The organism is Undibacterium sp. FW305-107 (assembly GCF_058788535.1).
Window position 1 is genome coordinate 230686 of sequence record NZ_JBYTAV010000004.1, and the last position, 115343, is coordinate 346028.

101 protein-coding genes (1 of these 101 running past the window's edge) are annotated in these 115343 nt (G+C 51.4%); 55 read left to right on the top strand and 46 right to left on the bottom strand.

All coding sequences use genetic code 11. From position 1 onward, the window contains the following. The 9 genes from AC3WQT_RS10600 to AC3WQT_RS10640 all read left to right on the top strand — a co-directional run. Positions 1-201: the 3' portion of a DUF1840 domain-containing protein gene (locus tag AC3WQT_RS10600; RefSeq protein WP_492703843.1), read on the top strand. 144 nt of this gene lie to the left of the window's left edge; only the last 201 of its 345 coding nucleotides appear in the window; the start codon falls outside the window, past its left edge; the stop codon is at positions 199-201. Positions 202-205: 4 nt separating this feature from the next. Beyond that, positions 206-1090, top strand: a complete 885-nt coding sequence (locus tag AC3WQT_RS10605) for an alpha/beta hydrolase (protein ID WP_492703844.1) — start codon at positions 206-208, stop codon at positions 1088-1090. A gap of 190 nt (positions 1091-1280) precedes the next feature. Next, on the top strand, positions 1281-2711 hold the full coding sequence (rsmB, locus tag AC3WQT_RS10610) for a 16S rRNA (cytosine(967)-C(5))-methyltransferase RsmB (RefSeq protein ID WP_492703845.1): 1431 nt from the start codon (positions 1281-1283) through the stop codon (positions 2709-2711). Positions 2712-2767: 56 nt separating this feature from the next. After that, positions 2768-3355 carry a DUF4390 domain-containing protein gene (locus tag AC3WQT_RS10615; RefSeq protein WP_492703846.1) on the top strand — a complete coding sequence of 196 codons (588 nt, stop codon included), beginning with the start codon at positions 2768-2770 and terminating at the stop codon, positions 3353-3355. Between the two features lie 41 nt (positions 3356-3396). Then, a complete protein-coding gene (locus tag AC3WQT_RS10620; protein ID WP_492703847.1) occupies positions 3397-5790 on the top strand; it encodes a sensor histidine kinase in 2394 nt (797 codons plus the stop codon). Between the two features lie 216 nt (positions 5791-6006). Then, entirely contained in the window at positions 6007-6729 is a 723-nt protein-coding gene (locus AC3WQT_RS10625) for a response regulator (protein WP_492703848.1), read from the top strand. 30 nt (positions 6730-6759) lie between these two features. Continuing rightward, positions 6760-7149 (top strand): GTPase, encoded by a 390-nt coding sequence (locus AC3WQT_RS10630; protein WP_492703849.1) that lies wholly within the window; start codon positions 6760-6762, stop codon positions 7147-7149. A 442-nt stretch (positions 7150-7591) separates the two neighbouring features. Next, positions 7592-7849, top strand: a complete 258-nt coding sequence (locus AC3WQT_RS10635) for a BTH_I0359 family protein (RefSeq protein WP_423006001.1) — start codon at positions 7592-7594, stop codon at positions 7847-7849. Positions 7850-8125: 276 nt separating this feature from the next. After that, entirely contained in the window at positions 8126-9154 is a 1029-nt protein-coding gene (locus AC3WQT_RS10640; RefSeq protein ID WP_492703850.1) for an adenosine deaminase, read from the top strand. Positions 9155-9228: 74 nt separating this feature from the next. Here the strand turns inward: AC3WQT_RS10640 and AC3WQT_RS10645 are convergent, their stop codons facing one another. Beyond that, a complete protein-coding gene (locus AC3WQT_RS10645; protein WP_492703851.1) occupies positions 9229-9975 on the bottom strand; it encodes an SDR family oxidoreductase in 747 nt (248 codons plus the stop codon). A 105-nt stretch (positions 9976-10080) separates the two neighbouring features. On the opposite strand from AC3WQT_RS10645, the gene AC3WQT_RS10650 reads away from it, so the two are divergent. Then, the gene (locus tag AC3WQT_RS10650; RefSeq protein ID WP_492703852.1) at positions 10081-10995 is read left to right on the top strand and encodes an AraC family transcriptional regulator; all 915 of its coding nucleotides are present in this window, start codon (positions 10081-10083) and stop codon (positions 10993-10995) included. A gap of 20 nt (positions 10996-11015) precedes the next feature. Here the strand turns inward: AC3WQT_RS10650 and AC3WQT_RS10655 are convergent, their stop codons facing one another. After that, positions 11016-12182, bottom strand: a complete 1167-nt coding sequence (locus tag AC3WQT_RS10655) for an NAD(P)/FAD-dependent oxidoreductase (RefSeq protein ID WP_492703853.1) — start codon at positions 12180-12182, stop codon at positions 11016-11018. A gap of 8 nt (positions 12183-12190) precedes the next feature. Then, positions 12191-13204, bottom strand: a complete 1014-nt coding sequence (locus AC3WQT_RS10660; protein WP_492703854.1) for a GlxA family transcriptional regulator — start codon at positions 13202-13204, stop codon at positions 12191-12193. A 126-nt stretch (positions 13205-13330) separates the two neighbouring features. On the opposite strand from AC3WQT_RS10660, the gene AC3WQT_RS10665 reads away from it, so the two are divergent. From AC3WQT_RS10665 to AC3WQT_RS10690, 6 genes are all read left to right on the top strand, one after another. After that, positions 13331-13597 carry a tautomerase family protein gene (locus AC3WQT_RS10665; protein WP_492703855.1) on the top strand — a complete coding sequence of 89 codons (267 nt, stop codon included), beginning with the start codon at positions 13331-13333 and terminating at the stop codon, positions 13595-13597. After that, positions 13594-14025 (top strand): MAPEG family protein, encoded by a 432-nt coding sequence (locus AC3WQT_RS10670; RefSeq protein WP_492703856.1) that lies wholly within the window; start codon positions 13594-13596, stop codon positions 14023-14025. The genes AC3WQT_RS10665 and AC3WQT_RS10670 overlap by 4 nt, the downstream gene beginning before the upstream one ends. A 55-nt stretch (positions 14026-14080) precedes the next feature. Then, positions 14081-14662, top strand: coding sequence for a gamma carbonic anhydrase family protein (locus tag AC3WQT_RS10675; RefSeq protein WP_492703857.1), 582 nt, complete (start codon positions 14081-14083; stop codon positions 14660-14662). Between the two features lie 142 nt (positions 14663-14804). Next, on the top strand, positions 14805-15965 hold the full coding sequence (locus tag AC3WQT_RS10680; RefSeq protein WP_492703858.1) for an HDOD domain-containing protein: 1161 nt from the start codon (positions 14805-14807) through the stop codon (positions 15963-15965). A 206-nt stretch (positions 15966-16171) separates the two neighbouring features. Continuing rightward, a complete protein-coding gene (locus AC3WQT_RS10685) occupies positions 16172-16708 on the top strand; it encodes a DUF6985 domain-containing protein (protein WP_492703859.1) in 537 nt (178 codons plus the stop codon). Positions 16709-16719: 11 nt separating this feature from the next. After that, on the top strand, positions 16720-16992 hold the full coding sequence (locus tag AC3WQT_RS10690) for a hypothetical protein (RefSeq protein WP_492703860.1): 273 nt from the start codon (positions 16720-16722) through the stop codon (positions 16990-16992). Here AC3WQT_RS10690 and AC3WQT_RS10695 read toward each other — a convergent pair. The 6 genes from AC3WQT_RS10695 to puuE all read right to left on the bottom strand — a co-directional run bounded on the left by AC3WQT_RS10695 (position 16989) and on the right by puuE (position 22319). After that, positions 16989-17507 (bottom strand): NuoB/complex I 20 kDa subunit family protein, encoded by a 519-nt coding sequence (locus AC3WQT_RS10695; protein ID WP_492703861.1) that lies wholly within the window; start codon positions 17505-17507, stop codon positions 16989-16991. The genes AC3WQT_RS10690 and AC3WQT_RS10695 overlap by 4 nt on opposite strands. 66 nt (positions 17508-17573) lie before the next feature. Then, positions 17574-18470, bottom strand: a complete 897-nt coding sequence (locus tag AC3WQT_RS10700; RefSeq protein WP_492703862.1) for a CPBP family intramembrane glutamic endopeptidase — start codon at positions 18468-18470, stop codon at positions 17574-17576. A 124-nt stretch (positions 18471-18594) separates the two neighbouring features. Continuing rightward, positions 18595-19041 (bottom strand): carboxymuconolactone decarboxylase family protein, encoded by a 447-nt coding sequence (locus tag AC3WQT_RS10705; protein ID WP_492703863.1) that lies wholly within the window; start codon positions 19039-19041, stop codon positions 18595-18597. Between the two features lie 98 nt (positions 19042-19139). Further along, complete coding sequence (locus tag AC3WQT_RS10710; protein WP_492704150.1) at positions 19140-20036, bottom strand: RNA polymerase sigma-70 factor; 897 nt, start codon at positions 20034-20036, stop codon at positions 19140-19142. Between the two features lie 117 nt (positions 20037-20153). Then, the gene (locus AC3WQT_RS10715) at positions 20154-21245 is read right to left on the bottom strand and encodes a porin (protein ID WP_492704152.1); all 1092 of its coding nucleotides are present in this window, start codon (positions 21243-21245) and stop codon (positions 20154-20156) included. A gap of 129 nt (positions 21246-21374) precedes the next feature. Then, the gene (gene puuE / locus AC3WQT_RS10720; protein ID WP_492703864.1) at positions 21375-22319 is read right to left on the bottom strand and encodes an allantoinase PuuE; all 945 of its coding nucleotides are present in this window, start codon (positions 22317-22319) and stop codon (positions 21375-21377) included. Between the two features lie 341 nt (positions 22320-22660). On the opposite strand from puuE, the gene AC3WQT_RS10725 reads away from it, so the two are divergent. Beyond that, complete coding sequence (locus tag AC3WQT_RS10725) at positions 22661-23506, top strand: DUF817 domain-containing protein (protein WP_492703865.1); 846 nt, start codon at positions 22661-22663, stop codon at positions 23504-23506. A 259-nt stretch (positions 23507-23765) separates the two neighbouring features. Here AC3WQT_RS10725 and AC3WQT_RS10730 read toward each other — a convergent pair whose 3' ends face one another. Next, entirely contained in the window at positions 23766-24254 is a 489-nt protein-coding gene (locus tag AC3WQT_RS10730; protein WP_492703866.1) for a GNAT family N-acetyltransferase, read from the bottom strand. 623 nt (positions 24255-24877) lie between these two features. On the opposite strand from AC3WQT_RS10730, the gene AC3WQT_RS10735 reads away from it, so the two are divergent. Further along, the gene (locus AC3WQT_RS10735; protein WP_492703867.1) at positions 24878-26773 is read left to right on the top strand and encodes an erythromycin esterase family protein; all 1896 of its coding nucleotides are present in this window, start codon (positions 24878-24880) and stop codon (positions 26771-26773) included. Between the two features lie 46 nt (positions 26774-26819). Here AC3WQT_RS10735 and AC3WQT_RS10740 read toward each other — a convergent pair whose 3' ends face one another. The 6 genes from AC3WQT_RS10740 to AC3WQT_RS10765 are packed head-to-tail and all read right to left on the bottom strand — an operon-like array spanning position 26820 to position 32172. Further along, on the bottom strand, positions 26820-27089 hold the full coding sequence (locus AC3WQT_RS10740; protein ID WP_492703868.1) for a hypothetical protein: 270 nt from the start codon (positions 27087-27089) through the stop codon (positions 26820-26822). Next, a complete protein-coding gene (locus AC3WQT_RS10745; RefSeq protein WP_492703869.1) occupies positions 27090-28226 on the bottom strand; it encodes a DUF418 domain-containing protein in 1137 nt (378 codons plus the stop codon). A 39-nt stretch (positions 28227-28265) separates the two neighbouring features. Further along, on the bottom strand, positions 28266-29270 hold the full coding sequence (locus AC3WQT_RS10750; RefSeq protein ID WP_492703870.1) for an ABC transporter ATP-binding protein: 1005 nt from the start codon (positions 29268-29270) through the stop codon (positions 28266-28268). Next, a complete protein-coding gene (locus AC3WQT_RS10755; RefSeq protein ID WP_492703871.1) occupies positions 29263-30249 on the bottom strand; it encodes an ABC transporter ATP-binding protein in 987 nt (328 codons plus the stop codon). Before AC3WQT_RS10755 ends, AC3WQT_RS10750 begins: the two co-directional genes overlap by 8 nt. A gap of 23 nt (positions 30250-30272) precedes the next feature. Next, positions 30273-31190, bottom strand: a complete 918-nt coding sequence (locus AC3WQT_RS10760) for an ABC transporter permease (RefSeq protein ID WP_492703872.1) — start codon at positions 31188-31190, stop codon at positions 30273-30275. A 4-nt stretch (positions 31191-31194) separates the two neighbouring features. Continuing rightward, the gene (locus AC3WQT_RS10765; RefSeq protein ID WP_492703873.1) at positions 31195-32172 is read right to left on the bottom strand and encodes an ABC transporter permease; all 978 of its coding nucleotides are present in this window, start codon (positions 32170-32172) and stop codon (positions 31195-31197) included. 246 nt (positions 32173-32418) lie between these two features. Here AC3WQT_RS10765 and AC3WQT_RS10770 point away from each other — a divergent pair, with 246 nt between their 5' ends. From AC3WQT_RS10770 to AC3WQT_RS10780, 3 genes are all read left to right on the top strand, one after another. After that, a complete protein-coding gene (locus AC3WQT_RS10770; protein WP_492703874.1) occupies positions 32419-32883 on the top strand; it encodes a hypothetical protein in 465 nt (154 codons plus the stop codon). 265 nt (positions 32884-33148) lie between these two features. Then, positions 33149-34345 (top strand): M20 aminoacylase family protein, encoded by a 1197-nt coding sequence (locus AC3WQT_RS10775; RefSeq protein ID WP_492703875.1) that lies wholly within the window; start codon positions 33149-33151, stop codon positions 34343-34345. A gap of 55 nt (positions 34346-34400) precedes the next feature. After that, positions 34401-35021: an ATP-dependent Clp protease proteolytic subunit gene (locus AC3WQT_RS10780; protein ID WP_492704153.1), complete on the top strand. Its 621-nt coding sequence runs from the start codon at positions 34401-34403 to the stop codon at positions 35019-35021. Between the two features lie 65 nt (positions 35022-35086). Here the strand turns inward: AC3WQT_RS10780 and AC3WQT_RS10785 are convergent, their stop codons facing one another. Together AC3WQT_RS10785 and AC3WQT_RS10790 are read right to left on the bottom strand one after the other, a co-directional pair. Continuing rightward, positions 35087-36808, bottom strand: coding sequence for a methyl-accepting chemotaxis protein (locus AC3WQT_RS10785; RefSeq protein ID WP_492703876.1), 1722 nt, complete (start codon positions 36806-36808; stop codon positions 35087-35089). A 66-nt stretch (positions 36809-36874) separates the two neighbouring features. After that, positions 36875-38590, bottom strand: coding sequence for a methyl-accepting chemotaxis protein (locus AC3WQT_RS10790; RefSeq protein WP_492703877.1), 1716 nt, complete (start codon positions 38588-38590; stop codon positions 36875-36877). On the opposite strand from AC3WQT_RS10790, the gene AC3WQT_RS10795 reads away from it, so the two are divergent. After that, the gene (locus AC3WQT_RS10795; RefSeq protein WP_492703878.1) at positions 38589-38810 is read left to right on the top strand and encodes a hypothetical protein; all 222 of its coding nucleotides are present in this window, start codon (positions 38589-38591) and stop codon (positions 38808-38810) included. The two genes, AC3WQT_RS10790 and AC3WQT_RS10795, sit on opposite strands and share 2 nt — an antisense overlap. On the opposite strand, the gene AC3WQT_RS10800 is transcribed toward AC3WQT_RS10795, so the two are convergent. The 7 genes from AC3WQT_RS10800 to AC3WQT_RS10830 form a co-directional block, all read right to left on the bottom strand. Then, positions 38794-39207 (bottom strand): type 2 periplasmic-binding domain-containing protein, encoded by a 414-nt coding sequence (locus tag AC3WQT_RS10800; protein WP_492703879.1) that lies wholly within the window; start codon positions 39205-39207, stop codon positions 38794-38796. The genes AC3WQT_RS10795 and AC3WQT_RS10800 overlap by 17 nt on opposite strands. Before the next feature lie 12 nt (positions 39208-39219). After that, positions 39220-40413, bottom strand: coding sequence for a hypothetical protein (locus AC3WQT_RS10805; RefSeq protein WP_492703880.1), 1194 nt, complete (start codon positions 40411-40413; stop codon positions 39220-39222). Positions 40414-40834: 421 nt separating this feature from the next. After that, complete coding sequence (locus tag AC3WQT_RS10810) at positions 40835-42256, bottom strand: metallophosphoesterase family protein (RefSeq protein WP_492703881.1); 1422 nt, start codon at positions 42254-42256, stop codon at positions 40835-40837. 14 nt (positions 42257-42270) lie between these two features. Next, positions 42271-43449 carry a serine hydrolase domain-containing protein gene (locus AC3WQT_RS10815; protein ID WP_492703882.1) on the bottom strand — a complete coding sequence of 393 codons (1179 nt, stop codon included), beginning with the start codon at positions 43447-43449 and terminating at the stop codon, positions 42271-42273. Positions 43450-43495: 46 nt separating this feature from the next. After that, entirely contained in the window at positions 43496-43816 is a 321-nt protein-coding gene (locus tag AC3WQT_RS10820; RefSeq protein WP_492703883.1) for an AzlD domain-containing protein, read from the bottom strand. Beyond that, the gene (locus AC3WQT_RS10825; protein WP_492703884.1) at positions 43813-44550 is read right to left on the bottom strand and encodes an AzlC family ABC transporter permease; all 738 of its coding nucleotides are present in this window, start codon (positions 44548-44550) and stop codon (positions 43813-43815) included. The genes AC3WQT_RS10820 and AC3WQT_RS10825 overlap by 4 nt, the downstream gene beginning before the upstream one ends. A gap of 607 nt (positions 44551-45157) precedes the next feature. Continuing rightward, entirely contained in the window at positions 45158-45985 is an 828-nt protein-coding gene (locus AC3WQT_RS10830; RefSeq protein WP_492703885.1) for an AraC family transcriptional regulator, read from the bottom strand. A 525-nt stretch (positions 45986-46510) separates the two neighbouring features. On the opposite strand from AC3WQT_RS10830, the gene AC3WQT_RS10835 reads away from it, so the two are divergent. The 5 genes from AC3WQT_RS10835 to AC3WQT_RS10855 all read left to right on the top strand — a co-directional run bounded on the left by AC3WQT_RS10835 (position 46511) and on the right by AC3WQT_RS10855 (position 51875). Then, a complete protein-coding gene (locus AC3WQT_RS10835; RefSeq protein ID WP_492703886.1) occupies positions 46511-48112 on the top strand; it encodes an ABC transporter ATP-binding protein in 1602 nt (533 codons plus the stop codon). Continuing rightward, positions 48105-49172 (top strand): ABC transporter permease, encoded by a 1068-nt coding sequence (locus tag AC3WQT_RS10840; protein ID WP_492703887.1) that lies wholly within the window; start codon positions 48105-48107, stop codon positions 49170-49172. The genes AC3WQT_RS10835 and AC3WQT_RS10840 overlap by 8 nt, the downstream gene beginning before the upstream one ends. Positions 49173-49178: 6 nt before the next feature. Continuing rightward, positions 49179-50099, top strand: a complete 921-nt coding sequence (locus tag AC3WQT_RS10845; RefSeq protein WP_492703888.1) for an ABC transporter permease — start codon at positions 49179-49181, stop codon at positions 50097-50099. A gap of 67 nt (positions 50100-50166) precedes the next feature. Beyond that, on the top strand, positions 50167-51327 hold the full coding sequence (locus AC3WQT_RS10850; protein WP_492703889.1) for a BMP family ABC transporter substrate-binding protein: 1161 nt from the start codon (positions 50167-50169) through the stop codon (positions 51325-51327). A gap of 152 nt (positions 51328-51479) precedes the next feature. After that, entirely contained in the window at positions 51480-51875 is a 396-nt protein-coding gene (locus AC3WQT_RS10855) for a hypothetical protein (protein WP_492703890.1), read from the top strand. Positions 51876-51908: 33 nt separating this feature from the next. Here AC3WQT_RS10855 and AC3WQT_RS10860 read toward each other — a convergent pair whose 3' ends face one another. Together AC3WQT_RS10860 and AC3WQT_RS10865 are read right to left on the bottom strand one after the other, a co-directional pair. After that, on the bottom strand, positions 51909-52835 hold the full coding sequence (locus AC3WQT_RS10860) for a LysR family transcriptional regulator (protein ID WP_492703891.1): 927 nt from the start codon (positions 52833-52835) through the stop codon (positions 51909-51911). Beyond that, a complete protein-coding gene (locus AC3WQT_RS10865; protein WP_492703892.1) occupies positions 52832-53623 on the bottom strand; it encodes a class II glutamine amidotransferase in 792 nt (263 codons plus the stop codon). Before AC3WQT_RS10865 ends, AC3WQT_RS10860 begins: the two co-directional genes overlap by 4 nt. A gap of 275 nt (positions 53624-53898) precedes the next feature. On the opposite strand from AC3WQT_RS10865, the gene AC3WQT_RS10870 reads away from it, so the two are divergent. Then, the gene (locus AC3WQT_RS10870) at positions 53899-54234 is read left to right on the top strand and encodes a hypothetical protein (protein WP_492703893.1); all 336 of its coding nucleotides are present in this window, start codon (positions 53899-53901) and stop codon (positions 54232-54234) included. 58 nt (positions 54235-54292) lie between these two features. Here AC3WQT_RS10870 and AC3WQT_RS10875 read toward each other — a convergent pair whose 3' ends face one another. Next, on the bottom strand, positions 54293-55009 hold the full coding sequence (locus tag AC3WQT_RS10875) for an ArsR/SmtB family transcription factor (RefSeq protein WP_492703894.1): 717 nt from the start codon (positions 55007-55009) through the stop codon (positions 54293-54295). A gap of 87 nt (positions 55010-55096) precedes the next feature. Here AC3WQT_RS10875 and AC3WQT_RS10880 point away from each other — a divergent pair, with 87 nt between their 5' ends. The 4 genes from AC3WQT_RS10880 (at position 55097) to AC3WQT_RS10895 (ending at position 58244) form a co-directional block, all read left to right on the top strand. After that, positions 55097-56302 (top strand): cytochrome P450, encoded by a 1206-nt coding sequence (locus tag AC3WQT_RS10880; protein WP_492703895.1) that lies wholly within the window; start codon positions 55097-55099, stop codon positions 56300-56302. Further along, positions 56299-56643 (top strand): antibiotic biosynthesis monooxygenase family protein, encoded by a 345-nt coding sequence (locus tag AC3WQT_RS10885; protein ID WP_492703896.1) that lies wholly within the window; start codon positions 56299-56301, stop codon positions 56641-56643. Before AC3WQT_RS10880 ends, AC3WQT_RS10885 begins: the two co-directional genes overlap by 4 nt. Before the next feature lie 200 nt (positions 56644-56843). Continuing rightward, positions 56844-57548, top strand: a complete 705-nt coding sequence (locus AC3WQT_RS10890) for a DUF6058 family natural product biosynthesis protein (protein ID WP_492703897.1) — start codon at positions 56844-56846, stop codon at positions 57546-57548. Between the two features lie 93 nt (positions 57549-57641). Next, a complete protein-coding gene (locus AC3WQT_RS10895) occupies positions 57642-58244 on the top strand; it encodes a LysE family translocator (protein ID WP_492703898.1) in 603 nt (200 codons plus the stop codon). Between the two features lie 9 nt (positions 58245-58253). Here AC3WQT_RS10895 and AC3WQT_RS10900 read toward each other — a convergent pair whose 3' ends face one another. The 6 genes from AC3WQT_RS10900 to rpmH all read right to left on the bottom strand — a co-directional run bounded on the left by AC3WQT_RS10900 (position 58254) and on the right by rpmH (position 63428). Continuing rightward, a complete protein-coding gene (locus AC3WQT_RS10900) occupies positions 58254-59084 on the bottom strand; it encodes an AraC family transcriptional regulator (RefSeq protein WP_492703899.1) in 831 nt (276 codons plus the stop codon). Positions 59085-59099: 15 nt separating this feature from the next. Further along, entirely contained in the window at positions 59100-60506 is a 1407-nt protein-coding gene (mnmE, locus tag AC3WQT_RS10905; RefSeq protein ID WP_492703900.1) for a tRNA uridine-5-carboxymethylaminomethyl(34) synthesis GTPase MnmE, read from the bottom strand. Between the two features lie 326 nt (positions 60507-60832). Next, complete coding sequence (yidC, locus tag AC3WQT_RS10910) at positions 60833-62503, bottom strand: membrane protein insertase YidC (RefSeq protein ID WP_492703901.1); 1671 nt, start codon at positions 62501-62503, stop codon at positions 60833-60835. Between the two features lie 9 nt (positions 62504-62512). Continuing rightward, positions 62513-62809: a membrane protein insertion efficiency factor YidD gene (yidD, locus tag AC3WQT_RS10915; RefSeq protein WP_492703902.1), complete on the bottom strand. Its 297-nt coding sequence runs from the start codon at positions 62807-62809 to the stop codon at positions 62513-62515. 10 nt (positions 62810-62819) lie between these two features. Further along, entirely contained in the window at positions 62820-63254 is a 435-nt protein-coding gene (gene rnpA, locus AC3WQT_RS10920; protein WP_492703903.1) for a ribonuclease P protein component, read from the bottom strand. Positions 63255-63293: 39 nt separating this feature from the next. After that, a complete protein-coding gene (gene rpmH / locus AC3WQT_RS10925) occupies positions 63294-63428 on the bottom strand; it encodes a 50S ribosomal protein L34 (RefSeq protein ID WP_061535510.1) in 135 nt (44 codons plus the stop codon). Between the two features lie 490 nt (positions 63429-63918). Here rpmH and dnaA point away from each other — a divergent pair, with 490 nt between their 5' ends. The 4 genes from dnaA (at position 63919) to AC3WQT_RS10945 (ending at position 74398) form a co-directional block, all read left to right on the top strand. Continuing rightward, on the top strand, positions 63919-65310 hold the full coding sequence (gene dnaA / locus AC3WQT_RS10930; RefSeq protein ID WP_492703904.1) for a chromosomal replication initiator protein DnaA: 1392 nt from the start codon (positions 63919-63921) through the stop codon (positions 65308-65310). A 466-nt stretch (positions 65311-65776) separates the two neighbouring features. Next, positions 65777-66883: a DNA polymerase III subunit beta gene (gene dnaN, locus AC3WQT_RS10935; protein ID WP_110254682.1), complete on the top strand. Its 1107-nt coding sequence runs from the start codon at positions 65777-65779 to the stop codon at positions 66881-66883. Between the two features lie 220 nt (positions 66884-67103). Beyond that, complete coding sequence (gyrB, locus tag AC3WQT_RS10940; protein WP_492703905.1) at positions 67104-69599, top strand: DNA topoisomerase (ATP-hydrolyzing) subunit B; 2496 nt, start codon at positions 67104-67106, stop codon at positions 69597-69599. A 68-nt stretch (positions 69600-69667) separates the two neighbouring features. Then, a complete protein-coding gene (locus tag AC3WQT_RS10945; protein WP_492703906.1) occupies positions 69668-74398 on the top strand; it encodes an AAA family ATPase in 4731 nt (1576 codons plus the stop codon). Positions 74399-75367: 969 nt separating this feature from the next. Here AC3WQT_RS10945 and AC3WQT_RS10950 read toward each other — a convergent pair. The 5 genes from AC3WQT_RS10950 to AC3WQT_RS10970 all read right to left on the bottom strand — a co-directional run bounded on the left by AC3WQT_RS10950 (position 75368) and on the right by AC3WQT_RS10970 (position 79665). Beyond that, a complete protein-coding gene (locus AC3WQT_RS10950; RefSeq protein WP_492703907.1) occupies positions 75368-76348 on the bottom strand; it encodes an extracellular catalytic domain type 1 short-chain-length polyhydroxyalkanoate depolymerase in 981 nt (326 codons plus the stop codon). Between the two features lie 198 nt (positions 76349-76546). Further along, positions 76547-76804 carry a hypothetical protein gene (locus AC3WQT_RS10955; protein ID WP_492703908.1) on the bottom strand — a complete coding sequence of 86 codons (258 nt, stop codon included), beginning with the start codon at positions 76802-76804 and terminating at the stop codon, positions 76547-76549. 8 nt (positions 76805-76812) lie between these two features. After that, complete coding sequence (locus AC3WQT_RS10960) at positions 76813-77148, bottom strand: ArsR/SmtB family transcription factor (RefSeq protein ID WP_492703909.1); 336 nt, start codon at positions 77146-77148, stop codon at positions 76813-76815. A gap of 422 nt (positions 77149-77570) precedes the next feature. Next, complete coding sequence (locus AC3WQT_RS10965; RefSeq protein WP_492703910.1) at positions 77571-78710, bottom strand: ABC transporter substrate-binding protein; 1140 nt, start codon at positions 78708-78710, stop codon at positions 77571-77573. A gap of 430 nt (positions 78711-79140) precedes the next feature. Beyond that, a complete protein-coding gene (locus AC3WQT_RS10970; protein ID WP_492703911.1) occupies positions 79141-79665 on the bottom strand; it encodes a MarR family winged helix-turn-helix transcriptional regulator in 525 nt (174 codons plus the stop codon). A gap of 246 nt (positions 79666-79911) precedes the next feature. Here AC3WQT_RS10970 and AC3WQT_RS10975 point away from each other — a divergent pair, with 246 nt between their 5' ends. Beyond that, the gene (locus tag AC3WQT_RS10975) at positions 79912-81168 is read left to right on the top strand and encodes a flavin-dependent oxidoreductase (protein ID WP_492703912.1); all 1257 of its coding nucleotides are present in this window, start codon (positions 79912-79914) and stop codon (positions 81166-81168) included. A gap of 151 nt (positions 81169-81319) precedes the next feature. Here AC3WQT_RS10975 and katG read toward each other — a convergent pair whose 3' ends face one another. Further along, a complete protein-coding gene (katG, locus tag AC3WQT_RS10980) occupies positions 81320-83494 on the bottom strand; it encodes a catalase/peroxidase HPI (RefSeq protein WP_492703913.1) in 2175 nt (724 codons plus the stop codon). A gap of 374 nt (positions 83495-83868) precedes the next feature. Here katG and AC3WQT_RS10985 point away from each other — a divergent pair, with 374 nt between their 5' ends. From AC3WQT_RS10985 to AC3WQT_RS11000, 4 genes are all read left to right on the top strand, one after another. Further along, positions 83869-84117: a DUF3297 family protein gene (locus tag AC3WQT_RS10985; protein WP_492703914.1), complete on the top strand. Its 249-nt coding sequence runs from the start codon at positions 83869-83871 to the stop codon at positions 84115-84117. Between the two features lie 186 nt (positions 84118-84303). Next, the gene (locus tag AC3WQT_RS10990) at positions 84304-85056 is read left to right on the top strand and encodes a tRNA-uridine aminocarboxypropyltransferase (RefSeq protein ID WP_492703915.1); all 753 of its coding nucleotides are present in this window, start codon (positions 84304-84306) and stop codon (positions 85054-85056) included. A gap of 281 nt (positions 85057-85337) precedes the next feature. After that, positions 85338-85703: a MarR family winged helix-turn-helix transcriptional regulator gene (locus tag AC3WQT_RS10995; RefSeq protein WP_492703916.1), complete on the top strand. Its 366-nt coding sequence runs from the start codon at positions 85338-85340 to the stop codon at positions 85701-85703. Positions 85704-85885: 182 nt separating this feature from the next. Further along, positions 85886-86662, top strand: coding sequence for an alpha/beta fold hydrolase (locus AC3WQT_RS11000; RefSeq protein WP_492703917.1), 777 nt, complete (start codon positions 85886-85888; stop codon positions 86660-86662). 62 nt (positions 86663-86724) lie between these two features. On the opposite strand, the gene AC3WQT_RS11005 is transcribed toward AC3WQT_RS11000, so the two are convergent. After that, the gene (locus AC3WQT_RS11005) at positions 86725-88170 is read right to left on the bottom strand and encodes a protein kinase domain-containing protein (protein ID WP_492703918.1); all 1446 of its coding nucleotides are present in this window, start codon (positions 88168-88170) and stop codon (positions 86725-86727) included. A gap of 91 nt (positions 88171-88261) precedes the next feature. Next, positions 88262-90517 carry a hypothetical protein gene (locus AC3WQT_RS11010; RefSeq protein WP_492703919.1) on the bottom strand — a complete coding sequence of 752 codons (2256 nt, stop codon included), beginning with the start codon at positions 90515-90517 and terminating at the stop codon, positions 88262-88264. Between the two features lie 438 nt (positions 90518-90955). On the opposite strand from AC3WQT_RS11010, the gene AC3WQT_RS11015 reads away from it, so the two are divergent. Further along, on the top strand, positions 90956-91714 hold the full coding sequence (locus AC3WQT_RS11015) for a hypothetical protein (protein ID WP_492703920.1): 759 nt from the start codon (positions 90956-90958) through the stop codon (positions 91712-91714). 13 nt (positions 91715-91727) lie between these two features. On the opposite strand, the gene AC3WQT_RS11020 is transcribed toward AC3WQT_RS11015, so the two are convergent. Beyond that, positions 91728-93218, bottom strand: a complete 1491-nt coding sequence (locus AC3WQT_RS11020) for an FHA domain-containing protein (protein ID WP_492703921.1) — start codon at positions 93216-93218, stop codon at positions 91728-91730. 225 nt (positions 93219-93443) lie between these two features. Here AC3WQT_RS11020 and AC3WQT_RS11025 point away from each other — a divergent pair, with 225 nt between their 5' ends. From AC3WQT_RS11025 to AC3WQT_RS11040, 4 genes are all read left to right on the top strand, one after another. Then, on the top strand, positions 93444-94847 hold the full coding sequence (locus AC3WQT_RS11025) for an aspartate kinase (protein WP_492703922.1): 1404 nt from the start codon (positions 93444-93446) through the stop codon (positions 94845-94847). A 396-nt stretch (positions 94848-95243) separates the two neighbouring features. Then, positions 95244-95831 carry a TetR/AcrR family transcriptional regulator gene (locus tag AC3WQT_RS11030; protein WP_492703923.1) on the top strand — a complete coding sequence of 196 codons (588 nt, stop codon included), beginning with the start codon at positions 95244-95246 and terminating at the stop codon, positions 95829-95831. Positions 95832-96060: 229 nt separating this feature from the next. Continuing rightward, entirely contained in the window at positions 96061-97125 is a 1065-nt protein-coding gene (locus tag AC3WQT_RS11035) for an alkene reductase (RefSeq protein ID WP_492703924.1), read from the top strand. 265 nt (positions 97126-97390) lie between these two features. Then, positions 97391-98554: a glycerophosphodiester phosphodiesterase gene (locus tag AC3WQT_RS11040; RefSeq protein ID WP_492703925.1), complete on the top strand. Its 1164-nt coding sequence runs from the start codon at positions 97391-97393 to the stop codon at positions 98552-98554. Positions 98555-98605: 51 nt separating this feature from the next. Here AC3WQT_RS11040 and AC3WQT_RS11045 read toward each other — a convergent pair whose 3' ends face one another. Beyond that, positions 98606-99427 carry a dienelactone hydrolase family protein gene (locus tag AC3WQT_RS11045; RefSeq protein WP_492703926.1) on the bottom strand — a complete coding sequence of 274 codons (822 nt, stop codon included), beginning with the start codon at positions 99425-99427 and terminating at the stop codon, positions 98606-98608. 231 nt (positions 99428-99658) lie between these two features. Here AC3WQT_RS11045 and AC3WQT_RS11050 point away from each other — a divergent pair, with 231 nt between their 5' ends. From AC3WQT_RS11050 to gluP, 7 genes are all read left to right on the top strand, one after another. Further along, positions 99659-101155, top strand: a complete 1497-nt coding sequence (locus AC3WQT_RS11050; RefSeq protein WP_492703927.1) for an ABC transporter permease/substrate-binding protein — start codon at positions 99659-99661, stop codon at positions 101153-101155. Between the two features lie 442 nt (positions 101156-101597). After that, complete coding sequence (locus tag AC3WQT_RS11055) at positions 101598-102830, top strand: ABC transporter substrate-binding protein (protein ID WP_492703928.1); 1233 nt, start codon at positions 101598-101600, stop codon at positions 102828-102830. 18 nt (positions 102831-102848) lie between these two features. Next, a complete protein-coding gene (locus tag AC3WQT_RS11060) occupies positions 102849-103565 on the top strand; it encodes a response regulator (protein ID WP_492703929.1) in 717 nt (238 codons plus the stop codon). Between the two features lie 10 nt (positions 103566-103575). Further along, positions 103576-105024 (top strand): ATP-binding protein, encoded by a 1449-nt coding sequence (locus AC3WQT_RS11065; protein ID WP_492703930.1) that lies wholly within the window; start codon positions 103576-103578, stop codon positions 105022-105024. 415 nt (positions 105025-105439) lie between these two features. After that, positions 105440-106660: an ABC transporter substrate-binding protein gene (locus AC3WQT_RS11070; RefSeq protein ID WP_492704154.1), complete on the top strand. Its 1221-nt coding sequence runs from the start codon at positions 105440-105442 to the stop codon at positions 106658-106660. A gap of 214 nt (positions 106661-106874) precedes the next feature. After that, on the top strand, positions 106875-109481 hold the full coding sequence (locus AC3WQT_RS11075; RefSeq protein WP_492703931.1) for a TonB-dependent receptor: 2607 nt from the start codon (positions 106875-106877) through the stop codon (positions 109479-109481). 161 nt (positions 109482-109642) lie between these two features. Continuing rightward, positions 109643-110923, top strand: a complete 1281-nt coding sequence (gene gluP / locus AC3WQT_RS11080) for a glucose/galactose MFS transporter (protein ID WP_492703932.1) — start codon at positions 109643-109645, stop codon at positions 110921-110923. A gap of 579 nt (positions 110924-111502) precedes the next feature. Here the strand turns inward: gluP and AC3WQT_RS11085 are convergent. Further along, positions 111503-111817, bottom strand: coding sequence for a hypothetical protein (locus AC3WQT_RS11085; protein ID WP_492703933.1), 315 nt, complete (start codon positions 111815-111817; stop codon positions 111503-111505). A gap of 30 nt (positions 111818-111847) precedes the next feature. Beyond that, the gene (locus tag AC3WQT_RS11090) at positions 111848-112648 is read right to left on the bottom strand and encodes an HNH endonuclease (RefSeq protein ID WP_492703934.1); all 801 of its coding nucleotides are present in this window, start codon (positions 112646-112648) and stop codon (positions 111848-111850) included. A gap of 314 nt (positions 112649-112962) precedes the next feature. On the opposite strand from AC3WQT_RS11090, the gene AC3WQT_RS11095 reads away from it, so the two are divergent. Both AC3WQT_RS11095 and AC3WQT_RS11100 read left to right on the top strand, forming a co-directional pair. Beyond that, positions 112963-114117: an SPFH domain-containing protein gene (locus AC3WQT_RS11095; protein WP_492703935.1), complete on the top strand. Its 1155-nt coding sequence runs from the start codon at positions 112963-112965 to the stop codon at positions 114115-114117. Positions 114118-114186: 69 nt separating this feature from the next. After that, positions 114187-115269, top strand: a complete 1083-nt coding sequence (locus tag AC3WQT_RS11100; RefSeq protein ID WP_492703936.1) for a TFIIB-type zinc ribbon-containing protein — start codon at positions 114187-114189, stop codon at positions 115267-115269. Positions 115270-115343 lie beyond the last annotated feature (74 nt).

Consider the following 115343-nt stretch of genomic DNA (forward strand, 5'->3'; position numbering starts at 1 on the left):
GAAGCTGCAGTTGCCGAAAGCAAGGCACATTCGATTTCTGAAGAAGTCAGCCGCGATGTCAATGCCCATCACAATGAAAACGGTGATGATAATGAACACGAAACGCCAGAGCCGGTGAGCTTCGCGACCAGGGCTTTCCCTGTACTGGAAATGCTGCACGCTGCCAACAAGATGCAGCGTGAAGTGATGTGGGGCGTATAAAGCCATGACTTCCCACGTAGAAAATACCAGGGAATTCGAACTCCAGACCGCCGATGGCAAGGCGATTTTTGTGCGCGACTGGCCACTGGCAGAGTCTGTCATGGCTCAGCCGCAGCAAGGGGTGGTCATCATGCATGGCCTGGGCGAACACTGCGGGCGCTATGCCCATGTCGCCAGGTTCTTCAATGCCCTGGGTTTTGTCGTGCGGACTTATGATCACCGCGGCCACGGCCAGTCTGACGGTGGCAGCGGTGATGTACCTGATTCCATGTGCCTGCTGCGTGATGCACAAATGGTCATCAGCGACTTTAGCCAGCAACTGGCGGCCCCCCCCATATTATTAGGGCATAGCATGGGCGGTTTGTTCGCTGCCCGCTATGCACTCGAACAACTGACACCGCTACGCGCACTGATCTTGTCTTCTCCTGCGCTGGCGATACGTATGTCGAGCCTGCAGCATGGTTTGCTGAAAGTGGCTTCCAGCCTGATTCCCGGTGTTGGTTTGCCAAATGGCTTGCAAACCCGCTATTTATCCCACGACGGCGAAGTGGTACTCGCCTATGAAAATGATGCGCTGGTACACTCGCGACTGAGTGCCCGCCTGCTGACCAGCATGTTGCAAGCCATGGATTATTGTCATGCCCATGCCGCTGAATTAAATCTTCCCTTGCTGATGATGGTGGCAGAAGATGATCATCTGGTTGACCCTGCCGGTAGCAGGCGCTTCCTGGAAAAGCTGGGTGAAATCCCGTTCAAAGAACATATTTACTCCGGTTTCTATCACGAAATATTTAATGAGCTTGACGCCACCAAGGTATTCGACGACTTGCGCACCTGGCTGGAACTCCAGCAATTTACCCCTTTGGAACAGATACAAAAAGCAGCCTGAGCCGGTGGATTTCAGATATTGGTTCAGATGCTGCTTATATACGGGCAACGTGGCCAGGCCTGCTGCCGGATCACAGAAAACTGATGCAGGCGACAAGGCTGTTACACTAACGCCCTCTCGCCTTATCCGGCTGACCATGTTAAATTGCCATGAAGGCAATTTATTGCAATAAGCAAAACTATCCAGACATATGCAAGATCAACCAAGAAAAACCCTGGGCCGACCAGCCAAACCTGCCCGCAGTGCCAATACGGGCAACACTTCCCATGTGCTCAGCAAGCCACAGGTGGAATTTGAAACCATAGAAATCAAAGCAGATTCTCTGGCTTTCAGCCTGGTCGGGGCAGCGCAGGCAGTAGCCTATGTGCTGGAAGGTACGGCATTACCACAGGCACTGACCAGGGTATTTACGCAAACCAATGCCTTGCCACAGGCACGCGGGGCGATACAGGATATTGCTTACCGTACCATGCGCCAGGTAGGCAGGGTGGATGCCTTGCTGAAGATCATGACCAACAAGACGCCAGAACCGGCCTTGTTATATAGCATGCTGTGCTGCGCCCTGACCTTGCTGGTCGGCAATGATGGTGATGATGAAAAAGCCTATGAAGAATTCGTGGTGGTGGATCAGGCAGTAACTGCCGCCACCTCCAGCCCACACATGGTATTTGCCAAAGGCATGGTGAATGCCGTGCTGCGCCGCTACCTGCGTGAAAAAGATGAATTACTGAAGCTTGTCATGAAGCAACCTGCTGCTGCCTGGAATTACCCCCAGTGGTGGGTAGACCAGTGCAAGGCAGCGTATCCGCAAGACTGGCAAGCCATCTTGAGCTGTGGCAACCACGCGCCACCTTTGACTTTGCGGGTGAACCAGCGCGCCAGCACAGTGGCCGCTTATCTGGAATTACTGGCCAGCCAGCAAATCGGTGCCCGCCAGATAGGCCCGTTTGCCGTGCGTCTTGACCGTCCCATGCCTGTACTGAACATCCCCGGCTTTGAAGCAGGAGTAGTGTCGGTACAGGACGCCGCCGCCCAGTTGGCCGCACCTTTGCTGGATGTACAGACAGGCATGCGCGTGCTGGACGCCTGCGCTGCTCCCGGTGGCAAGACTGGCCACTTGCTGGAACTGGCTGATATAGAACTGACCGCAGTCGACACTGACCCGGCCCGCATCCAGCGCATCCATGAAAACCTGGCGCGCCTGAAATTGTTTGCCACCATCAAGGAAGGCGATGCCTCCCGCAACAACTGGTGGGATAGCCAGCCCTATGACCGCATCCTGGCTGACGTGCCGTGCACGGCGTCTGGCGTGGTCAGGCGTCACCCGGATAGCCGCTGGTTGCGCCGCAAAACCGACGCTGCCCAATTGGCTGCCTTGTCAGCCCGCATACTCGACAATCTGTGGCGCATGCTGAAGCCGGGCGGCAAGATGCTGATGGTCACCTGCTCTATCTGGCCGCTGGAATCCGAAGCCCAGGCCGCCGCCTTTGCCACCCGCAATAGCGCGCAACGCCTGGATGCACCTGGCCAATTACTGCCCAGCATGGGCAATACGTCCGAAAGCAACAACGAACATGACGGTTTGTTCTATGCATTGTTTCAAAAACCACTGCAAAATTAACGAATGCCAACAAGTTCAAGCTATCATTAGCAGACTTTTGTTTCCGTATTGATTGCATGTTCAGACGTTTCGCTTCCCTGCTGCGCCAGTTATCGCTGACTTTGATGTTGGTGCTGCTGGCAATGGCGGCGGCACCTGCAGTCCAGGCTGCCGATGTGGAAGTCAAAACTGCCAGGATAGAAGCCAGCGACGAGGGTTACCGCCTGGCCGCCACTTTTTCACTTGAACTCAGTGACAGCTTGCGCAAGGCTATCCGCGATGGCATCCCGGTATCCTTCACCACTGAAGTTGAACTGACCCGTTCGCGCTGGTACTGGGTGGACGAAAAAGTGGTGCGGAGCGAATACCTGGTCAGGATTGCCTATAATGAATGGACGCAGCAATATAACGTCACCATTAATAATGGCTTGCAACAGAACTTCGCCTCTCTCGACACGGCCCTGAACCTGGTGACACGCCCGAACCGCTGGCTGATTGCCGACAAATCACTACTCTCCAGTGGTGCCAACTATAACGTAGCCTTGCAATTGCGCATGGGTCTGAGCAAGATCCCCATGCATTTGCAGATACCCAGCTTCAACGACAGTCACTGGAGTCAGAAAACCGAGTGGAAGCGTTTTTCCTTCAAGGCTGAAGACAAGTGACAAGATTTTTGCGGTATGCGCTGATTATCGGTGGTGCTCTGATGAGCATCCTGCTATTTTTTCTGACCACCGTTTCCGAGAATTCCTCACGCTTTGAGCGTTACTACGAATGGCTGCTGGATGCCAATGCAGTCGTTGCTCTGGCTTTGCTGGTGCTGGTACTGACGCTGGTGTGGCGTTTGTTCCGCCGTTTCCGGGCGCGCGAGTTCGGTTCCAAGCTGATGACCCGGCTGGTGGTTTTGTTTGCCCTGGTCGGTATTTTGCCGGGCACAGTCATTTACGTGGTCTCGGTGCAATTCGTTTCACGTTCCATCGAATCCTGGTTTGACGTCAAGGTCGAATCTGCACTGGATTCTGGCAAGAACATGGGACTGACTGCGCTGGACTTCTTGCTGGCCGACTTGCAATCCAAGGCCAATGACATGGCTGCTGAATTGTCTGATCCGTCTGAAAGCTCGATGTCCATCCACCTGTCACGCCTGCGCGAACGCATGCAGATACAGGAAGCCACCATCGTCAATAGCAAGGGCCGTCTGATTGCTTCTGCCAATGATAATGTCGGCAGCCTGCTGCCGGAATTGCCGACGCCAGACATGCTCAGGCAAGTCAAGCTGTCACGCTATTACGCTGCCAGGGATGAAAAACTGATACAGCCGACAGGGGACGATGACCCTGCCAGCGGGTCGGCAAGTTCCGCCAGTAGCACAAGCGCCAATGCAGCGACCAGCGCAGTCAATACTGCCAGCATGGCGACAGAAACCCGTGGTGCCACGCGCCCGGCACTGGCGCCCGAGCCTGCCCGTATCCTGCGCTCACGTGTAGTTGTACCGCTACGCATGACGACAGGCTGGATTTCACTGCAAAACGAAGCCCTGTACCTGCAATTGATACAACCAGTGCCTGCCAATCTGGCCATGCATGCCGAAGCACTGAGCAATGCTTCGCGTGAATATCAGGTACGTTCTATCGGCCGCGTGAACCTGAAAAAAATGTACATCATCACGCTGACGCTGACATTATTGCTGGCAATTGTTGCCGCCATCACCAGCGCCTTTTTGATTTCTGGTGAACTGGCCAGACCGTTGCTGCTGCTGGCAGAAGGTACCAAGGCCGTGACCGAGGGTAATTTCTCACCCCGCCCTATCGTCACCAGTACCGATGAACTGGGCAGCCTGACCAAGTCTTTCAACACCATGACCCGGCAGTTGTTTGATGCCCGTGCTGCGGTAGAAAAAAACCGCAATGAGCTGGAAAATGCCAAGGCCTACCTGGAATCTGTGCTGGCAAACATGTCAGCCGGTGTGATGGTGCTGGATCAGAATGGCAACCTGGTGACCTGTAATGAATCGGTAGAACGTATCTTGCAGCGCAGGCTGGAAAGCGAAATCAACAAACCTCTGGCAGATATTGATGGCATGCAGGCCTTTGCCTTTGCCATTTCCAAAGCCTTCTCAGAACAGCATGCGCAGTCAGCCGCTGGCGGTGAGAACGAGCGCGAACAGCACTGGCAGCAGCAAATCGAGGTACCGCGTCCCAACAAAGGCAAAAAAGCGGCAGCATCAACAGCACCAGGCGAAGTAGTGGTGGCAGAAGATGAACAAAGCATTACCCTGCTGGCACGCGGTTCGCATTTGCCAGTGGCATCAGGCAGCGGCTATGTGGTGGTATTCGATGACATCAGCAATATCATCTCTGCCCAGCGTTCCATCGCGTGGGGTGAAGTGGCGCGCCGCCTGGCCCATGAAATCAAAAACCCGTTGACACCGATACAATTGTCGGCCGAGCGCCTGCAAATGAAATTGCAAGACAAGCTCAGTGAAACAGATGTCCTGATACTCAACAAGAGCACGACCACCATCGTCAACCAGGTAACGTCGATGAAGCGCATGGTCGATGATTTCCGTGACTATGCACGCACGCCACCAGCAGTTCTCATGCCTTTGAATCTGGCTGGACTGATTGATGAAGTGCTGCACTTGTATATCGCTGGCGATGGCCGCGATGCCATCAAGCTGACCATGGCGGCGGATTTACCCAAGGTCATGGGGGATGCTACCCAGATGCGCCAGGTAATTCACAATCTTTTACAAAACGCCCAGGACGCAGTTGCTGACAATACCACTGCAGGTTTTATACCGCGTATTGATGTAATCACCGATGTTGTGCGCTACACTGGAACTGACCAGATAGCCCACTCTGCGGTACGCCTGTCAATTATCGATAACGGCCCGGGATTTTCCAGCAAAATCCTGGCACGTGCCTTTGAACCCTATGCCACTTCCAAACCACGTGGCACCGGTCTCGGGCTGGCGATGGTGAAGAAAATCATTGATGAACATGGCGGTAGAATCGATATTCAAAATCGTAGCGATACAAACGGTGCAAAAGTAGCGATTTTGCTGTTAAAGTTAGCACCGGATTCAAATACGGCATAAGTTCGCCGTACTTGCGGTAGTAGTTGTGCAGTAGTAGTTGTTCCGATATTCCCAAAAGAGGAATACGGATAAAGAGCAGAAGGGGCACTTTGAAATTGTCATTCAACACAAGCATATCGTTTTCACCAGCCAGTCTGGGGCAGACTATAGGCCAGCTTGAACATCGAACGGTAAGAAGCACCCAAAAAAACATAGAGGCGGTAATAGGGTAGATTTATGGCAAATATATTGGTCGTAGATGATGAAATGGGTATCCGTGAATTGTTGTCTGAAATTCTCGGTGATGAAGGTCATGTCGTTCAACTTGCTGAAAATGCTCAGCAGGCACGTCTTGCCAGGCAGGAAGCCAGGCCGGATCTGGTCTTGCTCGACATCTGGATGCCGGACACAGACGGTGTTACCCTGTTAAAAGAATGGCAGCGTGACGGCTTGCTGACCATGCCCGTGATCATGATGTCAGGTCATGCCACGATAGATACAGCGGTCGAAGCGACCCGGATAGGTGCCTTGAATTTCCTGGAAAAACCCATCGCCCTGCAAAAATTGCTGAAAGCAGTGCAACAAGGCCTGACCCGCAGCACAGAAGCACCCAAACCGGCCGCACCTGCCCTGCGTGTGATCAGTAATGACAATGCCGCCAGTGCAAGCATGTCTGGCAGCTTTGGCAGCGCTGCACCGGCCTATGAAGCCAGACATTTTTCTGCGGCCCAGCCAGTCGCTGCTGCGCCAAATAATCAATTTGCCAGCCTGTCCTTTGACTTGCCCCTGCGGGAAGCCAGGGATGCATTCGAGCGTATCTACTTTGAATACCACCTGAACCGCGAAGGCGGCAGCATGACCAGGGTGGCAGAAAAAACCGGCCTGGAACGCACCCATCTGTACCGCAAACTAAAACAACTGGGCGTTGAGTCCATGAAGTACGCAAAACGTGGTGAGTAATGTTTAAGCAAAGCGCAATGTGAGTGCGGTGTGACAGCAGCAAAAGCGCAATTACACCTGATACACGGCGCAAGTTATACCCAGAGGGAGGCGGCAATTGCAGCCTCCCTTGCCCTTTTAGCTGACAACGGCGCTGTCGCAGACAAGAACATCATCATCCTCGAAGGCTTGCCGGATGGACAAGATATCCTGCATCCTTCAGAACTTCTGCACATCAGCCGCATTGCCCCCGGCTGCTTTTGTTGCATAGGCAATCTCAGCCTGCGCGTCACACTGAACCGCGCCCTCAGGCAAAAACCAGCTAATATATACCTAGGCATCGCCACAGATGCCCATTTAGATAAGCTCCTGCTAACACTCCAGGATCCCACCTACGCCAACCTACTTGAGATCAACAGTACAAGTGCCCTGAGTTATTAATTCGCCGAATAAATCCGGCGAGAATCAATGCGATACAGCGTCGCAAATGCGCGCAAGGCACCAGCCTTGCTGTGCTTTGCTCCTTGTCTCGCACCGATTTCGCCAAATTTATTTTTCAGCGAACCAATAATTCAGGACACTAGCTTGTGAACCAATGTTAAGTCGCTAAAGTCCAGACGTTGCCATGCCGTAATACTTCATAGCAGCACAGAATAGTCCTAGGTATTACGGGAGTAAGAGTCCCAGAGTAAGCGTAGCGAGCGGCGCTAGTTTGGACCGAGACGCGCAGTCGTACGAATGTACGGAGAGCATCACAGGTTCAAAATCGCTCGGCGCTTAGCTTAATCTGGGGCAATTCTTGAAATTCGCTGTATGCAACATCATGTAAGCACCATGAACGGTAACCCGAGGAAATATCCTCCAGCCAGAAAGGATGCATAAAATGAACATCATTTACAACAGCGATCAATATAGCGTCATCGAATATGGCGCAGATACTGACCATGAAGCCCTGCGCTTTGGCGGTTATGAAATTACCGACAAGGCCGTACGCCGCGAATGGTTTATTGGTGGCCCGCTGGCTATCAATTTCCGTAAAGACGTGACTGAACTCATTGCCAGTGAACCCAGTATTGAAGAAATCGATGATTTCCTTGGTCAGTTCGATGGCTATATGGGACAAAGCGTTTTACTGCATTAATCTATAAATAACAAGCACCAAGCATCACAAGCCGATGAAGAACGCGACGCGATAATAAGTATGGACGATGGCTAGGGCTGTCGTCCGTACTGCTTCGCGCCTGCTCACCGGCTGGCCGTAAAAATCCCACACCATCAAGCACTGGCCAGTATCAATATGCGGCCATCTATACAGAACATCATCTGGTTTTGATATCCTGAAAAGGGTGCAGTGATATCTTCAGCGTATCATTGCCATACTTTTATCCGGCACTTACCCTATTTCAGGTTCAAGATCATGAGTAATCAATTGCACGACTTTATCCGCGGCCTGCCCAAGGCAGAATTGCATTTGCATATAGAAGGTTCACTGGAACCTGAGCTGATGTTTGCCCTTGCCCAAAAAAACAGCGTGCAATTACCCTACGCCAGCGTGGAAGAAGTACGCGCAGCCTATGATTTTGCAGACTTACAGTCTTTCCTCGATCTGTATTATGCCGGTGCTGCCGTACTGCAAACCGAACAGGATTTTTTTGACCTGACGCATGCCTATATAGAACGCGCCCTGGCCGACAATGTGCGCCATGTAGAATTGTTCTTTGATCCGCAAACCCATACGGCACGCGGCGTACATATTACTACTGTGTTCTCAGGCATCGCCCGCGCCTTGCGTGAAGCACGTGCCAGGCACGGGTTTTCTGGCGCCATGATCTTGTGCTTCCTGCGCCACCTCAGTGAAGAAGATGCGATTGCCACGCTGGAAGCGGCCCTGCCCTTGCGCGATGAATATGCTGATCTGTGGACAGGCGTGGGTCTGGATTCTGCCGAAGTCGGCAACCCGCCAGAAAAATTTGCCCATGTCTTCACGATAGCGCAAGCCATGGGTTTTCGTCTTGTCGCACATGCGGGTGAAGAAGGCCCGCCAGCCTATATCCATAGCGCCCTCGATGTCTTGCAGGTCGAACGTATAGATCACGGCGTGCGCGCAGAAGAAGACCCAGCCTTGATGGCCAGGCTGCAACAAAGCCGCATGCCTTTGACGGTATGCCCACTATCTAATTTAAAACTGTGCGTAGTCAAGGATATGCGTGAGCACAATCTGGCGCGCATGCTACGTGCTGGATTATGCGTGACCATCAACTCAGATGACCCGGCTTATTTTGGTGGCTATATGAATGCGAATTACATAGCCACTGCCGATGCGTTGGAGCTGGATAAAGAAGAATTAGTGCAACTGGCGCGCAATGCCTTTGAAGCTTCGTTCGTGTCAGATGAGCAAAAACAGCTCTGGCTGGATGAGCTCGAAGCATACGCACAGCAAAACTGAGCCATCAATATACGCATTCCTGCCTAGGTAGAAGCCGGGGCAGGAATGCTGGACACATCTCGCCACATCTCGCTTTAATTCACAGCCATCAATGCCTGGGCATCCGCCCCTGCAGCAATGCGCATGGGGCTGGATGCATCGGTCGCGGCATACCATACCGCCTCTGCCACATCGCTGGCTTGAGTCAGCAACGACTTCGATTCAGCCCACCCGGCAAACACAGCCTGCGTCAGCTCAGCATAAGCCGGAGGAATACTTGTTTGCATGCGTGGTCTGGCATTGTCACCAAAGCGCGTCTCTGGTGCTCTCCCTGGCAGCACCAGCTTCACACTCACATTGAATTGCTGCAGTTCCAGCGCCAGCGATTCAGTAAAGGCATTCACTGCCGCCTTGCTGGCGGTATACACAGCCAGCAAAGGCAAGGCTTTCAGAGTCACGCTGGACGTGACATTGATGATGACGCCCTGCTTGCGCAACCTGAACTGCGGCAGCATGGCCTGTGTCATGGCGATGGTTCCCAAAGTATTGGTTTCAAAGACTTCACGTGCCGTTGCCATATCTGTCCCTTCCAGAGCGCCCAGCATGCCTATGCCAGCATTATTGACCAGTACATCAATATCTCCTGCTGCCTCAACTGCTGCGCGTATGCTGCCTGGATTGCTGACATCAAGAGCCAGCAGACGCAAGTGTTCTGAGCGTGGCAGCAGGTCTTCGCGCGGTGTACGCATGGTAGCGATGACTTTCCAGCCGCGCTCAAGAAAGTATTGTGCCGTGACTAGGCCGAACCCGGATGAGCATCCGGTGATGAGTACAGTTTTCATGATGATGTCCGAAAGTGTTTTTTTGGAAATCAGACTATAATCAGTCGCGGCTGGACTATCCATAATCAATAATCCGCCTTTCGTTAGCAATCGTCCGGGAATTTCATGTCAACAGACCCTCTTGCCGAAGTAGTCAGCCTGCTGCAGCCTCAGGCCAGGCATGCAAAAGTCGTCAAGGCTGCGGGTTCGTGGCGGGTGCGCCGCCAGGAATCGGGGCAAAGCTTCTATTGTCTTATGCTTGAAGGCAGCTGCCGCTTGACAGCGACAGGGCAGGCCCCTGTCCTGCTGCAACAGGGTGACTTTGTGCTCATCCCCGCCACCCAGGGCTTTAGCATGTCCAGCATGGAAGCACTGGCCGAGGAAGATGCCGATACCGGGCCAGTTGCCTTGTTGCATGGTGAATTCAGGCTGGGCAACCAAGATGGGCCGCCTGAGGTGATACTGCTGGTAGGGCATTGCAGCTTTGCTTCGCCAGACGCCGCCTTGCTGGTGTCACTGCTGCCGCAATTACTGCATGTGCGCGGTGAACACAGGTTGAGCACGCTGGTGCAACTGATCAGCGAAGAATCGCGTGCGCAGCGGCCCGCGCGGGAAGTCATACTCGCGCATCTGCTGGAAGTCTTGCTCATCGAAGCCCTGCGTTCCACTGCAGGTAGTAATGCATCGCCCAGCCTGTTACGCGGGCTGGCAGACGAGAGACTGGCGATCGCACTGCGCTCCATGCATGAAAATATCCAGCAGCCCTGGACGGTGGCGCAGCTGGCCAGGCAGGCGGCCCTGTCACGTTCGACTTTTTTCGAGCGTTTCAGCCGCACTGTGGGCATCGCCCCTATGGAGTATCTACAAACCTGGCGCATGGCAAAGGCCAAGAAAATGCTGGCGCAGCAAGAAGCCAGCATCACGGAAATTGCAGAACATGTTGGTTATGGTTCTGCCAGCGCCTTCAGTGTTGCCTTCACCCGCCATGCCGGTATGCCGCCCACGCATTTCGCCAGGGAGGCGATGAAGGCAGCAGGCTGATCTGCCTTGCAAGCGCAGGTTCAGATCACATTCTTTTCCAGCAAAGGCTGGTTCAGCAGCACGCGTTGTGCAGAAAGGGGCGACAGATCCAGACTCAGATAAGCACCATCCACCAGTAGCTCTGCAGTACCGCGCCCGGTAGCGGGTGCATGTTGCATGCCATGGCCGCTGAAACCATTCGCCAGCACCAGGTTGGCTAATTGCGGGTGCGCACCGATGACGGCATTCTGGTCAAACACATGGTATTCATAATAGCCAGCCCAGGCTCTCTGCATGCGCAGGGCTTCAAAAGCGGGAACGCGATTCGCCATGATTTGCCAGACTGTATCGAACTGTTCATAGTCTGCTTCCAGCGGTGCATCATCAGGATCATTTTCCGGTGGCAAGCCACATATCCAGTGCTGGCCCTCTGGCCGCAACCATAAACCGGATGGATCAATGATGAGTGGGCAGGCAGGAGTCTGTGCCGGACTGGATACCACAAACACTGTGCGCTTGCGACCAACCACAGGCAAATCAAAACCCGTACCCGTCAATAAAGACCGTGCCCAGGCACCGGCTGCATTGACGGCGGCATCGCATTTAATGACCATGCCATCCTGCAAACGTACGCCGGTTACTCTACCCTTCTCATGCTCAAAACCTTGTGCATCTGCCTGCAGATAACTGACACCCAGGCTGCGCGCCTTGCGGCGAAATGCCATCAGCAAGGCATAGCCATCAAACCAGCCTTCACCACTGAGGCCCAGCGAACCTAAAGCCAGATCATCGACGTTCAACCAGGGGAATTTCTGCTTTAGTGCAGCTTGATTTAGCAGGGCAACATCCACCTGCTCAGCTCTTTGTATCTCATGATTTTCACGCAAAGTGGCGGCACCAGCCTCAGTCGCCAGATACAGGTAGCCATGTTCGCTGAGACCCAGCTCCGGCAACTCGCCATCAACAGCGAGGTGCTGATGCAGGTCACGCAAAAAGGCGATGCCAAATTGCGACATCTGTATATTCAGCGGCGTGCTGAATTGCTGGCGTATCGAACTGGCAGAGAGAGCAGATGAAGCATGGGTATAAGTCGGGTCTCGTTCCAGCACGGTGATCCTGCCCTGGAAGCGTGGATGTACTGCTAAAAAGTACGCCACCGCACTGCCGATAACGCCACCACCAACGATCACTACATGTCTGCTATCCATAGTTATCCTCAGAATCTCAATCCAAACCTGCGCCGGTAATCCTTGGGCGTCACTTGTGCCCATTGCTTGAAGATTTTACTGAAGCTGGAGACATCTTCATAACCACAGCGTGCAGTAATGTCCTCCAGCGACAGACGGGTGGTTTCCAGCAAGGCCTTGGCGCGCTCCACCCTTAATTGTTGCACATAGTGGATGGGGCTGAGTTTCATCGATTCCTGGAAACGCCTGAGTAAAGTCCGTTGGCTGACATTGCAATAGCTGGCCAGGTCAGCCATGGCCCATTGCTGATCCAGACGCTTATTCAGCCAGCGCCTTGCGCGCTCTATCACCGCGTGTCCCTGATCCTGCATGATGGCCTTGGCGACATAGGGTGCCTGACTATTTCTATTGGCATCGACCACCAGTATCTTGGCCGTCATCTGGCGCAGCTCTTCGCCAGCGAAATGCGCCACCAGCCATAGCGACAGATCGATATACGAAGTCACGCCGCCAGACGACACCAGTTGACCGTCCTGCACAATCAGCTCTTCTGCCTCCAATAAAACCTGAGGGAATTTCTTGCGAAAATAAGCGCTAAGCCACCAGCTGGTCGTAGCACGGCGGCCGTCAAGCTGGCCTGTCCGTGCCAGCAGGCTGGTGCTGGAACAGCTGGAAATCAGCAGACCATCGTCCCGCAGATAAGTTTCCATCAGCGCTTGCTCCGGCGCCAGCGCATCGAGCAAACCATCGAGCTGACTGCTGTCTCTGTGATCCACTCCCGGCACCATGAGGGCATCCAGTTTTTGCTTATGGATGTCATGTGCCTGAAAATGCAGGCCATCGACTTCTTGCAAGATATCGCCACGGGCACTGACCCAGAAAGCCTCGAAATGCACAGGCTTGGCGCCAGCAGGGCGTATGCCTGCCAGGGTATTGGCAATGGTAAAAACATCCAGCGGCATCACTGCCCCGCTGCGCAGGCAGCCAGGATAGACCAGCACACCTATGCGGATAATTCCGTCCTTTGTTGTCTTCATCGTCATTTGGTTACCCTGTCCAATTTGCCACATCTGTCCAATAAACACCTTTTTATGTCGATTCAGCCAATGGTAGTACTTTTCTGCAGACCGCACAATGCAGTCTCTTACAACCAAGCACAGGAGTACACCATGCCCTATGTACAAATCAATACGATTAAAGGAATGCTGAACACGGAGCAGAAACAGCGCCTGCTGGAAAAAATTGCCGATGTACTGGTCGAAATTGAAGGGGGTGGTAACCCGGAATTCAAGAAATCGGTCTGGATCAATATCCAGGAAAGCGAGGCAGAAGGCTGGTCCATGAGCGGCTTGCGCCCATCGAGCCAGCAAATTGCGCAATTTGTGGCGATCAGAGACGTGCGAACCGGCCCACAAAATGCGGAGGTAGCACCATGATGAGTTACCCTGCGCTGCCCAGCTTTGTACTGGCCCTGCTGGCGCTGTTCCTGAAGGCCAGCTTATTGAGCGGCGTACAGATCATCAGCCGCGTACGCAGCCGTCGCTATCTCTTGCCTGAAGATGCCGGCATGGCTGGCCTGCGCCCGGTGGAAGCAGAGGCTGAACTGGTGCAACGCTGCGCCCGCGTCTGGCGCAATGATGTAGAAAACCTGCCACTCTTCCTGGCTCTGGCACTAACTTATGTATTACTGGGTGGCGAGTTATCCAGCGCCAACTGGCTGTTTGGCAGCTATGTGCTGATACGCTATTTGCATACCATCGTCTACCTGCGTGGCTTGCAACCCTGGCGGGCAATATTGTATCTGTCTGGCATGCTAGTGTGCTGGATGATCGCCATCGGGATACTTCAGCAAATGCACCTATAAAGCAGTATGCTGTTGTCTTTCATCAATTGAATCAGTTGATTTTTTGGGGGAGTAAATGGCTTTCATCGGTCCGGATGTCAAACTCGACAAGCCCGCGTATATCCACGACACGGCGCAACTGTATGGCAAGATCAGCGTGGGGCAAAATGCCTCAATCTGGATGAATGTCGTCGCCAGGTCTGAGCATAAAGAGATCATCATTGGTCCTTACACCAATATCCAGGATTTTGTCATGCTGCATATCGGCGACCAGACTCCGACCATCATAGGCAGCCATTGCTCCATCACCCATCACTGCACCATCCATGGTTGCACCATAGGTGACAACTGTCTGATAGGCATCAATTCCACCATCATGGATGGCTGCGTGATAGGCAATAACTGCATTATTGCCGGGCATACTTTTCTCAAGGAAGGTACTGTCATTCCTGACAATTCCATCGTCATGGGTACGCCGGGCAAGGTCATACGCACGCAAAACAATTATGTACGCAACCGCCTGAATGCCTATATGTATTACAAGAATGGCCTGGCTTATGCACGTGGTGAATACAGGGAATGGGCCAGGGAAGAATTCCCCGCAGAAATCATGGCAGAAATTGCCATATTGAATGCCCAGCTTGCCGCTGGGGAATGACAATTTAAGTTAAAAGCGGGCAACTAATTCACGATAGCTGGCGCTTGGGATTGACATGCTCACGGCAAATATACACACTGAATGCTCTGGCGCATCATGAGCATCAAGATGCGCTATTTCAGTTTGAATCGAAAGGGCAGCCGTGGCGAATACCCTGAGCAAATTCTTTAACCGCCTGTTCGGTGCAGAACAGGCCACGCCTGTCAGCAGCCAACCCACACCAACTCCAGTGCCTGCGGTTGTAGCTGCACCAAAGACACCTGAAGCAGTAGTGACTGCAAAACCCGAACCAGAGATTGCAATACCTCAGCCTGAGCCAGCTCCCGTAGCAGAAGCCCCGGCAAGCAGTACAGCCACGACAGAAAAACTCGTCGCCTGGAAACCTGCGCTGCCTGTCGACAGCCTGTTCTTTGACTGGGTCATGGGTTATCCCGGTGAAGGCGGCAGTTTTGAAACTGAGCAGACTGTCATGCAGGCACTGTACAAATTGCTGGCGTCTGACCTGAATGACGCCGTCATTGTGCCGCGCGTACCCAGCGTCATACCGCAATTGCTGAACAGCCTGCGCAGCAAAACCATCTCTGCCGGTGAATTGTCACGCCAGATCGTCAAGGACGTGGTGCTGGTCGGGGAAGTCATCAATACCGTCAACAGTGCCCTGTACAACCCGGCTGACCGCATCAACAGTCTGGAAAAAGCTGTCATGGTCCTCGGTGAAGAAGGCTTGCGGCTGGTGATCGCCAAGGTCGCTTTCCGTCCCATCATCAACCTCAATGCCGGCCAATTCACCCGCCGTGCCGCGCCACATATCTGGGGTCAGTCAGAAAAATGTGCGGTCGCCTGCCATACGCTGGCCCGTGATATTGATCCCTTCCACGCGTTTTTGACTGGCTTGATGAAAAATGTCGGTCTCATCATCGCTTTCCGTTTGCTGGACCAGATTTGTGAGCATGGTAAATTCAAATATTCCCCCGCCTTCCAACCTATCTTCTCGTCCGTCGCAGCGACCCTGTCTTACCGTATTGCCCAGCGCTGGGAATTTCCTGAGCATGTAATCCTGGCGCTACAACAACAGGCAGGTGGCCGCAAAGCCATAGAATGGAGCCCATTGGGCCATTTGCTGCACACCGCCGACCTGATCGCCAAAATGCGTTTGCTGGTCAACCATGGACAATTGAATAGCACCGATAAAAAACTCAGGGTAGGTCTGAATCCGGCTGAAATCAGTTGCTTTGATCACTTGAATGAAATCCAGTTATATGACACGACAGGGGTGCAGCAGCATCCTGAAGCACAAACTTAAGGAACGTCTGATTAAGTTACTGCGCGACGCTATTTGGGGCCTGCGATGCTCGCCGTACTATCGTACGACTGCGCGTCCGGGCTTTCAATGCGCCAAACTAACGCCGCTCGCTACACTTAATCAGAACTTCCTTATTGAGTCTGGGTTGAGTGTGGGACAATAGTGATTATGGCGTATATTGCCCAACCCACTAAAGAAAACTCACCATGAATATCCCAGGACTTGGGCCAGTAGAAAAAGATGAAGAAAATGGCTGGTACATCAGCGAGCCCATACTCATCCCCGCCTTGCAAGAACAAGAATACGAGTTCCTGCTGGAAGGCTATGACGAAGCTGACGATGCCAGCAAGGCTGATTTTCATAATGCCATTGCCAACTTCATTAAACTCGACCCGGCAGTTCTGAGCAAAGCCGAATCCGATATCTTTGCCTATTACCAGGACGTAGCCAACTACCGCAAATCCGAGAAGCTGGATGTAGTACAGATAGCCCAGCCAGCCGACGTCTGGCAGCACATACAGTATGGCTATGAAGCCCTGGTGTCCCAGCGCCCTAACGGCGACAAGACTATCTATGTTTCGCTGGAATGTGATTGCGACTGGGATGAAGAAAACGGTTTGCAACTGGTTTTCCGCAATGGCACAGAAATCAGCAAGCTCGGTCCTTTTGATGATTACCTCAGCAATGCCGATGCTTTTGGCGAAGCCAGCCTCGATAAAGTGGTTTATCAAAGCCGGGGCTGATGACTGCTAGCATGGAAATCAGGCCAAGCACAAACTGGGCTGATTTTGCCCAAGCCGATGAATTATCCCAATTGATCTGGGATGGTTTGTCGGAAGCAGATGGCGCATGGCATTACATGAATTTCACGTCTGACATGTCCATCTGGGAATCGGGGCATGATGGCAGTGCCATCACCATGCTCTACCAGGGCGAACGCCTGCAAGAATTGCTGGTGACGCCCGGCCTGGCATACGACTATCTTTTGCCCTTCATACAAAGCTTCAAGTTGAATGTACTTGCTTAACGCTCTATCATTTTCCTGCTACGTATCTTCCTCTGCAATTGTATGACTCCGTAAATCAGGGCCTCTGCCGTAGGTGGGCAGCCGGGGATATACACATCGACAGGCACGATGCGGTCACAGCCACGCACCACTGAGTACGAGTAATGATAATAACCACCGCCATTCGCGCATGAACCCATGGAAATGACGTAGCGCGGCTCTGCCATCTGGTCATAGATGCGGCGCAGGGCAGGTGCCATTTTATTGGTCAGCGTACCAGCAACGATCATCAGATCAGCCTGCCTCGGGCTGGCACGCGGGATCATGCCAAATCTTTCCATGTCATAGCGTGAGGCTGCTGCCTGTATCATTTCCACTGCACAGCAAGCCAGGCCAAAGGTCAGGTACCAGAGGCTATTGGTCTGTATCAGCCTGCTCACATCATCCAGACGCGTCAGCAAGACATTGTCTTCTTTGAGTACTTCCAGTTCTTCCATCATGACTCCCTGTATTAGTGACAGGGGCAGTCTAGCCATGACAATTAATTCATACTTGTATCAGTACGACGAATTTGTACCGACACGTCATCACGTTGAAAAAAATCAGGCCAGACGCGGATAGGTAAACAGGAGGAAGTGGCAAAGATTAAAGCCAGCATGCGTCAGTATCACCCATTCCAGCCTGCGGGTCTGATGATAAACGATGGCATAGCCCAGCCCAGCAACCGTCGCCAGGGCAGCATACTGCGTGCCGCCACCCAGATGTGCAAGGCCAAACAGGATTGCCGATACCGCAATGGCCAGATAGCCAAGGACAGGTTTGTCACCAAGACGGTAGATTGCTTCCTGTATCAATCCACGGAAAAAAGCTTCTTCTGCCACGCAGGTCAAAAACAGATTCACCGCCAGGAAAAGCAAAGTCGCTTCCGGCAATTTAGGGAGAAATCGGAAAAAATGCGTCGCCAGACCCAAGACGATCAAAACCGCGATGGTCAGCAGGGCGGGCAAGGCAATGCGCTTGCCATCGGCCAGGAATTGCTTGAAGCTGCTGGCGCGTGAGCAAAACAGGCTCAGCAACAAATAACCCGCCATGCCCTTGTCGAAATTGGCATACAGGGTAAAAGGAATGGCATCATCGCTGAACCTGACCTTGTCCAACAACAGGATATTATGAAAACCAGGCACCTTGTGCATGGCCAGCACCAGGGCCACTACCAGCGCCAGGACACCGGCCAGTATGCGCAGGGAAAGTGGCAAAGTATTCCTGACACTTGCCCACAGCAAAAGTGCAAGCATCAATAGCACCACCGCTGCCACTGGAGTGATGAGGCCACAGACCAAAGCAAATACCCCTGCAAGCATGGCGAGCAGGTGGCCGGGCACCAGGCTTTTGACTGGTCCGGACACAGCTATTTTTGGCAACCATGCCGCTGCGATGGCGGCATACAAGAAAATGTAAGGCAGTATCTGGAGGAATGGCAACTCGGGCACAGTAGTCATGGGAAATAATCCTGTCAGGCGGTTGTTTGTTTCATGCAAGTTTGCCAAGGATAAATAACTTTATAAAAATGTCAATATTTATCCCCGACCTTGTTGCAAACATTTACCCAGCCTGATTTACGATTCAATTACGCATGCTAAAACTTGCCCCACAAGCAATCGCCACCCTGTTCCAGGCGTTCATGAGGCCGACGGCAAATGCCAGATCAACCAGTTCTTTTTCTGTGAAGTGTTTGGGCAATGCCTGTTGCAGCGCCTCATCCACATGTTTGCCCGCGATGCCAGTCAGCGCCTCGCTCCAGGCCAATGCGACTCTTTCTTTCTCACTGAAGCAGGGCGCTTCGCGCCAGCATATCAGACTGTTGAGTCGCTGGAAATTATCGCCGAGTTCCAGCAGGTCATGCGCATGTTTGTCTACGCAAAAAGCGCAGCCATTGATTTGAGATACCCGCAAGAACACCAGGTCGATGAGGGATTTGCCAAGGCTGCTGGCATCCAGCACCGTGTTCACACCCGCAAGGGCTTGATAAGCTGCAGGTGCCAGGCCAGGGAAATTGAGTTTGAGTGTCATGATAATTCTCCAGTTTTAAAATGAGTCAGCGAAATTGCTTTCTTCATCTATAAGACGCTGGAGAAAATCGGTTTGTGACAGTTTGTTTGAATAATTTCTTAAATAGTTGTCGCAGGCAAAGTCATACCCTGATAAGCCTGCAATTTGTCAGGATTGCGTATGGTGTACAGATCAAGGATTTTTTCACCATCGCTGACGATGGAGATAGTCGCATCCAGTTTGCCATCAATAAAGCGCAGCAAACCAGGTTCGCCATTGATACTGACTTCAACAAACTGCATGCGTTGGGGATAGGTTCTGGCGACAACATGGTACAGACGCGCTATGCGTGCTGCGCCATGCAGAACGCGGTTGACAGATGCGACCTTGCCACCACCATCGCCTATCATTTGCGCATCATCGGCAAACAAGGCACTGAGTTCTTTTAAATCACCGCTTTGTGCCGCCAGACTAAAACGCTGCAGCAATTGCCGGTGATGATCACGACTGACCTGGAAGCGCGGTTTTTCTTGCAGCACTCTTTCTTTGGCGCGGTGTACCAGTTGACGGCAGGCCGCTGTCGTCTTGTTGAGCATGCCTGCCACTTCCGGGTAATCGACGTCGAATACCTGATGCAAAAGAAATGCTGCCCGTTCTTCAGCCGATAATCGTTCCAGCATGGTCAGGAAGGCCAGCGAGACATCGCTGCTGAATTCCGCCATCAGTTCTGGCGTCTGGTGATCAACTTCTATCATGGGCTCTGGCAACCAGGGACCAGTATAGTTTTCGCGCTCGCGCTTGAGTACACGCAGCCTGTCCACGCAAAGACGGCTGATGACAGTCACCAGCCAGGCCTGAGGTTCACGGATTTGCAGTAATTCTTCATCGCTGAGCGCATGCCAGCGCAAATAAGTGTTTTGCACCAGGTCTTCCGCCTCAGCCCGGGACGCCAGCATGCGATAGGCAATGCCAAACAGGCGGGGTCTATGCTCAGTAAAGCTTTGCAGGCGATTCATCATGGCGAAATCCGTTAGGTACACGATGATAAGACGAATCAGACTTAGCGGTTGTGACAGCGGATAGAAAAAAAACCGCAAATCTTTCAATATGCGGTTTTTGTCAGCTTAAGCAACTCAGAATCTGTGGCGTATGCCAGCAATGACGCTGGTGGCGCGATCCGCGGTACTGATCTTGTCACTCATCAGCACTGCATACACATCGGTACGCTTGGACAGGTTGTAGTCATAACCAGCCGACAGGGTATCGCGCTTGTACTCAGTATTGGCGGTCAGCGTGCCATTGCGTTTGGTGTTTGCATAAGCCAGCAAAATGTCGCCGCCACCCGCCGGGATCTTGGCACCCAGGCTATAAATCTTGTCATCCATCTGTTTGCCAGCCGCATTGTCATTTTTGCTGGAGGTATAAGTCGCATACAGCTTGGCGGCTGTCAGGTCATAACTGGCACCGACGAAGTAAGCAGTCTGGTTATTGATGGAGGCGAAGTTAACCGGTGCTGATGTGGCATCGACGATTGCCGAACCGCCAAGAGGATTCGAGACCTGGACTTTTTGATAGAAGGCACTCAGGGCCAGCGGGCCATTGAAGTACAGGGCATTCAAACCTATATTGCGCGTGCCTGTATCGCCGGCTTTTTCACCAAACTGGTAATGCATATTGGCACTGAAGCCTGAAAAATTAGGAGTGCTGTAAATGATTTCATTACTCCAGCCTGAATCACCCGCGGCTGAGTTGGCCCAGGTACGTGAAGCAAAACCACCAGACGGTACATACCAGTGCAGCACCAAAGGCGAAACATCAAAGGAATCACCAAAGGGATTGAAAATCACCACAGGCAAAAAGCTGGGTGCAAGATCACGTCCCAGCGAGACACGGCCAAAACTGCCAGACAGGGCGACATTGGCATCACGTGAAAACAGGGTATCGCCACCGAAGCGGCCAGACTCACCGGTATCAGGGCGCAGGAAAGCAGTCAGTGCAAATTCTGCCTTGAGGCCACCACCCAGGTCTTCTACTCCTTTGAAACCAAACCAGGATGTTGTCATGCCACCAGGCGTGATGGCAGCCGTACTGGCTTTGTCGCCACTCATTTTGACTGTACCCACAGACAAATCCACCAGGCCTTGCACGGTGACGCTGGATTGCGCCAGTGCACTGCCTGCACACAAACAAGAAGCGACTGCCAAAACCATGAATTTCATTTGCATTTTCATCTTTTTTCCTTCTCTCAGGTTTAACAACGATTTTTTTCAGCGTGGTGGCAAATCAAACTTTGTCAGCTCAATCAAGTTCAGGCAGGGCTTGGATACACCCAACCTGGTCAGCAGGCGCTGCATTTATTTAACAACATAGGGATGTACTTGTTTCCAGTGTTCTGCGATATCGATGCGGCGGCAGACCCAGACCTTGTCATGTGACTGCACATAGTCAAGGAAACGCTGGAAGGCACGGAAACGTCCAGGCCGCCCCAGCAAGCGGCAATGCATGCCTATGGATAGCATTTTTGGTGCATTGTCGCCTTCAGGATCACCTTCGGCATACAAGAGGTCGAAACTGTCTTTCAGGTAATCATAGAAATGCTCGCCCGTATTAAAACCCTGCGGCGTGGCAAAGCGCATGTCATTGCTGTCCAGGGTATAGGGCACCACCAGATGAGGATGCTGCTGGCCATCGCTGGTCGTCACCTGTGTCCAGAATGGCAGGTCATCGCCGTAATAATCAGCGTCATAGGCAAAACCGCCGTGCTCGACGACCAGCTTGCGGGTATTCGGTGAATCACGCCCGGTATACCAGCCCAGCGGCGCTTTGCCAGTAAGCGCGCGCATGATTTGCACGGCTTGCTGCATGTGTTCGCGCTCTATTGCTTCTTCCAGGCCTTGATAATGTATCCAGCGCAGGCCATGGCAGGCGATTTCATGGCCGAGTTCGCCAAAGGCCTGGGTCAGCTCGGGATGGCGCTGCAAGGCCATGGCGACACCAAACACCGTCAGCGGTAAATGACGTTTTTCAAATTCACGCAAGATGCGCCAGACACCGGCGCGTGAGCCATATTCATAGATGGATTCCATCGACATATGGCGCGCTTCATACGCTGCTGCACCAACGATCTCGGATAAAAACTGCTCGGACGCACGGTCACCATGCAGCACACAGTTTTCGCCACCCTCTTCATAGTTCAGGACAAATTGCAGGGCTATCCTGGCCTGACCAGGCCATTGCGCATGCGGGACATGGCGGCCATAGCCTATGAGGTCACGAGGATAATTATTTGACTGCGTCATACTTTTTATTCTCCGGAGTGCATACTGCTCAGGGTGGTTAAACCCTGGCTTTCATCGTTCTTGTTGAAGCTGATGGTGAATGCAATTGATGTGCCATCTTGATGTGCCATCCTGCTTTTTCACCATATCGTTTTCCATATTTATTCAGGATTGTCAGCATTTTTTCAGTGATACATATACTGTTTTTAGTATATGTTCTATTACGCATCAATTAAACAACACAGGTATTTGGCAAAAAGAAGAGGACTTGCCAAGTAAATTCTGTGTAAGTGCCATGTAACAGTGGCAAGCAGTGTCACCACTGTGACGACAAGCGCGGCAGGCTTGTTACAATGCAGCCCATGCGCCTGCAATCCATAGACCAATTCCTCATTGAACCTCCCCGCCCTGAAAATCTGGCAGGTTTTCGCCGTTTTTTACTCGAGTTCTGGTATTTCGGCATCAAGGAGGTGCGTTCCTGCCTGTTCGTCGGCCTGTTTTTTGCATCGATACTCATCGTACCCAAGGCTGGTTTGTTTGGCTTGCCACGTTACGATGTACTGTTTGTGATTGCGCTGCTGATACAGGCTGGTATGGTCTGGAGTAAGCTGGAGACCGTTGATGAACTGAAAGCCGTGACCCTGTTCCACATAGTAGGTTTTGCATTGGAAGTGTTCAAGGTATCGGGCCAGATACAGAGCTGGGCTTATCCTGAATTTGGCTATACCAAGCTATGGGGTGTGCCGTTGTTCAGCGGTTTCATGTATGCCAGCATAGGTAGTTATATCATCCAGGCCTGGCGCTTGTTTGATTTGCGCATACGCCATCATCCGCCTTACTGGATGGCTGGCCTGATAGGCATACTGATTTACCTGAATTTTTTTACTCACCACTATATCGGTGACTATCGCTGGTATCTGGCCGCCTGTGCGCTAGGCCTATATGCGCGTTCGTCGGTCGTGTTTCGTCCGCTGGACCGTGACCGCAGCATGCCCCTGCTACTGTCCTTCGTGCTGATCGGTTTCTTTATCTGGCTGGCAGAAAATATGGGGACCTTCTTTGGTATCTGGCGCTACCCGAACCAGTTGGGTGCCTGGTCCACTGTACATGTAGGCAAATGGAGTTCATGGTCTTTGCTGGTCATCATGACGTTTACCATCGTTGCCCATCTCAAGCATATCAAGCGACATATTCATATCGCTGAATGAGTCATTGCGCAGTTTTTAAAGTGTCCAGGCAAAAAAATAGCCCGCTATTCGCGGGCTTAAATCCAAACCTTAGGAGGTGTTGGAGGAGACAGGTACTACTTTAATGCAGCGCAACATATCTGTATGCTTTATTATGCGTATATCAGGTATACACATTTAGAATATCTCTCCATGCATGCATACCACTTTGCTTTTTCATGGCTGATTTACTGCACAATGTGCATACCAGTCAGATACTGAGCACTTCTAGAGTAGTTCTTCAAACTTCCTCAAGGAGTTTGGCCATGATGAAATCGTCTATATATTCCTGCTCATCGCTGCGCTTATAGAATTGACGCAACCTGCCCTCAATCTCGAAACCCTCGCGCTGGTAAAAGGCAAGTCCCCGGCTATTGTCGGCTTCCACAATTAATTCCACCCGTCTGATTCCCATTGCCTGCAACGCCTGTATCGCTCCTGCCAGCATAGCCTGGGCTACGCCCTTACCCTGATAGTGCGGTGCGACTGCCAGCGTCCCCAACTGAGCGACATGGGCAGCACGGCCAGGGTAACGGCTGATTCTGTAAAAACCGGCAACCTCTTCCTGGCTCAGATGCACAAAAAATGCTTTGCTGCTCAGCAGTTCATCAAAAATGAGCGAGAACTGCTCCAAAGGCATGGGATCATAACCAAGAAAACGGACTACTGCTTCGTCCATATAGATGGCGTAGATAGCATGTAAATCATCGCGATTCGCTAGTCTTTGCATGAAAATCCTATTTATTTTTTACAGCATAATTCTGAGAAAATTATCACAATATACACTCAATAGTGATATGTCGATTTAGGTGCTGCACAGAAAAGCAAGGCGAGAGGATATTGGATGGCAAAAAAAAACCCGCAAACTTTGCGGGTTTAAATCCAAACCTTAGGAGGTGTTGGAGGAGACAGGTGTAACTATATCGCAGCGCAACAAATTTACCAAGATCTATTTATGCATATCAATCATTCATAAATCACATATCAGGGCGTATGAAATATTTCCTCATGGAATTAGGGTATTTATGAAATTCGGAATATACAGAGTGAGGAAATTAAATAGGCAAAAAAAACCCGCGACCTTGCGGTTGCGGGTTAAATCCAAACCTTAGGAGGTGTTGGAGGAGACAGGTACTACTTTATCGCAGCGCAGCAAATAAGTCTTCTTTATTTTTGACATAATAGTTATCACCATTTCAAATATCTCTACAGCTGCCTATGGCTTCTCCTTATGTCTTTGTATAAAACAAACATCCAATTCATTATCTGATATCGTCCCCTGCAATACATTGATGAAATCTTTCTAATTGATAAGATTCCCAATCACTCTGCTAACCTACTGCAAATTTATACATGCAATTCCTCAAGCTGCGCTTCCTGCTTAAGCAATCCGGTAAACACATTATCTATGCCAGCCTGGCAATTGCTTCATCCATGTTGACGACACAGGCTTGCTCTGCTGAACTCGCTGTCGGCAATCTCAGCTTTGAAGAATGGCAGACAGGGCAAAGCCTGCCAGTTGGCTGGAAGATGATGGTAGAAGCACATACTGTCAGTGCTGATTGTCAGCTAGCCCAAGAGGGGAAGTGCTCGGTCAAAATTGAGAGTCATGCGAAAACGCCGCAAGGCGCGATGACTGTCATCGGACAAACCCTGATAGCCAGCACAATAGGTGGCCATCCTTTGCGCTTGTCTGGCTGGATCAAAACCAAAGATGTTAAAAATGGCCGCGCTGAACTCCTGTTTCAGGTCGATGGCAAATTAAAGACCGCCGTGGCTGATGCCATGCTGGGCAAGCGCGGGCCAACCGGCAACAACGACTGGCAACGCTTTGAGATTAAAGTACCAGTGGCCGCCAATGCCACTGCAGTCCATTTTGGTGTCGGGCTTGTAGGCCAGGGAGTTGCCTGGTTTGATGATTTGAAACTGGAAGTAGATGAAAGCATCACGATAGCTGACATCGCCGAAACCAGACGACCAGCGCGCCCGCAAAAATCCATGCAATTGCAAGATGAGCAGAGCCTTGCTTTACCTCCAGGACTGATCCCGGTTATAGAACCTGCATGGCAGGCAGACATACAGAAAAATGCCCACAGCCTGCGCTCACTTTTCAGTGATGACTTCAGCGACCTGCAATTTCTGAAACCCATGTTGAAAGACAAGCGCATTGTGCAACTCGGCGAAAGCGCCCATGGTGTCGCTGAATTCAACTGGATGAAAGCACGTCTGGTCAAATTCCTTCACCAGGAAATGGGCTTTGAAGTCATCGCCATGGAAGCATCGATGACCGCTGCCGATGCAGCCAATGCCAATCTCGATAAAACTTCTGGTCTTGAAGCCATGCGCAGCAGCCAGTTTGGCACGCTCGCCACAGATGAGACACTGGACTTGTTCACTTACCTGAAGCAGGGTACGTCAGGCAAACCTCGCCTGATGCTCGCAGGATTTGATAATCAGGACAGTGGTTACCTGGGACATCAGAACATCACCAACAGGTTCAAATCCATGCTGTCGGTGATAGAGCCAGTTCCGGCACTAGCCGGGCAAGTAGATGGCGCGGAAGAGAAATTGAATGCCTTGCTCAACAAGCAAATACCCGTGACTGCGGCAAGTGAATTGCCTGGACACTATCAACTCATCGCCGATACTTTGCTCAAGAACAGGGCAAAACTGGCGCAGCATTTTCCAGCATACATGGTGGATATGACGATACAGGAAGCCAGATCAAGGGTGACGTTCAGCCAGCAACTGAATTTCCCTCCCACGAGCAATGAATCCACAGAAATACGCGACCAGCGCATGGCAGAGAACCTGAACTTCCTGGCCGACACAATCTACCCGAAAAAGAAAATCATGGTCTGGGCACATAATTTTCATATCGCCAATGACTGGGCTGACAAGGCACACGCAAAAACCATGGGCGTATGGATGGCAGAAAAACGCCGCAAAGAAATGTACACCATAGGTCTGTACATGGGTCGTGGTGTTCTGGGCAGTTATGCCAAGGAAAGTTACACTGAAATTGCAGTACCACCAGCAGGCAGCCTGGAAAGTATCTTGGCAAATGGCCGCCTGAAAATGAGCTTTGTCGATTTTTCACTAGCAAAACCAGAAGCCAGTAACAGCTGGATGTTCTCAACTGGCTATGCACGATACTGGGGTATGACGCCAGAGGCCATTATTCCAGCCAAAGCCTATGATGCTGTAATTTATATCGACAGCGTTACTCCTTCGGAGTATCCACACTGACCCTCAGAATCATGCTGCGCTGAAATACGCCCAGGCAGTGCATATTTCAGACAGAGCCATCACCGGTATCGGCCAGATTACCAAGGTCGAAATCATAGTCATTTCCATCACCTGGCTGGTTTGCAGCGCGCCTGGCTTGTTTTCTATTTAACTCTGCAGCCGACTCGTCTTCTTGCCGTTCACGTTCACGGATGTCACGCAATTCTTGCCTGGACATGACTATGGTTTCTGGCAGGGCAATACCGCACTTTTCACATTTGGCGTAGCGCTGGTTAAAAACAGGGAACCCACATGCAGGGCATTTTTGTTCAGACATTCAACTCCTCTGTTTCTCATTGAATGAATGCGCATACCTGGACGCTTTATTTCTTGTGACACGACGCAAGACCCACTCAAGCGGGCCATGTTCGAAATGAGTTCGCCAGACATGAGCAAAAATAATGGCCGACAAAAAGAATATGCCAGCAGCAGTCACCGTCCTGAGCAGGCTTTGCGGGCCATCCAGATAATCAAGCGCCTCCAGGATAGTCATGCCCAGCAGCACATGCGCCAGATAAATACTCAGTGCCAGTTGCCCTGTATGCACCAGGGCCCGCAAGCATAGCGTGCTGGCAAATTTTTCTGCCAGGTAAATGCACGAGACGATGATGACACAGGCACTGCCGCTCGCAGAAATCATATACACAGGCAAAGGCGGCAAGGGATCAGTTTTACTGAAAACATGGGCGAGTCCAGCGATCGCCTCAAAATTGCCAAAAGCATGAAACAAGAACAGTGCCAGGAGTTCAGCGCTAATGATCGCCACCACGCCAGCCAACAATAGCCGCCAGCGCATGGCGGGTGCATGCATATCCAGACGCCCTATCAGCATACCCAGCAGCATAAATCCCATCCAGGGGAAGAAGGGATGGAAGCCATTGAAAAACAGATTCATCAAAAAGCCTGGGATTGTCCAAAAATTGGAATAATGGAGTAAATCCCAATTCCAGTTCTGGCTATAGTTCAAGCTGAAAAACTGGGCAGTAAAGATCAGGCAGGCAACCGCTGCCAGTATGAAAAGCAAGCGGGATGAAGCACTTAGCAAGAGCACCGCCAGTGCTATATACAAACCATAATAATGCAGGATGTCGGCTGGCCATATCCAGATATATAGCAAGCCAAAACAGAACAGAAAAACAGCACGCTTCAACAGACTGACTCTTTGCTGGCGCAATACGAGCGGATCACCCGACAGTCTGGCGGTATTTGTCATGAGGCTGATACCTACACCCGCAAGTATTACAAACAAGGCTGAGGCACGGCCATCAAGATGGGTGAAGATACTGAGCCACCGCAGGTCTTGCCCATCCCTGCCTACTTGCGCATGCATGACGACTTTAAAATTGACCACGATCATGCCAAAGATGGCAAGGGCGCGTGCCAGATCGTAGCCTGAAATTCTTTGCTGTTTCACTGTGCTTCTATAAATACATCAGAAGCAACAAGATAACCATCATGTATTTAAATGGCAAGCTGAAAAGTGTAAAGGAGACACTTCTCTGAGCAAGGGCTGTTCTGTCACACACCTGGGCATGGCGTGCGGGCAGCGTGGATGGAAGTGGCAGCCAGTCGGCGGATTAAGCGGAGAAGGAATTTCGCCCTTGATGGCGACATATTCCATCTTGCGCACTTCCAACCTCGGGGCAGAGGTCAGCAAGGCTTGCGTGTAGGGATGGTTAGGCCGCTCAAAAATTTCTGTAGTCGCAGCGGATTCCACCACGCGACCCAGGTACATGATGAGTACGCGGTCAGACACATGCCTGACTACACCAAGGTCATGGCTGATGAACAGGTAAGTCAGCTTCAGTTCGTCACGCAGTTTGATGAACAGGTTCAGGACTTGCGCCTGTATAGACACATCCAGCGCCGCTACAGCTTCATCGCACACCAGAAGTTCTGGCTTGACGGCGAGGGCTCTGGCGATGCCAACGCGGGCACGCTGTCCGCCAGAAAACTGGTGCGGAAAGCGTTTCAGCACAGCCGGGTCCAGCCCTACTTTTTGCAGCAGGTGTTCTACATATTCCTGCTGTTCTGCAGCCTTGATGATGCCATGCACGACCGGTGCTTCACCGACGATGTCTTGTACACGCAGGCGCGGGTTCAGCGAGGCATAGGGATCCTGGAATATCATTTGCACGGCCAGTTGCATTTGCCTGCGTTTGGCCTGGCCCATGTCTGCCAGGTTTTCACCACGCCACCAGCGAGTACCGTCAGACAAACTGTGCAGGCCCACGGCCATGCGCCCTAGTGTAGATTTGCCGCAGCCTGATTCGCCGACCAGACCAACGACTTCACCCGCTTGCAAACTCACATCGACTTGATCAACTGCATGGACGATTTGCTGTTTGCTGTCCGCTCCAAATAGCTGCGTCAGCTTGTCAGTCAGTGCCACAGGTTTGGCAAAGCGCTTGCTGACCTGGCGCAGTTCCAGCAAGGCTGGCAAGCGAGCATCAGTCATGCGTCACCTCAGCCACAGTTTGCATGGGATGGAAGCACAATACACTATGCCCGTCCAGGCTCTCCACCACCGGGTCCTGTTCACAAACTGCAGTAGCACGTTCACAGCGCAAGCGGAAGGCGCAACCTTGCGGCAAGTTTAACAAGGATGGTGTTGACCCCGGTATCTGGCGCAAGCTTTGCCCATGCAGGTTGCGTGACGGTGAAGACGCGATCAGGCCATGGGTATAGGGATGCCAGGCATGGTCCAGTACTTGTTGCACGCTGCCGCTCTCGACTATCTTGCCGGCATACATGACGGCGACAGTATCAGCCAGCCCAGCCACCACGGACAGGTCATGGGTAATCCAGATCAATGCCGTGCCGGATTCGCGGCAAAGCTTTTGCATTTCATACAGGATTTGGCCCTGTATGGTCACATCGAGTGCGGTAGTCGGCTCATCGCAGATAATCAGCTCAGGCTCATTCAAGAGTGCAATGGCGATCGCCACCCTTTGCCGCATGCCGCCAGAAAACTGATGCGGATAGGACAGCAGTCTTTCATCTGGCGAAGGTATGCCAACCTTGACCAGGGCGGCGCGTGCCATGTCGCGTGCTTTTTCGCGGCTGACCTGCTGATGAGCAAAGATGGTTTCCATCATTTGCGTATCAATGCGCAAGACCGGGTTCAGGGTCATCATCGGGTCCTGGAATATCATGGCGATACGGTTGCCACGGATTTGCCGCATGGCTTCTGCCGACAGGTGCCGCAAATCCTGGCCCTTGAACAGGACCTTGCCTGCCGTGACTTTGCCGGGTGGGTCTATCAGGCCCATGATGGAATACGCCGTCATGGATTTGCCAGAACCGGATTCACCCACCAGGCCCATGATTTGGCCCGGCTGCACGCTGAAGCTGACATTATTCACCGCACGCACAGTACCGGCGCGGCTGGTAAATTCAGTCTGCAGGTTTTGTACTTCCAGAGTCGCGATTGTCATGATGTCTGTTCCACCTATTCCAGCTATTGCGTCTGCAAGCGCGGGTTCAGCACATCGCGCAAATGGTCAGCCACCAGGTTGATGGATACCACCGTCAGCAACAAGGCCAAGCCGGGATAAAAACTGATCCAGTATTTGCCGGATAACAGATATTGGTAACCATTGGCGATCAGCAAACCCAGTGAAGGCTCGGTCACTGGCAAACCCAGGCCCAAAAATGAAAGTGTCGCTTCCAGCGAAATCGCCGATGCTACCTGCAAGGCTGCGATGACGATCAGCGGCGGCAGGCAATTCGGCAGCAAGTGGCGCCAGATAATACGCGCCGGTGACAAGCCAAGGCCGACTGCGGCTTCTATATATTCTTTTTGTCTTTCCACCAGTGCCGCACTACGGGCAGTGCGCGCATAGTAGGCCCATTGCACCAGCACCAGCGCGATGATGATCTTGCCTACACCCTGCCCTGTCAGCGCCAGCAAGATCATGGCAATCAGGATGGAAGGGAAAGACAACTGTATGTCGGCAATACGCATGATGATGGCTTCGACACGGCCACCCAGATAACCCGCCAGCAAGCCCAGGCTCAAGCCGATTGCCAGCGCAATCACGGTGCTGGAAAAACCGACGATAAGGGATATACGCAAACCATAGAAGATGGCCGACAGCATATCGCGCCCCTGTTCATCGGTGCCTAGCAAAAACCTGTGCTTGCCATCGGAAGATAGTTTGCCAGGTTCCAGGCGTGAATCCATGACATCCAGCGCCATCAGGTCATAAGGATTTTGCGGTGAAATCAAGGGCGCAAATATCGCCAGCAAGACCAGCAGCAATAAAACCAGACTGCCCAGGCTGGCGATGCGGCTGGCAAAGAAGTCGCGCAAGAAACGCTGCAGGGGCGTTTCAATTTTGGGGCTGATAGTTTCTGTCGTCGTCAAATTCGTCATCACCTTATCCCCGGCTTTCTGACAAACGCACGCGCGGGTCCAGCAATGAATACACCACATCCACCACGAGGTTAATGAGAATAAACAGGCTGACAATCAACAGCAAATAGGCAACGATGACTGGCCTGTCCAGCACGCGTATGGAATCAATGATGAGCTTGCCCATGCCCGGCCAGGCAAACACTGATTCAGTGACAATCGCAAAGGCGATGATGGAACCAAATTGCAAGGCAATCACGGTGACGATAGGGATAAGGATATTCTTGAGTACATGCACGCCGATGATGCGGCTATTGCGCAAACCCTTGGCACGGGCAAAGCGCACATAGTCTTGCAGCAGGGCTTCTTGCGCACCTGAGCGCGTCAGACGTATCACCATGGCGATATTGAAGAGCGCAAGGTTCAGCGCAGGCAAGAGCAAATGCTTGAGGCCATCGATACTCAAGAAACTCACAGGTATGCCCAGCAAGAGTGTCGTCTCGCCACGTCCGCTGGAAGGCAGCCAGCCGAGTTGCACGGCAAATACCATGATCAACATCAACCCTACCCAGAAGGTAGGCAGGGAGAAACCCAGTATCGATACCGCCATGATGCTTTTTGCAGCAATGCTGTCAGGCCGCAAACCGGCCAGCAAACCCAGCGGTATACCCAGCACAATTGCAATCAAGATGGCAAATACGGCCAGTTCCAGCGTGGCTGGCATGCGTTCCAGGATCAGGCCCAGGGCAGGAGTCGCGTAAGCGAAGGAGCGCCCCATGTCACCAGCCAGGGCATTTTTGAGGAATAGCCAGTATTGCTGCGGCAGACTCTGGTCCAGGCCAAAGGCAGCGATGATGCGCAGACGTTCTGCCTGATCTGCCTCAGGGCTGATCAGGATATCGATGGGATTGCCTATTGCATACACACCGGCAAATACCAGCAGTGACATGAGCAACAAAACAGCCAGGCTTTGCAGCAGGCGGCGCAAGATGAATGCCGGCATGTATCAGGCCTGCCTTGCCATCATATGCAGATATAAGCGCAGATACAGGGAAGCTGCATGGGCTGGCCCATGGCTGGTTTTCCGGCATGAAAGTTTCATGAGTATCTTCATTGCATCTGTATGTCTTGTATTGAAATTTTAAGGAATTTTACAGGCTTTACTCTAGCCTCGTGCGAGCTGTGCCATCTGCTACACTAGGCAAGCTGCAAGCGCTGCCTGAAAATTTCCCTGCATAACTGAGCTTACATGCCCATCATCAAGCGTATTACCCTGCATCTCTTCCTGATCCTGCTTGTCCTGATACTGCCACCTTTAGTGTATGACTACATCAGCCACACCAGCCTCAGTACTGTACCTGGCATGCTCATGCTGGGTGCATTCAGTTACCCGGCGTATTTTTCATATCTGGTAACGTGTCTGCATAGTGCTCGCGCCAGACTCATTTTGCTGCACTTGATCACACTGCTGACGATCTCTTTCTTCATGCTTGTGGCCAGTGGCAGTTCCACCCCGTTGATCGTGATCTTGTTGCCCGCCATCCTGGGTTTGGGTACGCTGCCTGTGGCTGTCATTGCCAGGCTATGCAAACAAAAACCGCTGGCAATCAGCTGCCTGTTGAGCAGCCTGGTATCCGGGCCTATAGGTCTGGCCCTGAGTATGCTGGCCATTTATGGCATGGGCATGAGTGCCATGTCGGGGATGCGCTGGTAAGATAAGTCCTCTGGGCAAGCCAGTCAAAGCAGTTTTGGTAGTATGGATATGCGATCCTGGAATAGCTTGACTAGCAACCAGTTTGCCCGGAATCTGGTATCTTTCTCTATACTGAAGAAACATGTCGTAGGCAGGTATAGAGACGCATACCATGCTGACTATCATTTTTCTTATCAACAGGATAACATCCTGAAAAGAATAGCTTGCGTATATCTGCCAGTAGCTTGTTGCCAGCGCAGTAATGAAACGCAATCCGGAGACAAAAATGAACCTGATCGATCCTATCGTCCAATTCCAGGCTGAAATCCAGCAAATCCGGCGTGATATCCACGCCCACCCGGAACTTTGCTTTGAAGAACACCGTACTTCAGAAGTCGTTGCGCAAAAGCTGGAAGCCTGGGGCATACCCATCATCCGCGGTCTGGCAGGCACAGGCATCGTCGGTGTACTCAAGAATGGTACTAGCGAACGGGCCATAGGTTTGCGGGCTGACATGGATGCCCTGCCCATGCAGGAGATCAATACCTTTGCTCATACCTCAAAACACGATGGAAAAATGCATGCCTGCGGCCATGATGGCCACACCGCCATGTTGCTGGGGGCGGCACATTATCTGTCCAAGTATAAAGAATTTGATGGCACGGTCTATCTGATCTTCCAGCCTGCCGAAGAAGGGGGTGGCGGTGCGCGCCGCATGATAGAAGAAGGCATGTTCGACAAATACCCCATGGATGCAGTCTTTGGCATGCATAACTGGCCGGGCGCGGCGGTAGGCACTTTTGGTATCACACCCGGCCCCATGATGGCGTCATCGAATGAATTTGAAGTGATTGTCAGAGGCAAGGGCGCCCATGCGGCGCAGCCGCACAAGGGCATAGACCCGATTATCGTGGCGATACAAATGGCGCAAAGCTGGCAAACCATCGTCAGCCGCAATGCCAGCCCGCTGGAGTCAGCCGTCCTGTCGGTCACACAAATCCATTCTGGCAGCGCCACCAATGTCATCCCGGACGAAGCGACACTGATAGGCACAGTACGCGCCTTCAGTACGGAAATGATAGACCTCATAGAAAAACGCATGCGTACCATCGCCGAACATACGGCTGCGGCTTTTGATGCCCAGGTGGATTTCCGCTTCAAACGCAATTACCCGCCCTTGATCAATCATGCCAAGGAAACTGCCTTTGCGGCCGAAGTCATGCGCAGCGTGGTGGGTGCAGACAAGGTTGATGACCAGGTAGAACCCACCATGGGCGCGGAAGATTTTTCTTTCATGCTGCAGGCCAAACCAGGCTGCTATGTCTTTTTGGGCAATGGTGACGGTGGACACCGGGACATGGGCCACGGCCTCGGGCCTTGCAACTTGCACAACCCCAGCTATGACTTTAATGATGATTTGCTGCCCATAGGCGCAACTTATTGGGTCAGGCTGGCAGAAGCCTACTTGAAAAAAACTGCCTGAGCAGCCATCTAGACAACCTGGAATGACATAAAATCATCCCCCATATTTACCAAAAATTTACCGAAATTCAACCAGATCAGATAAGAAGACTTTCATGGCCGACGAAAAAGAGAATAACGAATCACAAGCACGCAGCCCTTTCCTCGAAGAAAAGGCCTTTAAATCCCGTACTGTGCTGGTATTTGGCACCATCAACGACAAACTGGCATCAGAAATCTCCCAGCGTCTGATCGCCCTGTCGGCAGAGTCCAAAGAGCCTATCACCATCCTGGTCTCTTCCCCCGGCGGCCATGTGGAATCTGGCGATGTCATCCATGACATCATCAAGTTCATTGATGCCCCAGTAAATATTGTTGGCACTGGCTGGGTAGGTAGCGCAGCGGTGAATGTGTTCCTGTCGGTACCTAAAGAGCGCCGTGTCTGCCTGCCAAATACCCGCTTTTTGATACACCAGCCTAGCGGTGGTTTTGGTGGCCAGGCAACAGATATTGCTATCCAGGCACGTGAAATCGTCAAGATACGCGAACGCATCGCCGCCCTGATCGCCAGAGAATCAGGTCAGTCACTGGAAAAAGTCACTGCAGACATAGACCGCGATTACTGGATGAGTGCTACTGAAGCCAAGGAATATGGCCTGGTGTCCCGTATCATCATCAAGCAAAGCGAACTGTCTTGAATTTTCATTTTTAAACTTCGCTGAACATCAAAAAAAGCCACGGCAAGCCGTGGCTTTTTTTGTACTTAAAACTCTTCCCAATCATCTGCAGCTGCCACCACCGGCTCTTTTCTCGCCGGCGCAGGCTTGACGGTTTTAGCAACCGGCTTGGGCAAGCTGCGCACCACAGGTCTTTCACTGGCACTTTTTACTGGTGCTGACCTAGCAGCTGGCACAGGCTTGTTACTGACGACCTGTCCCTGATCAAGCTTGAAGACACTGACGATGCGGCTCAGGTTTTGTGCCTGGTTTTGCAGGGCACCGGCTGCGGCGGCTGCCTCTTCCACCAGGGCAGCATTTTGCTGCGTCATTTCATCCATCTGCGTCACTGCGACATTGATCTGTTCTATGCCAGCACTTTGCTCGGTACCAGCCGCGGTGATTTCACTGATGATGTCACTGACGCGCTTGACACTGTCGACCACTTCTTTCATGGTTTCACCCGCCTGATCAACCAGGCGCGTACCTTGCCCCACTTTATCGACAGAATCGTTGATCAATTCCTTGATTTCCTTGGCGGCACTGGCTGAGCGCTGCGCCAGATTGCGCACTTCTGATGCAACCACCGCAAACCCGCGCCCCTGCTCACCGGCACGTGCTGCTTCTACCGCCGCATTCAGCGCCAGGATATTGGTCTGGAAAGCGATGCCATCAATGACGGCAATGATATCGACAATCTTTTTCGACGATTCATTGATGGAGCCCATGGTATCAACCACCTGCGACACCACATCGCCACCTTTTTGCGCTACCGCAGAAGCCGAATGCGATAACTGATTGGCCTGGCGTGCATTGTCACTATTGTGTTTGATGGTGGAAGTAATCTCCTCCATGGACGAAGCAGTTTCTTCCAGCGAACTGGCCTGGTTTTCGGTGCGCCTGGACAAATCCAGATTACCATTTGCAATCTCGGTGGTGGCCGTGGCGATTTCATCCGTGCCCTGGCGTACTTCGGTCACCACTTGCAACAGACTCTGGTTCATTTCCTTCAGAGCCTGTAATAACAAACCGGTTTCATCACTGGTATTCGATTGAATATTACTGGTCAGATCGCCAGCAGCTACGGTTTGCGCCACCTTGACAGCATCTTGCAAGGGACGCGAGACGATACGGGCAATTGCATAAGCCAGCATCATGCCAAGCAAAATACTGATGGCAAGGACTACAATAATCAGGGTGCGCGAAGACTGATAAGCTTCCGTACCCTTCTTGTAAGCATCAACGCCGCCGTCAACATTGGTCTTGACCATGGCATCAACCAGGCCACGCACCTTGGTATTGAGTTTGGATGAATCGCCGCGCATCAGGCTCATGGCATCCTTGCCATTGCCTTCGCGCGCCAGAGCCATGATCTTGTCGGAAATTTGCAGATATTCCCCCATGGATTTACTATATTCGGCAAATTGTTTCTTTTCTTCGGGATCGGCAACCAGACGCCCGTATTCGGCTTCATTTTCTTTTAACCCGGCAATAGCTTCCTTGGTGCGGCCTATGTATTTCTCCACTTCTTCAGGGTTTTCAGCCGAGACCAGTTGCGCTTCCTGAGAACGAATACGCGAAACTCTTTCCTTGATACCCATGGCGGCATTCACGCTGGGCATCCAGTTGGTACCCAGTTCATAGGCATTCTGATTCACCTTGGCCAGCATAGTGATAGAAAACACTCCGAGGAAAATCGTCAGCAACAAAAGTAAACCAAAGCCTATGAATAGTTTGGCTGAAATTCTTAGGTTATAAAACGTCTTCATCACAACTCCCGGTAAAAGGGACTACGACATGCCGAAAAACGCTCCCTGACAAGTCGGGCAAGATCCTCAGAACTCTTCCCAATCCTGCTCTGCCTTGGCCAATTCACGTTCTTTTGCTGCAGCTTTCACTTGCGGCAACTTGCGTACGCTGTTGCCCGACCTCTGGGCTTGAGTAGACAGTTTTGCAGCGGGTTTTACTACCTGGGGCTGGTAGCCAGAAGCAGTCTGCACACCGTGGAGTTTGAACACGCCGACAACCCGGCTCAAGTTGGCAGCCTGCTCCTGCAAAGCGCCTGCCGCTGCGGCTGCTTCTTCCACCAGAGCAGCGTTCTGTTGGGTGACCTGGTCCATTTGTATGATGGCAGTATTGATCTGGTCTATGCCTGAGCTTTGCTCGGCACCAGCCGCCGTGATTTCACTGATGATATCGCTGACGCGCTTGACGCTGTCTACCACTTCCTGCATGGTGACACCTGCTTCATCGACGAGTCTTGTACCCAGATCGACTTTTTCTACCGAGTCATTGATGAGTGTCTTGATTTCTTTGGCTGCACTGGCTGAGCGCTGCGCCAGATTGCGCACTTCTGATGCAACCACCGCAAACCCGCGTCCTTGCTCACCGGCACGTGCTGCTTCTACCGCTGCATTCAGCGCCAGGATATTGGTCTGGAAAGCGATGCCATCAATGACGGCAATGATATCGACAATCTTTTTCGACGATTCATTGATGGAACCCATGGTATCCACCACTTGCGACACCACGCTACCACCCTTTTGCGCTACCGCAGAAGCCGAATGCGATAACTGATTGGCCTGGCGCGCATTGTCACTATTATGTTTGACAGTAGAGGTCAGTTCTTCCATGGAAGATGCCGTTTCTTCCAGTGAACCGGCCTGGCTTTCGGTGCGTGCCGACAAGTCCATATTGCCATTGGCAATTTCGGTCGAAGCCGTGGCGATCAGATCGGTACCCGTCCTGACTTCACTGACTACCGATAACAGGCTGGCATTCATTTCCTTCAGGGCTTGCAAGAGTTCGCCGGTTTCATCTTTGGTCTTGACCTCAATATCACTGGTCAGATCACCGGAAGCCACTGTCTTGGCTACTCTGACTGCTTCTTGCAAAGGGCGGGCAACCACCCTGGCAATCCAGTAAGCCAGTAACAAACCAAGGGCAATGGTCACGACAATGAGGCTGAGTATCAAGTTTCTGGAATTGGCATAAATTTGCTCACCCATGCGATATTCGGCGATACCTCCGTCGGAATTGATCTGCACCATCTTGTCGGCCAGCACCAACATATCTGCATTCAGTTTTGATGACTCGCCGCGCAAGGTCGTGCGTGCTTCTTCCATATTGCCGGCATTGGCCTGGGCGGTCAGTTTTTTTGCCTCGACTACATAGCGTTCCCACAGTTTGCTGTAGTCGGCAAAGGACTTTTTTTCCTCATCCGTGCTTATGAGTTTGGCATAGTCCCCCTCATACTTCTTCAACTCAGCAACATAGTCTTGCCAGCGCTTTTCGTATTTTTTCAAATTCGCTTCATCACCTGCCGACATGACTATCTGCATTTCCTGGGTGCGCAAACGTGAAATTCTTTCCTTGATACCCATGGCAGCATTTACGCTCGGCATCCAGTTGGTGCCCAGTTCCAGTGCTGTACCGTTCACCCGCGATAATTGATAAACCGAAAAACCGCCGAGAAATACAGTAAGCAGTAAAAGAAGTATGAAACCAACAAACAGCTTGGCAGAGATCCTGAGGTTATAGAACAATTTCATGACGAGTCCTTTATGGAAAAGAACAACAAAATTGCAGAGAGGAAAAACAGGAAGGGATGCTATGACTATATATCTAGTTTTAGGAAGATTTGTTGCAGATTGCAAATTTCCCGCTGGTAATTTGAATAAACCCGGCAAAAGCGTGGCAAAAAAAAGAAAGCTGACCAGCAGCTTTCTTTCAGGTAACTCAATGTTAAAAAAGATCAAGGCAAGACTGTAACAACCTTGACTGTAGCATCCACAGCCGAGCGTTCTATATAACCTATGCCGGTGGGATTGGCAGCCACGGCTTTTTTTACTTCCGCGCTATTGTGCATTTCTTTCGGTGCCGTACCCTTGCCTGTAAAAACCAGCTTGGACCAGATTGTCTTTACTTCAGACAAATCCTTGTCGGCTACTTTTTTGTAAAACTCGGCACGCAGAGGCGAATTATCTGGCAAGTCCACAGGCGTGAACATGGGTGATTTACCCAGGAAAAACTGGGAAGCCTGCGTAGCCGTCATTGCCGTTGCCGGGTTAGCAGTATTCACAATGACGACCAGTTCTGCAGCGTGCGCCATAGAAGCACCGGTCATGACGGTAGCGGCAAACAATAAATGTGTAAATAACTTATTCATCGTGCCTCTCCATCAAAATACAAAATCAACTGCTACTGCAAATACGGTCACCGGGCCTTTGAAGCCAGGCTTGGCATTGATAAATACGCCGGGGCCATTATCGGGTGACATCCTGTCCAACTGCAGTTTCAAAGCGGCAGATTTATGAAAATCCCAACGCACACCTATGCTATTGCTGGACTGTATAGGTGAAGCCGATGCCAGACCATTGGCACCCAGTGTATACGGCAGCAAAGGGCCGGCAGTTGGCAAGCCAGCGACAGTGCGTGGACTGTCTTGCGTTGCTGATGCGTGCACGACATAAGGCAGGAAACTGCCCATGCGGTAACCAAACATGGTGTACCAGGATGTGGTGTCAGCGATAGACAGGCTGGCAGATTTACGTTTGCCATATTCAGCCTGCACTACCATGCTCTTCCAGTCCACGCCCAGACCAACGGAGGTGAAAGAAGCTTTGGTGTCATTCACTGCAATCGCATTCGCGGCAGAGGCAAAACCGAACTTCGTCAAGCCAGTAACCAGGGTGTTGAGATTAGTGGAATTATCGACAGTGACATTCGCATCAACGCGACCAAAACGGAAAGTAAAAGGACCGTTTTCAGCAACGATATTGACACTCGATACCTTTTTGAATTTCGCTGTAAAGCCACCACGGTTGTCTGCATCAGTGACACCATAAGCAACCTGTGCAGTCACAGCTGTATCGCCAAAATTGGTCTGGTACAGTACATCTGCGCCATCCAGGCTTTCCAGCGTAACCTGGGTATACATTTCCACTGGCGGACGCAACATGGTGTTGGCGTAGCCAACATTGCGATAATCAGAAATCATATAGACAGGCAGGCCAACGCGGCCCACACGTATATTCAGGTTTTCAGAAACTTTGGCTTTGGCAAATGCCCAGGCCAGTTCTGCACCAAAATTGTCCGTCACATTTTTACGCACCAGCCCCTGGCCAGTAAAAGACAGCCAGTCATTCATTTTTGCTGTGACTTGCAAACCAAGGTTGGAATCCACCCCGGCTTTTGCACCACTGGTGACACCTGCCAATTGATTTGGACGGGCAAATTCTGCGTCCGAAGTATTGCTGCGCGTGAGTGCAGCAGTACCAAATCCACTGATGGTGATGTTCGATGTGTCCTCAGCCCAGGCGGCGGATACTGCCGATGTCATCGCCAATAGGGTGATAAAAGGCTTCAATTTCATGCTATCTCCTTGAAAGTTTCCACATTGTAAGTTTTATTGATCAGGCAGATTTAGACTGTTTCCTCGATGAAACTTTTAAAGAAATTGCACAATAGCAATGCAACAGATAACAATAAAACACTGACTTATTTGATGCCTACTAGGAGATGCTTGAAGGAAATATACATATTGACCAGCCTTTTCAAATTAGGTGATAGCAAGACTTACAAGAAGTCATTTCACCATTTCTTGCACTTTCCGTGGCGAATTGCCTACAAATTCAGGATCATTAAATCAACAGAATTGAAATGAAAATAAGCATTTGTGCCAAATGAGTGCACAGTCTGATAGTGAAAAATTTACGCCTGAGGTGTAAAAAAAACCTGAGCAAAAATCACTCAGGTTTTTTTATTTCTGCATTCTTTAAAGGAATAAAACAGACTTACATGTTCTTGCATTCAGTCTTTTTGCCTTGCATACGGCATTCGGTCATCAATTTACCGCGTTTGTTCCAGGCCTGCACTTTCCAGCTATGCTGTTCACGCTCCATGACCATGAAGCCGACTTCATTTGAATTGCTGAAGTAGTCGAGTCTGGCTTCTGTGTATGGCGTGGAGTTCGCCGCCAGTGGTGTGGGCAAGGGGGTGTCCAAAGAAGAACCACCATTACCCGCTACAAATTGCACGGGATGATCTGTACTGAAAGTCAAAGCCTCGAACAAATGTACATGGCCAGCCAGCGTCGCCTGCACCTTGGATGGAAACAGTCGTGTGGTATTCAGAGTCTGCATGATGTCTTGCATGGCGAGATTACCAGGAAAGATATTCAGTGGCCCGTCTTTTTTACGTTCCGCAGCAAACGCCAATACAGGATGGTGATCAATAAAGATATTGAAATCTGCACTTTCTGCCAGCGTGTTGACGGCCTTGAACTGATCCATATAAAACTGGTAGGCAGCATCGGTTTTTGCCAGTGGCTTGATAGGTACTTTGGCAGAGTCAAAGACGATGAGTTGCGCCTGTTCGCTGCCCACGCGTCCCAAAGGTACGGCATAAGGGTCGCTGTAATCGCCACGCAAATCATCTTTATCGAGTACACAATCACGGCCTGCCTGCAAAGGACGCGGGTCCATGAGACGCCACCAGCCCTGGCCTGCGCGCACACAGGTTTCATGGTTGCCGCGCACGACTACCCAGGGTGCCGCTTTTAACAATGCAGTGGCAGGGGAAAAGAAATCTGCCTGCCAGGTATCCCAGCCATAACCCCAGGGGCTGCCTGCGCATTCCTTGTTACCTTCGGGGCAGGCATTTTCGCGGTAGTGATAATCACCAACATGTACGACCAGATCAGGCTTGAAGCGCGCCGCCGTTTCCACCATTTCACGGAAAGCCCATTTCTCGCTGTCATTGCAAGACTGGAAGTAATTGTCGGCCACTTTCAAACGGCAACCTGTATCGCCAATGACGATGATTTTCTGCGCCACTGGCTTGGGGAGGGGCAAATCACGGCCTGCAACGCTTGCTGTTTTGGTGCTTGTCAGCAAGGGCGCTTCGCAGACCAGCACAGGGAAGGAAGATGGCTTGCTGTCTTCCGGTTTGCTGGCCGTCTTGCGCAAAGGCAGAGTGTCTGTCCCTGCCCTGAGACTCATGCTTGCAGCATTGCCATCCTGCATCAGGGCCGGACATGTAGTATCTGTCGTAATGGCTCTGGCGATGGCTTGCCCGTTTTCACCAATAACAACCCAGGCAGTTTGCAACTTACTGGCTTGTTCACTTTGTATGGTAACGCTGCTGCATGCGACCAGCAGGCTGCTGATTGCCACCGCACTTATCAGGCGCAGCTTGGGTATCGCGTGAAAATCCATTTTTCCCTCTCTATTTATTTTAATCCTAATGCCTCATATGCCAGCCTCTTAAAATCAAAAGAGAACGGATGCCAGAAACTCATTAATCTTTGCGTCATCAATACCCCGGCAACATTATGGCGAGGAGATATCCACCAATGGGTACCGGCAATGCCGCCCCATTCAAACTCACCTGTCCCAGCTGGTGGATCTATTGATGAAGGCCGCAGAGTGACCGCTCCCCCAAAACCAAAACCCTTGCCCGGTACATCTCCCACTCCGGGAAAAGCAATGCCTGTACCAGCAGGCAAATGGTTTTGCATCATCAGTTTGATAGTCTCAGGCCTGAGCAAAGTATCGCCATCCGGCATGAAGCTGCGCATCAATGCCAGCATGTCCTGCATGCTTGATACCAGGCCACCGCCGCCGGACAGTCGTGCCACCGACGTTGTGAAAGCCCCGGGATAAGGTGATTTGTCCAGCTTGCGCAAGCCACGCTGCAAGATATTTTGCGGATCGGTTCCAGCATAGTAAGAGGCCAGCCTGTCCAGTTTGTGTTCAGGCACAACAAAGCTGGTGTCGTGCATGGCCAGGGGGTTCAAGATGCGCAATTGCAGGAAACGGTCAAAGCTCATGCCACTGACTACTTCGACCAACCGCGCCAATACGTCAGTCGCTATCGAATATTCCCAGGCTTCGCCGGGATGAAAACTCAGTGGCAATTCTGCCAGCACATCCATCATCTCGGCCAGACTGGTAAAGGCATTCATGACCCGCTTTTCGTTGTAGGCCTTGTACATGACAGTGCCATGATCGAGCAGGCCATAACTTAAACCGGCAGTATGGTTCAGCAAATGTCTGATGGTAATCTTGCTGCGCGCTGGCTCGGTATCATTGATGTCAGTCGCTCCAGGTTTGAGTACCCGCAGGTGCGCCAGTTGCGGCAGAAATTCTTCTGCAGGCTGGTCGAGTTCCAGTTTGCCATCTTCCATCAGCAGCAAAACTGCTATTGAGGTAATCAGCTTGGTATTGGAAAACACCCGGAACAAATGATCATCCCGCATGGGCGTCCGGCTTTCGCGGTCTGCCCATCCTGTGCAGTGCTGATGCACCAACTCGCGCCCGACCAGCACGGCTGTCGAGACACCGGACAGAATTTGCCTGTCCACATATTTTTGCATCGCGGCGTTAACCGGGCTGAAGCTGTAAGTCATTTGCTGAATGCTGAAAGCGATAAAGCATACATATTAGCGCAAGGACTTAACTCAACATATATTGCCAGCTAAAGAACACCATCAGCCCGACGATGATAGTCGCCAGTTGATGCCTGGTCACCGCACACAGCAAGGCTGCTACAGTTGCTGCCACCAGTTGCGGATTGCGCCAGCTCAATTCCAGATCCTTGCCATGCGGTGACAAGATCATGGGAACGATGATGGCTGTCAGCACCGTCACTGGCACAAACTCCAGCGCCTTTTTCAGGTTACCGGAAAATGCCACACGGTCACCGAGAATGAAAATCAGCACCTTGACCAGAAAGGTGATGATGGCCATGCCCAGGATAGTCAAAGTGATATTCATGCCTGCTCCACTACGATTTGTTTTTCTTTATTGTCTTGTTTACTAAAGCGCGACACCAGCATGCCAGTCGCCACCCCAAAGGCAATCGCCACCAGCAAACCCAGCTTGTAAGGCAAGTGCTGCAAGGCGTAGGCAGTGCTGCCAGCGACAATGGCCGCCAGCAAATGCGGGCGCTTGAACAATTGCGGCACGACTATCGCAATGAAAGTTGCCACCATGGCAAAGTCCAGGCCCAGGGTCTGCAATTGCGGGAATATCGCCCCGAACATCAGGCCTATCAGCGTCCAGACTTGCCAGTTGGCGTACATGGACAAGCCAGAACCCAGGAAATACCAGTGCCCCAATGCGTTGTCTGGATGCTGGCGGTAATAGCGGTCAACCACGGCAAAGGTTTCATCGGTCAGCAAAAACCCCAGCCCCCAGCGCCAGCGCCTTGGCAAATGGCGGACATGCGGCATGAGGGCGGCCGCATACAGCATGTGACGCAAATTAACGATAAAAGTCGCCAGCCAGATCACCAGCATGCCAGTGTGGCTGGCAATGAGGCCAGTAGCAATGAACTGGCTGGACCCGGCGAACACTGCCAGCGACATCAACTGCCCCTGCCAGGCTTGCATTTGTGCCGTGGCGACCAGGGTGCCAAAGATCATGCCGAAAGGGGCGGCACCGACCAGCATGGGGACGGTGTCGCGGATGCCAGCGGTGAAGTGCTTCATTCTTGTGCTTGAGGGCATGGGGTGATTCCATATTGCGGATGGCGATTGAATGGGATCTTGCCTGCTAATTGGGGAGTGGGCTTGTACGTTCTTGCGGTTTGGGGGCGTTATTTGAAATAAAGAATTTACTTATGCACCTTACCTGGCTGAAAGTAAATTAAATGACTCTAAATGCTAGTTACGTCATTCCAGCGTGTTTTTGGCTGGAATCCACCAGGCTGGCGCTCCAGTGGTGTTCGCTGCACGTCGTGACGTGCATTAACTTCAAGTTCGTTTTATTTATGCATCTTTCCTATTACCGGCACACATCATTTGAGATTGCAGGCCGGGGGTAGCCCGGCAGCTACTCACTTTTCTTGTCTCGCCAAGAAAAGTAAGCCAAAGAAGGCGACCGAGGCGTCGTTGCCCCCTGAAGGGGGTTCCCTTTGCTGCAAGTCAAAAAATGGGAAATGCCCAAAACTCGCCTGCGGCTCAAACAACGGTCATTTCTTAATCCATTTTCTGCCTCGCAGCAAAGGCATCGACACATCGGAACTACAAACGTCAAAAGCAACAACAACCCCAACGTCAACCTATGTGTCAAATAGCTATAGGTAAAGTAAATCTATCATTGGCCTTGATAATTTCAAACCCGCCATCTCCCCGGAGCAACCCCAAACGCCTTCTTAAAATGCCGCGTGAAATGACTCTGGTCCGCAAACCCGGTCATTGCCGCAATATCAGTCACCGACAAATTCTGCCGCAGCAGACTCTGCGCACGGTTCAGCCTCAGTTGATTACGCCAGGCATGTGGCGGCATGCCAGTCGTGCGGGAGAACAAACGGGCTGCGTAGAAACTGGACAGGCCTACCTCTTGCGCCAGCTCGGTCAGGCTGATGGCGGCGCTGAGTTCTTCGCTAAGTCGGGATTTCATGATTTCTACCCTGGCTGCATCAGGCAGAACGGTTTGTACAGCCGGACGCGTGCGGGCGTAGCGCGACAGCATCAGGGCAAAGCCTGCGGTCAGAGCGTTTTCGGCTGCGAGCGGATCGCTACCCGCTTCCAGCAAACGGTGTGCAAAGGCAAGTTGGGCAGAGACTTCAGCATCCTCAATGACTCCATCCGGCAACCAGGGGACGCCGACGGCGCTGCCTGCCATGTCGCTGGCTAGCTGCTGCATCCAGTCTACCGACGGATAAAAAGCGCGGTAAGCCCAACCATGCTCGGTTGCCCTTTCACCTGTATGCACTTCGCCGGGATTGATGGCAGCGATGCAACCAACTGAGGCCAGGCAGCGGCTGCCGCGATAGCGATAGGTTTGTGCGCCAGACTGTATGACGGGGATGGAAAAGCTCTCATGCCAGTGCGGGGCAAACTCTTGCGCGAAATATTCAGCCGTCAGCAACTCAGCATCCGGCAGCAGCGGGCTGCGCCAGAAATGGGCGTCGTCACGGAAGGTGGCTGGTTTGTCCATGCAGGAAGAAATGCTGTAAAGGTCTGATTATTAAGGGCTATTCTATACTTAGTCAGTTAATCGTACATTCAGCCGCACAATACATTTGCCTGAAAACAATTCGTTCACAAAATTTTGTATGCGAGGTTTTTGCTGATGCTGGAAAACAACGCAAACAGGCGCAGGAAAAAATTTACATGATTTCTGTAGATTTTAAATTGCATGGGCAATTTTCATCTTGCACCAAATGACAAATAGATTTTGAATTTGCGCTGAGCAGCCACTTATAATGTCAGGCAAATGTCCAGCATGTCGCCTGCGTGATGTGCAGCCAGGGGCTTACTCCCTAGTCTAGTGGACTGTAACAGTGGAAATCGAGAGCGAAGGACATGTGCCCGGCGAATCAGGGCAAGACGCAAAGCGGAGAGATAGCGGGGCTATCGCGAGCATTTGCAACACAGCCATGATCGTCGCGCATGTGGCAAGCACTCCGATTTCCACTGTTACAGTTCACTAAAATTTCAACCACCGGATGGAAAGGTCAAAGTGACTTCTGCTGCTTCACCCATATTGCCCAGGCTGGAACTGACCGACATCTGTAAACGCTATCCGGCAGTCGTTGCCAATGATGGCGTCAGGCTGCAGGTGGCACCGGGTGAAATCCATGCGGTGCTGGGTGAGAATGGCGCGGGCAAATCAACGCTGATGAAAATCATCTTTGGTGCCGTCAAGCCAGATTCAGGCACGGTGCGCTGGAATGGCCAGGAAGTCAGAGTAGCGACACCGCAGGATGCGCGCAAGCTGGGCATTGCCATGGTGTTCCAGCATTTCTCCCTGTTTGATACCCTGACCGTGGCCGAGAACATCGCTCTGGGTCTGGACCAGAATGTGAATATGCTGGAGCTGGCCGAACAGATCGCCAGGACCGGTGAAAACTATGGCCTGGAACTGGAACCACACCGCCATGTGCATACCTTGTCAGTTGGTGAGAGACAGCGCGTGGAAATCGTGCGCGCCCTGCTGACCAAACCGCAATTGCTGATCCTTGATGAGCCAACCTCGGTACTGACACCGCAAGCAGTACAAAAACTGTTTGTCACTTTGCGCAAGATTGCATCCGAGGGCTGCAGCATCTTGTATATCAGCCACAAGCTAGATGAAATCCGTGAACTCTGCCATAGTGCCACCGTCATGCGTGCGGGCAAGGTCACCGGGCATTGCGACCCGGCGCAGGAAACTGCTGCCAGCCTGTCGCGCATGATGATAGGTGAGGACTTGCCACCATCTGCCCATACCGAGCCAGTCACCCTGGGTGAATCGCGTTTGCTGATCAGGCAATTGAGCCTGCCCAAGGCACATGCCTTTGCTACGGCACTCGAAGATATACAGCTGGAATTGTTTGGTGGAGAAATCGTAGGCATCGCCGGTGTATCCGGCAATGGTCAGCAAGAACTGCTGGCTGCATTATCTGGTGAGGACAGACGTGCAGCACCACAGATGATAGAACTCAAAGGTAAACCAGTAGGCAACCGTGGCCCTGAGAGCAGGCGCAAACTGGGCCAGAGCCTGGTGCCGGAAGAAAGACTGGGCCGTGGTGCAGTGCCGGAAATGAGCCTGACTGCCAATATGCTGTTGTCGCACCAGCACGCGCCCTTCGTCAACAAGGGCATGATCAATTTTCGTCATACGATACAGGCGGCAGCGGATATCATCGCCCGCTTCCGCGTCAAGGCGGGTGGGCCTGCGGCACTGGCGCGCAGCCTGTCGGGTGGCAATCTGCAAAAGTTTATCGTGGGTCGTGAAATCACGCGCCAGCCTGATGTCTTCATCGTCGCCCAGCCAACCTGGGGCGTGGATGTGGGTGCGGCAGCGCAAATCCATGATGAGATACGCAAGCTCAAGCAGGCTGGTTGTGCCGTGCTGGTGATCTCGGAAGAACTCGATGAATTGTTTGAATTATGTGATCGCATGCATGTGATCGCCAAAGGCCGCTTGTCACCATCGATAGCAACAGCCAGCGCGACCAGGGAAAAGATAGGATTGTGGATGAGTGGTTTGTGGGAAGAATGGACAACGGCAGAAACCGTGTCCCTCGGTAAAACCGGTGGCAGCCGCAAAAAAAGAACCGCGCGGGGTGAGCATGCTTAAGCTGGAATTGCGTGCCGCCAGCTCGCGTAGCATGGCTTATCTTTCTCCTGTGCTGGCTTTATTGCTGACCATCTTTTTCGGTGTTCTGTTATTCATGGCACTGGGCAAAAACCCCTGGACTGGCTTGCAGGTATTTTTGATAGAGCCGATACGCAACAAAGCCGCCATCGCCGAATTATTATTGAAGACCACGCCACTGGTCTTATGCGCGCTGGGGCTGTCGGTCTGTTACCGCGCCAATGTCTGGAACATCGGTGCTGAAGGTCAATTGATTGCCGGTGGTCTGGCCGCGGGCAGCACCATATTGTTTTTTGATACCGGCACGCCAGGTTTATCGGGTGGCATGGTTTTGTTGCTGGCAACTTGCGCGGGCGTGATCGGTGGCGCCTTGTGGGCATCCATCACTGCCTTGCTGCGTGACCGCTTCAATGCCAATGAGATTCTGGTATCACTAATGCTGACCTATATCGCGCAATTGCTGCTGATGTATGCCGTCAATGGCCCGCTGAAAGACCCGCATGGCATGAATTTTCCGCAGTCCAAGGTGTTTTCCAGTGATTACCTGTTGCCGCACCTGTTTTCGGGCAGCCGCCTGCATATTGGCTTTATCGTCATGCTGGTCGCCAGTGGCTTGATGGCCGTGTTTGTGTATCGCAGCTTTGCTGGTTACCGCTTGACGGTAGGCGGTCTGGCACCGCTGGCGGCGCGCTATGCAGGCTTTTCCAGCCGCCGTGCCTTGTGGACTTCATTGCTGATATCCGGTGGTTTCGCTGGCATGGCGGGTGCTTTTGAAGTGGCCGGGCCGATAGGCCAGGTCTTGCCTTCCATCTCGCCGGGTTATGGTTTTGCCGCCATCATCGTGGCCTTCATTGGCCGCTTGAATCCCATAGGCACCATCTTTGGTGGCCTGGTGCTGTCGCTGTTTTACCTCGGCGGAGAAATGGCGCAATCGCGCCTGGGCCTGCCTTCTGCCATCACCGGTCTGTTCCAGGGCATGCTGTTGTTTTTGCTGCTGGCTTGCGACACCCTGATCAATTACCGCCTGCGTTGGCAGAAATAAGCGACCATGGAAAATTTTGCTGCACTTATCGCCGCCTCCATCAACTCCGGTACACCGCTACTGATAGCGGCTTTGGGCCTGCTGATCAATGAGCGTGCAGGCGTGCTCAATCTTGGTGCCGAAGGCATGATGCTGGTCGCTGCCATCACAGGTTTTGCCGTGGCCCACCAGACCCATATGCCCTGGCTGGGTTTTGTCGCTGGTGCAGTTGCCGGCATGTTGATGGCGACCCTGTTTGCCTGGCTGGCACTGGTGCTGGTGACCAACCAGGTGGCAACTGGTCTCGCCTTGTCCATCTTTGGTGCTGGCCTGTCGGCCTTCATAGGGCAGTCTTTCGTTGGCCAGTCCCTGCCTGCCGGGCCACATGGCATACCGTTTTTATCGGATATCCCCTTCCTCGGCAAAGCTCTGTTTGACCAGCATATGGCTGTGTATTTTGGTCTCTTGCTGTGCGGCGGCATTATCTGGTTCTTGTACCGCAGCCGCGCTGGCTTGGTGTTGCGAGCCGTGGGTGAATCACCAGAATCTGCCCATGCCCTAGGTTACCCTGTACGCAAGATACGTTACCTGGCATTGTTGTTTAGCGGTGCCTGCTGCGGCATCGCGGGCGCTTATCTGTCAGTCGTGTATACACCGATGTGGGTGGAAGGCCTGGTTGCAGGTCGCGGCTGGATCGCACTGGCATTAACAACCTTTGCTACCTGGCGTCCGGCACGGGTCTTGCTGGGTGCTTTACTGTTTGGCAGCGTGACGATACTGCAATTCCATTTCCAGGCGATAGGCATAGCCCTTCCATCGGAAATTTTATCCATGCTGCCGTATCTGGCGACGATTATCGTGCTGGTGCTAATCTCGCGTAACCCTGACTGGATACGCCTGAACATGCCAGCCTCACTGGGCAAGCCTTTCCGCCCGGGGTCTGCCTGAGTCTATTGATGCAATTTGCTGTGCGTTTTTTTGATTAACACTGAAAATCAAACCAAGGAAGCTATCCATGAAAATCTCTCGCAGAAAAACCCTGGCAGCCGCGCTGTCCCTGGCTATTGTCGGTCTTGCTGGCTGTGGCCAGAAAGAAGAAAGCAAATCCGCCAGCGCCAGTGCCGCAGCGCCTGCACCAGCCAGCAGCGCTGCAACGCCAGCGGCAGCCGCCGAGCCCTTGAAAGTCGGCTTCATCTATGTAGGCCCGGTAGGTGATGCAGGCTGGACTTATGCCCATGATGCTGGCCGCAAGGCAGTGGAAGCCAAGTTTGGTGACAAGGTTAAAACCACTTTTGTCGAGAACGTGCCAGAAAGCGCGGCAGATGCAGAACGCGTGATCCGTGACCTGGCCAATCAGGGTAACAAAGTCATCTTTGGCACCACCTTTGGTTATATGGAAGCCATGCTCAAAGTCGCCAAGGATTTTCCTGATGTGAAGTTTGAACACGCAACAGGCTACAAAACTGCCGACAATCTGGCGCAATATGATGTGCGCACTTATGAAGGCGCTTACCTCGCCGGTGTAGCTGCAGGCAAGCTGAGCAAGTCTGGCAAACTCGGCGTGGTTGGCTCCATCCCTATCCCTGAAGTGCTGCGCAATATCAACTCCTTCACGCTGGGTGCACGCTCAGTCAACCCCAAGGCCACCACCAAGGTAGTCTGGGTCAATAAATGGTTTGACCCAGGCAAGGAACGCGAAGCCGCCAGCACCCTGATAGGCCAGGGCGTGGACGTACTCATGCAAAACACTGACTCCGCCGCGGTCGTACAAACCGCCGAAGAAAAAGGCGTCTACGCGTTTGGCTGGGACAGTGACATGAGCAAGTTCGGCGCCAAAGCCCATGTGGCTGCATCCGTGATTGACTGGGGCGTGTACTACACCAAGCGCGTCGATGAAGTACTCAACAAAACATGGAAATCAGAAACCACCTGGTGGGGCCTGAAAGAAAACATGATAGACCTGAAGGCCTTTAACAGCAGCCTGTCAGACGAAGTCAAAAAACTCATCGCCGACAAACGCCAGGGCGTCATCGACGGCACAGGCCCGATCTGGAAAGGGCCGATCAAGGACAATACCGGTAAGGAAGTGCTGGGCAAGGATGCCGTGGCGGATGACAAGTTCCTGCATGACATCAAGTTTTATGTCGAGGGTGTTGAGGGGAAAGTGCCGGGTTGATGTAGGGCACTGTTCCCTTCAAGACCAAAGATACTGTGTTTCATTTAGAATGCGGCTCACAATTGTGGGCCGCATTTTTATAGTTGCTTGTTAAGACAGAGTTTTTAGAGGAAACAGTGAAAGAATCAATACCAGCAGGATGGACCGATGACATGAACATCGTCCTTCCAGAAAACAAAACTCTTGAAGAAGTCGTTACTCTAGTCATTTCAATGGGAATGAAGGGGGCCGACTATGAGCTTGTTCACGACGCACTTATCGAAGAGCTTGGTGTTTCATGTGACGACGCTGCTCTCGCATGGGATAGAGTTCATGGAGGCATAGTTCGCGCTTCAACAGGAAGAAGGGAGAACTGTCCAAATAAAACAAAAGACCCACTTGCATGGTTGAGTTTCCAGCAAGCGAGCAACGATATTTCTATTATTTCGTCGCTATACCCGCAATATGCCAAGCCAATTGTCGAGAAACCCCAATACGTTAAACCGGTTATTAACAAACTGGCATACGCTGATAGAACCGATGCGAAACCTTGGTGGAAGTTTTGGTAGTATCTTCAAATATGAAGCTTCTACGTGCTTGCGTTAAACCATCACCTTAGCCGAAGCCTCCGCCACTATCCTTCGTAACCACTGCACCTCCGCCGCCGCATGCGCACGTTCATGCCAGAGCATGAAGAACTTCATCTTGGGTACTGTGACCGGCATGGGCAAGACTTCTATCGGCCAGTCCCTGGCGCATTGCACGGCGAAGCTGCGACTGGTGGTGAAGATGAGGTCGGTGCGTGAGAGTACGTAAGGGACCATGCCAAAGTAGGGGATGGTCATCTGTATCTTGCGTTTCAGCCCCTGCTCTGCGAGTGCGGTGTCGATGATGCTGCGGTGGCCCATCATGTAGGGCGTGGGGGCCAGGTGGGCCATTTCCAGATAGTATTTGATCGACAAACCCTTGCTGACGACCGGGTGTTTGCGATTCACCATGCACACTACTTCATCTTCAAACAATTGCGCCAGATGCAGGTGGGGTGGCAGGTCAGGCCAGTTGCCGATGACGCAATCGAGTTCGCCACTTTCCAGCCCGGCAGCATAATCAAAACCGGCATTCAGGGCATGCACGGTCAAACCGGCATTGGGGGCCTGTTCGCGCAGTTTTTCTATGATGAGTGGGATCAGCAGGGCGCTCAGGTAATCCGGTGCACCGAGGTGGAAAATGCGCTGGGTTGAGGCAGGCATGAAAGCCGGGGCCGGGCTGGCGATGCTTTCCAGCACATTCAAACCCTGGCGGGCCAGCAACAATAGTTCTTCACCGCGCTCAGTCGCGGTCATGCCGTTCTTGCCGCGCACCAGAATGGCATCCCCCGTGATTTCACGCAGGCGTTTCAGCATATTGCTGATGGCGGGTTGCGATTGCCCCAGCTTCATGGCGGTGCGGGTGACGCTGCGCTCAGTTAGCAGAGTATGCAGGACACGCAAGAGATTGGTGTCCAGCTGATCCATCAAACGCTGGCTCATGCTGTGGCCCCAGACAGTGAAAGAGGCAATACATCCCCATCAACAAATACCAGCATCTGGCCAGATGCACATTGTGTCCAGCTTTCATTGGTGGTCAGGGGTTCGGTGACGATGATCGCAACCTTGTCGGCAGGCGTGGTCACCTGGGAAAAATCCACAGCCACGTCTTCATCCGTCAAGGCGGCGGTACTGAAGGGATGCTGGCGCACGATGTAGTACAGCTTGGTCGAACAGTGAGTGAACAAGGCTTCGCCATTCGAGAGCATCATATTGAAAGTGCCATAGCTGGCGATTTCTGCCGTAATTTCATGCATGAATTGCGCCATTTGTTGCACGGATGGCAATTGCTCGCCAAAGTGACGGCGCATACGTTGCAGCAGGTAACAGAATGCCCGCTCACTGTCGGTATTGCCAACCGGCTGGAAACTGCCATCCAGCACAGGGGCAAATTCCTTCAGATCGCCATTATGGGCAAATACCCAGTAACGGCCCCAGCATTCACGCACGAAGGGGTGACAGTTTTCCAGGCTGACCTGGCCCTGGGTAGCCTTGCGTATGTGGGCAATGACATTCTTGGATTTGATGGGATAACGTTTGATGAGCTCAGCCACTGGCGAGTCAACCGCTGACTGGTGATCAACAAACAGGCGTACGCCGCTGCCTTCAAAGAAAGCGATACCCCAGCCGTCCTTGTGCTCGTCAGTCAAACCGCCGCGTGTTGCAAACCCGGTAAAACTGAAAACGATATCAGTCGGGGTATTGCAGTTCATTCCTAGTAATTGACACATGATGCATATAGTGAAAACAGTTTGCACATACCTTACCATAGGCAAACCCGCTTATTATTCCCATCTATATAAGATTTTGAAGTTTGCTTATGTTATTTGCGGACAGCTTTGATGGCAAAACAACGGTCAGCAGCATAAGCAGGCAATATCAGCTGGGAAAAATGCCGCTTTAAAGATGCCAGTGGTAAATGTTTTACATTTTGACCGTAGACTAAGCCCATATTGAGGCAGATAATCTGAACATGGCCTGAAATCAGGCTGATAAAGGAATAATCATGCAAAATTTCAGCACCGATGCCTTATTGCTGGCAGTACCTGAATTAAAGGATGTTGCGCCCAAACACTACCCTGAACTGGTGTTACTGGCAGCGCAGAAAACATTCAAGACACGCAAGCCATTCTGGCGTGAATTCATGACAGCTTTGACAATATTCGCAGCAATTTATCTGTCGAACCGCATCGCTGCCCCAGACTCGATATGGATTAGCTGCGTGCTGACTGTCGGCCTGGCCCTTGTTTCCATGTTTGCAATTGACCTGGTGTACTTCCGCAAGTTAAAGCCAGCGATTATTGACAGACTTGCCAAGATCAAGCTTGGCACGAAAGAATAAGTAAAGTAAGCGCAGCTCGGATCCACGGTCTTCAGTCTCAGATCTTAAGGTTCGTGTTTCAGGTTTTTATGGCAAACACTTTTTGAAATTCACGCTTGCCCTTGCTGGTCAGTGCCAGTGCCCGGCTGTCAAGGTCACGCTCCAGCCAGGCGCGGTTTAGCAGCAAATTCAATAAAGCCGCCCCCAAAGCACCGCCCAGATGCGGTGTGCGCTCACTCCAGTCCAGGCATGAACAGGCAAAACGCCGCCTGGCCTTGCGGGTATTGGCGATATCCAGACCCAGTTCTTCCAGTGCCTTGCTGCCTGCGCTTGTCAATTCATAGGCGGTTTCTTCACCTTCCACAGGCCTGATCCAGGCTTGCTGCATCAGATAATCATGCACTCCCACTGCCACTTCACCCGCCATATGGTCATAGCAGGTACGCGCCTTGCGCAGGCGGTCTGGGGTATTGGGTACGAATCGTGACTTGGGCAAACCGGCGATCAGCAGCAAGGATTCCAGCGCAATCGCGACTTCATTGCTGGCGAGCTGGTAATAACGGTGCTTGCCCTGCGCCACCACATTCACCAGATGCTGTTCCAGCAGTTTGCTTAAGTGCACGCTGGCAGTGGAGGGGCTGACCTCGGCCACGACAGCCAGCTCGGTGCTGGTGCGGGCACGTCCATCCATCAGGCTGCACAGCATGCGGGCGCGTGCGGGCTCGGCAATGGCACCTGCCAGTTTGGCTAATTGGGTATCGGCGTATTCTATATTGGTGGAATTTTCTGCATTCATAGTTTGATGGTAGACGAATTGTTCAATGCAGACAAGTCCTATACTGCATTTCAATACTTAGTCACCAAACTTAGCATCAAGCCTGCCATGACACAGAAAATCTCTATCCTGAATGGCCCTTGCCATCCAGACCCTTACCCATATTACGCCAGCCTGCGTGAAGGGCCAGCTCTGGTTTTTGATACCGAACTCAAATGCTGGATAGCCAGCCGTGCCGAAGTCGTGCAACAAGTGCTGGAATCACCCGCTTGCACCGTCAGGCCAGTTACAGAACCCGTGCCGCGTAATATTGCGGGGGGATCAGCGGGGGAAGTTTTTTCACATCTGATACGCATGAATGAAGGCCAGAAACACGCCCTGCCCAGGCAAATTATACAAAGCTCACTGCGCAAACTGGATTTGTCTGACATCACCGCATATACGCAGCAACATGCCACTCAACTCATGCGCAAATATGATGTAAGGACAGGAAACGGGCTGACACAATATCTGTTCGACCTGCCTGTTCATGTCATGGGCAGTGTATTGGGATTTGAAGAAGATACCTTGCCCGCCCTGGCAAACTGGATGGCAGATTTCGTGCGCTGCCTTTCCCCCTTGAGCACAGCAGAACAAATTGATGCGGCGCATGTGGCAGCACAGGCTTTGCAAAACAGCTTCCGCCAGTTGCTACAAGACAGCCAGGCAAAACAGTATGGATTTTTGGCAGGCTTGCAAAGTGAAGCCACTCAACTTGGCTGGCAACATGCTGATGCCATCTTGTCCAACCTGATAGGCTTGCTGTCACAAACATATGAGGCCACTGCTGGGCTGGCAGGCAATAGTCTCGTTGCTCTGCAAACTCATCCTGACACACTGAAGATCATGCGTGAAGGTCGTGCAGAGTTGCCACAAAAATTGCGTGAACTGGTAGCAGAAGTCGCCCGCTATGATGCGCCAGTACAAAACACCAGACGCTTCGTCAACCAGACTTGCGAAATTGCTGGTCAACACCTGCAAGCAGGTGATGTCATCGTCGTCTTGCTCGCCGCTGCCAATCGTGATGTGGCGGCAAATGCTGCCCCTGACATTCTGCAACTGGAGAGAGCAGACAGAAAAGTGTTCACCTTCGGCCATGGTCGCCACACCTGCCCTGGCCAAGACATTGCAGAGCGCATCACAGCCGCTTGCCTGTCTCACTTGCTGAGCGCACCTGCATTTGATTTTGCTGCTCTACGCTGGACTTACAGACCTTCGTTGAATGGCCGCATCCCGGTATTTACCCACAACATACAAAACAAGGAGGGCGCATGATAGCCGTGATTTTTGAAGTCATACCGCATGCAGAAAACAAGCAGGAATACCTGGATATCGCAGCAGGGCTTGCGCCTCTGCTTAGGGAGATGGATGGTTTTATTTCCATAGAACGTTTTCAAAGCCTGGTCGATCCTGCAAAGATTTTATCGCTGTCATTCTGGCGCGATGAAGCCGCAGTCGCCGACTGGCGCAATACCGAAGAACACCGGGCGGCGCAGTCGCAAGGACGCGGTCATATCTTTGCAGGCTATCGTTTGCGCATCGCATCGGTAGTACGTGACTATGGTTTGTTGGAGCGTGAGCAGGCCCCCACAGATAGCCGTCAGGTGCACGGCTAATTCAATTAAGTGCACCCCAGATTGATGACGTAGTATCCCGCCAAACCAGAAACAATTTTTATATCAATAGGGCTTACGCAAAATCGTCCCAGCAAGGCGTCAGCGACGAAGACAGTACTTTAGTACGCGGCTCCTAGGAGAGGAGCTGCAACGCAGCTGTGGCGGTTTTTCGGAAGTCCTAATCAAGAGAGAATATCAACATGTCTGAACTACAGCTCTACCTGAATACACATTTCCTGAACAAAGCACAATTCGCAGCAGCCTGTGCTATTTCTGAAGCAGAATTAAATGACTTGCTGGCTGCACACATACTGCCTGGCCCTTCTTATGTGGTCTCAGAAAAAGCCATCATCAACTCTGCTGTATTTGGTGAGTCAGATGCCGCCGATACAGTTGCTGGTGAATATTTTCGTGCCTGTCATACGGTCTGGTGCGACAGGGCAAGACAGTTGGTGGCAGAACACGGATGGGCAGCAGCACCAGAACTGATGAAGCAGGAATTTTTGCGTGACTATATCGCTGCGCTGACAGAATTGAATACCAGTACATGGCACCTGCAAGACTGCTTTGCAGCGGATGGCACGGTAAACATAGCGGGACTGACGGAAAATGCAGGGCTTCACTGGAAGCATTTTTTGCTCGGCACCTTTGGTATCTGTACCGCCAATCCAGTCTCTGCAAGCGAGATTGCATGCAAAGGTGTTTTACAAGAAAAGCTTAGCCACCTGACAGCCAATGGCAGCAGAACTGATTTCAGTGCAACGGAAGCAAGGGACATCTTGCCGGTAGTTGATGCCTTTGCTGAAGTAGTCATGTGGTTTTCACCGGCAGAATATGCACGCTCGAGTCGCAAGCGCCTCGTCGATGATATACGACCACGCCTGCAGGCTGCCATGGCGGCGTAAGTCTGCATAGCGACCAGGGTAGTTTTCTTCAATACACAACAAGCGTGGCCCGGTATAAGTCTGTCTGCCGACTCACTTATACGGACCACGCTTATGCTCACTCTCAACTTCAACCTCTATCTCTCCATGGCTGCCTTTGCGCTGGCCGCATCCATTTCACCTGGCCCTGTGAATATTGTGGCTTTGCGCTCAGGCACGCAATATGGCTTTCGTGCCAGCCTGGCCCATGTCAGCGGCGCGACCATAGGGTTTACCGTCTTGTTATTCCTGACTGGACTGGGCCTGCATGAGCTGTTGATCATCATGCCAGCACTGACAAAAATCATACAATGGGCGGGAGTCGCTTTTTTGCTGTTCCTGACTTACAAGCTGGCTGTCGATAATGGACAACTGGAAGTCGATGAAAATGGCAAGGGGCCATCTGCCTGGTATGGTGCGCTCATGCAATGGCTTAATCCCAAAGCATGGCTGGCATCCATTGCAGGTATGGGCGCTTATGCAGCGAATGGTGACACCAGCATGGTGTGGCACTTCACCATCATCTATTTCTTCATCTGCTATGCGTCGATAGCCGCCTGGGCATATGCAGGCACAGCCTTGCGTCAGCTCTTTAAAAAGCCCGCGCTGATGCGTGCCTTTAACCGCAGCCTGGCGGTGATGTTATTGATCAGCGCTGTTTATCTGGTGCTGAGCTGACGCGCATTCTCAAGCCTGATATTGTCCGGGTGTTGCCGCCAGCAGGCGTTTGAAGACACGCTGGAAATGCGCCTGATCAGCAAAGCCTGCTTCCAGTGCCGCATCGGCAATTGAGGCACCTTGTCTCAATTTTTCTTGCGCATATTGCACACGGCGATTAATGAGATAGGCATGCGGAGTCATATCATATTGCTTCCTGAAAGCGCGGAATAAATAGGAAGCGGACAAACCTGCATGGGCAGAAATATCATCCAGGCTCAGGTCTCGTGTGCAGTGCTCATGGATAAAATCAGCAGCCAGTTTGAGTCTGGCATTTTCCAGATGCAGTTCTGCCGGAGCAGATTGCAGGTGCTTGTGTAATTCAGAAAAATACTGGATCAAGCAGCCCTGTTTGTTGAGGAGTTCAGTTTCAGGATCTATCAGGGTTTGATATAAATCGAGCAGGCCTTGATACAAGAGAACATTGTCAGACACTGCACTGGTATAAGCATGAAATTCCGGCTCTTTCAATTGTCCCAATTCAGCCTGCAAAGCTGCCAGCCATGTGGCATCAAGGTACAACATGCAAAATGACCAGGGCAAATCATCGACAGGCTTACAGATATGCACCTGCCCCGGATTGATGATCACCAGCTTGCCTGCTTGCACATGATACTGCGTACCAGCCACGACAAAATTGCTCGCACCCGCAGTAATGGCACCTATGCTGAAAGTCTCGTGTGCATGCTTGTCATAACTGGCTGAACGGCCCTCTGCCAGATAGCGCACCTCAATAAACGGCAGCCTGTCATCGCGCCAGAAGCGCGGGACAGTATCTGCCAGAGTCTTGAGTTGCGCCATATTTTATGCAGGGGTTTATTTACCGATACAAAACCGCGAGAAAATCACACCGAGTAAATCATCGGATGTAAATTCACCAGTGATGCTGTTCAAACGGTCTTGTGTCAAACGCAGTTCTTCAGCAAACAAATCCAGCGACTGATCATTTTGCGCCGCATATTCAGCAGCATTTTGCAGATGTTCATGCGCATGCTTGAGAGCGATGAGATGACGTTCGCGTGCCAGGTAAAGTGACTCACCTGTTTGCTCCCAACCGGCAATGCGCAGCAATTCCTTGCGCAGCAGATCTATACCTATGTGTTCATGTGCGGACAGATAAATATGCGTCGCATCGGACATTTCATCGACGCTGGCATGATGGCCGGATAAATCGATCTTGTTCCAGATACGTATGACCGGCACGCCTTCAGGGAAGCGGGCGACGATGGCATCGTCAGCGCGGGTCGGGCCACGGCTGGCGTCGAGCAGGTGCAGGATGACATCGGCTTTATCCACTTCTGCCCATGTGCGTTCTATGCCTATGCGCTCTACTGTATCGATGGTATTGGCGACCTGGCCTTCTTCGGGCTCGTCATGTTCATGGCGTATGCCAGCGGTGTCGATGATATTGAGGGGTATGCCTTCGATGTGAATGGTCTCGGTCACCTTGTCGCGGGTAGTACCGGCGATGGGGGTAACGATGGCCACGTCATCGCCAGCCAGTACATTCAACAGCGATGATTTGCCGACATTGGGCTGGCCTGCCAGTACCACATTCAAACCAGCTCGCAACAAGGCCCCCTGTGCTGCCTGCTCAAACACTTTTTGCAAGGCCGTTTGTATCGTCGCCAACTGGCCGCGGGCATTGGATTTTTCGAGAAAGTCGATTTCTTCTTCAGGGAAATCCAGCGTCGCTTCCACCAGCATGCGCAGGTGCACGACTTTTTCTACCAGTGCATGAATCACTTTGGAAAAAGCGCCGGACAGCGATTGTGATGCCGATTTGGCAGCGGCCTCGGTCGAGGCTTCGATCAAATCTGAAACGGCTTCAGCCTGTGCCAGATCAAGCTTGTCATTCAGAAAAGCACGCTGGGTGAATTCACCCGGTTCAGCCAGCCGCAAACCCGCATCCTTGCCCGCTTCCAGGCAGCGCGACAGCAGCATTTGCATGACCACAGGGCCGCCATGGCCTTGCAGTTCCAGCACATCTTCACCGGTGTAAGAATGGGGAGCCTTGAAATAAATGGCGATACCCTGGTCGATGACGGTCCCATCTGCCTGGGTAAATGGCAGGTAACTGGCATGACGTGGCTTGAATTGGGTATTACCAAACAGGGCAGTGACGACAGGCGCAAGGTCCTTGCCGGAAATGCGTACTACACCTATGCCACCACGTCCGGGGGCGGTGGCAATGGCAGCGATGGGAATGGGTTCGTAGATCATGTTGAAATTCTATCTGTGCTTGCACTCTATGGGTGCAAATTAGTCTGTGGTGTTGTGACGGAAATGCGACAGGGCAGATACCAAGAATATCTACTCCCGTAGATTGGGCCGGGCCTCGCTAGGCTACCAACACTGGGCCTCAATAGACGGTATACGTTATTTAAACGCCGAGTGTTGGGCTGGTAAATCGTAGCCCAACCTACATGTTAGGACGCAAATGCGGCAAAGTTTTGCTCAACAAATTACCTCATAAAAAAAAGCCCGCAAGCAAACTTGCGGGCTTTCTCATTTGCTCAATTTTTAAGCTCTATCTTCAAGCCTGATGCTTAAACCTTATGCTCAGGCGGGATCAGCTTGTTATTGATGACCCATTGCTGTGCAATCGACAAGATATTGTTGACTACCCAATACAATACCAGGCCGGATGGGAAGAAGAAGAACATGACCGAGAATGCCAGTGGCATGAACATCATCATCTTCGCCTGCATAGGATCGGCCGGGGCCGGGTTCAGCTTGGTCGTGATATACATGGAAATAGCATAAATCACAGGCAGGATATACCAGGGGTCAGGTGAAGTCAGATCGGTGATCCAGCCCACCCATGGTGCGCCGCGCATTTCCACGCTGGCTTGCAAGACCCAGTACAGTGCCAAAAAGATAGGCATCTGGATAAGGATAGGGAAGCAGCCACCGAGAGGATTGATTTTCTCGGTTTTGTACAATTCCATCATGGCCTGGTTCATTTTTTGCGGATCGTTTTTGAAACGCTCACGCACGGCCTGCATCTTCGGTGTCACAACCTTCATTTTTGCCATGCTGCGATAACCGGCAGCCGACAAGGGGAACAAAGCCAGTTTGATGGCGATCGTGAAGACCACGATAGTCCAGCCCCAGTTACCCAGCATTTTGTGGATTTGTTCCATGACCCAGAACAGCGGCTTGGCGATGATGGTCAATACGCCATAGTCTTTGACCAGCTCAAAGCCAGGAGCAATTGCTTCCAGCTTGGCAGATTCTTGCGGGCCGGAATACAGATGTGCATTCATGCTCACTGTTGCACCAGGTGCCACTGTACCCATAGGCAAGACATTACCAACTGCGTACAGGTTGGTATCAACCTGTTTTGTGAAAATTTCACGCTTGGTCTTGTCTTGCGGGATGAAAGAAGACACAAAGAAATGCTGCAACATCGCTATCCAGCCATTGTCTGATTCTTTGGCATGGCCATCAGTACCCTTGGCGATTTTTTCAAAATCCAGTTTCTGGAATTTTTCTGCTTCTGTATACACAGCTGGTGCGTAGAATTCACCACTACCAGAGAACATGCCGCCGCTTTCAGGCTTTGTGCCGTCATGCAGCAATTGCAGGTACAGGGAAGGCTTGATCGCTGCTGCGCTGGTATTGGTCACATCATGACGCACATCGATCAGGTACTCACCTTTTTTGAAGGTGTAAGTCTTGGTCAGTTTGACGCCGCCTTGTTCCGCTTCCAGCACCAGTTGTACCTGGTTGCCGCCTTCCAGGGTACGTACACCTGGTTTGGCAATAAAGCCGGACTTGTGGTTAGGGAAGGCACCGCCCAGCAAACCTGTCTGCGCCAGATAGGTACGTTTGGCCGACTGATCAAACAAGACCACATTTTTTGTATGGTCAGTGTCATTTTTATGCTTGAGCAATTCCAGTTTTTTCAGCTCGCCACCGATGGTATCAATATCCGCCTTGATGACATCAGTAGTAATGGTAATGGTTTCGCTCTTGATGACAGGGGCTGCAACTGCATCAGTGCCAGCAGTTGCTGCGGCGCTTGCAACAGCACTGGCGCTACCCGCTGCGCTGGCGGCATTCGCAGTCGCGCTGGCAGAAGCTGATGCACTGGCCACTTTGGGTGGCGGCGGAGCAAATATAGACGGCTTGCCGCTATATACACCCCAGCCATTCCAGAGCATGATCAGCGAGAAAGAGAAAATTACCCACAGGACGGTACGTTTGATATCCATTTGTGTATGTCAGGAAAGGGGAGAAGAATGTCCAGTGTGCTTGCCATCATGGCAGCACTGGGCAGATGTGGGGGCGGTTTGCGATTTTTCACTAGCGGGTGGCACATGATCGACGCCACCGGGGTGCCAGGGATGACATTTGCACAAGCGTTTGCCTGCCAGCAAGCTACCCTTGGCGGCACCGTGTATCTTGATGGCCTCTGCCGCATATTCAGAGCAACTGGGATAAAAACGACAGTTCTGCCCCAACATGGGACTAATTGCCAGTTTATAAAATCTGAGCAACAGGAGCAGCAGGGTTTTCATCTCAAATGCCCTAAGGTTGACTTACCGGCAGTTTGGTACCCGCCAATGCGCAAGCCGGTGCAGCGAACAGACGCAGGATTTCCGCCCTGAGCTCACGCTTGAGCTGGGCGGTCGTCGCCGGCCCCGCCTTGCTGTTAACAGGGCGGGACAGCCTTACTATGCAATCCACGTTCAGCAATGCAGCATGCCGGAAAATCTCGCGGGTGACGCGCTTGATGGTATTGCGCGTCACGGCACGTGGCGCAAAACGCTTGGCGGCCACCACACCCAGCCTGGCATGCGGCAAATCATTGGTTCGGGTATACAGCACAAAATGCGCCGTCTTTTGCACGGGGCGCAAACGAAAAACGGATGAAAACTCATCCGTTTTAACGATGCGCCTGACGCGGGCAAAATCTGCGCCGCCGACACCTGCCTGAACTGACTCAGTTATATTATTGATCATGCGAATTCAGCAAGGCTGCGCAGATCAACGAACTGATAATCAAGCTGCCAGGCGTTTACGGCCTTTGGCGCGACGTGCGTTCAGAACAGCGCGGCCACCGCGGGTTGCCATGCGTGCGCGGAAACCGTGGGTGCGCTTGCGGCGAACGACGGAAGGTTGGTAAGTACGTTTCATGTTGGTCTCGCTAATTGAGCAATAAAAAAAATCGGAATTACGGATAAAGGCTGTCTTGGGTGCGACTTCGGCTTGCACATTTTCGTCAGGCCTTTCGCCTTTACTGCCCCAAAACCGCTGCTCATGGTGTTGCGCATCAATCCATCAAAAAACCGATAATTAAAGCCGCACCAATAAAAGAGGGGTAGGGAACCCTGAATTAGACACCATTTTTGCTTTGCGTGTCAATCACTTAGCGCAAAAATTAATCAATCAGGGCACATCCATTGGTGCAATGCAAAGAATAAATTTAAACCCAAACCTGTGGATAACTCGGTCAAGCGGGGTTAAAATAGCGGATTAGCGCGGCACCGTTTTATGTCTTTAAGACAACTCACCCAGCGATAGAGGCGCAAGTCTCTTGGTAACTCTTGCTAAAGTCTCGGCAAGATCGCACAGGTTAGAATTTAATTCGGCACCGCGCATTTGCATTTAATAATTAAAGTCATACATGGAAAATTTCTGGCAGGCCTGTTCTTCCCAACTTGAGCAAGAGCTTCCACCACAGCAATATAGCGCCTGGATCAAACCGCTAGTCCCGCTTGACTTTGAAAATGGCAAGCTGCGTATCGCTGCGCCTAACCGTTTCAAACTCGACTGGGTTAAGGCCCAGTTCGCCAGCCGCATCACCGACCTGGCTAACCAGTTCTGGGATGAGGATGTCGAAGTACAGTTCGTGCTTGACCCGCGTGGCAACAGAAAAACTGCTCCAGCAGCAGCCTCACCACGCCCGCAGGGTTTGAATGCCGACCTTGATGCCCAAGGCAGTGTGCCAGAAATGATGTCTGAACCCGCTGCGCCAGAAGTATCACCGCGCCGCGAGCAAAGCCGTATTAATTCTGACCTGACTTTTGACAGCTTCGTCACCGGTAAGGCCAACCAGCTGGCGCGCGCTGCCGCCATCCAGGTAGCCAATAATCCTGGTGTATCGTACAACCCATTATTCTTATATGGCGGCGTTGGTCTGGGTAAGACGCATTTGATCCACGCCATTGGTAACCAGATCCTGGTTGATAACCCGAATGCCAAGATACGCTATATCCACGCTGAACAATATGTACGCGACGTAGTGACCGCTTACCAACGCAAGGGTTTTGATGAATTCAAGCGCTATTACCATTCGCTGGATTTGTTGCTGATCGATGATATTCAATTCTTTGGCGGCAAGAGCCGTACGCAGGAAGAATTCTTTTACGCCTTTGAAGCCCTGATTGCAGCCAAGAAGCAAATCATCATCACCAGTGATACTTATCCCAAAGAAATCACCGGCATGGATGACCGCCTGATTTCGCGTTTTGACTCTGGCCTGACAGTGGCGATTGAACCACCAGAGCTGGAAATGCGCGTAGCGATCTTGCTCAAGAAAGCCCATTCAGAAGGCGTCAATATTTCTGATGACGTCGCCTTCTTCGTCGCCAAGCACCTACGCTCTAATGTGCGTGAACTCGAAGGTGCCTTGCGCAAGATTTTGGCTTACTCACGCTTCCATGGTAAAGAAATCACCATCGACGTGGTGAAAGAAGCCCTGAAGGATTTGCTGTCGGTACAGAACCGCCAGATTTCCGTAGAGAACATTCAGAAGACAGTCGCTGACTTTTTCAACATCAAAGTCGCCGACATGTATTCAAAAAAACGTCCGGCCAATATCGCCAGACCGCGTCAGATTGCGATGTACCTGGCCAAGGAACTTACGCAAAAGAGCCTGCCAGAAATCGGCGAACTCTTCGGCGGCCGCGACCACACCACGGTCTTGCACGCCGTACGCAAGATCACTGCAGACCGCACCAAGAACCCCGAATGCAATCATGAATTGCATGTATTAGAGCAAACGCTCAAGGGTTAATGGCCGGGATGTTGTAGGATGTGCAAGTTGGAATGGTTTTGTGTGTAGTTACAGGTAAGAAATATTTATAGGGTGCGTCATGCACACCACGGCGTTAAACCAGCTAAAACGGTGCGCACGGCGCAACCTATGGGTTGGCAAGGGTTTTGCTCTGAAATCAGCGATACGCGTAAGCGTCAAACGCCACGGGATTCCAGCCTGCGCTGGAATGACAGTTTTAAGGGCACGGCTCGACTTGAAGCAGCAAGCTGTTTAAAACTGCACGAACAGTATTAACGTCATCCCAGCGAAGGCTGGGATCCATCTGCGCAAGAGCCGTTTGCGCGGAGCGATGAACAAGTTTGTAGGGTGCGCCATGCGCACCAAAGTAACAAGCAAGACAGCAGTAAATATGTGAAGCAGTTTATAAAAAATAGTAAGAGATAATTTAAGTTCCTTGTCACCATAATTTAGTGAGGATATTCAAATGCAATTGGTTAAAACCCACCGGGACACCCTGCTCCGGCCTTTGCAAATTGTGAGTGGTATTGTCGAGCGTCGGCATACATTGCCGATTCTGGCCAATATCCTCATTCGCAAAGACGGTGAACAAGTGTCGTTCCTGTCGACAGACATAGAAGTGCAGATCACGACCAAGGCAGCCATCGGTTCTGGCGGCGACAGCATTGCCACGACAGTTGCGGCCCGCAAATTGCTGGATATTTTGCGCGCCCTGCCAGATGACAATGATGTGGTCCTCAAGCTTGAAAACAAAAAGATGAGCGTGCAGTCAGGCAAATCGCGCTTCTCTTTGCAAACCCTGGCGGCAGAAGAATTCCCTACCGTAGCCCAGGCCGAGCATTTCAATGCCAGCGTCAACTTGCCACAAAAAACCCTGAAGCACCTGTTCAACATGGTGCATTTCTCGATGGCGCAACAAGACATTCGTTATTACCTGAATGGCTTGCTGCTGGTCGTCGATGGCAAGAACGTCATTGCTGTCGCAACTGATGGTCACCGCCTGGCGTTTTGCCAGGTTGAAGTCGAGCAAGAATTCCCACGTCATGAAGTCATCATCCCGCGCAAAACCATCATCGAGATGCAGCGCCTGCTGGAAGACAAAGAAGACCCGGTACAAATCGACATCGCCAACAATCAGGTCAAACTGACTTTTGCCGATATCGAACTGATTTCCAAACTGGTCGAAGGCAAGTTCCCTGACTTTAACCGCGTCATCCCCAAAGGCTATAAAAACAGCTTCACTTTGGGCCGCGAACAATTGCTGCGTTCATTGCAGCGTGCTGCGATCATGACGTCTGACAAGTTCAAGGGCGTGCGTTGCGTCATCACCCCTGGCCTCATGCAGATATTGTCGACCAATGCCGACCAGGAAGAAGCGATAGAAGAAATCGAAATCGACTACGGTGGCGACAGCGTGGACATCGGCTTCAACGTCAGCTATTTGCTCGATGTATTGAATAACCTCAAATGCGACCAGATATCGGTTTCTTTGGGCGACTCCAATTCATCTGCACTGATCACTATCCCCGACAACACCGACTTTAAATATGTCGTCATGCCGATGCGGATATAAGTTGTAGATATCGACGGATGCCGTGGACATTATGTTCACGGCGATCTTAATACCGTCATTCCAGCGCAGGCTGGAATCCAGTGTCGTTATGCTCTGATGCATCAACACCCAAGACACTGAATCCCACCTGTACCAGCATGACAAAGCAGTCCCTGAATATGTTTCACATTGGGCGATTTACACAATTGTCCAAAACAGTTCGTTTTTTTAGAAGGTAGCCATGTCCGATAACACCCAAGACAACACTCCAGCGCAGCCAAGTCAATACGGCGCATCCTCAATCCAGATTCTGGAAGGCCTGGAAGCCGTGCGGAAACGCCCCGGCATGTACATCGGTGACACCTCGGACGGCACCGGTCTGCATCACCTGGTCTTTGAAGTACTGGATAACTCCATTGATGAATCCCTGGCAGGTCACTGTACCGAGATCAATGTCACTATCCATAGCGACAACTCCATCTCCATCACTGACAATGGCCGCGGCATCCCTACCGGCATCAAATGGGATGACAAGCACGACCCCAAACGCAGCGCCGCAGAAATCGTCATGACCGAGCTGCATGCTGGTGGCAAGTTCGATCAAAACTCCTACAAAGTATCCGGCGGTCTGCATGGCGTGGGTGTGTCCTGCGTGAATGGCCTGTCCAAATTGCTCAAGCTGACTATCCGCCGCGATGGCAAAATGCACACCATGGAATTTGTTCGTGGCGTACCGCAAAACCGCGAGCTGGAAACTGTTGATGGCGTCGTTACTTCACCAATCAAAGTAGTTGGCGACACCGACAAGCGCGGTACTGAAGTCCACTTCTGGGCCGATGAAGAAATCTTCACCCATGTTGAATTCCATTATGAAATCCTGGCCAAGCGCATACGCGAATTGTCCTTCCTGAATAATGGCGTACGCATCAAGCTCAACGACCACCGCACCGGCAAAGAAGAATTGTTTGCCTTCGAAGGCGGCACCCGTGGCTTTGTTGAATACATCAACAAAAACAAAAGCATACTCAACCCGACCATTTTCCAGGCCACTGGCGAGCGTCAGTCTGACCAGAATACCACCATCACTGTCGACGTCTCCATGCAATGGAACGACGCCTACAATGAACAGGTATTGTGCTTCACCAATAACATCCCGCAGCGCGACGGTGGCACCCACCTGACCGGCCTGCGCGCCGCGATGACACGCGTCATCAACAAGTATATTGAAGAACACGAGTTCGCCAAAAAAGCCAAAGTAGAAGTCAGCGGCGACGACATGCGCGAAGGCCTGACCTGCGTCTTGTCCGTCAAAGTGCCGGAACCAAAGTTCAGCTCACAGACCAAGGACAAACTCGTTTCAAGCGAAGTGCGCGGCCCGGTAGAAGAAATTGTCGCCAAGACCTTGACTGACTTCCTCATGGAAAAACCCAACGACGCCAAGATCATTTGCGGCAAAATCGTTGAAGCAGCACGCGCCCGCGAAGCAGCACGCAAAGCCCGCGAACTGACACGCCGCAAAGGCGTCATGGATGGCCTGGGCCTGTCTTCCAAACTGGCAGACTGCCAGGAAAAAGACCCCGCCCTGTGCGAACTGTACATCGTCGAAGGTGACTCTGCGGGTGGATCAGCCAAACAAGGTCGCGACCGTAAGTTCCAGGCTATCTTGCCACTGCGCGGTAAAGTCCTCAACGTAGAAAAAGCCCGCTTTGAAAAAATGCTGTCCAGTGAACAGATCACCACCCTGATCGCCACCCTGGGCACCAGCATAGGCCCGGACGAATTCAATGCCGACAAACTGCGCTACCACCGCATCATCATCATGACCGATGCGGACGTCGATGGCGCCCACATCCGCACCCTGCTGCTGACCCTGTTCTATCGCCAGATGCCACAACTGGTAGAACGCGGCCACATCTACATCGCCCAGCCACCACTGTATAAAGTCAAGGCAGGCCGCGATGAACGCTACCTCAAAGATGATGCCGAAGAAGCCACCTACATGATGACCGTCGCCCTGACCGGCGCATCCCTCACACCAGGCACAGGCGCAGCCCCCATCACTGGCGAAGCCCTGGGCGAACTGGTACGCCAGTACAACCTGGCCAACGCCATCATGATGCGCCTGACCCGCGTCATCGACCGCGCTGCCCTCACCGCCATCATGACTGGCGTCACGCTGAAACTGGATAACGCAGAAAACGCAGAAGCATCCGCCATCGCCCTGACCGCCGCCATTGGCGACAATGCGGTAAAAGCAGTAGTACGCAGCGACGAACTCTCAGGCGCATTCAGCCTGCGCATAGAACGCCTGTACCACGGCAACATCAAGGTCAGCAGCATCGATGCCGACTTTGTTGATGGCGCAGACTACAAAGTGCTGGAAAACGCCGCAACGACCTTCAAAGGTCTGCTCACAGAAGGCGCATTCATCCGCCGTGGCGAAGGCGAAAAAGCCAAGGAAATCGCCGTACACGACTTCCACCAGGCCATGCTCTGGCTACGCGACGAAGCCGAACGCGGCGTCAGCAAACAGCGCTACAAAGGTCTGGGTGAAATGAACCCAAGCCAACTCTGGGAAACCACCATGGACCCCACAGTCCGCCGCCTGCTTAAAGTACAGATTGAAGATGCGATTGCAGCCGACCAGATCTTTACGACACTGATGGGCGACGACGTGGAACCACGCAGGGCGTTTATTGAATCGAATGCATTGCGGGCGGGGAATATTGACGTTTGATGTTTCCCCAAAAGTAATTCTCGATCTTCAATATCAGTGGAATTGTGTAATATTGAAGGGTGGATAATATGCAAAAGACTACGGCCTCAACACCAATTACCACTGATATTCTGTCTCATGCTGTTCGTAATGCGGGCCTTACTCCGCAAACACTTACAGCTGTACACAGTTGGTTGTCAGAACAACTTCAGGCACAAGAATACGCTAAATTAGGTCAAGGAGGGCATACCCAAAATAAGGTGCCTCTCCGCATGGTTTTTGTCGATCTACCAGTTTCAGATCCCAAAAATTTCAAGCACCAAAGTAACGATCGCAATTTATTTCTGACTAGTCTCCTAGCCTCCGAGCCATTGAAATTAAATGCTGTCTGCAAAATCACCTCTCGCGGTGAGTTTGATTTAGCTGACGTCGAAGAGATTCAAAAAAATGATCGTTTAAATACTAAATCTGGATTCAGTTCCACATTGTTGATTGGTGGACCAGGTCAAGGTAAATCTACAATTTGCCAACTTGCATGCCAATTGCATCGTGCGGCACTTTTATTACCTTCAAAAGATTCCCTTCCGTCTACAACACGTGAGATTGTAAATACTTTTGAAATAGCCGCAAAAAAAACGAAAAAACAGCATCCAATAAAGCTACCAAAACGTCCCTACCTACCGTTAGAGATATCTCTTCCTGATTTTTCGGCATGGAACTCTAAAGACGTTAATCGCAAACAATCTTCGACGATTCCCGCACTTATTCGTTTTTTGGCAGATTTGCCAAGTGCTAAATCCTCCAAATTAAGTGCAACAAATTTAACTATATTGGCGTGTGAACTACCATTATTAATTGTCTTTGACGGATTTGATGAGGTGGGAGCAACGCACGATCGAGCGCACTTAGTAGAAGCAGCTAGAGAGCTTCTGACATATTTAGCGGAAAGAAATGGAGTAGCGCAAGTTATCGCTACGACGAGACCTCAAGGCTACGCTGGAGAATTAGGTAAAATAGGCATAACTCTGAATGAACGTTGGCTCGTTCCGCTATCAAAGAATGAAGCTTTAGAGTATGCCCGAAAATTGGTTGAAGCGAAAATTTCTGGATCAGATTCACAGCAAAAAGCATTAACTCGACTACGTGAGGCGGCGGAAGAATCATCGACACAGAGACTTCTCACAACTCCCTTACAAGTAACAATTCTTACTGCCTTAGTACAACAACTAGGTCGAGCGCCAAGGGAAAGATGGAATTTATTTTATAGGTATTTTTCATACACATATGATCGAGAAATTGAGCGTGATACTTACGCATCAAAATTGCTTGCGAACCATCGCTCACACATTGAACAGATACATGCACGGGTTGGTCTTTTACTACAAGTAGAAGCAGAGCGAGATGGTGGCGGTGCTGCCAAAATGTCTAGAAAAAGATTAGAAGATGTTATTGAAGCAGTGCTATCAGAGGACGAAGTTGATGAACAATCTCGCAAAGAATTAATTAAAGATATAGCCATTGCTGCTGAACAAAGGTTGGTTTTCTTGGTAGAACCAGAACCAGGCAATTTTGGCTTTGAGATCAGATCATTACAAGAATTTATGGCTGCGTGGGCCATAACTTCAGGCAGAGAAGCAGAAATATCTGCACGACTAACGCAAATCTCTAAAGCACCGATGTTTAGAAATGTATTTCTGTTCGCTGCAAGCCGTCTGTTCAGTGAAGGGTCGCCACTTAGAAGTAATCTAACTGATCAAATATGCTATGAATTGGACAATGATCAATCGAATGAGGCATATAGAGTAACAAAAGCAGGGGCAATTTTAGCACTAGAGATGTTGGAAGAAGGTGCAGTATTGTCTCAGCCCAAATATGCTCGTGCATTAATGCAATCTGCAACCTCATTGCTTTCACTGCCCGTTGGAAATGTACATGTTCGATTAACGAATGTTTTGAATTCTGATACTGAAAATATCCTTAGATCTAACCTAGAAAATAGATTAAATTTTATTGAAACTGAGGAAAAACCGGACCTTCGTCCAACGTGGTTATGCATCGTTATAGCTTCTAATCTCGGCAAACCATGGGCAACTACCCTCGCAGAAGAATTCTGGGATACCCGAGCAGATCCTGTCTTACTGGTCGATGACTGCACTTCGTTTGATGTACCGTTATCAAAATATTTCATTGACAAATTTAATTCAAATTTAGATAAATTTCCAAGCCCTTTCTTTTTCGACGGTACCAATATATCTGAAGAAATTGACGCATCATATAATTGGGTAACATGGTTGTGTTATTTCTACAAGCATAGATGGCAAGAAGGCAGAGTTTATTCCTTTAGTCTTCGAGCTATCCCTCGAAATTTTCAATGTTCTCCTCAGCCAGAAAAAATTTCAATTCCTCCAGGTAAATGGACAGCGTGGATTAAGGTGGCGCAATTTGAACTGGTACCGAACAAAGATACTTTATCATCTGCCCTTTATTCAATTGCGGAAAACTTGCCTTCAACTTTGTGGGACGAGTTAGTGTGGTTTTCTTCTTGGCCACTCTCAATCTGCTTGAAATATGGGGAACCCAAGCTCATTAAAGAATTTGCTTTGCAGGCCCGCAATGGTGAACTTGGGGACATCAATGATTGGCTCGTCGCCCAGGAAACATGGGGAGGCAAAATTGATATTGCAAGATCTTTGGAATCTGTTGGACAGAGAGTACCTTGGTCACAGAATGGAATAAAGTCTTCCCCTCCAATTAGCCTCATTCCAACTTGGGACTTTCAGGATCGATTGAGGTATAAGTTCGAAGCAAAAGCACAAGAAATCTTAAATAAAATAGATTCTGCGTTGAATATTTCGAAGGCGAAAAATGAGCAAAAAATGCTTGCTGAGATATGTTTCATTTTGGCTGCAAATCTGCCAAAAAAATCTAACATAAGTATTTTGCAAATTGAAAAATGGGCTGGCCATTTTCCAATTCCAACTAGTTTTCTTTTCCCCAGGCCCAAGTGGCTTAGTCATTCTGAATGGTTGAAGTTACTGCCTACTGCTGACCTTCCAAACACATATATATTGCACTATTCGTTAAGTGCCTTCATTAAAGAAGTAAATGAATCTAATGCACATCCATTTACTTTAAGACTATTAATACTGATTTTAGAGCACCACCAGAGACGCCGAATAAAAAACCCTCCAGAATGGAGTGAGTTCCAAGAAACTATTAAGCGCATATCTGCAACTTTAGAAGTCCCAACTCTAGATGTTATGATTTTGCAAGTGTTTGCAGGTGTTCTCCCTGCTGCACACGATTTGATATTAATCGAAAGAATTTCAACGCTCGGAAATAGCTCTACGTTTTATTGGCGCGCCCTATTGGCCGCAATTGAGTCAAATGCGCTTTCGACAGATAGAATTACCGCAATCCTAATAAGTATTACAAAATCCACCATCCCCGAATATCGGTACATTACTTTAGCGGTTAATCGATTGCATGCAGTTTTACAAATTCATAAGTCTGAACTTGAGAATTATGCTGTCTGGAATAAACTAACGTTGCCCCTTCCACATCCCAATGCCCAAAGTGATACTGAGAACGATGGAGAAATACCAACGCACCCTATCGTGATTGAGTCTTTTGAAGTAAGAAATATTTGCGGACTCAAGCAAATTTCTATAGCGCCCAGCCGAGTAGAGGAAGGAAAAGGACAATGGCTTGTAATAATCGGCATGAATGGAATCGGGAAAACCACATTATTACGAAGCTTAGTCCTGGCACTAAGAAACACAAAAAATCCAGCAATTTGGCCTAGAGGAACTTTTGCGGCATCTTGGCAGCACCTTACCAAAGGAGATAACAATCTGAGTGAGGCTCGTATTTCTGTTAAATTGGCTAATAATTTAGAACATACAACGATCATTAGGCAGGATTATTCAATCAGCATTTCTCAATCACCGGAACAACTGAAGCCTCGCTTATTTCCGATTTTCGCGTATGGATGTAGACGTGGTTCAGCAATGGGGGGCATTGCACGCAACGTTGACTTAACCGATGATGATGGTCCCGAAATAGCGACTCTCTTCGACGAAGGAGCAAGTCTAATACATGCAGAAACTTGGTTATTGCAATTAGAAGGTGACAGCACTAAAAATTCAAAAAGTAAAATATTATTTCGCTCTGTAATTGCGGCAATGAAGATGATGTTAGAAGTTGAGTCAATCGATATCTTCGACAAAAAAGTTTGGATAACTGAACATGGTCGCCCTCAATTACCATTTAGCTCGTTAAGTGACGGCTATTTAACAAGTGCCGGTTGGTTCTTAGACTTAATTGCAAGATGGGTTGCGTTAGCAGAGAGAAATAATATTGATCTAGAGGAAGATTTTCTAATTCAAATGCGTGGCCTTGTGCTAATTGATGAGATTGATTTGCATCTACATCCATCCTGGCAAATAGAAATAATTGCGCGTACAAAAAAAATAATGCCGCAAATGTCTTTTATAGTCACAACTCACAATCCCTTAACACTTGTCGGGGCAAGAGCTGAAGACATTTGGATCCTTGAAAATCAAGACAATCGTATCGTAGCTACCTCTGGGATTGATGCCCCAATGTTACTTACAAGCAGCCAAATATACAGGCGATATTTTGGTGTAAATAGCATTTACCCAAACGGATTGGCGCAAGATTTGCAACGCTATAGCTTTTTATCTGGATATACCTTTCGAAATGAATCCGAGCAGGAAGAACTCGAATTTCTTGAGAAGAAATTGGCAGCGGAAGGATTAGAAATAGGTTGGGATGTAGTACCAAAAGAAATTAATTGATATTGATTTTTTATAAGGACTTTGAAAGTGATCCTTGTCTCACACGGAGCGGAACCTCAGAAACTATCTCTGGTAAGAACCGCTCAATTACAAAAACTCAGGCTGCTTCAACGGCCCCCAGAATCTCATGATATTGAGGGTTATAAGATTGTCGCGAATGAACTTTGGAAATCTCAACATTTCAAGTGTTGTTACTGTGAGCTAAGAGTTCAACAGTCATATAACGATGTAGAACATTATCGTCCAAAGGCAAAGGCAGACCGACGTCCAGGATGTACCCTAGAACATGGTTATTGGTGGCTAGCTTTCAACTGGAAAAATCTTTTATTTTCGTGTCCTAGCTGCAATAGATCGGCTAAGAGAATTAGGTTCCCCTTAGAAATTGGGTCCATATCCTTACTTCCTGAGTCATCTGCACTAGGCCAAGAGAAACCACTATTAATTGATCCATCGGGCGACATAAATCCCATTCAACATATTCAATTTTTTTTTGAAAGTATAGGACAAGTCAAAGGACCGAAACAGTGGCGTGCAAGGCCACGTAATAATAGTAATTATGGGGCCATAACGATTGAAGTCTGTGACTTAAACAGGGATGAGCTTCTTGACCTTCGCGCAATTCACTTTGAAACAGTGATTGAGCCTCAAATACGCGAAATGAAAGCTGCGCTCAACTCCGGAAGTTTAGTAGAAATAAAAAAAGAATTTAAGCGGTCACTTGGTCTTACTAGTCCCAAGTGCTCATTCGCCGCGTTTAGTTACGATGCACTCAAATCAAGTATTAGCGATTCGGAATTAATGATTATTAATGAACAGTGGCCTGTACCTGAACTCGCAGGACGCTAACTCATTAGCTACAAATCGCCAGATTCAATGCGTCATTCTACTGACGAATGACAGTTGGTCGAATAGAAAATATGACCCATGCAATATGTACCAGCCGGATGTAGCGCGTCAGTTACAAGGCACTCACGGCTTCTGCCTTGCAAAAAACTCCCAAATCATCTCCGCCCCATTAGGTGCCATCGGCGACGGCCCTAGCAAGCGTGCGCGGCGGTAATAGGGTTGCGGTAAGCCATGTCCACCGCCTTGAATGGCGACGAGTTCGACTTCGGTTTTGGGGTCTTGCTTCCAGCTTAAGCGTTCCACATCTACACCTGATATTGCGGTGGTTTGCGCCGTGGGTGTGGCGGTGATCTTGTTCAGGTCTGCGAAATATTGTGCGGATGCGCGTGCATTGAGTACGTCGCCGCATTTGTAGAACAGGCCTAGCAGGTTCACTTCGCCGCCCTTGTATGGCACTAGCGGGTCTTTGGTGCCGTTCATGATCATGACTGAGGTTCCGCCAGTGCCTACTGGCTTGCAGCGGAAGTTTTGGGGTACATGCACGCTGGCGGACACTGCTGCTACTGCGCGGAAGCGGCTTGGGGATTCCAGTGCCAGGCGTAGTGACATGAAGCCGCCTGCGGATACGCCGGTGGCGAATACGCGGGTTTTGTCTGTACCCAGGTCTGTGATGAGTTTGTCGGTCAGGGCGTTGAGGAAGCCGACGTCGTCGATGTCGCGGCCATTGACCTGGTAGTCGCCGACTTTGCCGCAATCGTTCCAGTCAAAGCTGTAGGAGTCGGGATAGGCGATGGCGAAGCCATGCTGGTCGGCGAGGCGCTCGAAGCCGTAGCCGGTTTCTACGCGTATGTCTTCTGCGCTTTGGCCTGAGCCGTGCATGACCAGCACCAGGGGTGCGCCCTTGGGCAAGTCGCGTGGAACATAGCTCACATAAGTGCGCTTGATGCCGCCTGCTTCAATGCTGCCTTTTTGCAGTGTGCCGGACAATGCGGGGCGGACGGGTGCCGGGGAATAAATGAAGTAGGCGAACAATGCGCCGCACAGGGCGATGAGTGTGAGCAGGCCGAGCAGGCTCCAGGCAAACCAGCGTAGTACTCGTTTCATCTTGCACCTTCAGTGGCTGAGTGCGCAAATGGAAGCATGACAACAATAAGCGAGTAAAGCGCCGTGGACACATACCAGCGAAACGATGACACATGGTGCATTTGCTTAACTCCTGATGGCCGCCAGGTGGCTCAGATAAACAGCGGAAGACTGCGCGCTGATTTAATTATTCGATGATTCGAATATTCGACCACTCGACTATTCAACTTCGCGAAGTATCTTTTCTACCGTCACGAGTCTGCCCTGTATCTCTGCCAGGGCTGCAGTGGTTGTGGTCAGCGCGGCTGCTGTCTCGGCCTGGCTTGCGGCTGCCTGTGTTGCGAGGGCACGGTAGGCTTCGTCCTGCCCCAGGCGCACCCGCGCCTGCAAGACCTGGGATACATACTTCATGAAAAAGATGATGACTGCAGCGGCTGCGGGGAAGAAGAACGCGGCGAAAAAGGCATTTTGAGACATGGTGACCTCTATGATTCTGGATTGTTGTTCAGGGAAACCACCGCCGCGGCGATATCGCGTGGTGAGAGCGTAAGGGCGAAACTGGATACTTCAAAATAATTAAGCGCTTTGCCATCGTGGGATAGCTCTAGCTGGCTGGTGACCAGACCGGCAGACTCTAGCTTTTGCAGGTGCAGATGCAGCAAGGGCCGGCTGATGCCTACCTCTCGGGCCAACTGGCTGATGTAGTTGCGCCCTTGCGTCTCAAGCACGGCGATGATGCGCAAGCGGTGCGGGTTGGACAGCGCCGCCAGCACTTCCAGCAACTGATCGCCTGCCATCGCATTATTTTTAATTTCTTTCATGTGTAAACAATACCTGACACGTGTCACGATGTATACGTTTTTTTTTTATTTTTGGACCAGAGGCTTCCGACTGTGGGCGGTCAGGATTGCGTTTTTTCGCAAGGGAGGAATGAGCTTATGATGGCATGGAGAAACTCTGGCCGGGCTGTTGAACTACTGACAAAGCTTGCGGTGTTCCTGCTTGCGGGCTTTTGCTTGCGGGCTTTTTTTAAGCAGGTTCGGATAGGGTTACGCAGGCGGGCAGAAAAGTTAACTACGTAGGGCGGGCCAGTGCTGCGAGAGATGCTCAATCGTCTGACGCTCTCCTGCAATTGAACCTGATCGCGAATGCAGTGAGAGTGTGGCAAGGGCTGGCACGATCCATGTTATGCATGAATCGCGCCTTCTTGATCAGTTCAAAATTTCATTACTTTATTAACGGCTTACGGCCCAACTGCCTTCCAATTTCCACCCTGTATCGTCAACATCACTCTCGCCTTTTCTTCCAGACCGAAATGGTCATTCGCTGTGTAATGCAAGACACCCTGGGTGATGGGGATGTCGATTTCAGATTCCATCGCGTCTTTCAATGCGGTACGAAATTCCGGCGAGCCGGGTTTGGCTTTTTTTAGTGCCAGGGGGATGACGCGGTTGAGTAGCAGGTAGGCGTCGTAGCCGTGGGCGGCGAACTGGTTTCTGGTGCCTTCGCCGTATTGTTTTTCATAGCGGTTGGTAAAGTCGGTTGCCAGTTGTTTTGACGGGTGGTTATCTGGCAGCAGCTCGGGCAGGATGGCGAGGCCTGCGACGACGAAGGCGCCTTCTACGTCTTTGCCGCCCAGGCGTATGAGGTCACGCGAGGCTGCGCCATGAGTCTGGTAGATTTTGCCTTTGTAGCCGCGCTCTATCAATGCCTTGTGTGGCATGGCTGAGCCACTACCGGAAGCGCCGATGAGGATGGCGTCTGGCTTGGCGGCGAGTAGCTTCAGTGTCTGTGCGGTGACGCTGGTGTCGGGGCGGTTGAAGCGCTCTGTGGCGACGGATTGCAAGCCGTCTTTGCTGGCAGCAGCGGTGATGGCTTTGAACCAGGTTTCGCCATAGGCATCAGAATAGCCAAGATAGGCGTAGGTTTTGACGCCGGATTTTTTCATGTGATCTGCCACGGCGTGGGCCATGAGCGAAGTTGACTGGGCAACGCGGAAGGTCCAGGTGCCTTTGCCTGGTGCAACCTCAACCGGCGAGGTTGAGATTTGTGGCACCTTGAGTTCGCTTGCCACTTCTGCCAGGGCAACGGATGCGGGTGTGGCGGTGGAGCCGACGATGACGTCTACCTTGTCGTCAGTGATAAGCCTGCGGGCGTTCTTGCTGGACTGGGTGGTGTCGGATGCGTCGTCAAGGATGATGAGTTTTACTTTTTCGCCGCCTATGGTTTCTGGCCACAGGGCGATACCGTTCTTGGTGGGGATGCCCAGGCCGGATGCCGGGCCAGTCAACGGCAAGCTGACGCCTATGGTGATGTCGGCATGGGCTGTACCTGCGGCGGCTATCAGCAATGCCAGTATGGTGGGTTTGAGTTTGAATTGCATTGCGGTCTCCTGAATTATTGTTGGTATTGCAGATGCGGGGGTGGCGTGATATTGCTTTTCGTTATTTAGCCTTGTTTGCTGGTTGGGCCAGCAATTTTTGTTTTTTTATTACGACGCATTATTGTTATGTCGTATAACAGTTATTCAATATAATAATATTTTGGGTGGGATGCAAGTGGGGATTTGGATTTTTTGGGTTTCGCGTTGACGACGATGTAGCCATTGCAGCACGAAACTTCGAATTCGTATTCCGTAGGTTGGGCCGGGCCTCGCTAGCATCGTAGGTTGGGCTACGGGGTATCAGCCCAACACTCGGCCTTAACAAACATGTACATTATTTATACGCCCAGTGTTGGGCTGATGAAGCGTAGCCTAGCGAGGCCCGGCCCAACCTACGAAATTTGCAAGCTTGTTTGCACAAAACACACTCTCACTTCGGTTCCATACACAACTTCCCCAACAAGGCACGCAACTGCTGACGCTCCTTCACCGTCAAGTGCTGGCTAACCCTGTCATCATGTTCCTTTACTGCCTGCTTGTATTTCTCCAATTGCTTCTGCCCCTCTTTGGTGAGGTGCAGGTTGTAGGACCTGCGGTCGCCTGAATCCTGGCGTTCCAGCAGGCCAGCCTGTTCAAAATTGTCGATGATGGCGACTACGCCTGAGCGAGCGATGCCCATCACTTCTGCCAGACGTGTCTGGGAGATACCGGGGTTGTTGCTGATGATCACCAGGGAAGAAAAGCGCTGGGGAGTGATGTCATATGCACCCAGGCTGGCGGTAAAGTCTGCATAGATGGATAGCTGGGCGCGGCGTACTGCATAGCCGGTGAGCTCTTCGAGGATATCGTAGTCTATGCCTTCTATGCGGGCGTTGAAGGTGGGGGCTAGCGCCGTGCCGGCCTGGCGCTTGGGCTTGGTTTGAACTTTGACGGTGGCTGGTTTTTGTTTGGGCATGGTCAGGCAATATGAATGAATTTGTTGTTTGAAGTATTGTACATGCTGAACTATTTTAAATTAGCTAAACCACATTGAATGCATATTCCCAAAATGCAAGAAACAAATAATGTGCTTCTGAGCGGCCAATCATTGCCTACAAAAAATTGCAACACAGCTTGTGTTACCCCAAATAATTGTTATACAGTAGAACAATTAATCCGTGCATTGGAAATAGCGCGGCATCATAAATTGTTGGAGGAAGACATGAAAGTGGTAATCGCCGGTGCCGGTATAGGCGGCCTGACTCTTGCATTGATGTTGCATGAGCGCGGAATCGATGTTGAGGTGTATGAAGCAGTCAATGAGATCAAGCCGCTGGGTGTGGGCATCAATTTATTGCCGCATGCGAGCCAGCAATTGTGCCAGTTGGGGTTGGAGAGTTGTCTGGCTGAGCGTGGTATAGAGACTTCATCGCTGTCTTATTTTAATAAATTCGGGCAAAAAATCTGGCAAGAACCGCGCGGACGTGCGGCTGGTTATGACTGGCCGCAATATTCAATACACCGTGGTGAGTTGCAGATGACTTTGCTGCAAAAGGCGATAGAGCGCCTGGGCTCAGCGCGCATACATCAGGGGCATGCATTCACCTCATTCGAACAGGTGGCTGACAAGGTGATTTCTACTTTCACCAGGCAGGTAGATAAAGCGGCGGTGCTGGTGGAGTCTGATTTGCTCATTGGTGCTGACGGTATACATTCGGCAGTACGGCGCTTTTTATATCCACAGGGCGATCAACCGCGTTTTTCTGGCCGCATGTTATGGCGTGGGGTTACGGAAGCAGCACCATATATGGATGGGCGCAGTATGTTCATGGCGGGGCATCAGGACCAGAAGTTTGTTTGCTACCCTATCTCTGAGCCATTGCGGGCGCAAGGACGTTCGCTGATTAACTGGATTGCAGAGTTGCGTGTGCCAGGTGGTGAATTGCCAGCGTCGGACTGGAACCGCAAGGTGGATAAAGCCACATTCAGCAAACCCTTTGGTAGCTGGAACTGGGGCTGGATAGATATCCCTGAGCTGATAGCAAAGTCAGAGGTGGTGTATGAATTCCCCTTGGTGGACCGCGACCCTTTGCCGCGCTGGACTTTTGAGCGGGTGACGCTGCTGGGTGATGCTGCCCACCCCATGTACCCGATAGGTTCAAACGGCAGTGCACAGGCGATACTGGATGCGCGGTATCTGACTGACTGTCTCGTTAATGAAGCGAGTATTTTATACGCGCTGCGTGAGTATGAAGCTGAGCGTTTGCCACGTACGACGGGTATCGTATTACGTAACCGCATGAACGGGCCTGAACAGGTGATGCAGATGGCTGAGGAACGTGCTCCTCAGGGTTTTGCAGACGTGAATGAGGTGATTGCGCAGGCTGAGCTTGAGGCGATTTCTTTGCGGTATAAGCGGCTGGCGGGGTTTGATAAGGATGCTTTGCGTGTAGCGGAGAAGCTCAGTCTAAAAGTGTAGATTGGGGCGCACCTCGCCAGGTCGGGCCGCATCAGACTGCGGGTTACAGTCCAACACTAGGCGTTTAAATAACGTATACGTTTTTTATGCCCAGTGTTGGGCTGATAACCCACAGCCCAACCTACAATAGTGCAATCAGTTTATTTGAATATCACAACAAATCAAACCTGTCCGCATTCATGACCTTAACCCAGGCCCGCACAAAATCATGCACAAAAACCTGCTGCGCATCGCTACTGGCATAAACCTCTGCCAATGCCCGTAGTTGTGAGTTGGAACCAAAGACAAGGTCTACTACACTGGCTGTCCATTTCAGCTCACCGGTTTTTCTGTCGCGGCCTTCTAGCTGGCCGACAGTGCCTGACTTTTGCCATTTGGTTCTCATGTCCAGCAGATTGACAAAGAAGTCATTGTTGAGTGTCTCTGCATGTTTGGTGAGTACACCTTTGGCATCAAGTGCGCGCAGGCCACCTACCAATACTGTCATTTCTGGTGCACTCAGGTTCAGCAGTTGGGCTTTGTCGATAAGCAAGGCTGCGGCTGTGTCTTCCAGACCTTTGCGCAGGTAATTGCGGAAACCGTCTGCCTGGGGTTCGAGAACAGCAAATGATTCTACGTCAGTCTGTTCCTGGCTGGCGTCCATGCGGCCTGGAGTGAATGGCACGCTAACGTCTTGACCAGCTTTTTTAGCAGCAGCTTCAATGGCGGCGCTGCCTCCCAATACGATCAAGTCGGCCAGCGAGATTTTTTTACCGCCAGATTGTGCTGCATTAAATTCTGTCTGTATGGCTTCCAGTTTTGCCAGCACCTTGGCCAGTTCTGCTGGCTGATTAGCTTCCCAGTCTTTTTGTGGTACCAGGCGTATGCGTGCACCGTTGGCACCGCCGCGCTTGTCACTACCGCGGAAGGTGGATGCAGATGCCCAGGCGGTATTGACCAGTTGTGAAATCGACAGACCGGATGCGAGCAGTTTGGCCTTGAGGCTGGCGATGTCTTTGTCATCGACCAATGCATGATCAACAGCGGGGATGGGGTCTTGCCAGATCAGTTCTTCTTTTGGTACCAGCGGGCCGAGGTAACGGGCGATGGGCCCCATGTCGCGGTGCGTCAGTTTGAACCAGGCGCGGGCGAAGGCATCTGCCAGTTCTTGCGGGTTTTGCAGGAAGCGGCGGGAGATTTTTTCATACGCAGGGTCGGTACGCAGGGCCATGTCTGCGGTAGTCATCATGGGTGCGTGGCGCAAGGATGGGTCATGCGCGTCTGGCACGGTGGTTTTGGCGGCCGGGTCTGTCGGCGTCCATTGATGGGCACCAGCCGGGCTCTTGGTGAGTTGCCATTCGTAGCCAAACAGGGTTTCGAAATAGGAGTTATCCCATTTGGTGGGCGTTGGTGTCCAGGCACCTTCTATACCACTGGTGGTGGTATGCACACCCAAGCCTGTGCCAAAGCTGTTGGTCCAGCCCAGACCTTGTTCTTCGAGGCTACCACCTTCTGGTTCTGCGCCGACAAGGCTGGGGTCGCCAGCGCCGTGGGCTTTGCCAAAGGTGTGGCCACCAGCGACGAGGGCAACGGTTTCTTCGTCATTCATGGCCATACGGGCGAAGGTTTCGCGGATATCGCGGGCAGAGGCAAGCGGATCTGGTTTGCCGTTCGGGCCTTCAGGGTTGACGTAGATCAAACCCATTTGTACTGCAGCGAGGGGTTTTTCGAGGTCGCGGTCACCAGTATAGCGCTGGTCATCCAGCCATTTGCCTTCTGAACCCCAGTAGATATCGTCTTGCGGCTCCCACACGTCAGGGCGGCCACCGGCAAAGCCGAAGGTCTTGAAGCCCATGGAATCGAGCGCGACATTACCGGCCAATATCATCAGATCTGCCCAGGACAGTTTGTTGCCGTATTTTTGTTTGATGGGCCAGAGCAGGCGGCGTGCCTTGTCGAGGTTGCCATTGTCAGGCCAGCTATTGAGGGGTGCGAAACGTTGCGCACCTGCACCACCGCCGCCGCGACCATCGCTGGTGCGATAGGTACCCGCGCTGTGCCAGGCCATGCGTATGAAGAAAGGACCGTAATGCCCATAATCAGCAGGCCACCAGTCTTGTGAGTCTGTCATCAGGGTGTGCAGGTCTTGCACGACTGCATCGAGATCCAGGGTCTTGAAGGCTTTTGCGTAATTGAAGTCCTTTTCCATGGGATTGGATGAAGGAGAGTGCTGGTGGAGGATTTTGAGATTCAGTTGATTTGGCCACCAACCTGCGTTGGTTGGGGAACCGGCCACGGCAGTCAAGCGGGCGCTGCCTGAGAACGGACATTTTGCATCGTTAGACATGTTTATCTCCTTTGATTGAGTGACACGCGAACTCATTTCATCAAGAGAGTGTGAGATGAGTTCTACTACCTGATCGATTGTAGAGATGGAAACGTAATAGGTATACTTGATTTAATTTATTGATTCGATTTGTTTTGACTATCGAAACGCTAGTCGCCTGTGCCAACATGCCTTTTGCAAAGTCAGGTGGCTACATGTACCGTCTATATGTACCTTATGCACCGTTCAGATGACATCTTTGTTGGCTCTGGCTCCCTGGCTTTGGTATTTGGTACATTCGCAATTGAGCTGAACACTGTCATGTATATTATCTTATTTACACCAAAATATCTGAGTCATTGAATCGTCAGCACTTCTAAGGGATAATTGCGACCATGAACGACACTACACAATACCCCCCATTGCCAGATCGCCTGTCGGTTGATCCGCGCAGCCCTTATCATGTTGCCGCCGTGTTTCAACACGATGTCGGTATTAAGCTCAATGGCAAAGAGCGTAACGATGTAGAAGAATATTGCATCAGCGAAGGCTGGGTCAGCGTTGCCGCTGGCAAGGCACGTGACCGCAAGGGTAATCCCCTGATGATCAAGGTCAAGGGCGTGGTTGAGGCTTTTTACCGCTGATCGCTATTACTTTTTGCAGCCGGGTACTGGTTTTTGCAGTGCCCGCTTCATCAGGCCTGAATTGGCCGTCTGGGCGCATGGCTAGATAGTCATGACGCCAAATTTTCCCAAATAATTTGCCTGCCTGTTTGCTGTTTGAACGGGCATACTGTTTTTGTTGCCTGCATGCTCAATCCTGATTCAGCTATGAAGCCCACTCCTCTGCCACATGCTGTATCCCGTTTGCGCTCTGCCCGTCTGGAACGCAGTACCAGGCCGTTTCTGGCACGTGGCGGTCCCAAGGGTGAGCGTTGCAGTGGCTGCAGGTTGATCCTGAGTCATTGCCTGTGCGAATTGCGTCCCATCATGCCGACCCGCGCCGGAGTATGCCTGCTGATGGCCGAGCACGAGACGCTGAAACCCAGCAACACTGGCTGGCTGATTGCCGACGTGGTGCCTGATACCATGGCCTTTGGCTGGGCGCGCACTGAAGTTGACCCGGCCTTGCTGGCCGTGCTGGCTGATCCGCAATGGCAACCATATGTGGTGTTCCCAGGTGAGTTTGTGGCACCAGAGCGGGTGATTACGGAGTTACCGCCTTTGGATACAAAGCAGAATAGTCACAAACGCCCGCTGTTTATTTTGCTGGATGCGACCTGGCCAGAGGCACGCAAGATATTCAAGAAAAGCCCTTACCTGGCGCAGTTCCCCGTGTTGAGTCTGTTGCCGGAACAGTTGTCACGCTATCGCCTGCGCCGCTCACGGCGGGATGATCATTTGTGTACGTCGGAAGTAGCGGCCTTGTGTCTGGGACTGGCAGGTGAAACTGCGGCTGCACATGCGCTGGAGATGTATCTGGATTTGTTCACTGATCATTACCTGCGCGCCAAGCAGCAATTGAAGGTGGAGTGGGAGGATGAATTGCATTTGCAGATGCGGGACTTGGTGGGGGAATTGTAGAGACATATATATTCCGTTGTAGGTTGGGCTACGTCTTATCAGCCCAGCACTCGGCGTTTAATAACGTACGTGTTTATTGCGGCCCAGTGTTGGGCTGGTGAGGCGTAGCCTAGCGAGGCCCGACCCAACCTGCGCCCGTGCCAACGCTACTTACATTTGCTGACTATCCCAAATTGCGTTACGCTAGCCTTCTCCAAAGAAGCTTTTACCAAATGAGCACCCGTAAACCACCTCTCCTAGCAGATCATCTGTGTTTCAACCTGTACTCTACGTCACTGAAGATGACGCAGCTGTACAAGCCGCTGCTGGCCGAGTTGAATCTGACTTATCCGCAATACCTGGTCATGGTGGTGCTATGGGAAGAAGAAGGCCTGGGGATACGTGATCTGGCAAACCGGCTGGGACAGGACTCTGGTTCTATCACGCCTGTGGTCAAACGGCTGGAGGCAGAGGGTTATCTCTTGCGCAACCGCGACCCAAAAGATGAACGCAACCGCGTGCTGACCTTGACTGACGCTGGCAATAAACTGCGTGCAGCCGGTGTACGTATCAGCCAGAAAATTGCCGCTGCCTGCGACTTGCAGTTGTCTGACTTCCAGCAACTCATGGCGGGCCTGAACAAGCTGGGCCGTCACCTCGACCGTTGAAGCCCCCCATAAATCGAAGGTAAAAGAAAAAATATTTAAAATTAACTTGCGCGCTAATTATTAGCGCGCTATTATTAACAGCATGGCAAAGCGCAAAAGACGGGAAATGCCATTCAAATACTTAGCGCACTAACTAATTTTTAATAATTTTATTTTTTAACTATTTTTTGAAAGTCATTATCATGAAACACATCAGCAAAACTGCATTGATCTCATCTGCTGCTTTGACTGCGGCGCTGTCCGCTGCTGTACTGCCAGGCCATGCATTGGCCGCCTCCAGCAGCGACACCACGGTTGTCCTGGTACACGGCGCCTTCGCCGACGGTTCGAGCTGGAACCAGGTTACCCCATTCTTGCAGGCTAAAGGCGTGAAGGTCGTCGCCGTGCAAAACCCCTTGTCTTCGCTGGCGGATGATGTGGCTGCGGTGCAGCGTGTAGTCGATGCACAGACTGGCAAGGTAGTGCTGGTGGGTCACTCATGGGGTGGTGCAGTCATTACACAGGCTGGCAGCAGCGACAAGATCAAGGCATTGGTATATGTGGCCGCCTTTGCGCCATCTGAAGGTGAAGCACTGGGCGGACTTGGTAAAGATTATCCTGTCCCGCCAGGTATCGCTACTCTGAAATCTGATGCGAATGGCAACCTGGAATTGTCACCAGAATCATTTGCGACCAACTTTGCGCAAGATGTGCCAAAAGAAAAAACAGCGGTGCTGGCAACCACACAAGGCCTGCTGCCAGCCAAGGTATTTGGTGAACCAGTGACCTTCGCTGCCTGGAAAAACAAACCAAATTATTACATCGTCGCCAGTAAAGACCGCATGATAGATCCAGGTTTGCAAGCGGCGTTTGCGAAAAAGATCAATGCCGTGACAACGACACTGCCAACCAGCCATGTGCCTATGTTGTCCCAGCCTAAAGCTGTTGCTGATGCGATTCTGGCTGCAGTCAAGAATTAAGCGATTACATTGAATTGCTGCGGGGGCCTGTGCCGTTATCAGCGGTGTGGGCCCTTTTGCATTCAGGCTGTCATGCCTGGCATTTGCCCGTTATCGCTACCAGTATTGCGGCTGATTGCGGCCAGATAGCGTTGTGCTTCTTCCCAGGTGATGAGGGTGTCGGTGGAGGCGTCTGCATGACGGCCTGCGGCTACCGCTGTCATTGCCTCGTCCTGCAAGCGCTTTTGCTCTTGCTGTTCTTTGTATTGTCTTAGCTGCTCATCTTTCTGGCGGCGCTGGGCATCTTCTATGGCATGCAGTCGGTTCTGCCGCTCTATGAGGGCACGCAAGGCTGCACTGGCTTGCTCGCGCCTTTGTTTTTCCAGTTCCTTGCGTTGCCGTCTTTGCTCTGCCCGCTGGCGGGCGGCGGCTTCTATCAGTGATTCCTTGACTTCAGCCTGTGGCCTGATAGTGCCAGATGCCTTGACCGGCATTGCATTGGTGAGCGGTTTGGCCGCAGCCTGCAGAGTTTGCAGTAGCGCACGGACACTAGCAGGGCGCTGATCTGGCTGGATGGCAAAGCCGCTTTGCAAGACTTGCCATTGGGCAGCATTCAGTGCGGCTGGCTGTATGGGTTGCTGCTGAGGGTGGCGATATTCGCCAAAAGGCATCGCCGCTTCCAGCATCTGATAAATCATGACAGCAACGGCATACACATCCAGACCAGGGCTGTGCTGGTGGCTGCCAGCTTCTGGCGCTCGGTAACCTGCGGTACCCGCATAGGGTGAGCGCGAGGGCGTCATGCTGGTGGAAATGAGGCCAGCCTGAGTATGGCTGCGCAAACGTGCCGAGATACCAAAGTCCAGCAATTTGATATCGCCTGCCTTGGTCAGCAAGAGATTGCCGGGTTTAAGATCACGGTGCACGAGTTTGTGCTTGCACCATGCATAGTCCAGGGCATCTGCCACGGGGCTGAGCATGTCCAGCACTTGCTTGAGGCTGCAGCGCGTATGTTTGATGAGGTAGTTTTCCAGATCATGCCCATCCAGGTATTCCATGATGATGAAATAACTATTGGTGGCAGGATCGCGTGCCCAGTCATATACCCGCACGATATGTTCATGCGCGAGCCTGCGTACCAGCGATGCTTCTTCCACCAGCAGGCGCGCATGCAGAGCACTCTGGGTAAGCTGTGGCGGCAAAATCTTTAGCGCAACCGTCTCGCTATGGCCAAGCTCAGCCTGGGTTGCCAGGTCACTGGCTTGCCACACCTGGCCCATGCCGCCCTGCCCCAGGAGTTTTTCCAGTCGATAGCGTTTGGAAACACCACCTACTTCCTGTCCCGCCAGAAAACCCAGATCAGTGCCCTGTGCAGTTTCTTGCGCGGCTTTACTGGTCTGCCTGGAAATGGCAGGGGCAAGCTCATTATCGAGAATAGCGTCTTTGCGTTGCTTGAATTCGTCTTCTGTGAGCAGGCCTTCATCCAGCAATGCGCGCAATTCACGGATTTTTTGTAGTGGCGTTTGCATTATCAGGGGCTGCGTTCTTCAAATGGGTGTAGGGCTAGGGGTATAGGGCTTAAGATCAATTTTTGCTGTGCTTGACTGCATTTTTAATTACTCATTTTCTGCCTGTCTGGCCCGACTGTGCTACACGGCTGCCCAGGTTTTGCGCCATGCTGAGATCTATCTCATGGCGTCTTTGCTGCTCAGCTTCTCTTTGCCCGCGTTCATCCTGTATGCGCTCTTGCAACATCTTGACTGCCTGTTCCCATGTCATGCCTTGCTGCGCGCTGGCCAAGGCACTCATGGCATGAGCAGCATGTTCTGAACTGCCCGCCTGCATGGCGAGGATTTGTTCAGCCGTCAGGCTAGCTTGTGCCTGCACCTTGACGATCTCGGCCAGTGCAATCGCATTGGCCGGATCTGCAGTGGCGATCTTGCCGGTTTCGCTGAAGTTGGCGATGGCGTTCATGCGTTCTATGGCGATGCGTGCCAGCAAGGCATCATGTGCCTGCTCTGCCTGACGTTGTTCGCGTTCCAGGCTCAGTCTGGCGAACTTGTCGGCGCGCTCGGCTTCTGCCTGTTGCAGTTCTTTTTTCCAGCGACGTTCATCGTCTTGCTGTTTGAGTTGCTGGCGCAGGGTTTCCACCTCTACCTCGGCCAGCCTGGCCTGATGTTGTTGCTGCTGCGTTTGCTGTTCAAACAGGGCATGGGCTTTCAAGGTCGTCAGCAGTTTTTCATGCTGGGCCATGGCATCGGCCTGGCTGTCGCTGCGCTTGATGCCATTGATCTTTTCCTGCACCTGGTTGAGTTTGAATTCGGTATCCACATCGCTGATGCTGTCTTCACGTTGCAACGCACGTGTGCGTTGCTGGTGCAGCTCTTCTTCCCATGCCTGTATGCGTTGGAACTCCCTGGCCTTGGCTTCTGCTTCTATGCTGATCAGTATCAGGCGGTTTTTTTGTTCTTCATCTTCCAGTTCCTGCTCACGGCGTGCCAACTGGTTTTGCTTGTGACGTAATAATTCTGTCTGGGCTTTTTGCTGTTCCTGGTCAGCGATCAGACTGGCTTGCGCAAACTCGTGTTCGAGCTGGAATTTTTTTAACTGATGCTGGATTTGTTGTTGCATCAGTTGCGCAGCTTCCTTACCCTGCAGCTGGGTGATTTCTGATTCTGAACGCATCTTGATGCGCGCCATCGTGCGTATATGCAGCCACTGGTCTGCCTCATTCTGGCGGTGTTCAGATTTTTGTTTGAGACTGTGCTCCAGTTCTTTGATGGTGTCTGCGGCACCACGTTCCAGCGCATGCTTGCGGGTGGCAGCATCGGCAATGCGGCCATACAGTTCCAGCTCACGCGCGCGTATGGTTTGCAGGCGCTCATTTTCATCTTGGCGCAACTTGGCGCGGCTCAGGCGTTTTTTGGCGTCCTCTGCCTGGCCTTGCATGTACAGCCAGCCCAGATCCTTGCCAAATTGCTGACGCATTTCTTCATGGCGATAACGCAAGCGGATTTGTTCTTCCTGTCTGGCGATCTTTTGCCATTCACTATTGGTATAGAGTGCGTCGATGAGCTTGCTTTGTTCCAGCCTGGCGCGCTGACCATCGATGATCAGATGCATGCTGCCTATCTTTTCACTCAGCTTTTCCCTGTCATCCGTCAGTTTGTCGTGCCGCACTTCGCGAGTGACAGCCTGGGTCGCGACGAAACCATATTCTGCAATGGACAGATTCAGAGTAGACAACAGACGTTCATCGAGTTGCTGGCGCAGGTGGGCATTGTCTTGCAAGTCCCGCAAGGATTGAGCGCCCAGAAATTCAAGCGCAATTTGACGCACCATGGGTTCCAGCAATTGCTGCAGTTGCTGGCAGGTGATGATGCCGGGTACATTCATGAAATGTTTAGCGAATGCAGGTACATCTGCAATCTTGACGCTGATGACAAACTTGGCTGCGATAGCCAGAAATTCAGCGGTATGCAGATCTTCAAAACTGAATAGCAGGGCAAAGGGATTCAGGCGCGTCAATAAAACTTCTGCCGCTTTGTCTATCTGCAAACCCATGAGCTGGCTGCTGATGTCTTGTCCAATGTAATCGCCCGCCAGCAATTCGACAAACTGGCCTTCTTGCAATATATAGGCGCGGGCGCTGACGGGTATATGCAAATCTTGTTTACTGATGCTACTGAGCGGACGTACGCCAAAATACATGGCGACCTCGTTCTCTTTGGGCAGCCAGCGATTGTGGCGCAAGATCGTCTCGTGCCGCGGGCTGCTCAACATGAGGCCGCAATGCGTGCAATAAATTGCATCTTGTATATTGTTATGGTCGCACTGGGGGCACTTGAGTTTGGAACTGGCAAAGATGCTGAACATGGGAACTCCTTCAATCACTGCGCGGTGCGGGGATGAGGGAATATCATGCACCTGAGCAAAAATGGTAGCACCGGGGGTGGATTTGAAAGACGCGAACAGAAGGAGGATTTGGGCTTAGATCGCGCTATGGATGGTTTTGATAATATCTGTCAGTACAGTGGTGTAAAGTAAATTGCATGCCTCACATATAACTTTCTGCTGGGCATTTTTTTGATTGCTCATATTTTTTACCGGCGATTGCATCAAGAATTTCCAGCCCTTGCAAACCAGACATCATTTGCAATTATTCACATTGAGCAACAATCAGCTTAAAGCTATCAATACCGGTGACATCTATTATTTATTAGTATTTATAATACTGTGCTCATCATGGTTGTATCTACATGCCCCCAGTTCTATTACTCGCCACACAATAAAATTCTTGTTGATTATTAATACATGAAAAATTCCCGACCATTTTTACTGTTATTGAGTGTTTCCTTGTTGGCGTCTGTCAGCCATGCAGCTGATAAGGAGGTTGGTACTTTGCTCATGTCGGGAGAATGGCGGCAGGAAGTGGGAAGTTACGGCGTGCCCCAGCAGTTTGAAAAAATATTACCTGCCAAATGGCCGGGAGATCACTGGGTCTCTCTTGAGCTTAAGGAAAACTCACTGGAAATAAGACCCGCATCCAGTAAAGAGAAAATGCCAGACTGGCTGAAGAAAATTGTAGTGCAAATCCCGACCAAGGATCAGCCATCCAACTTTGAGCTTGAGACTATGGATGAGTACGACGGTCTTCAATATCTGCGTGTGCCCGGCGTCCAATTCAAGCCAGGCAAGCAGCCAGTTTATGTATTCAAAAACGGGACAGGCACTTTACAGCCTCAATTGGATTATCAATACCGGCTGGAATTGAAGGGCGTGCCATTTGGCATGCGCGTCCAAAATGGCTTGAAAGGGAAAAACGGCGCAGCTTATGGAGAAGGGGCAACTTACTTCATTGAATATGCTGGCAAGAAATTTGAATATGCGCTGGGTTACTTCGGCTGGGATTCACGCGTAGAAGCCATCGTCGATATGGATGGTGACGGCTTTCCTGATTTTATTATCGCTATCAATGGATCGAACAGTAGCGGCAGGTTTGTTTTATTGTCTTCTACTGCAAAACCCGGAAAGAACGCACCGACTGCATCGCTGCACAATTGGGGATGTTGAGCTTGCCTGTCGTTTATTGACTGCTATCTGGATATGCCGAGCTTAAATAACGACAACCTGCAGGTAACTGAGCGAGTGCTCTTAAATCTGCAAACCCATCCAGTCTGGTGTCTTGCAAAGTAAGCACGTCTCTATGCCAGAAGCCACCCTGGAAATGAAATATCACTGGTAATCCTTCTGGTAAATTTTGCGCTGAAGGTACAGTTCTGGTTTCCGGCTTAATCAGGTAGAGCAGGCTACTACCTGCACCGGCAGCCGCATCACCAAGAATGACGGCATGCGGCAGTATTGCCATGACTTGCAATTGGACTATGCCCCTGACGCTGGCACAGAACTCGATTAGCATGCCTGTGCGCAAAGCATAGGCATGGTCTTTTTCCATCGCCACGCCATCAAGCAAAGTGCCATAGCGTGATACATCAGTGATTTCTGCGCCCATCCCCTTTCTGCCGATGATGGCGTGACGCGCGCTGATGCGACGGGTCAGCCTGGCGTTTTCTGCTGCGCTGTTGGCACGATGACTTAGCAGGATGTCAGCTTGTGGATGTTGCTCCATACGGCCAAGCACATACTCATCCAGGGCAAAGAGATGGATATTGCTGTGTGGCTGGGTCTGGTCTGCTGTCAGGCTGGCCCATTTTGTTGTTGCTACGATTGACTTGCTTGTTGACTTACCTATTGGCTTGCTCGTTACTGGTCTGGCTGGCGGATTTTGCTCAGGCCTGGCAGGGCTGGCAATTGCCGCCGGGGCTTCAGGTTCTGATGCGACTTCCATGAGTTCTTCATCCCAAGCTATCGTCCCCAGGGCGATTTCATATTTGCCCGATGGTGGACGCATGTCCAGTTTGGCTATTGAAGCATCCGTGGCATTGATTTCTATATTCATATTGCCTTGCGCATAGCCGTTCAACTGGCCCAATCCGCTGAGTGTGGCAATTCCACCATCTTCGGCTATGACCCTGATATTCTTTTGAGCTGCTAAAAACACACTGTGGATTTCTGTCAGCGTGGCGTCGGCGCGTGGGATGAAGATGACACTGGTACATAGCCACTTGCGTTTGGCTCCTGGCGTTTGCTCATGCGACAAACTGATATCAATAGGGTATTGCCCATGCTCTTTGTTCTTGGATGAAAAGCTGAGCAACAAGGGTTGCCATAGCCCAGAGGCAGTACGCGACAAGCGCAGCTTTGCGACATCCGCGGCGATAAGTTCGCAACGTAATTGCACTTCTATGATAGTGACATCTGGTGGCAACATGCCGCGCAGTTCCAGCCTGATGGTTTGACGGCCACCTGCAGCACGCGGGTCATAGCCGCTGAAGTGCAGATGCAGATTGCCTGGTGCCGCCGTTACACGCTTTTGCGTCAGGCTGCCTGCGGAGGCATTCAGTAACTCCAGCCTGCGGGGACTAACTGCCTGCGCGTGACCTGCTGCACATACGGCTTCCCCCTCTGCCACCCAATGCGTGCAATGGGGGTAATGCGGGGTTTGGCATTTTTTCATGATGAGGCAACGGTCATAATACGGGCGATGCTATAACTATAGAGTTAAAGCGCCAGATCAAACGGAGGAATACAGCCGTGTTTTGCCGCCTGTTTTTTTCACAGGACACTGCAGCCGCGTTGACCTGCCCGGCTCACTGCATTAACCTTGTCGTTTCGATATATGCCATTTCGCATCTTGCGGGATGTCTGTGATCAACACGCTATCCCTGTCCTGGAAATTGCAATGAAAAAAATCGTCGTTAAATTTGGTGGCTCCAACCTGCGCCAACCTGAAGATATCAACCGCGTTGTCAATGTCGTGCAAACTTACCAACAGCCGCTGGTGTTGGTGGTTTCTGCATTTTATGGCATTACCAATGCCCTCATCGCTTGCGTGCAGGCTGCACGGGAAGGTGCAGGGACAGCAGCAGCCCTGGCCGAGAGCAAGGATTACACGCAAAACCTGCGTGTCCTGAAGAAGCAGATACTGGAAGCGAATATCAGCGATGCCACCAACCGTGTACGTATAGAAAAAGTATTGTCAGCGCGCCTTGACCAGCTCGACCGTTACCTGACTGGTATACATTGCATTGGTGATGTACCTACCTTCGTCAATGATGCCATCCTCAGTTATGGTGAACGTCTGTCCAGCCTGTTGCTGACTGAAGTCTTGCTCAGCCACGGCATACGGGCGCGTGAAGCCTTGCCGGAAGATATAGGCCTGATCACCGATGGTGTCTTTGGCAATGCTGCCTGCGATTTTGATGCCAGCGCACCTGCAGTCTCGAAAGCATTGCAAGGCAATGAAGTCATCGTCGTGCCTGGCTTTTATGGGGTTGACCGGGATGGCAAGGCCACCCTGTTTGGCCGTGGTGGTTCTGACTACTCGGCGGCATCCATCGCCTGCTGCATAGGCGCAGAATCACTGGATGTGTGGAAGGACGTGGATGGCTTCCTCAGTGCCGATCCAGGCACGGTCAGCGCACCGCATACGATTACGCAATTGAATTATCTGGAAGCGGCAGAGCTGTCTTACTTCGGTGCCAAGATCTTGCATCCGCGCACGGTAGAACCCTTGTTTGATCAGAATATTCCTATCCGCATCTTGAACATCACCCGCCCTGAGCGTGGTCTCGTGCCTTATACCATCATCAATGCACAACGCAAGGTGACACGCGATGTGGTGAAGAGTGTGACCTCGACAGAAGACGTGGCGATACTGAAACTGCATGGGCCAGGCGTGGGATTCAAACCCGGCATCCTGGCGCAGGTAACCAATACTCTGGATGCAAATGGCATCAATATCAAGAGCGTGCTGACGGCGCAGACTGCCATCAATATTCTGGTATCCCGTGATCATCTCGATGCTGGCTATGCGGCACTGGTAGAGCATCATCTGGCCGGTGTGGTGGAAGTATCGCGCAACGCTGACGTGGCCATTGTCGCTGTGGTTGGCGATGGCGTGCTGGAAGCATCTGATGTAGGCGGCGCGATTGCCAGCCGCGCCTTGTCGGCAGCGATTGCGGCTGGCGTGCATGTCTGCCTCGCGGCTGCGGGTGCCAGCGAGGTGGCTGCTTATATGCTGGTGCAGCAGGAGGACAGAAAGCTGGCGTTGCAGGCGATACATGCTGAGTTTTTTGGGGGGTGAGGGTTGGGGGGCTAGCAGCTTTTTTGCGTTAAAAGATAAGTTTTTGATGCACTGGGTCAAAAAAATAGCTTTGACGAACAACCGACGACACTAGGCTCCAGCCTGCGCTGTAGCGACGAAGCAAGGGCTAGTCGCGTTGCACAGGCCTTGAGCTTTTGCTCTCAAAACGAGGACGGTTCTGGTATTACTCAAACTCTCAAATTCGTCGCTCCAGCGCAGGCTGGAGCCCAGCGGCGTTTATTGCCAATCAATCAAGCAGCTCAATATGAGCGGCCTATGACATCCGCGCTCAAAAAATTGACTAATCTCATTTACCTGCTCTCGCTCCTTTTCGACACATTTTTTTCGGCAAAAAATCACTAGACGACTGGTCTAATTTGTTTTAGAATCCAAACCATGAACACTCCGCGCACCGATGTCAGGCAACACATCCTCGATACAGCCAAGCCCATTATCCTGGGCAAAGGCTTTTCCGTGGTCGGCCTGAATGAGGTGTTGAAGGCAGCAGCCGTACCCAAGGGTTCGTTTTATCATTATTTCAAGTCCAAGGAATTGTTTGGCGAAGCCTTGCTGGATGATTATTTTGCCGGTTACCTGGCGGCGGTTGATGTCGTACTGAAAAATCCGGATATACCGGCAGCCAAGCGCCTCATGCGTTACTGGCAGGGCTGGTTACCGGAGCGCCCGGGTGAAAGTGTGCAATGCCAGTGCCTGGCGACCAAGCTCGGTGGTGAAGTATCAGACTTGTCTGAAGCCATGCGTCTAGCCTTGCAACATGGCACGGACAGTATTATTGCCAGGCTGGCAGATTGCATGCGTGAAGGTATTGTCGATGGTTCGCTGCCTGCGGACCTCGATGCAGACCATTGCGCACTGACCTTGTATCAAATGTGGCTGGGTGCCGCCCTGTTGACCAAAATGCGGCGCGACATGAGTGCGCTGGAAAGTGCGATGCTGGCTACCCGCAAGATGCTCAAGTTGTAAAACCCTGAACCTGATACTCCAAGCGAATTCCCTTTAGTGAACATTTTACAAAGCATATATTGTTATAAGTTTTTTCTAGACGACCAGTCTAATTTTTATCTTGAAGTACCCTGGGTTGGCTACACATAGAGTTCTGGATTTGCTTGCCAATCAAGTTTTGTCATAAGTTTGCCCACAAGTTTTTTTGCTGCTCCATACAGCTCCAATCGCCCAATAAAGGAATTAAGAAATGTTATTCAATCCTCTGCAAACCGGTTCTGTTTCCCTCGCCAACCGCATCCTGATGGCCCCGCTGACACGCGCACGTGCTGATGCAGGTCATATGCCCAACGCCCTGATGGCCGAATACTATAGCCAGCGCGCTACCGCAGGCCTGATCGTGACTGAGTGCACGATGGTGGCTGAAAATACATCCGCCTTCTATGCCGAACCTGGCATCTACAATGCCGAGCAAATCAATGCATGGAAACAAGTGACTGAAGCAGTGCACGCCAAAGGTGGCAAGATCTTCATGCAAATCTGGCACGCAGGCCGCGCTGCTGTCCCTGCATTCAACAATGGTGTCGAAAACGTAGGCCCAAGTGCCATCGCGATTGACAGCGAAGTGCATACGCCAAACGGTAAAGTGCCAAATGCAGTTCCACGCGAATTGCGTCTGGATGAAATCCCTGCCCTGGTTGCTGCTTATGCACAAGGCGCAAAAAATGCGATTGCTGCAGGCTTTGATGGCGTAGAAGTTCATGGCGCGAACGGTTACCTGATCGACGAGTTCCTGCGTGACAGCGCCAACCAGCGCACTGATAGCTATGGCGGCTCGATAGAAAACCGCGCACGCTTTTTGTTTGAAGTATTGACAGCAGTCAGTGCCGCAATTGGTTCAGATAAAGTTGGCCTGCGTCTGTCCCCTATCAACAGCTATAACAGCATGAAAGACAGCGATCCGCTGGCTTTGATTTCATATCTGACGACACGTCTGAATGAATTCAACCTGGCCTATTTGCATGTTATGCGTTCTGACTTTTTCCAGGCACAGACTGGTGATGTATTGACGATAGCACGTACCAATTACAAAGGCGTGTTGATCGGTAATATGGGTTACAACGCCGATGAAGCAACACAAGCTCTCAGCAATAATACACTGGATGCCGTAGCTTTCGGCACCAGCTTCCTGGCCAACCCTGACCTGCCTGCACGTATCAAACAAGGCGCGGCCTTGAATGCACCTGATGCAGCGACTTTCTATACACCGGGTGCAAAAGGCTATACGGATTATCCTAGCCTGCAAGCTGCATGATGCGCTACATGTAATACAGCTCAAGTAATACAGCCCAAGTAATGCAGATCAAGTAATACGGTAAAAGGCCGACCATTATGGTTGGCCTTTTTCATTTTCTTTTGAAGAAACAGAGGTGCAACAGTTTGTAAGATATTTCTCCAAGTCATCATCTGGTAATTCTTAAGCCTTACATTCCTGCCAACGCCAACATGATGGCAGCGAAGCATATCTGGCCAATTGCACTGGCCTCATTTTCTTGTAATGAATCTTGAGGAATACTTTGATGAGACACTTATCCAAACACACTGCACGCTTGCTGTGCGCGGTATTTGCTGGCATGAGCCTGAGCGCCTGTGGTGGCAATAGCAGCGAGCCGGTTGATTTCCAAAATCCAGGTCTGTCCTGGCCACCATTGCCGACGGTAACCGGTCACCGTGGCGCATCGGCACTGCGCCCTGAACATACGCTGGCCTCATATCAGAAAGCGATAGATGACGGTGCCGATATTGTTGAGCCCGATCTGGTTGCCACCAAAGATGGTGTCTTGGTTGCCCGCCATGAAAATGAAATTTCAGGCACCACCAATGTATCGACTCTGCCGCAATTTGCTGCGCGCAAAGCGACCAAGACCATAGATGGCATCCCTGTCACAGGCTGGTTCACTGAAGACTTTACACTGGCAGAATTGAAGACCATACGCGCCAAGGAACGTATCCCGGCGAATCGCCCTGCCAACACGGCTTATGATGGTCAATTTGAAATACCAACGCTGCAAGAAGTGATTGACCTGGTCAAGCAACAGGCCAAAGAAAAGAACCGTGTTATTGGCATTTACCCTGAAACCAAGCACCCGACTTATTTCAAATCCATAGGCCTGCCTCTGGAAAAACGCCTGGTTGATGTGCTCGTAGCGAATGGCTACAAAGGCAAAAATGCAGCGGTCTTCATTCAGTCTTTTGAAGTGACGAACCTGAAAGAATTACGCAGCATGACAGAGATGCGTCTGGTGCAACTGGTCGATAATCCACTGAACCCGCCAGTCAATGGCGTACCACGCAATGCGCCATATGATTTCATCGCCGCTGGCAGCAGCCGTACTTATGCTGACCTCGTCACACCGGCAGGCCTGAAAGAAATCGCACAGTATGCCGATGCAGTGTCACCGTACAAGGAAGTCATCATCCCGCGTGACGCCAAGAATGAACTGGGTGCGACTACCAGTTTTGTCGCCGATGCCCATGCTGCGGGTTTGAAAGTCCATACCTGGACACTGCGCCCGGAAAATCCTTTCCTGCCAGTTAGCATGCGCATTGGCGATGCCAGTTCGCTGACGCAACGTGGTGACTCTATCGCAGAAATCACTGCTTATTTGAAAGCCGGTATTGATGGTTTCTTTACCGATGATCCAGCCGTTGGCCGCGCAGCAGTGACGGCATTCAAAAAGTAAACATCTGAAGACAGTGAATGAAAATGCCTGGATCTTGGTCCAGGCATTTTTTTATGCATTTTTTTCTTGCGCCTGTTTCAAGCGATGGGCAAAGAAAGCAAGTATTTCATCCCGTGCAGCGATGGTCGGTTGCCCTGCTTCATCTATCAGGTGCGCCGTGACCACGCTATGCGGTGTTGTTACGTAGCGCCTGAAGAAGGGCGCAGTATCCTGATTGGCAGCACTATCTGGCAATACCTTGCCAACGAATCTCCCACCCAAAGCTTCTGAAAATGCCGCAAAGCGCTGGGCGCGGCAAAATGCGTCGCCCGCAAAACGGTAAGCCATGACAGTCAGATCTTCTGCTTCCAGGCGCTGGCGCACAGCTTGCAAGTCGGCAGCGTCTATGCCCGTACCTGCCGGATCATCCATCGGTAAAGATGGCTGCGACACTACCGGTGCAAGTACTGCTGGTTCCAGCATCATGGACAAAGCAAAATTGCCGGTGAAGCACATGCCTATCGCCCCCACACCGGGGCCACCAGATTCTTCATGAGCAAACCTTGCCAGCGCCCTCAGCCATAGCGTGACAGGGCTGGTCCCTTTACCTGCAAAGGCGCGGAATTCTGCACTGACACAGGTTTTCTGGAACACCGCCGCTCCCTCCTCCGCGGATGCCACCACACCATCGCGCCCAAACAGCGAAGGCATATACACAGTAAAACCCGCATCACGCACCCAGCGCGCAAAGCGTGCCACATGCGGGCTGATGCCGGGCATCTCTGTCATGACGATGACGGCGGGCCCTGTGCCAGCGACATAGACACGCTTGCTGACCTCATTGAGCGTGATCTCGCGTGCGCTGAAGTCAATGAGTGGGTCATCGGCATGCATGTTCTGCTTAGTGCTAAATGTGTTTCCTGCAATTGATATGTGGGTGGTTCCTGCGCTTTGCATGGTGGCTCCTGATTTATCTGGAGCTTGCAGTGTAGGTCTGCGTCAGAAACAAGAATAGCGGCGGTTCAGCCAGAATCAGGGCGGAATTGGACATTGGCAAACGCCATGTAGAATACAAGGTAAATATTCCATCGCAGTTTCGATCACAATTTAGTGGAGCGCAAACCCATGCTGATCTGGTGCAGGCTGCAATATCTTTCATCTTTAGCCTTGAAACTGTTATTACTAGGCGCTTTTGCAGTGCAAGCACAGGCTGCGGATACGCTCAAAGTTGGTTCCAAGCGTTTTACTGAATCCTATGTACTGGGCGAGATTTTGACGCAGACTGCGGTTACCCATAATCCTGCATTGCACCAGCAAGGCCTGGGTAATACTGCCATCGTATTCAACGCGCTCAAGAATGGCAGCATTGATATTTATCCAGAATACATGGGTACCATCAATACTGAGATATTGAAGCATGAGAACGCCATCAGCATGCAGGAGATGCAAGTGGAACTGGCTAAACAAGGCCTGGGTGTTGCTGTACCTCTGGGTTTTAATAATACCTACGCGCTGGCGATGCGGCCTGATGCTGAAAATATTAAATCGCTGACTGATCTGACGAAAAGACCTGAATTACGTTTTGGCCTCTCCCATGAATTCTTGGGTCGCGCCGATGGCTGGCCAGGCCTGGTCAAACGTTATCACTTGCCGCAACAAGCCAGTGGACTTGACCATGGCATCGCTTATGAAGCGCTGGCTGCCAAACAAGTAGATGTCATCGATATTTATTCCACCGATGCCAAGATTAAACAACTGGGCTTGCGCGTGCTGGTGGATGATGCAAATTACTTCCCGCGTTATGACGCAGTCTTGCTGTACCGACTGGATGTGCCAACCCGCTTCCCGCAAGCCTGGGCAGCGATACAGAAACTGGAAGGCAAGATAGATAATGCGCAAATGATAGCGATGAATGCGGCGGTAGAAATTGACAGGCAGAGCTTTGCCCAGGCCGCACAGCAATTTGTGGCAAAGTCACCGGCAAGCGTTGAACGCGCAGGCTTCATATCCAAATTATTTGGTACAGAGTTTTTGAAGTTGACCTGGCAGCATCTGACACTGGTATTGCTGTCAGTTACGCTGGCCTGCTTGGTAGGAATCCCACTGGGTATCATCGCTGCCTTTGAACCACGCTTGCGCGAAGTTGTCATGGCTACTGTCGGCATCTTGCAAACCATACCTTCGCTGGCCTTGCTGGCAATGTTGATACCCCTGCTGGGCAGGATAGGTTTTGTACCAGCCCTGATCACTCTGTCGCTGTATGCCTTGCTGCCCATCGTCCGCAACACCTGTGTAGGCCTGGTGCAAGTACCAGCTGGATTACGTCTGGCAGCGCAGGCCCTGGGTCTGTCATCGCGAGACCGCCTGCTGAATATAGACTTTCCGCTGGCCCTGCCCATGATATTGGCGGGTGTTAAGACGGCAGCAGTCATGAGTGTAGGCACGGCAACCATAGCCGCCTTCATTGGTGCCGGTGGTTATGGTGAACGCATCACCATAGGCCTGGCCTTGAATGACAACCAGATGTTGTTGGCAGGTGCCTTGCCTGCAGCAGCTTTGGCTTTGCTGACGCAGTGGGGGTTTGATTTGTTGGAGAGGGTGGTAGTGAGAAGAAGGAATTGATCAAAATGAGGCGCACGGTAAGTCCTGAATGTTGGGCAACGGTTCGTAGGTTGGGCTACGGTTTACCAGCCCAACACTGGGCTTCAAAAAAAGCATACGTTATTAAACGCCTAGTGTTGGGCTGATGAGACGTAGCCCAACCTACGAGAATGGCGGTCTTTGAGACTTGGATAGATTTCGCATGCTAATAGGTAAAGGCGAAAACGATATCCCAATCGCATTGTGTACACAAAAGAACAATGCCTACCAGAAAGCAGCCCCCTTTGGTAATATGCATCCGGTTCGATCTTCCTGATCAATCCTGAAAACCTGGTTTCCCTGTTGCAATAACCTGCCCGGAAAAGTTTCTTTGATTTCGCCCACCCATCATGTCGCTGGATCATCACCCGCCAGGCGCTTTGCCAGGGCGGCGGCGCTTGGGGTTTTGTGCGTGGCGTGTTCAATGACGACAATCCATGCAGCCACGCCACAATCCGACAGCACCCTGCAAGTCTTGCACTGGTGGACCTCGGCCAGCGAACGCAAGGCGGCCAGTCTGCTGGCTGCGCGCATGGCGGATGAAGGCATCACCTGGCGCGACGCTGGCATACCCGGTGGTGCGGGCATAGGAGCGGGCAAGGTATTGAAGAGCCGCGTGCTGGCCAATGATGCACCCGAAGTCACGCAAATCATCGGTGTCTCGATACGTGAATGGGCTGACCTGGGTTTCTTACTGGAGCTGGACAAGGTTGCGGCGGCCAACAAATGGAATACCAGTTTCTTCCCGACCATACAAAACCTGATACAGCACCGCAAGCATGTGGTGGCTGCACCGCTAGGCATACACCGTATTAACACCCTGTTTTATAACAAGAAAATATTCAGCACGCTGAAGTTGTCACCACCAGAAAACTGGGATGAACTGGTCGCCGTTGCAGCCAGGCTGAAAGCTGCAGGCCTGATACCACTGGCACAAAGCAGCGAACCCTGGCAGGTTGCCACGCTGTTTGAAAACCTGATACTGGCCGAGGGCGGACCAGAATACCACCGCGAATTATTCGTCAAACAAAACGCTCAGGCCGTCATGGACAAGCGCTTCAGCCATGCGCTGGAACGCTTGCGCCAGATGAAAAGCTGGATGAATAATCCTGTCGATGAACGTCCCTGGACAGAAGTGGTGAAGCAGTTTTCCAAAAACGAAGCCGCGATGATGATCACTGGCGACTGGGTCAAGGGTGAGCTCAATGATGGCGGTTTCGCCACTGATGAAGCTTTCTCTTGCACGGCGATGCCGGGTACGGGCAAATACCATTTGTATAGCGTCGATACCTTTTCCATGTTCACCAACGACTATTCGCGCATCGTTGCGCAAGAAAAACTGGCCCGTCTGGTCGCCACGCCAGCGGTGCAGGCTGACTACAATACGGTCAAGGGTTCGGTATCGGTAAGGCGTGATGCTGACCCTGCGCGCATGGATAGTTGTGCTCGTGCTTCCTGGAACGCCTTTGCCCAAGGGGCGACCACGCAAGCTCCTAGCCTGGTACACCGCATGGCTACCGATGAAACCAGCAAGGACGCCATCATTGCTGTAATACATAGATACTTTATCGATGCCACAGTAAGCCCAGCCGACACCCAGGCAAGGCTGGTGGCGATGTACAAGACATTTGGCAATAATAAAAAACAAACTCCATAAAATGTGAGGCAGACAAAGATGACACGCAAAATACTGATAGTCGACGATGACCAGAAAACCCGGGTGTTACTGAAAACCTATCTGGAAAAAAATCAGTATGAAGTCATCCTCTCGCACAATGGCGAGAGCTTTGTGGCTGAATTCAATAGCCAGATGAACCAGTTGTCGCTGGTAATACTCGATGTGATGTTGCCCGATACCGATGGCTTTGCCCTGTGCAAGGTGGTGCGGCAAAAATCAAATATCCCCATCATCATGCTGACTGCCAGTTCAGATGACACTGACCGCATCGTCGGGTTGGAACTGGGTGCAGATGACTACATCGCCAAGCCTTACAATCCGCGTGAACTGCTGGCGCGCATCAAAGCGATCTTGCGTCGCACTGCAACTGCCGATGTGGCAGCGGCACCACGCTACTACCGCTTCCTGGGTTTTACGCTGGACCTTGTTGAGCGCAAGGTCACCGACAATGCCGGTGAGCTTGTAGCGCTGACCGGGCTGGATTATCAGTTGCTGAAGTATTTTGTTGAACACCCTGGCGATGTGCTCGACCGCAATGTGTTGTCAGAAGAAACCCGTGGCCGCGATGCTGGCCCGCTGGACCGTTCACTCGATGTACAGATCAGCCGCCTGCGCCTGCTGCTCAAGGATGACAGCAAACAACCCACCCTGATCAAGACCGTACGCGGGGCTGGCTATGTGTTTTCTGCTGACGTGAGCGTGGCCAGTGCCTGAAGCTGCCATCATGCTCAGGCGCTGGCTGCCACAATCGCTGCTGGGCCGCTTGTCGCTGGTCATGGTCTGCGGCGTACTGCTGACACAACTGGTGGGCAGTGCCATCTGGACTACTCAGCAACGCGCCAAGGCAGAGATAGAAGCCACCACGGCTGCGCAATACCTGGCGCATAGTGCATCGAGCGCGATACGTTTCTTCCGCAGCCTGCCGCCTAACTACCGCACAGTGCTGATACAACAATTCCGCGAGATGGGCGGCACGCGTTTTTTTGTGCAGGCGAACAATGGCTATGTGCCCATCACAGAAATAGAACCGCAAGCACTGGCACATACGGTATTGGGCAAGGTGGGTTACACCCTCAAGACTGACTTGCCACAATATCCTGAATTCAAAGTCGCCTTTGCCTGGCCAGATCAACTGACCACATCTGCTGAGGGTACCCGCATCACCGATTTGCCCGAAAGCTGGGTACAACATATCTTGCTGATCAAACCTGAACCTGCTCCTGTGCTGGTGATACAAACCGAGCTGGAACCGGGCAACTGGTTATACCTGGCGGCCCTGATGCCCAACCCTTATTTTTTGAAGGGCAATGACCCCCTGTCCTTTGACCGCCTGGTCTTGCAGGGGCTGTCACTGGCTGCCGTATTGCTGCTCTCCATCATGGTGGTACGCTGGATCACGCGGCCACTGGCGGCCTTGTCGGATGCCGCCGCTGCCTTTGGCAAAGGTGAGCAAGTACCAGACTTGCCAGAGACAGGCAGCAAGGAATTCATCAATACTGCCCGCGCCTTCAGCGCCATGCGCCAGCGCATACAAAGCTATATCGAAGACCGTGAGCGTCTGTTCATCTCCATTTCACACGATCTGCGCACGCCCATCACACGTCTCAAGCTGCGTTCAGAATTGCTTGATGATGATGTCTTGCGTGGTGAATTTGAAGAAGACCTGGATGACCTTGACATGATGGTCAAGGGCGCATTGCAATGCGTGAAAGATAGCGACATCCATGAAAACCCCACCGAAGTCAGGCTGGACCCGCTGATACGCAGGCTGGTACGCAGTGCCCACCTGGCCAAGCATAATGTGGCGTTTGCAGATTCAGGCGTGACCGTCTATGGTAAACCACTGGCATTGAAACGGGCAATAGGCAATCTGCTCGACAATGCCCTTTACTATGGTGAACGCGCAGAAATCAGCGTGCGTGCGGCTGCTGATAACGTCATCATAGAAGTACGCGACCACGGCCCCGGCGTACCGGAAGATGCCCTGCCCAGCCTGTTTGATCCCTATGTGCGCCTGGTGCATGGCCGCAGCCAGAATGAAAGCGGCATGGGACTGGGCCTGGGCATAGCCCGCAGCGTCATCGAAGCACATGGCGGCACGCTGGTGCTGGAAAACCATATTGAAGGCGGCTTGAAGGCCATCATTACCCTGCCCAACGAAAACGCCGCCTGACCGGGTACTCTCCCCTCTCCATGCTTTCCTGTTTCAGCTTGCCGTGCATGGACAAGCTGGCATCCCTCTGCGCGAATCACAACACCTGAATCCGGACTTTTGTAAAGTTTTGTAAGGAATTCTTAAGTTAAGTTTTGCCAGCTGAGAAATTCACACACCTGCAAATCATCCACATCCTAGCGAACAGCAATGCCAGCGCCAAAACCGGGTAAGGATTTGTAAGCTGTTCACCTGACCAGTTCACACAAACCCTCAATAAATCAATCACTTATAAAAAGACGCACTAAACAGATATGCAAGTGGCATTACATTCATCGCATTGCTAGTATCGGTTTCAAGTAATTCATTTATACCGATTTTTTTCCTGAAAATATTCTTGACAGGGTTTCCCTTGAAGCACTTCCCTCACATCGCCATGTTGTGCGCCACCGCCATGATGAGCAATGCCAATGCTGGCACGCTTGTCCTGGAAAGCTGGCGCGTGGATGACAAGGCCTTGTGGGAAACAGTTCTGATACCAGCATTTGCCAAACGTCATCCCGGCATAGACATACGCTTTACACCTACCACGCCAACAGAATACGACAGCAGCCTGCAAGCACATTTTGTCAACGGCACAGCGGGTGACCTGGTAGCTTGCCGCCCCTTTGATGTATCGCAGTCTTTGTATAACAAAGGCTATCTGGAAAAGCTTGATGGCAAACCTGGCATGGAACATTTTGAAGCAACCGCCCTGCTGGCCTGGCAGACCGATGATGCGAAAACGACTTTTTGCATGCCGGTGGCATCTGTCATCCACGGCTTCTTGTACAACAAAAAAATCTTCAAGAAACTCAACCTGCAAGCACCGAAAACTCAGATGGAATTCTTGGCTGTGCTGGATGCAGTAAAAAAGAATGGCAGCTATGTTCCTCTCGCCTTGGGTACGGCAGAAAAATGGGAAGCCACACAAACCCTGTTCACCAGCATAGGGCCCAACTACTGGCATGGTGAAACTGGCCGCAAGGCACTCATCGCAGGCAAGGCAAAATTTACTGATGCGCAGTATGTCGCCGCCTTTGATTATGCCGCCAAGCTGGGTTCATATCTGCCCAGTACGGCCAGCACACAAACCTATAGTGACAGCCAGCATCAATTCGCTTCGGGCAAGGCTGCGGTCTATCCAGTAGGCTCATGGGATATCTCTTATTTCAATCAGGTGCAGGGCCTGGACTTTGGTGTATTTGCGCCGCCGGTGCGCGCCACTGGTGACAAGTGCTACATCCTCGATCACATGGACATAGGCATAGGCATCAATAAAAAATCCCGCAATAAAGAAGATGCCTACAAGTTTCTCGAATGGCTGGGTTCGCAAGAATTTGCTGACCTGTATACCAATCGCGTCACCGGATTTTTTTCACTCTCGAATCATCTGATTGCCGTGCGTGACCCGATAGGAAAACAGATGATGGAGTGGCGCACGGCATGTGAATCCAGCATACGTGTCAATGCGCAGATATTGAACCGTGGCCAGCCGAGTATGGAACAGGAATTATGGAATGTGAATGCCGATCTATTGAATGGCACGGTCACAGGCAAGGAAGCCGCGGCAAGAATACAAAACAGTGTTGCAAGTGCATATAAGTTCAAGCGTTAAGATCATACCTCCCCCAAGTCGTATGATTGATTTGCCGACGCCCAGTGCGGCGTCGGCTTTTTTTAGCACTTGATGCAAGTGAAGATTCGAAAAAAAAGAACATAGAAAAGATTATTTTTACCCCGCTTGCCGTAGTTCAGAACGAGGTCAAAATTGCAGCGCCAAAAGAAGAAGATGTGATACCAACGAGTAAAACCAACTGAAGGAGATTTGCATGAACACCCCCGTATTCAAGAAGAAACTATTACCGCAACTGATTGCCCTGATCGTCAGCACCACTGCGTTTAATATAGTCTATGCTGCTGATGAAACGCCAGAAGCTGCACCAGGCTCGCAAGTAGTCGAAGTGCGCGGCATACGTGACACGCTGAAAAAAAACCTGGCTGGCAAACGCGATTCGCAAAACATCGTTGACACAGTCAACTCAGAAGACCTCGGTAAGTTCCCTGACAAAAACGTCGCTGATTCGCTGCAACGTGTACCCGGCATTTCTGTTGACCGTACCTGGGGTGAAGGCCGCGACATTTTCGTGCGCGGTACCGATAAAAGCCTGAACATGACGCAGTTGAATGGCCAGTCAGTAGCATCTGCCTACTGGTGGAAAAACGATTCACAAAGCCGTGGTTTTAACTACGACATTTTGCCTTCTGAACTAGTCGGCAGTCTCGATGTTTACAAAAGTCCATCTGCTGATCTGGATGAGGGCAGTATCGGTGGCCTGGTCAATGTCAAGACACGCAAACCACTGCAATTCAAGGCACCTTTGACTGCGCAGTTCTCACTGGAAGCAACCTACTCTGACCTGCCCAAGAAAACGGACCCGCAAATCTCTGGTCTGGTGAACTGGAAGAATGATGAAAACACCTTCGGTGTCTTGCTGTCCCTGAGCAAACAAAAACGCACCATGCGCCGAGATGGCCTGGAGAATTTTACTGACTCCACCAAGTACACCATCGTCGATCAAAATAATGTAGCCACACCAAACGCATATGCATCATGGGGTGGTGGTTCAGCGATTTTCCGCCAGGACCGTGAGCGTACGACTGGCAACGTCACCCTGCAGATCAAGCCTAACCGTGACAGCGACATTTCTCTGAATTACATCAATTCAGACATGAACATGGACAATAATAACCAGAACTACCTGTGGCAAATAGGTGGTCTGGCAGATGGCAATAATGTTATCCGCATCACCAATCCACGTTTCATCACCACCTCTGACGGCACCAAGGCGGTAGTTGGCGGCACCGTAGGCCCGACAACTGGCGTCTCTTTCGAACCTATCTATCGCGAAGCCTATATCAAGTCCAAGATCCTCGATCTGGAAGGCAATTACGAAGGCGATGGCTGGAAACTGCATGGCCAGTTAGGTTCTACATCTGCCGAAGGTGGCAGCAAGCATGACCGCAATTTCTGGTTCACCGGCAATACCCGCGCCACCGTGAATATCGCACCAGATACCTATGAAGTGTCTTACCTGGACATGAGCCCGCTGGACCCAACCAAGCTCACGCTGCAAAATGCTCGTGACTGGGTACGCAAGATGGAAAGCAAAGAAAACTATGTACAGGGTGACCTGACATGGGACCTGACTGGCTCTTTCATCAAGGATATCAAACTGGGCCTGAAATACCGTGACAACACCGTGCAAAATCACCGCACCATAGGCACGGTAGGCCCTGGCAGCACTGGTTGGCAGTCTTTCAGCCTGGCTGATCTGTCCACTGGCCCATCACCACTGCTGAGCCAGGCTGCAGCAACCTCTGGTTCATTGACCCAATATGCATGGGTTAACGATGCACTGGCCGCCAGCAAGGGCTTTGCCATGTACGACAAAGGCATGGTCTATAACGAAGCCAAGGGCGAGTACTACAAAATTCAAGAGAAGATTACTGCTGCCTATGTCAAGGCTGATTATGCCCTCGACAAATGGCGCGGTGACTTTGGTGTGCGCCTGGTCAAGACTGAGCAGACATCTGAAGCCTATCAAGACCTGACTGGCAAGGGCAACTATGTCATCGGCAGCACGACACGTACGTATAACGATGTCTTGCCCAGCCTGAACGTGGTGTATGACTTGCGCAAAGACCTGATACTGCGCGGCGCAGTAGCCCGTGTGATGGCACGCAACACTTATAGTGACCTCAGCGCCAGTACCGAAGTCAGCGGCACTACCAATGCCGCCACTGCCGGTAATCCGCTGCTGAAACCTTATCATGCTGACCAGGCCGAGATAGGTGCAGAATGGTATTTTGCCGATGCATCGATGTTGTCTGCCACGCTGTTCACCAAACGCCTCGATACCTTCATCTACACTTCGACTGCGCAAGAAAATGTCGGCGGTGTGACACGTCCGGTAACACGTCCCCATAATGCTGACAATGGTGCCGTCATCAATGGTCTGGAACTGCAATGGCAACAAGCTTTTGGCAATGGTTTTGGCGCCATCGTGAACTATACCTTTACTGATGCCAAGGCAGGCTCCATCGCTGGCGGACAAAAACTGAATGTCATCGGCAACTCACGCAATCAGTTGAATGCCAGCGGTTATTATGAAAAGAACGGCATCAGCTTCCGCCTGTCGTATAACTACCGTTCCAAATCCTACGGTGGCCTGGATGAAGGTGGCCAGGATGTCACCAGTGCCTATGGTCAGTGGGATGCCACAGCCAACTGGGACATCACACCAAAGATCAGCCTGTTCGCCACTGCCGTCAACCTGACCAATTCTGTGATACGCACCAACACCACAGATGGCCTGCCAGTTGGCGTGTATGAAAACGGCGCACGTTACAGCGTAGGTGTCAGAGCCAAGTTCTGATCTGCTTTCATCTGCACGACGGTGACCTGAAGTGATTCAGGTCACCATGCAAAGAGCGCCAGAAGAGCCTCCCCATATAAGCAGCAGGGGGAGGTTTTTTTTGCACAATGCATCAGCAAGACTAGATCAAGTGACCATTTTAAATACGTCTGGAACACCTCATGAACAACAATGATCAAGCAACGGGATCAACAAAGGATGTGGTCGTCGCCATGTTCTTTATCAGTCTCCTGTTTTTTATCCTGGGCTTTGCCACCTGGCTCAATGGCTCGCTGATCCCATTTTTAAAAATAGTCTGCGACCTGAATAACTTCCAGGCGCTATGGGTAACGTTTGCGTTTTATATCGCCTACACCGTCATGGCCCTGCCATCAGCCGCCATACTTAGCCGTACCGGCTACAAGAATGGCATGACACTGGCCCTGTTCACACTAGCCACTGGCATGACGCTGATGCAAACCGCCATCAACCCCTACATCGTCTGCATAGGCTCACGCGAGAGCGCCGCCATGCGCATCAGCATCATGGGCCTGTTCAACAAGGGTGCAGGCATCGTCGTGCCATTGGTGTTTTCTGCCCTGATTTTGTCCGGCATAGAAAAGTATTCTGACACTGCTCTGGCAGCACTCGATCATGCTGGCCGCCTGGCCTTGCGCTCTGAACTGTCATCCCGCCTGGTCTACCCCTACGCCATCATGGTGGCGGGCTTGCTGGTGGTGATGGTCATCGTGCATTTTTCTTCATTGCCAGAACTGCGGGCAGAAGAAGAAAAAAACCAGCCAGAAGTCACCAAATGGGGCGTGCTGCAATACCCGCAACTGGTGCTGGGCGCATTGTCACTGTTTGCCTATGTCGGCGTCGAAGTCATCGCCGGTGACACCATAGGCCTGTATGGTCGCAACCTGGGTGTGCACAATTACACGGTGCTGACTTCTTACACCATGAGCTTCATGGTCATAGGCTACATACTAGGTGCCACCACCATCCCCAAGCTGATGACACAAAAAACCGCCCTGCTGTTTTCCGCCATCAGCGGCCTGCTGTTCACCGTCGGCGTTGCCACCAGCTCAGCCACGGACACTGGCATTGCCCAGACAATCATCGGCTGGGCAGGCGTGCCGGTCGTACCAAATACCGTGATGTTCCTCGCCATGCTGGGCCTGGCCAATGCACTGGTGTGGCCATCCATCTGGCCACTCGCCCTGCAAGGCCTGGGTAAATACACCGCAGCAGGTTCCGCCCTGCTCATCATGGGCATCGCCGGTGGTGCACTACTGCCCATGCTGTACGGAAAATTCTCAGACGCAGGCAACTCCCAAACCGCCTACTGGGTCATGCTGCCCTGCTATCTGATGATTTTCTTTTATGCGGTAAAGGGGCATAAATTAAGGAGCTGGGGAGCGGGTGCAGGGAGATTGGAGAGGGTGGATCAGGCAGGGTGATCTGTTGGTTACCACCACTCACATTGAGTCATCAGCGTGCAGCCAAGCAGGCTGATGAACAAATTATTGCAACTCCGGTGATTTATTTTCACATAATTTCTTGCACGAAAACATTATATAGACATAATGAAGTATCAATACTGAACCTGCTACGCACCTTTCAGCTACTACACCGCAACAAAGAAGGACAAGCCCTGCTTATTAAAATGCAAGCGACAATCCTGAAGCCATATCAGCACTATCTGCATGAATTTGCGCAGTGTTTTGAGCAGATGGGGTAAGTTAGCCAAGGACTCAATAGGAAGCAATGCTATACATATCAATTTAATCGGGCAATTCATCTTATTCACATACATAACCAATACAATTCCATTGGAAAGCCAGATTTAACCTCCATAATCTATATAAAACTAATGGATTTCTCTCTATTCTTACTTAATGAGATTTGTATCAAACTTGGCGAACCCTGCTGTTGGGGGGTATCAGATGAACTGCGGCATGAAGGAAAAAGGCATAGATATCGACACAATTTAAGTGCTGGAATCGATCACAATTACATTGGGTAGAGTATCCCCGTCATTAGTTCAATTTATTCATTTCTAAGCGCAAAATAAATTCGTCTATTGAAATTATAAGAGTTTCTAAAGATGCGTTAGAGTCACCTAGCAATTCAAATTCATGCCAATCATGATCAAGCTCATCGTCATAGTCTTCAAAGAATAACTCTGGCAATCCGACTGCATAAGCATCGAAGTACATTTCATCAAGCAATGCTAGTTTTACTCTTGCGCTTAAATCTTCCAGCGAAGTCTCATTTGGATTGGAGAAAATCGCCTCTCCAAAATTTTTGAAATTCCCGGCATCGCGATATAAATAAGAAAATCGGATATTCATTGTTTCTATAATAAAAGTCTTTACGTTCACTCAGTTACGCAGGAAGACGTGCTCGTTGTGCCATACAAGAAATTCCATTGAAGGACTAAATTTCTCAGGCATAGCGATTTGCTTTCCATCCAAACCTAATATCCATTCGGAAGCAAATGGATTATCTGCAAGCTTGTTTGCAACTGATGAAATCTTGATTTTGTATTCCGTATCGATGGTTAGTAAGCCTTTGTCGAAAGCCTTGTCATGTAACATAGACAGACATAGACCATTACTTGGATTGAGTCGATTAGCCCTATCTGATCGCCACGGCACGATGTGGCTCGCGACCAACAGACTTGGATGAGCCAAGCCAGTAATACAGCAGCGACCTGCATATGCACTTAAAACGGCTCGACGGAAAAAATGCTGCCCTATGCGCACCTCGGTCTCTACTCGTTTGCTACCGGCAGAATAATCAATTTGCGCATCTGATATTTCTGCATCGTCCTCAACGTCAACATCTGAAACACTTACTTTAGTGAGTGCCAGCAAAGCATCAACGGCAGTTTGACTAGTAACAGCAAAACGATTCCAATCTGCCTGCATTTCCTCCCACATGGCGCGATCCAGCTTGGAAGCGCCAACCAAACCGCTACGCCCTGAATCTGTGATAACAGGATCAAGACTAGCAATATTCACCAATTTCATGGCGAGTGCCGAAGGAGTCCTACCTATCAGACTGGCAAAAGTGATTATTTCTGGATTACGACTATGAAATTTGCCGAAAGGAAGCTGGCAATATAAATTGAAGGCAATCAGGAGTTGCTCACGAGTCCAGTTATTGGATTTCTCTATCATTGCCAATACTTTCTACATTCACAAAAGGGAAAACTACCAATTCTTTCATCATATCCTGGTCAAAATGTTATGTCTTGGCTCATTTTATGAAATGTGTCATGCATGTATTTCAAACAACTAAGATTACAAACGCTTACAACACAATTTCCCTTCCCCAACCCTTGTGATAATGTACCAATTCAGCAATACTTCGCCTACGCCGAATGTGCTGGTGAAATTCAGTCACTTAAGCCTATTCGCCGAATAGCTGTTGGCCGCTATCAATAGAATTGCCCGCCAGCATCCTGCAAGAATTTTGTTTTTTGGAGAACACTATGGGTCTGTGGAATAAGCTCAGCAATGAATTTATCGATATTGTCGAATGGCTGGATGACAGTCCCGATGTGATGGTGCATCGCTTTGAGCGCTATCAGAATGAAATCAAGATGGGTGCCAAGCTGACGGTGCGCGAGGGGCAGATTGCTGTGATGGTCAATGAAGGCCAGATGGGCAAGGGGCAGGTGGCGGATGTGTTCACGCCGGGCATGTATGAGCTGTCGACCGAGAACATGCCTTTGCTGAGTACGCTCAAGGGCTGGAAGTATGGCTTTAACAGCCCGTTCAAGGCGGAAGTGTATTTCTTCAAGACTACCCGCTTTACCAATATGAAGTGGGGCACGGCAGGGCCTGCCACCATGCGCGACCCTGAATTTGGTGTGGTGCGTGTGACTGCCTTTGGTATCTACGGCATACGCATTGTGGATGCCAAGGCCATGCTGTCTGAGCTGGTGGGTACCAAGGCTGATTTTACGACAGCGGATATAGAAGAAAACCTGCGCGGCAAGATAGGCATGCGCATCAAGGAAGTGATGCCTGAAATTGGCGTGCCGGTGATAGACCTGGAAGCCAAGGTCACCGAAGTGGGCAAGCGCATACAGGAGAAAATTGCTTCTGACTTTGTGCAATATGGTCTGGAATTGTGCGAAGTGCAGGTGCAGGACATAGGCTTGCCGGAGGAGGTGGAAAAAGCCATCGATCAGCAAGGTGCGATGCGCGTGATAGGCAATATGAACCAGTTCGCCCAATACCAGGGTGCGCAGGCTTTGCGTGATGCAGCGCAAAACCCAGGCATGGCGGGCGCCATGATGGGTGTAGGCGTCGGCGGTATGCTGAGCCAGAGCATGGGCACGATGTTCGGTAATAATCCGCAACCAGCGGCAGCGCCAGCTGCGGCTCCTGTATCTGCTCCAGCAGCAGGCGGCGGTATGCCACCACCTTTGCCGACGGCAGTATCTTATTTTGTCGCGCAAAACGGTGCGCAGACCGGGCCGTTTGATCTGGGTGTGTTGCAATCGCACGTGGGCAATGGCAGTTTGACGCGTGACAGCCTGGTATGGCGTCAGGGCATGGCTGCCTGGGGCAAGGCGAGTGAACAGGCTGATTTGTCTGGTTTGTTTGCGGCCATGCCGCCACCGTTGCCACCACAATAAATCTTCCTCTGATGTGGCGTCGCGCCTGATGGTTGCGACGCCTTCTATTTTGTTCTGGAATCATCACCTGTGACGACAAAAAACTATCCCTGCAAATCCTGCGGTGCCAAGCTGGAATATGCGCCTGGCCAGCATGCCCTGCAATGCCCGTATTGCGGTGCCAAGAATGATATCCCTGAAGACCAGGCAGCCACGGTCGCGGCAGTAGAAGAGCTGGACTATCAGGCTTATCTGTCAGAACAGGCGGGTAATGAGCCCATGCTCGCCAGCCAGCATGTGAAATGCACGGGCTGCGGGGCAGAGTCGCAACTGGCGGCTAACCTGGTGTCTGACCGCTGCCCGTTTTGCGCGGTACCGCTGATCGCTGCCAATGCTTATTCGGCGCGCAAGATCAGGCCCAAGGCGATTGCGCCATTTGATATCAAGGAATCAGAAGCGCGCAGCAAATTTGCCAACTGGATTACCGGCCTGTGGTTCGCACCCAATGCGCTGAAGCAGGCTTACCGTGCCGAGCGCGGCCTCAAGGGTATCTACACCCCCTACTGGACCTACGATGCCGACAGCGACACAACCTATCAGGGCCAGCGCGGTGTCGATTACACGGTGACAGAAAACTATACTGAAAACGGCGAGACCAAAAGCCGTCAGGTGACGCGTACCAACTGGTACCCGGCAGTGGGGGCGGTGCAAGTGTCGTTTGACGATGTACTGGTCGTGGGTTCAAAAACCCTGCCGACTTCGTATGCAGAAAACCTTGCGCCATGGCGTCTGGAAAAATTGCAGGGTTACCGTGACGATTATGTATCGGGCTTCACGGTAGAGGCTTACCAGGTGGGACTGGAACCCGGTTTTGTCGATGCCCAGGGCAAGATGGAAGGCGAAATCCGCAATGCCATCTGCCGCGACATCGGTGGTGACCACCAGCGTATCATTGCCATGCAGCCGCGTTATTCGAATATCAGCTTCAAGCACATCCTGTTGCCTATCTGGCTGTCGTCTTATAAATATGGCGACAAGACTTACCGCTTCCTGGTGAATGGCCAGACTGGACAGGTACAGGGCGAGCGTCCGTATTCAGCATGGAAGATTGCTGGTGCGGTATTGCTGGCAATCGCGGTCGTCGTCGTGATTGCCATGCTGAATCACAAATAATCAAGGTCAAGAACTCTCACCGCAGAGAGACGGAGAATGCGTTGTGTCTCTGCGGTGAGTTTTTCGGTCGTGTA

Excerpts from the sequence above, each read along its gene's own strand:
- rnpA (WP_492703903.1), bottom strand. The coding sequence starts at position 63,254 with ATGATCAATAATATAACTGAGTCAGTTCAGGCAGGTGTCGGCGGCGCA.
- AC3WQT_RS10660 (WP_492703854.1), bottom strand. The coding sequence starts at position 13,204 with ATGACGATGAAGACAACAAAGGACGGAATTATCCGCATAGGTGTGCTG.
- AC3WQT_RS10795 (WP_492703878.1), top strand. The coding sequence starts at position 38,589 with ATGACGAGTCCTTTATGGAAAAGAACAACAAAATTGCAGAGAGGAAAA.
- AC3WQT_RS11015 (WP_492703920.1), top strand. The coding sequence starts at position 90,956 with ATGAAAAATTCCCGACCATTTTTACTGTTATTGAGTGTTTCCTTGTTG.
- AC3WQT_RS10765 (WP_492703873.1), bottom strand. The coding sequence starts at position 32,172 with ATGCCGGCATTCATCTTGCGCCGCCTGCTGCAAAGCCTGGCTGTTTTG.
- AC3WQT_RS10815 (WP_492703882.1), bottom strand. The coding sequence starts at position 43,449 with ATGACTTACAGCTTCAGCCCGGTTAACGCCGCGATGCAAAAATATGTG.
- AC3WQT_RS10775 (WP_492703875.1), top strand. The coding sequence starts at position 33,149 with ATGAACCTGATCGATCCTATCGTCCAATTCCAGGCTGAAATCCAGCAA.
- AC3WQT_RS10615 (WP_492703846.1), top strand. The coding sequence starts at position 2,768 with ATGTTCAGACGTTTCGCTTCCCTGCTGCGCCAGTTATCGCTGACTTTG.
- AC3WQT_RS10840 (WP_492703887.1), top strand. The coding sequence starts at position 48,105 with ATGCTTAAGCTGGAATTGCGTGCCGCCAGCTCGCGTAGCATGGCTTAT.
- AC3WQT_RS10860 (WP_492703891.1), bottom strand. The coding sequence starts at position 52,835 with ATGAGCCAGCGTTTGATGGATCAGCTGGACACCAATCTCTTGCGTGTC.
- AC3WQT_RS10645 (WP_492703851.1), bottom strand. The coding sequence starts at position 9,975 with ATGAAAACTGTACTCATCACCGGATGCTCATCCGGGTTCGGCCTAGTC.
- AC3WQT_RS11000 (WP_492703917.1), top strand. The coding sequence starts at position 85,886 with ATGAAACACATCAGCAAAACTGCATTGATCTCATCTGCTGCTTTGACT.
- AC3WQT_RS11055 (WP_492703928.1), top strand. The coding sequence starts at position 101,598 with ATGACGACAATCCATGCAGCCACGCCACAATCCGACAGCACCCTGCAA.
- AC3WQT_RS10945 (WP_492703906.1), top strand. The coding sequence starts at position 69,668 with ATGCAAAAGACTACGGCCTCAACACCAATTACCACTGATATTCTGTCT.
- AC3WQT_RS11075 (WP_492703931.1), top strand. The coding sequence starts at position 106,875 with ATGAACACCCCCGTATTCAAGAAGAAACTATTACCGCAACTGATTGCC.
- AC3WQT_RS10845 (WP_492703888.1), top strand. The coding sequence starts at position 49,179 with ATGGAAAATTTTGCTGCACTTATCGCCGCCTCCATCAACTCCGGTACA.
- AC3WQT_RS10875 (WP_492703894.1), bottom strand. The coding sequence starts at position 55,009 with ATGAATGCAGAAAATTCCACCAATATAGAATACGCCGATACCCAATTA.
- AC3WQT_RS10990 (WP_492703915.1), top strand. The coding sequence starts at position 84,304 with ATGAAGCCCACTCCTCTGCCACATGCTGTATCCCGTTTGCGCTCTGCC.
- AC3WQT_RS11010 (WP_492703919.1), bottom strand. The coding sequence starts at position 90,517 with ATGTTCAGCATCTTTGCCAGTTCCAAACTCAAGTGCCCCCAGTGCGAC.
- AC3WQT_RS10735 (WP_492703867.1), top strand. The coding sequence starts at position 24,878 with ATGCAATTCCTCAAGCTGCGCTTCCTGCTTAAGCAATCCGGTAAACAC.
- AC3WQT_RS10705 (WP_492703863.1), bottom strand. The coding sequence starts at position 19,041 with ATGACACTCAAACTCAATTTCCCTGGCCTGGCACCTGCAGCTTATCAA.
- AC3WQT_RS10870 (WP_492703893.1), top strand. The coding sequence starts at position 53,899 with ATGCAAAATTTCAGCACCGATGCCTTATTGCTGGCAGTACCTGAATTA.
- AC3WQT_RS11005 (WP_492703918.1), bottom strand. The coding sequence starts at position 88,170 with ATGCAAACGCCACTACAAAAAATCCGTGAATTGCGCGCATTGCTGGAT.
- AC3WQT_RS10785 (WP_492703876.1), bottom strand. The coding sequence starts at position 36,808 with ATGAAGACGTTTTATAACCTAAGAATTTCAGCCAAACTATTCATAGGC.
- AC3WQT_RS10670 (WP_492703856.1), top strand. The coding sequence starts at position 13,594 with ATGATGAGTTACCCTGCGCTGCCCAGCTTTGTACTGGCCCTGCTGGCG.
- AC3WQT_RS10740 (WP_492703868.1), bottom strand. The coding sequence starts at position 27,089 with ATGTCTGAACAAAAATGCCCTGCATGTGGGTTCCCTGTTTTTAACCAG.
- AC3WQT_RS10605 (WP_492703844.1), top strand. The coding sequence starts at position 206 with ATGACTTCCCACGTAGAAAATACCAGGGAATTCGAACTCCAGACCGCC.
- AC3WQT_RS10750 (WP_492703870.1), bottom strand. The coding sequence starts at position 29,270 with ATGACTGATGCTCGCTTGCCAGCCTTGCTGGAACTGCGCCAGGTCAGC.
- AC3WQT_RS10675 (WP_492703857.1), top strand. The coding sequence starts at position 14,081 with ATGGCTTTCATCGGTCCGGATGTCAAACTCGACAAGCCCGCGTATATC.
- AC3WQT_RS10755 (WP_492703871.1), bottom strand. The coding sequence starts at position 30,249 with ATGACAATCGCGACTCTGGAAGTACAAAACCTGCAGACTGAATTTACC.
- rsmB (WP_492703845.1), top strand. The coding sequence starts at position 1,281 with ATGCAAGATCAACCAAGAAAAACCCTGGGCCGACCAGCCAAACCTGCC.
- yidC (WP_492703901.1), bottom strand. The coding sequence starts at position 62,503 with ATGGATATCAAACGTACCGTCCTGTGGGTAATTTTCTCTTTCTCGCTG.
- AC3WQT_RS10805 (WP_492703880.1), bottom strand. The coding sequence starts at position 40,413 with ATGAAATTGAAGCCTTTTATCACCCTATTGGCGATGACATCGGCAGTA.
- AC3WQT_RS10625 (WP_492703848.1), top strand. The coding sequence starts at position 6,007 with ATGGCAAATATATTGGTCGTAGATGATGAAATGGGTATCCGTGAATTG.
- AC3WQT_RS10725 (WP_492703865.1), top strand. The coding sequence starts at position 22,661 with ATGCGCCTGCAATCCATAGACCAATTCCTCATTGAACCTCCCCGCCCT.
- AC3WQT_RS10825 (WP_492703884.1), bottom strand. The coding sequence starts at position 44,550 with ATGCCCTCAAGCACAAGAATGAAGCACTTCACCGCTGGCATCCGCGAC.
- AC3WQT_RS11025 (WP_492703922.1), top strand. The coding sequence starts at position 93,444 with ATGAAAAAAATCGTCGTTAAATTTGGTGGCTCCAACCTGCGCCAACCT.
- AC3WQT_RS10855 (WP_492703890.1), top strand. The coding sequence starts at position 51,480 with ATGAACATCGTCCTTCCAGAAAACAAAACTCTTGAAGAAGTCGTTACT.
- AC3WQT_RS10970 (WP_492703911.1), bottom strand. The coding sequence starts at position 79,665 with ATGCCCAAACAAAAACCAGCCACCGTCAAAGTTCAAACCAAGCCCAAG.
- gyrB (WP_492703905.1), top strand. The coding sequence starts at position 67,104 with ATGTCCGATAACACCCAAGACAACACTCCAGCGCAGCCAAGTCAATAC.
- dnaN (WP_110254682.1), top strand. The coding sequence starts at position 65,777 with ATGCAATTGGTTAAAACCCACCGGGACACCCTGCTCCGGCCTTTGCAA.
- AC3WQT_RS11030 (WP_492703923.1), top strand. The coding sequence starts at position 95,244 with ATGAACACTCCGCGCACCGATGTCAGGCAACACATCCTCGATACAGCC.
- AC3WQT_RS11095 (WP_492703935.1), top strand. The coding sequence starts at position 112,963 with ATGGGTCTGTGGAATAAGCTCAGCAATGAATTTATCGATATTGTCGAA.
- AC3WQT_RS10865 (WP_492703892.1), bottom strand. The coding sequence starts at position 53,623 with ATGTGTCAATTACTAGGAATGAACTGCAATACCCCGACTGATATCGTT.
- AC3WQT_RS10665 (WP_492703855.1), top strand. The coding sequence starts at position 13,331 with ATGCCCTATGTACAAATCAATACGATTAAAGGAATGCTGAACACGGAG.
- mnmE (WP_492703900.1), bottom strand. The coding sequence starts at position 60,506 with ATGATCTACGAACCCATTCCCATCGCTGCCATTGCCACCGCCCCCGGA.
- AC3WQT_RS10640 (WP_492703850.1), top strand. The coding sequence starts at position 8,126 with ATGAGTAATCAATTGCACGACTTTATCCGCGGCCTGCCCAAGGCAGAA.
- AC3WQT_RS11020 (WP_492703921.1), bottom strand. The coding sequence starts at position 93,218 with ATGAAAAAATGCCAAACCCCGCATTACCCCCATTGCACGCATTGGGTG.
- rpmH (WP_061535510.1), bottom strand. The coding sequence starts at position 63,428 with ATGAAACGTACTTACCAACCTTCCGTCGTTCGCCGCAAGCGCACCCAC.
- AC3WQT_RS10885 (WP_492703896.1), top strand. The coding sequence starts at position 56,299 with ATGATAGCCGTGATTTTTGAAGTCATACCGCATGCAGAAAACAAGCAG.
- yidD (WP_492703902.1), bottom strand. The coding sequence starts at position 62,809 with ATGAAAACCCTGCTGCTCCTGTTGCTCAGATTTTATAAACTGGCAATT.
- AC3WQT_RS10770 (WP_492703874.1), top strand. The coding sequence starts at position 32,419 with ATGCCCATCATCAAGCGTATTACCCTGCATCTCTTCCTGATCCTGCTT.
- AC3WQT_RS10880 (WP_492703895.1), top strand. The coding sequence starts at position 55,097 with ATGACACAGAAAATCTCTATCCTGAATGGCCCTTGCCATCCAGACCCT.
- AC3WQT_RS10700 (WP_492703862.1), bottom strand. The coding sequence starts at position 18,470 with ATGACTACTGTGCCCGAGTTGCCATTCCTCCAGATACTGCCTTACATT.
- AC3WQT_RS11045 (WP_492703926.1), bottom strand. The coding sequence starts at position 99,427 with ATGCATGCCGATGACCCACTCATTGACTTCAGCGCACGCGAGATCACG.
- AC3WQT_RS10715 (WP_492704152.1), bottom strand. The coding sequence starts at position 21,245 with ATGCAAATGAAATTCATGGTTTTGGCAGTCGCTTCTTGTTTGTGTGCA.
- AC3WQT_RS10730 (WP_492703866.1), bottom strand. The coding sequence starts at position 24,254 with ATGCAAAGACTAGCGAATCGCGATGATTTACATGCTATCTACGCCATC.
- puuE (WP_492703864.1), bottom strand. The coding sequence starts at position 22,319 with ATGACGCAGTCAAATAATTATCCTCGTGACCTCATAGGCTATGGCCGC.
- AC3WQT_RS10655 (WP_492703853.1), bottom strand. The coding sequence starts at position 12,182 with ATGGATAGCAGACATGTAGTGATCGTTGGTGGTGGCGTTATCGGCAGT.
- AC3WQT_RS10820 (WP_492703883.1), bottom strand. The coding sequence starts at position 43,816 with ATGAATATCACTTTGACTATCCTGGGCATGGCCATCATCACCTTTCTG.
- AC3WQT_RS10635 (WP_423006001.1), top strand. The coding sequence starts at position 7,592 with ATGAACATCATTTACAACAGCGATCAATATAGCGTCATCGAATATGGC.
- AC3WQT_RS10790 (WP_492703877.1), bottom strand. The coding sequence starts at position 38,590 with ATGAAATTGTTCTATAACCTCAGGATCTCTGCCAAGCTGTTTGTTGGT.
- AC3WQT_RS11070 (WP_492704154.1), top strand. The coding sequence starts at position 105,440 with ATGTTGTGCGCCACCGCCATGATGAGCAATGCCAATGCTGGCACGCTT.
- dnaA (WP_492703904.1), top strand. The coding sequence starts at position 63,919 with ATGGAAAATTTCTGGCAGGCCTGTTCTTCCCAACTTGAGCAAGAGCTT.
- AC3WQT_RS10685 (WP_492703859.1), top strand. The coding sequence starts at position 16,172 with ATGAATATCCCAGGACTTGGGCCAGTAGAAAAAGATGAAGAAAATGGC.
- AC3WQT_RS10995 (WP_492703916.1), top strand. The coding sequence starts at position 85,338 with ATGACGCAGCTGTACAAGCCGCTGCTGGCCGAGTTGAATCTGACTTAT.
- AC3WQT_RS10985 (WP_492703914.1), top strand. The coding sequence starts at position 83,869 with ATGAACGACACTACACAATACCCCCCATTGCCAGATCGCCTGTCGGTT.
- AC3WQT_RS10690 (WP_492703860.1), top strand. The coding sequence starts at position 16,720 with ATGGAAATCAGGCCAAGCACAAACTGGGCTGATTTTGCCCAAGCCGAT.
- AC3WQT_RS10965 (WP_492703910.1), bottom strand. The coding sequence starts at position 78,710 with ATGCAATTCAAACTCAAACCCACCATACTGGCATTGCTGATAGCCGCC.
- AC3WQT_RS10895 (WP_492703898.1), top strand. The coding sequence starts at position 57,642 with ATGCTCACTCTCAACTTCAACCTCTATCTCTCCATGGCTGCCTTTGCG.
- AC3WQT_RS10900 (WP_492703899.1), bottom strand. The coding sequence starts at position 59,084 with ATGGCGCAACTCAAGACTCTGGCAGATACTGTCCCGCGCTTCTGGCGC.
- AC3WQT_RS10800 (WP_492703879.1), bottom strand. The coding sequence starts at position 39,207 with ATGAATAAGTTATTTACACATTTATTGTTTGCCGCTACCGTCATGACC.
- AC3WQT_RS11085 (WP_492703933.1), bottom strand. The coding sequence starts at position 111,817 with ATGAATATCCGATTTTCTTATTTATATCGCGATGCCGGGAATTTCAAA.
- AC3WQT_RS10710 (WP_492704150.1), bottom strand. The coding sequence starts at position 20,036 with ATGAATCGCCTGCAAAGCTTTACTGAGCATAGACCCCGCCTGTTTGGC.
- katG (WP_492703913.1), bottom strand. The coding sequence starts at position 83,494 with ATGTCTAACGATGCAAAATGTCCGTTCTCAGGCAGCGCCCGCTTGACT.
- gluP (WP_492703932.1), top strand. The coding sequence starts at position 109,643 with ATGAACAACAATGATCAAGCAACGGGATCAACAAAGGATGTGGTCGTC.
- AC3WQT_RS11035 (WP_492703924.1), top strand. The coding sequence starts at position 96,061 with ATGTTATTCAATCCTCTGCAAACCGGTTCTGTTTCCCTCGCCAACCGC.
- AC3WQT_RS11090 (WP_492703934.1), bottom strand. The coding sequence starts at position 112,648 with ATGATAGAGAAATCCAATAACTGGACTCGTGAGCAACTCCTGATTGCC.
- AC3WQT_RS10960 (WP_492703909.1), bottom strand. The coding sequence starts at position 77,148 with ATGAAAGAAATTAAAAATAATGCGATGGCAGGCGATCAGTTGCTGGAA.
- AC3WQT_RS11050 (WP_492703927.1), top strand. The coding sequence starts at position 99,659 with ATGCTGATCTGGTGCAGGCTGCAATATCTTTCATCTTTAGCCTTGAAA.
- AC3WQT_RS10955 (WP_492703908.1), bottom strand. The coding sequence starts at position 76,804 with ATGTCTCAAAATGCCTTTTTCGCCGCGTTCTTCTTCCCCGCAGCCGCT.
- AC3WQT_RS10695 (WP_492703861.1), bottom strand. The coding sequence starts at position 17,507 with ATGGCTAGACTGCCCCTGTCACTAATACAGGGAGTCATGATGGAAGAA.
- AC3WQT_RS10830 (WP_492703885.1), bottom strand. The coding sequence starts at position 45,985 with ATGGACAAACCAGCCACCTTCCGTGACGACGCCCATTTCTGGCGCAGC.
- AC3WQT_RS10650 (WP_492703852.1), top strand. The coding sequence starts at position 10,081 with ATGTCAACAGACCCTCTTGCCGAAGTAGTCAGCCTGCTGCAGCCTCAG.
- AC3WQT_RS10975 (WP_492703912.1), top strand. The coding sequence starts at position 79,912 with ATGAAAGTGGTAATCGCCGGTGCCGGTATAGGCGGCCTGACTCTTGCA.
- AC3WQT_RS10760 (WP_492703872.1), bottom strand. The coding sequence starts at position 31,190 with ATGACGAATTTGACGACGACAGAAACTATCAGCCCCAAAATTGAAACG.
- AC3WQT_RS10810 (WP_492703881.1), bottom strand. The coding sequence starts at position 42,256 with ATGGATTTTCACGCGATACCCAAGCTGCGCCTGATAAGTGCGGTGGCA.
- AC3WQT_RS11065 (WP_492703930.1), top strand. The coding sequence starts at position 103,576 with ATGCTCAGGCGCTGGCTGCCACAATCGCTGCTGGGCCGCTTGTCGCTG.
- AC3WQT_RS10890 (WP_492703897.1), top strand. The coding sequence starts at position 56,844 with ATGTCTGAACTACAGCTCTACCTGAATACACATTTCCTGAACAAAGCA.
- AC3WQT_RS10850 (WP_492703889.1), top strand. The coding sequence starts at position 50,167 with ATGAAAATCTCTCGCAGAAAAACCCTGGCAGCCGCGCTGTCCCTGGCT.
- AC3WQT_RS10620 (WP_492703847.1), top strand. The coding sequence starts at position 3,397 with ATGAGCATCCTGCTATTTTTTCTGACCACCGTTTCCGAGAATTCCTCA.
- AC3WQT_RS10950 (WP_492703907.1), bottom strand. The coding sequence starts at position 76,348 with ATGAAACGAGTACTACGCTGGTTTGCCTGGAGCCTGCTCGGCCTGCTC.
- AC3WQT_RS11060 (WP_492703929.1), top strand. The coding sequence starts at position 102,849 with ATGACACGCAAAATACTGATAGTCGACGATGACCAGAAAACCCGGGTG.
- AC3WQT_RS11040 (WP_492703925.1), top strand. The coding sequence starts at position 97,391 with ATGAGACACTTATCCAAACACACTGCACGCTTGCTGTGCGCGGTATTT.